We start from the raw sequence: 114,097 nt of genomic DNA on the forward strand, positions 1-114,097 counted from the left end.
CGGGTGTATTCGGCCGCGCGTGGGCGAAATGTCGACCTGGTGTTGCTGCTGCCGAGCAAGAAGCCGCCGCCTGGCCTGCCGATGTCACTGATGCTGCACGGCCTCCACGGCAGCGCGCGCAACGCCGCCCCGAGCGGCCTGCTGAAGCAGCTGGCGAGCGACGTCGCCCGCAAGGCCGTGCCCGCGTACGGCTACGTCGCGGTCGACGGCGGTGACAACTACTGGCACCAGGTCCGCCCCGGCGACGACCCGATGGCGATGCTGCTGGAAGAGGTTCCGCAGTGGCTGCGCGCCCGCGGTTTGGGCGGCCCGGACGGTCTGCCGTTCGCCTGCGCGGGCGTCTCTATGGGCGGCTTCGGCGCCATGCTGTACGGCCGCCGCCGCAACGAACGCCGTCAGCCGCCCGAAGCCGTCGCGGCCATTTCGCCCGCGCTCATCACGTCGTGGCCGGAAATGGCGAAGCGCCACATCTTCACCGGCATGACCGACTGGACGTCGCTGGACCCGCTCCGTCACCTCACCGCGCTGCAGGGCATCCCGACGGCCGTGTGGTGCGGCACCGAGGACTCGTTCATCACCGGGGTGCGCCGGTACATCGCGGCCACCCACCCCGCCATCGGCTACACCGCGAAGGGCAAGCACAGCGACACGTTTTTCCACTCGGTGGTGCCGAGCCTGGTGAGCTTCGTCGGCAAGCACCTGCCCCGCGCGGCCTGAGGGGTCAGGAAGAGACCCAGCGGCCGACGACCGAGATCAGCCAGAAGCCGACCATCGTCGCGACCACGAAGAGGGTGGCCCAGCGCAGCTGCAACGGGCGGCTGTCCGCGGCGCGCAGCAGGCGCAGGAAGTACCAGGCGCCGGCGAACAACGGGATCGGGATGAGCGGCAGCGCCGAAAGCCGGGTCCCGACCGCGACCAGGCAGACCGCCGCGAAAACCGCCAGCATGACGGTGGAAGCGCGGTAGAGCCACGGGCAGCGGGCCAGCACCGAGGCCACGACCCGCTCGCTCAGCTCGACAATGCCGACGGAGCGGCCCGAGGGCTCGTCGGTCTCAACGGGTACCACAGCATCGGCCGGTTCGACGGTCGTGTTGTCCCCGGGGGCTGCGGTCAGCGGCACGGTTGTCATCCACTCCATTATCGCGCCTGCCGCGAACACCTCGTCAGCGGACTCCTATAACGCAGAACTCCGCGGCCACCCGGGCGACAAAACCGGGCGGCCGCGGAACTGCGATCAGGCCGACTTCTCGCCACGCTCGCTGCGCGCGCGGCGGGAGGGCTGCCGCGCCACGATCGTGGGATTCACGTTCTCCCGGACCGTCTGCTCGGTGATCACGACCTTCGCCACGTCGTCGCGGCTCGGGATGTCGTACATCACCGGCTGGAGGACCTCTTCCATGATCGCGCGCAGGCCGCGGGCACCGGTGCCCCGCAGCACCGCCTGGTCGGCGATCGCCTCCAGCGCGGTCTTGGTGAACTCCAGCTCGACGTTGTCCATCTCGAAGAGCTTCATGTACTGCTTCACCAGCGCGTTGCGTGGCTGGGTGAGGATCGAGACCAGCGACTCCTTGTCCAGGTGGTTCACCGTGGCGACCACCGGGAGGCGGCCGATGAACTCCGGGATGAGGCCGAACTTGATCAGGTCCTCGGGCATCGTCTCGGAGAAGACGTCACTGCCCTCGATCTCGGCCTTGGTGCGGATCTCCGCGCCGAAGCCGAGGCCGCGCTTGCCCACGCGCTCGTTGATGATCTTCTCCAGCCCGGCGAACGCGCCGGCCACGATGAACAGCACGTTCGTCGTGTCGATCTGGATGAACTCCTGGTGCGGGTGCTTGCGCCCGCCCTGCGGCGGCACCGACGCCGTGGTCCCCTCGAGGATCTTCAGCAGCGCCTGCTGCACACCCTCGCCGGAGACGTCACGCGTGATCGACGGGTTCTCCGACTTGCGGGCGATCTTGTCGACCTCGTCGATGTAGATGATGCCCGTCTCGGCGCGCTTGACGTCGTAGTCGGCCGCCTGGATCAGCTTCAGGAGGATGTTCTCGACGTCCTCGCCGACATACCCGGCCTCGGTCAGCGCCGTGGCGTCCGCGATGGCGAACGGCACGTTCAGCAGCTTCGCCAGCGTCTGCGCGAGGTAGGTCTTGCCGCAGCCGGTGGGGCCGAGCATCAGGATGTTGGACTTCGCCAGCTCGACCGGCTCGTCCTTGGAGTCCTTGGGCCCGGCCTTGTCGTCGGCCTGGATGCGCTTGTAGTGGTTGTAGACCGCGACGGCCAGCGTCTTCTTCGCGTCGTCCTGGCCGATGATGTACTGCTCGAGGAACTCGTGGATGTCGGCGGGCTTCGGCAGCTCGTCGAGCTTCACGTCGCCGGCTTCGGCCAGCTCCTCTTCGATGATCTCGTTGCAGAGGTCGATGCACTCATCGCAGATGTAGACCCCGGGGCCGGCGATGAGCTTCTTCACCTGCTTTTGGCTCTTCCCGCAGAAAGAACATTTCAGCAGGTCGCCGCCGTCACCGATCCGTGCCATGGCCGTTGACCTCGTCCCCTCCGGTGCGCGAAACACGCACCTGACACTTCGCTCGCCGCCCCGGCCGCTGCCCGATCGCACCGGGGCCTCACGCATTGCCACTGACGGTACCCGTCCGGAGCCGCGAGCGGGAACACCCGCAGCCCCTACCGGGCACGTAGGGCTCGACACTAGACCAGGAAACCGGTACGTGTCGTCACTCCGACACGCACCGGTCCCGGGTGAATCAGATGGCCGAGGCCTTCCGGTACGGAAGCACCTCGTCGATCAGGCCGTAGGCCTTGGCCTCCTCGGCGGTGAGGATCTTGTCCCGCTCGATGTCGGCCTTGATCTGGTCCGGCTCCTTGTTGGTGTGCTTGGCCAGGATGACCTCCATCTGGCGCCGCACCCGCTGGATCTCGTTGGCCTGGATCTCCAGGTCGGAAACCTGCCCGTACGTGCCCTCGGTGGCCGGCTGGTGGATCAGCACGCGGGCGTTCGGCAGCGCCATGCGCTTGCCGGGGGTGCCCGCCGCCAGCAGCACCGCGGCGGCCGAGGCGGCCTGGCCGAGGCACACGGTGGAGATGTCCGGGCGGATGTACTGCATGGTGTCGTAGATCGCCATCAGCGACGTGAACGACCCGCCCGGGGAGTTGATGTAGATGCTGATGTCGCGGTCCGGGTCCTCGTGCTCGAGGTGCAGCAGCTGGGCCATTACGTCGTTCGCCGACGCGTCGTCCACCTGCACCCCGAGGAAGATCGTCCGCTCCTCGTACAGCTTGTTGTACGGGTTGGACTCCTTCACGCCGTAGCTGGTGCGCTCGACGTAGGAGGGCAGGATGTACCGCGACTGCGGGGTCTGCGGAGCCCGGAAGTCACCCGGGAGCCGGAAATTGCTCATGAGAGGTCTCCTGTGTGCTTCGCGCTCAGTTGGTCGGGTTGAGGCCGTTGCCGTCGCCGCGGCTCAGCACGTGGTCGACGAAGCCGTAGTCCTTCGCCTCCTGCGCGGTGAACCAGCGGTCGCGGTCGCCGTCCGCGATGATCTGCTCGGTGGTCTGCCCGGTCTGCTCGGCCGTGATCTTGGCCAGCTCCTGCTTCCACTTGTTGAACAGATCGGCCTGGATCGCGATGTCCGAGGCCGTGCCGCCGACACCCGCCGACGGCTGGTGCATCAGGATCCTGGCGTGCGGGAGCGCGTACCGCTTGCCCGGCGTGCCCGAGGAGAGCAGGAACTGCCCCATCGAGGCCGCCATGCCCATGGCGTAGGTCGCCACGTCCGGCTTGATCAGCTGCATGGTGTCGTAGATGGCGAACCCGGCGGTGACCGAGCCGCCCGGGGAGTTGATGTAGAACCGGATGTCGGACTCGGCGTCGTCCGCGTCGAGCAGCAACAGCTGCGCGGTGATCCGGTTGGCGATCTCGTCGTTGACCTCGGAGCCGAGGACGACGATGCGCTCCTGGAGCAACCGCTCGAACACCGAGTCGGTGAGGGTCAGCCCCGCGGTGCCGGTCCGCCCCTCGGGCATGTGCTGCTTCACGTCTGCCTGCCTTTTCGCCGGCGGCCGCCCTGTGTCGAACCGGGCGCCGCTGTCGTGTTCAGATGCCTACCTAACACCCGACCCTAACGAACTTGGGCGGTGCAGAATGCCTGACACCGCCCAAGTTCGCTTACAGCTTCACTCCGCCGGGGTCTTGGCCGCTTCCTCGGTGACCTGCGTCTCCTCGACGGTCCCTTCGACCACCGCGGGGGTGTCGGCCTCGTCGCCGGCGCCGAACAGCTCCGAGAGGTCGACCTCCTCGCCCGAGGCGTTCTTCACCGTGGTGCCGCGGACCACCGAGGCGAGCGCCTTGCCGCGGCGCACGTCGGCGTAGATCGCGGTCAGCTGGCCCGACTGCTGGGCGCGCTGCACGTACTCGTCCGGGCTGACGCCGAAGCGCTGGGCCTGGTACATGATCCGCTCGGTGAGCTCGGCGTCGTTGACCGACGTCTGCTCCTTGTCGGCGATGGTGTCCAGCAGCAGCTGCGTGCGGACGGCCTTCTCCGACTCCTCCTGGACCTCGGCGTTGAACTCGTCCAGCGTGCGGCCCTCGGCCTCGAGCGCCTTCGCGAACTGCTCCTCGTCGTGGTCGAACGGGTGCACCGCGTCGTGCTTGCGGTTCTCGATCTCGCCCTCGAGCACCTTCTCCGGGATCGGCACCTCGGTGCGCTCCAGGAGGATGTCGAGGACCTGGTCGCGAGCCTGCACGCCCTGCTGCATCTTCTTGACCCGGGCGAGGCGCTCGCTCAGGTCGGCCTTCAGCTCGTCGATCGTGTCGAACTCGCTGGCCAGCTGGGCGAACTCGTCGTCGGCCTCGGGCAGCTCGCGCTGCTTGACCGACTGGACGGTGACGGTCACCTCGGCGTCCTTGCCGGCGTGGTCGCCGGCGACGAGCTGGGTGGTGAACGTCTTGGTGTCGCCGGCGCTCGCGCCGATGATCGCCTCGTCGATGCCGTCCACGAGCTGGCCGGAGCCGATCTCGTAGGACAGGCCGCTGGTGGAGGCCTCCTCCACGGTCTCGCCGTCGACGGTCGCCGACAGGTCGACGGAGACGAAGTCGCCGTTCTCGGCCGGGCGCTCGACACCGGTGAGGGTGCCGAAGCGGGCGCGCAGCTCGTCCAGCTGCTCGGCGACCTCCGTGTCGGTGGTCTCGACGTCGTCGACGCTGATCTCAAGACCTTCGAGGTCCGGCAGCTCGATCTCCGGCCGCACGTCCACCTCGGCGGTGAACTCGAGCACCTCGCGGTCCTCGATCTTGGTCACCTCGAACTCGGGCTGGCCCAGCGTGCGGACCTCCCCGGCGCGGACGGCCTCGATGTACTTGGCCGGGATGGCCTCGTTGACGACCTCGTCGAGCACCGGCGCACGGCCGATCCGGCTTTCCAGGACGCGAGCGGGCGCCTTGCCGGGCCGGAAGCCCGGGATGCGCACCTGCTGGGCGATCTTGCGGTAGGCGCGGTCGAAGTTCGGCTTGAGCTCGTCGAACGGCACCTCGACATTGATCTTGACTCGCGTCGGGCTGAGCTGCTCGACGGTGCTCTTCAAGGTCTTCTCCTCGAGCGGTAAACGATGGGGTTGGACAATCCGCGGATTGGCCCCGGTCACCTGCAGACCGGGACGACCGAGTCTAGGCCAGGGGTGCGGGCGGACCTGGTCGGGGGCCACCGGACAACCTTGCCGAGCAGCGGCAGAGCGCCTGCACCGGCGCACACGGCGGCTGGGCGGGAGCCGCTGCCCACAGTACGTGCGCCGCGGCCGCCGTCACGCCGGCGCGGATTCCCGGCAGGCCCCGCGGGAAAGCCGATGTACAAATGCCGTCCGATTGTCTAGCGTGTCACCGCTCGACCAGGAGCGCTCAAGGCGAGGAGCCCGCCGGATGCCCGTCGTCGACAGCCGCCCGCCCGGAGCCGGGGAACGCGGGCCCGCCACGGTCCCCGGCCCGCGGATCGCCCTGCCCCCGGTGTCACTCCCCGCGCTCGCGTTGTTCCTCGGCGGGCTCGCGCTGTGGGCCACCGCCACCTGGCTGCTGCTGGCGGGCCTCGCGTCGCCCTGGCTGACCGTTCCGCTGCACGTGCTCGCCACCTTCACCATGTTCACCGTCGCGCACGAGTCGGCGCACCACACGGCCGGCAGGCTGACCTGGCTGAACGAGGTCCTCGGCCGGCTTTCGACGCTGTTCGTCGCCGCCTACGGCTCGTTCCCGCTGTTCCGCTCGCTGCACCTCAGCAGCCATCACCACGCCGCGAACCCCGGGCCGGACGCGTGGGTGACGCAGGGCCACTGGTGGCAGCTGCCGTTCCGCTGGCTGACGATCGACTTCCGCTTCGCGCGCCGCCTCCCCCAGCACCTCCGCGGCCGCCCGGCCGCGGAGCGCGCCGAAGGACTGGTCGCGCTGGCCGCGTTCACCGCGCTGGCGACGGTGCTGGTCGCCACCGGGTACGGCTGGGAGCTGCTGGTGGTCTACCTGATCCCGCAACGGCTGGGGCTCGGGCTGATGATGTGGTGGTTCGGCTGGCTGCCGCACCACGCGGCCCAGGCCGCGGAGGGCCCTGCCGGCTCCTCGCCGCTGCGGGCGAGCCTGAGGTGGCTGGCGAAACCGGTGCTGCTGCACCGGAATTACCACCTGCAGCACCAGCTGCGCCCGGTCGTCCCGTTCCACCGCTACCTGCGCACGCGCGACGGTCGTGAGCTGACCACGACGGAACACCGCGCGTGGCGCCGGCTGACGAAGAGCTTCGCCGAACCGCCCGCGCCGGAGCCCGGCCCGCGGCGGTTCCACCGGTTGCGGGTGGACCACGTCGAGCCCACGGGCGAGGACGCCGTGGCGATCACCTTCGCCGTGCCGGACCAGCTGCGCGAGACGTTCCGGCACCGGCCCGGCCAGCACGTGGCGGTTCGGGCCCTGATCGGCGGGATGCCGGTGCGGCGCACGTACTCGATCTGCTCCGCCGCGGAGAGCGGCCTGCTGCGCATCGCGGTGCGGCGGCGTGACGGCGGGGCGTTCTCCACGTACGCCAACTCGCAGCTGCGGCCCGGCGATCAGCTGGACGTGCTGCCGCCTTCGGGCGGGTTCACGCTGACGCCCGTGCCAGCCCGAACCGCGCACTACGTCGCGCTCGCGGCGGGCAGCGGCATCACGCCGGTGCTGTCGATCCTCGCGACGGCGCTGCGCGACGAGCCGCACAGCCGCGCGACCTTGCTGTTCGTCAACACCTCCGGCGCCACCACGATGTTCGCCGACGAGATCGGCGCGCTGGCGCGGCAGTGGGCGGGACGGCTGCACGTCATCCACTACCGCACCGACGAGCGCGACCCGGACCTGCACACGCACCGCCCGGTCCGGCACCTCGACACCGTCGGCGAGGCGCTGGCGATCTCGCACGAGCGTTACCTCAGCGGCCGCCTCGACGGCACCCGGCTGCGCGCGCTGCTGCAGAACCGGCTGCACCCGGCGAAGGTCGACCGCTGGTTCCTGTGCGGTCCCCGCGGCCTGCTGGACCTGGTCCGGCGGACGCTGGCGGAGAACTACGTGCCGGACGAGGACGTCCACTTCGAACTGTTCGCGGGAGCGCCCGCGCGCCGGCCGCAGGGGGCGCCGGCCGAGCTGTCGGTGACTGTGGGGAAGCTGACCAGCACGGTGGTCACGAAGCCGGGCGAGACCGTGCTGGACGCTTCGCTGCGCGCGGGCCTCGACGTGCCGTACTCCTGCACCGGCGGCGCGTGTGGCAGCTGTGTCGCGAAGCTGGTGCGCGGCCGCGTCGACATGGACGTGCGTTACGCCCTCACCGAAGCCGACGTCGTGGAGAACCGCATCCTGACCTGCCGCGCCCGGCCGACCACCGCCGAACTGGCCGTCGACTACGACCGCTGAACCGGTACGGTCCCGGTCGTGGATGCTGCCGCGGCTGCCGTCTCCCGGCTCACCGGCCGCCCGGTCACCGCCACGCGGCGGCTGTCCGGCGCGTTGACCGAAGCCGTCCTGGACGGTGACGTGGTGGTGGTCAAGCGGGGCCACGCTCCCGGCGCCACCGCCGCCGAGGCCGCGGGGCTCCGCTGGCTGGCCGAGCCCGCCGTGGTGCCGATCCCGGCCGTCCACGGGTACGACGAGCACTGGCTGGTCCTCGACCGGATCGACACGGAGCGGGCCGACGAACGGACGGCGGAGCGGCTGGGCCGTGACCTCGCCGCCCTGCACGCCGCCGGTGCCCCCGCGTTCGGCTCCCCTCCCCCGGACGCCCCGCCCGGCGCCTGGATCGGTCTGGCCCCGATGGAAAACACCCCGGCGCCGGACTGGCCGGAGTGGTACGCCGAGCACCGCGTCCGGCCCTACGTCCGGCTCGCCCGGGACCGGGGCACCCTGACCGCCGGCGAGGCCGGGGCGTTCGACCGGGTCTGCGACCGCCTGCCGGAGCTGTCCGGCCCGCCGGAGCCGCCGTCCCGCCTCCACGGCGATCTGTGGCACGGCAACGTCTTGTGGGCGCGGGACGGCGCGTACCTCATCGACCCCGCGGCCCACGGCGGCCACCGCGAAACCGACCTGGCGATGCTGCGCCTGTTCGACTGCCCCGGGCTGGACCGGATCCTGGGCGCCTATACCGAAACCGCGCCCCTGTCACCCGGCTGGCGCGAGCGGATCGAGCTGCACCAGCTGTTCCCGCTCCTGGTGCACACTGTCCTGTTCGGACGGTTGTATGCCACGGAGGCGCTGGCGATCGCTCGATCCTGGTCCTGACCCGGCGTTTCTCAGTTCCCGGGGCCTCCGGTGGCGCTGGTCTCCGTGATCGAGGTCGCGGTGGCGGTGCTGCCCGAGGTGGTGGCGACGATGGTGACCTCTTCGCCGTTCGTGACGCCGGTCGCGGTGGTGGCGTCGATGGTATAGACCTTGGTGAACCCGTCGGCGCTCTGGGCGGTCAGCGAGGTGGCGCTCAGCGCGGTGACCTTGCCCTTCTGCAGGAACTCGGTGACGTAGCCGCCGCTGGTGCCGGCGGTGACGAATTCGCCGTGCAGCGCGGTGCTCAACGTCGCGGCGCCGCCGGGCGCGCCTCGGCCGCCGAACTGGCCCGAGCCGGGCCCGCCGCCCGTCGCACCGGAGGCGTCCGTGCTCGACGACGAACTCGCCGCCCATATCCCCGCGCCCCCGCCCACGACGATGACCGCGGCGACCCCGCCCGCGACCCACTTGCGGCGGCCGCTCCAGGCCGCGCCGCCACCGGGCGCCGGGGGTGTGGCGCCGCCCCAGGTGTCCTGCGTGGACGGTCCGGGATCCGGCGGCACCGCCCCTCCGGAAGACCCGGCCGGTCCCGCGGCCGCAGGCGATGCGGCCGGAACCGGTTGGCCCGGCGTCTCGGCCGGACCATAAGCCGCACGGGGTCGGCCCGGCGTCTCGGCCGGACCGTGAGCCGCAACGGGTCGGCCCGGCGCGGCGGGCGGGCCGTAATCCGGACCGGGTCCGGCGGGGCGGCCGCTCATGCCGTAGGGCCCGTTCGGGCCGGCGGGCCCGGAGTTCGGCCAGGCCGCGGGCCCGCCGTTCGGCGGAACCGCCGGGCGAGCCGGACCGGACGGCCGAGGCGGAACGGGCGGCTGACCGCTGCGAGGTGTGGTCATGACGTCACTCCTTAGGTGGGCAAGGGATCTGAAACCCACCGTGGGCGGCGACGCTGTGCGGGCACTGTGGCCGCCGTCAGACGGTGCTGTGACCGGCTTTCCGGCGCACTCGTGACATTCCCGCGATCCCTCGCACAGCCGACTCACAGGCAGCACACATCGCTCCCACACTCTGGGCCCGCACGCTCTTGTCATGGCACAGCGCGCGAAGGGGGTACCCGGCCGGCCGTCCCGGTTCGGGCGGCTTTCGCTGCGCGTGAAGCTCACGTTGTCGATCGTGTTGCTGCTCTCGCTGGTGTGCCTGGTGATCGGGGTGGTCAGCGAGTTCGCGCTGAGCGCCTTCCTCACCAGCCAGACCGACGGGCAGCTCTACGCCGCCGCCGACCGGGCCAAGGACTTCGCCATGCACGGCGGGCCGCTGGGCGGGCACAACCCGCTCGACGCGCCCGGGCAGGGCGCCGGGACCGTCAACGCGCACCTCGTCGGCAACCAGCTCGTCGACGGCGGCTCCCTCTCTCAGCACGGGCAGCAGGTCACGCTCACCACCGCGCAGCTGGACGCCCTGCAGACGGTGCCCGTCGACGGCAAGGCCTACGACCGCACCCTCGACCAGCTCGGCGACTACCGCGTCACCGCGTCGGCCATCCCGGGCGGCGTGGTCATCACGGGGGTCCCCCTCGATCCCGTGCACCTGACGCTGCTGACGGTCGGGCTGATCCTGTTCGGCGTCGCCGCGGTGGGGGTGACCGGGGCGGCGCTCATCGGGGCGTTCGCGGTCCGGCGCACGCTGCGGCCGCTCGAACGCGTCGCGACGACTGCCGCGCGGGTCTCCGAGCTGCCGCTGGACCGGGGTTACGTCGACCTCTCCGTGCGGGTCCCCGAGAGCGACACCGACCCGCGCACCGAGGTCGGCCAGGTCGGCTCCGCGCTGAACCTCATGCTGGGCCACATCTCCGGCGCGCTGGAGGCGCGGCACGCGAGCGAAATGCGGGCCCGCCAGTTCGTCGCCGACGCGAGCCATGAGCTGAGGACGCCGCTCGCCGCCATCCGCGGGTACGCCGAGCTGGCCGGGCGCGGGCGGATGCTGGTGCCGCCCGACGTCGCGCGGTCGATGACCCGTATCGAGTCCGAGGCCGACCGGATGACCACGCTCGTCGAAGACCTCCTGCTGCTGGCGCGGCTCGACGCGGGCCGTCCGCTGGAGCTCGCCGAGGTCGACCTCGCCCGGCTGGTCGCCGACGCCGTCGGGGACGCCCACGTCGCCGGCCCCGGACACGAGTGGCAGCTGCGCCTGCCGGACGAGCCGATCCTGGTGCACGGCGACGTCCAGCGGCTGCACCAGGTGCTGGCCAACCTGCTCGCCAACGCCCGCGTGCACACCCCGCCGGGGACCACCGTCGTCACGTCGCTCGCGCGCTCCGCCGACGGCAGCGCCGTGGTCACCGTGACCGACAACGGCCCGGGCATCCCGCCGGACCTGCTCCCGGCCGTCTTCGAACGCTTCGCGCGCGGCGACTCGTCACGCTCGCGCGCCGCGGGCAGCACCGGCCTCGGCATGGCCATCGCGGCGGCGGTCCTGGTCGCGCACCACGGCACGATCGAGGTGCACAGCCACCCGGGCCGCACGGAATTCGCCGTGCGCCTGCCGACGGTCGTGCCCGCGCAACGCAGCCACTCGATGCCACAGCTCGAAGCCCGGCGCCCCCACAAACCGGGACGGCCGCCCAACAACCTGCGCGCGTCTTAGCGGAAATACAGCTGCCCCAGTCACCACGGCTTGGCTACGTTCGCGCGATGGAGCAGATCCGAGTCATGGCCGACCTCGCCACCCCGATGTCCATCCGGGTGGCCGCCACGCTCAGCTTGGCCGAGCACGCAGGGGCCGCTGGGGCGACGGCAGAACAGCTCGCCGCCGAGACCGCAACCGCGGCGCCGGCGCTCCGGCGGCTGCTCGACCACCTCGTCGCGATCGACGTCTTCGCGCTCGACGACGGCCGGTACCGCCCGACCGACCTCGGCGCTCAGCTGCGCGAGGACGCCCCGGAAGGGATCAAGCCGCTGCTCGACATCACCTGCGCCGGCGGCCGGGCCGAACTCGCCTTCGTCGACCTGCTCGGCACGGTCACCGCCGGCACGCCCGCCTACGAACAGCGCTACGGCCGCGAATTCTGGGCGGACCTCGGCACGGACCCGAAATTGCGGCGCTCGTTCGACGCCCAGATGAGCTGGCGATTCCAGGCACAGGCGCCGCAGATCGCCGAGCGCTTCGACTGGAGCCGGTTCACCGAAATCCTCGACGTCGGCGGGGGCGACGGGCTCGTGCTCGCCGAGATCCTGCGGGCCCATCCCGGTCTGCGCGGACGCGTCCTGGACCTGGAGCCGACGAGCGCCGCGGCGGCGGACCGGTTCGCGGCCGCGGGCTTCGGCGACCGGGCCGGCGCCGTTTCCGGCAGCTTCTTCGACCCGCTGCCCGCCGGGGCCGACGTTTGTCTCCTGTCCGACATCCTGCACGACTGGGACGACGAGCACGCCCACGAGATCCTGGCCGGCTGCCGCCGGGCCGCCGCGCCGGACGGCACCGTCGTGGTGATCGAGCCGGTGCTCGGCCAGGGCACCGACACCGCGATGGACCTGTTCATGCTGATGTGCTTCGGCGGCCGGGAGCGCACGGTCGACGGGCTGGCCGCGCTGGGCGCCGGCGCCGGGCTCGTGCTGCGTGCTTCGAGTCCGGTCGCGGACGGGCGGACGGCGCTGGAGTTCGGCGTCGCCTGAGCCGCGGACAAAAGCACAGAAACCACACAGGGCCGGCACAACGGCGCCCCAGCTCAGGCCGTGAGGCTGGGCGGATGACCGCAGTCGCGACACCCGCCCGTCCGGCCGTCCCGGACCGGGCCCCCCGGAAAACCGACCCCCGCTGGGTTCGCCCCGCGCTCCTGCTCCTGCTCGTCGCGACCGCGGGGCTCTACCTGTGGGACCTCGGCGCCTCCGGGTGGGCCAACGCGTTCTACTCCGCCGCCGCGCAAGCCGGCTCGGAGAGCTGGAAGGCGCTGTTCTTCGGCTCCAGCGACGCCGCGAACGGCATCACCGTCGACAAGACCCCCGCCGCGCTCTGGGTGATGAGCCTGTCCGCGCGGCTGTTCGGGGTGAACGCGTGGAGCATCCTGGTCCCGCAGGCGCTGATGGGCGTCGGCTCAACCTGGCTGCTGTACGCCACGGTGCGGCGGACGTCGGGCGCCGCGGCCGGGCTGCTGGCGGGCGCCGTGCTCACGCTCACCCCCGCCGCCGCGCTGATCTTCCGCTTCAACAACCCCGACGCGCTCCTCGTGCTGCTGCTCGTGGCCGGCGCGTACTGCACCGTCCGCGCGCTGGAAAAGGCGAGCCCGAAGTGGCTCATGCTGGCCGGTGCGGCGGTCGGGTTCGGGTTCCTCGCGAAGATGCTGCAGGCGTTCCTGGTGCTGCCCGCGTTCGGCCTGGCGTACCTGATAGCCGCGCCCGCCTCGCTCGGCAAACGGCTGCTGCACCTGGCCGCCGCGACGGCCGCGGTAGTCGTTTCGGCGGGTTGGTACCTCGCCGTGGTGACGCTGTGGCCGGCCGCCGACCGGCCGTTCATCGGCGGATCGCAGAACAACAGCCTGCTCGAACTCACGTTGGGCTACAACGGTTTCGGCCGCATCACCGGCGACGAGACCGGCAGCGTCGGCGGTGGCGGGGGCGGCAGCGGCTGGGGCAGCACCGGCCTGTTCCGGTTGTTCGGCAGCGAGATGGCCGGCGGTATCGCGTGGCTGATCCCGGCCGCGCTGCTCGCGCTCGGCGCCGGGCTCTGGTTCACCCGCCGCGCGCCGCGCACGGACCCCGGCCGCGCCGCGCTGGTCGTCTGGGGCGGCTGGCTGCTGGTGACGGCGGCCGTGTTCAGTTACATGGGCGGCATCATCCACCCGTATTACATGGTCGCGCTGGCCCCGGCGATCGCCGCGCTCGCCGGCACCGCGGCCGTGCAGCTCTGGCGCCTGCGCTCGGAACCGGCCGCCGCCGGGCTGCTCAGCGGCGGCGTCGCGCTGACCGCGGTGACCACGTACGTCCTGCTGATCCGCGATTCCTCCTGGCAGCCGTGGCTCGCCCCGGCCGTGCTCGTGGCCGGGCTGCTCTCGGCCGTCGCGCTGTTCTTCGTCAACCAGCTCGGCCGCGCCGCCGCACGCGGGATCGCCGTGCTGGGCTTGGTGACGCTGCTCGCCGGGACCGGCGCGTACAGCCTCGCGACCGCCGCGGCCACCCACAGCGGCGCCATTCCCTCGGCCGGACCGAGCAGTGCGCAGGGCTTCGGCGGCATGGGCGGCGGTCCCGGCGGGAACGGCGGCGGGCGCGGAGGTGGTATGGCGGGCGGTCTGCTCGGCACCTCGTTGCCCGGCACCAATCTCACCGCCCTGCTGACCCGGGACGCGAGCGAGTACCGCTGGACGGCCGCGACCGTCGGCTCCAACAACGCCGCCGGGTACCAGCTCGGCAGCGGGCAGCCCGTGCTCGCCGTGGGCGGCTTCAACGGGACCGACCCGTACCCGACGCTGCGGCAGTTCCAGCAGTACGTCCAGAGTGGACAGATCCACTACTTCCTCGGCGAGGACATGACGATGCAGGGCGACAGCGGCAGCGACTACGCCGAGCAGATCGCCGAGTGGGTGGCGGCGAACTACACACCGACCACTGTGGACGGTGTCACGGTGTACGACCTGACCGTCTGAAGACCACCGGGGAAACCCGGACCCACAGGGCCGGCACAGGAATGCCACAAGGTCACCAAAGGCCGGCCCGCGAAGGTGAATCCATGAACGCCACCGCTCCCTCCCGCAGCAGCGCCGGCACCGTGCCCGCCCCGCGGCCGGGCACCGCCCCGGTCGGCCTCGGCGGCCCCCACCCGGTCCTCGACGTCGTGATCCCGGTCTACAACGAAGAAGCCGACCTCGAGCCGTGCATCCGCCGGCTGCACGCGCACCTGGAAGAACACGTCACCTACCCGTACCGGATCACGATCGCGGACAACGCGAGCACGGACGAGACCCTGCACGTCGCCGAGCGGCTCGCGCGGGAGATCCCCGAAGTCGTGGTCCACCACCTCGACGAGAAGGGCCGCGGGCGCGCGCTCCGCACCGTCTGGTCCACATCGGACGCCAGCGTGCTGGCCTACATGGACGTGGACCTGTCGACGGACCTCGCCGCGCTCGCGCCGCTGGTGGCGCCGCTGCTGTCCGGGCATTCGGACCTCGCCATCGGCAGCCGGCTGGCCCGTGGAGCCCGGGTGGTCCGCGGGCCGAAGCGGGAGTTCATCTCGCGCTGCTACAACCTGATCCTCAAGAGCACGCTGGCGGCGAAGTTCTCCGACGCGCAGTGCGGCTTCAAGGCCATCCGCGGCGACGTCGCCCGGCGGCTGCTGCCGCACGTCCAGGACACCGGCTGGTTCTTCGACACCGAGCTGCTGGTGCTCGCGCAGCGCTCCGGCCTGCGCATCCACGAGGTGCCGGTGGACTGGGTAGACGACCCGGACTCGTCGGTCAACATCATCGCCACGGCCACCGCCGACCTCAAGGGCGTCGCGCGGCTGACCCGCGCCACGTTCACCGGCGAGGTCCCGATCAGCCGGCTGCGCGAGCAGCTCGGCCGGGAGCCCATCGGCGTCGAGGCGCCGGGGGTGCCGCCCAGCCTGGCGCGGCAGCTGGTTCGGTTCGCCGCCGTCGGCGTCGCGAGCACCGCCGCGTACCTGCTGCTGTTCCTGCTGCTGCGCACCATGGTCGGCGCGCAGGCGGCGAACTTCACCGCGCTGCTCGTCACCGCGATCGCCAACACCGCCGTCAACCGCCGCGTCACCTTCGGCGTGCGCGGGCGGACCGGCGCCGGGCGGCACCAGTTCGAAGGGCTGATCGTGTTCGGCCTCGGCCTGCTGCTGACGAGCGGTTCGCTGGCCCTGCTCAACGGGACCACCCACCCCGGGCTGGTCCTGGAAACCACTGTGCTCGTGCTGGCGAACCTGGCCGCCACGGTGCTCCGCTTCCTGTTGCTGCGTGGCTGGGTCTTCAACCCCCGCCGCGGGCGCGCCACCGCCGAGGAGAAACGATGACCGCCGTCCTGCCCGCTCCCGTCGCGGGTGCCACTGCCCGAGATCCCCGTCACCGCAAGGAAAACGCGCCACGCTGGGTGCGCCCGTCCGTGTTCGGGCTGCTCGCGGTCACCGCCGTGCTTTACTTCTGGAACCTGACCGCCTCCGGCTTCGGCAACTCGTTCTACGCGGCCGCCGTGCAGTCCGGCACGCAGAGCCTGAAGGCCTGGCTGTTCGGCTCGCTGGACTCGGGCAACGTGATCACGGTCGACAAACCGCCTGCCGCGCTGTGGGTCGGCACGGCCTTCGCGCGGATCTTCGGCTTCTCCAGTTTCACGGTGCTGGCCCCGCAGGCGCTGATGGGCGTCGCGTCCGTCGGCCTGCTGTACCTGACGGTGCGGCGGGTGTCGGGTCCGGTGCCCGGCCTGCTGGCCGGCGCGGTGCTCGCGCTGACGCCGGTGGCCGCGCTGATGTTCCGGTTCAACAACCCGGACGCGCTGCTGGTGCTGCTGCTGATCGCGGCCGCGTACTTCACCGTCCGCGCCGTCGAAAAGGCGAGTCCGATGTGGCTCGCGCTGGCCGGCGTCGCGATCGGGTTCGGCTTCCTGACGAAGATGATGCAGGCGTTCCTGGTGCTGCCGGCGTTCACGCTGGCGTACCTGATCGCCGCGCCGACCGGGCTGGGCAAACGCTTGCTGCACCTGCTCGGCGCGGCGGCCGCGGTGGTCGTCTCGGCGGGCTGGTTCCTCGCGCTGGTCGCGTTCTGGCCGGCGTCCTCCCGCCCGTACATCGGCGGCTCGACCGGCAACAGCCTGCTGGAGCTGGCATTGGGCTACAACGGCCTCGGCCGGATCTTCGGCGGCGAGGGCAATCGCGGCGGTGGCGGCGGATTCGGTGGCGGGGGCGGCAACACGAGTTTCGGCGGCGCCAGCGGCATCGGCCGGATGTTCGGCGCCAGCTTCGGCACCGAGATCTCCTGGCTGCTGCCCGCCGCGCTGATCGGGCTGGCCGCCGGGCTGTGGTTCACCCGCCGCGCCGCGCGCACCGACCGCACCCGCGCGTCGCTGCTGGTCTGGGGCGGCTGGCTGCTGGTGACCGGGCTGGTGTTCAGCTTCATGGGCGGGACGATCCACCCGTACTACTCCGTGCAGCTCGCCCCGGCGATCGCCGCGGTGGTCGCCATCGCCGGGCACGCGCTGTGGCGCAGCCGCGCGAACAGCTCGGCCCGGCTGGTGCTGGGCGGGATGATCGCCGTCACCGGGGTGTGGGACTTCATCCTGCTCGCCCGGACGCCGGACTGGCTCCCGTGGCTGCGCTGGGTCGTCGCGGTGCTGGCGCTGCTGGTCGCGACGGTCGTGGTGGTCGGGCTGCCGCCCCTGCGCAAGGCGCTCGCGGTGCTGGCCGCGGCGAGCGTGCTGACGCTGGGCCTCGGCACCGCCGCGTATGCCGTGGACACGGCCACGGTGGCGCACACCGGATCCATCCCGGTTTCCGGGCCCTCCTCGCAGAGCGGCATCGGCGGCGGCCGGATGGGCGGCGGCTTCGGCGAGGACAGCTCCAGCACCGCCCTCTCGCAGCTGCTCGCGAAGACCACCACCAAGTGGGCGGCCGCGACCAGCGGCTCGCAGTCCGCCGCCACCCTGGAGCTGGCCAGCGGCAAGGCCGTGATCGGCATCGGCGGCTGGGACGGCAGCGACCCGGCGCCGACGCTGGCCCAGTTCCAGCAGTACGTGGCGAACGGCGAGGTCTCCTACTACGTCGTCGGCGGCCAGGGCGGCGGGCAAGGCGGTGGCTCGAGCGACATCACCGACTGGGTGGCGGCGAACTTCACCGCGACCACGGTGGGCGGGCAGACCGTCTACCAGCTCACTTCCTGATCGCGGGGAAACAGCGGACCTACAGCCGACCCTCAGGATCTTCCCAGGAAACGGGCGCATTCTGGAGTCAAGGGGAAGCCGCGAGAAATCCGGGAGGACGCCATGGCCGGGACTCGATACCCACGCTGGCACACCGCGAGCGCGCAGGGGCCACGCGAGCGTAATGCCGACGCGGTCAGCGCGTACGCACTGGCCGGTGCGCCGGGAATCACGTTTGCGCTCGCCGACGGTGTCGGCGACGACCCGGGCGCCGGGCGCGCCGCGCAGACCGCCGCCGCGGCCGCCGCGCGCACCCCGGTCAGCGAAGGCCCGGTCGCGGCGATCCTCAACGCGCAGCGGGCGCTGCGCGAGCTCGGCGGCACCGGCGACGCCGTGCTGGTGGTCGCGATGCCGTTCGCGGGCGGCTACCGGATCGCCTGGGTCGGCGACGCCCGCGCGTACGCCTGGAACGGCAGCATGGTCCGGCGGCTCACGGTGGACCACACGCTCGCCGAGTACTTCCGGTCGCGCCACCAGCCGTACACCCCGCGGATGGAGCACATGGTGACCACCAGCGTCCGCACCACGAAGCCGCACGAGATCGGCACTTCCGAGGTCGTCGGCGGCGGGCTGCTGCTGACCAGCGACGGCGTGCACAAGGTCCTGCCGCCCGCGACCATCGACGAGCTGCTCGGCGACCCGGGCCGCGGCGCCGCGGCACTGGTCGAGACGGCCATCGCCATCGGCGGCTCCGACAACGCGACCGCGCTCTTCGTCGAGCAGCCGGAGGTGGACGTCGCCTACGTCGTCACCGAGCGGTTTCCGGTTGCCGCCTGACCCTGGACGACCCGGTTTTCCCTGATAGGTAAGGGAAAACCGGGTCTTTCCGGGTTGTGGTGCGAAAATTGTCGGTGGGTCCCGTTACGGTCGGTTCGACTGGATCGGGGAGGGACCATGCGAAGCGGCGAATGGGCAGGACTGGGTTGGGGCGACCTCGCGGCCGTGCGCGAGCGGCTGGCCGAGGGCGCGGACCCACTCGGTATGGATCCATTGTGGGGGACGCCATTGCACGAGGCAGCGGGCCGCGGCTCGCCGGAGGCGGGCTGGTCCCCCGGGCGGCTCGCGTTGGCCGTCGGGAACCCGGATCTGTTCGGGCCGTCTCCCACCGGTGTGGGCGTCGACGAAGCGGAGGCGCTGGCGGAACCGGTCGAGGACGACGGGACGGACGAGATGGCGGACATCCTGGAGGATCCGTGGTCGTACGACCTGGAAGAGATCAGCCCGATCGTCGGGGTGACCGACGTGGCCGGTGGCTGTGTGGTCACCCAGCCCGGGGGACCCCGGGCTCCCGCGCCCGGTGGTCGGCAAGCTGCTGTCGGTGGGTTACGGCGTGTTCTCGAATGCCAAGAGCGGCAACCGGGGAGACATCGTCCGGGACGGCGTCCTCGAAGCCTGGGACCTCTGTCCGGGCAGCGCGTACGCCTTCGCCTACGCAGGCTTGAGGCCGACCGACCCCCGCCCGGTCACTGGCCCGGCCGACGTCTGGCTACGCCTGCCGGACCGCGACTACTGGGCGGTATCTTGAGCCGAACGCCGCTGACGGCGCAATTGCCGGTATTCCCGGAACACGAGCACGATGATCACAGCGTCGAGGGCCGCGAAGAACGGCAGCGCGATGGAGCCGGTGTTGATCGCGCGGTACACCTCGTAAACGACGAAGGCCGCCAAAACCACCATCGCGACCGGGTAGGCGCGCACCCACTTGCGAGCGAGCGCGAACACCAGCGCGAGCTTGATCAGGCCGTGCGCCAGCAGGTACACCACGGCGAAGGTCTTGGTGCTGCCGTCGGCGAAGTGTTCGGCCGCGAGCTCCAGGTGCCGCGCGAGCGTGCCGGACGGGTCGCCCAGCAGGTCCCGCGTGATCACCGCATGCGCGAACCCAGTGACGGCCGTCGACGGGATGAACGCCAGGATCAGCGCCCCCACCAGCTGCAACGCACCATCAAGACCCTTCAGCGCGATCGCGATCCGGAACAGCTTCTCCGTCGAGTTCGCCGGCTTGTCCTCGCTCATCCGCCCAGCCAACACGAAAAGCGCAGGCCGCGCTCGTTCTGAGCCTCCCGATTCCGGAGGCTGGCGCGTGCCCTGCGCCCGGGTCCGGATCCCGGCGCAAACCGCACCAGCCGATCAAACCGCGACCAGCCGGGAAATCCGAAGCAGCCCCCACCGCGCCGCCCAGCGCCCTTGTGCGCACTGCCCACTGCCGACCCGCTGCCGCCAGCCGAGCGCCGAAGACCGGGCGGGGTTCCCGATCGCAGTGCCAGCCCATCGAGCGGGCCGTACCGTGCGATGCCGTGCCGCTGGCCAGACGCACACTATGCAGCCGCCGCACCGCCTCGCCGCATTACCGCATTACCGCATTACCGCCCAGCCACACCCGCACCGCCTTGCCACACCACCGCCCGACCACCCCACCATCCGGCCCCGGCACCGTCTACTCCAGCGCCGCACCGCCTCGCCACACCCCCAACCAGCCGCATCATCGCCCAGCCGCACCACCATCCGGCCACGACACCGCCCACCCCAGCGCCGCACCGCCCAACCGCACCACCGCTCAACCGCACCACCGCCCAACCGCACCACCGGCCAGCCACACCACCGGCCAGCCACACCACCGCCCAACCGCACCACCGGCCAGCCACACCACCATCCGGCCGCGGCACCGTCCACTCCAGCGCCGCACCGCCTCGCCGCACCCCCAACCAGCCGCATCATCGCCCAGCCGAGCTGCCATCTGGCCACGGCACCGTCTGCCCCGGCGCCTCAGCGTCGAGCCGCGTCATCGGCCAACCGCGCCACCGTCCTATCGCGTCACTGGCCGGCGGTGGCGCCGTCCGGCAGCGTCACCGTAGCGTCCCGTGCCCGGCAGGTCGGGCAGTGCTCGTGGCGGGCTGTGCGATCGGTCGGATCCTTGCCGTAGAAGGGAAAACACGCGGCGCCGCACAGGGCCAGGAACACTATGCCGCAGCGGAGGGGGCGAGGGCCGACCTGGTGGGCCAGGCCTGCGGGGCGAGGGCCGACCTGGTGGGCCAGGCCTGCGGGGCGGCGGCCGGCCTCATGGGCCGGGCCCGCAGCGCGGCGGAGGGGGCCCGCGCCCGGCAGCCAGCCGTGCGCGGGCAGGGTGGCGAGGACGGCGGCGTTCACTTCCTCCGAGCGCCGCAGCACTGCCCCGCCCAGGTCCACCAGCCGCTCGCCGAGGTCGCGGAGTGCGTCCGGGCGCGGGGACTTCTCTTCGACGGCCCGGGTCAGGAAGGCCAGATCCGCGGGCAGCGACGCCTCCAGGTCACGGATCCGGTCCAGCAGCCGGGCGTCGGTCAGCTGCGGCTCAGCCACGTCGACGCACATCCTCCGCACGTGGGATCGAACCAGTGCCCGCCGAGTTGCGGGACGTCCTCCCGCGTCACGGTCACCTCCACCCCGCACAACGTCACGAACGACTCCTCCGGACGCGGTGGGAACACCCCCTCGAACGCATGCCTTTTCCCTTCAGCCTGCTGCCATCTGAACACGAACGATCACCCCATTCCGGACAACGACTGCCAGTGAAGCCGTTGGCAGGACGCAACACCTAGTACCGGCGTGGGTGATCAAGACTCAGATCAGCTGGTCGAATTCACCACTGACCCAGCGGATGTGGCGAGTGGCAGAACTCCGCACGACCTGCTTCGCGTCACCCTCCACAGTGTTGCCGCCGAGGGTGTAGAGCCGGTCGTAGTCGTAGGGCTCCAGGGTGTCGACGATGCGGCGCACCGCCGCGGCCGACAGCGGAACGCGCCGCGGCACGTTGCGCTGGAACGAAACCCAGCCCGGGTCCGGGGTGCCGGCGATGGTGTCGCCGACCAGCAGCGTGCCGTCGGCGGTGCGGGCGACGGCACTGCCGCGCATGTGCCCGCCCACGTGCACCAGCTCGACACCGGGCAACGGTTCGGTATGGCCGGTCCACCGCTCCAGCACCGGATCCGGGCGCGCCACCCACTCCTCGTCCAGGGCGTTCACCAGCACCGGCACCCGGCCGAACGCATGGCTCCAGCTCACCTGGGCGCCGAACATGTGCGGATGGCTGGTGGCGATGACCGCCACGCCGCCGAGTTCACGCACCAGGCCGGTCACCTGGTCGTCGACGAAGGCGGGCGGATCCCACAGCAGATTGCCGCGCGGGGTCTGCACCAGGAACGACCAGTGGCCGATCGCCAGCGCAGGCTCGCGGCGCAGGCTGTGCACCCCGCGCCCGTGGTCGCGGTGCCGGATCTCGTGCGGCTGCACGGCCAGCTCCTCGGGCGTGGTCCACGATCCGTGCGCGCCGAGGTCACCGCGCTCCTCGTCGGTGACCGCACCACGGTCGAAGACACAATGTTCAGGCGCCACAACGGAATCCGCGTGTTCGACGCCGCAGCCGGTACAGATCCAGATCGTCATGCCGCAACCCTGCTACCTCGACCAAGCTGGAGGTCAATGCCGGGTCAGATTGTCGAGGATCAACGAGAGGGTGAAGTCGAACCGGTCGTGGCCGGCGCCGGAAGTCAGTTCGACCGCGTGGCTGCGGGTGTGGGGGAAACGGTCGGCGGGCAGGGCGCTCAACCGGCTGACGAGTTCTTCGCGGCTGAGGACCCAGTCGTCGTCGTGGTGCTGCCGTCGTTGCTGGACGAGTGAGCGCTCCAGGGCATAGCCGTTGACGTAGAGAGTGAGCGCGTCGAGCACCCAGGCGGCGGTCTGCGCTTCGAGGCCGCCGGCGAGCAGGATGGCGAGGAGCCCCTCGCCGATCCGCAGCGTCTCGAGGTGGGTGGAGACCACGGCCATCGCGGCGCGGGAGACGCCCGGGTACTTCAGGTACTGGTCGCGCATCTGGGCATAAACGTCGAGGAGCTGCCGGCGCCAGACGGCGGGGTCGGGTTCGGGCAGCACGATTTCGGCGTAGAGCCGGCCGATGAGCAGGTCGTCGAGGTCGTCCTTGTTCACGATGTGCGCGTACAGCGAGGACGGCCCGGTGCCGAGCACGGCCGCGACCCGGCGGATCGTCAGCGCGTCGTAACCCTCGGCGGCGATGACCTGCAGCGCGGCGTCGGTGATCCGGTCGGGCGTGATGGGCGTCTTGCGCCTGGCCGGTGGCGCGGCGTCCTCCTGGGACCGGACGTGCAGGGCCGCACGGCGTCGGCGGGGGTCGGTGGGCATGCGGTCACTATAGCTTGACACGAACTTAGTTCGCCGCGTAGAACATTGTTCGTGACTACAGAACTTAGTTCGTCGGAGCTGCCCAGTGCCGCTCCGCCCAGCGCCGGGCCGCCCAGTGCCGGCCCGCTCCCCCTCGGCCGGTCCTGGCTGGTCCTGGTGGTCGTGGTCGTCGCCGAGTTGATGGACCTGATCGACACCAGCGTCGCCAACCTCGCGGGGCCCTCGATCCGCGCCGACCTCGGTGGCGGGCCGATGACCCTGCAATGGGTGCTGTCGGCCTACACCGCGGCCTTCGCCCTCGGCCTGATCACCTCCGGCCGGCTCGGCGACCTGCTCGGCCGCCGCCGGCTGTTCCTGATCGGCATGGGTGGTTTCACCGTCGCGTCACTGGCCTGCGGCCTGGCGCCCAGCCCCGGCTTCCTGATCGCCGCCCGGGTGTGCCAGGGCCTGTTCGGCTCGGTGATGATCCCGCAGGGCATGGCGCTGGTGAAGATCGTCTTCCCGCCCCAGCACCTGCGCAGGGCCCTGATGCCGTTCGGCCCGATCATGGGCCTGGCCACGGTGGCCGGGCCGATCCTGGCCGGCTGGCTGCTGCACCTGGACCTGTTCGGCAGCCAGTGGCGCTCGATCTTCCTGATCAACGTCCCGTTCGGTCTCGCCGCCGGCGCGCTCGCCTGGTTCGTGCTGCCGCGCCACAGCGGCGAGGACCGCGGCGCCCGCCTCGACCTGCGCGGCGTGGCCCTGCTCACCGCCGGTTCGGCCCTGCTGATCGTGCCGCTCATCCAGGGCCGCGACCTCGGCTGGCCCGCCTGGGCCTACGTGATGATCGCCGCCGCGCTGGTCGCCTTCGGGTTGTTCGTCGTGTCCGAACGGCGCAGCAGCCACCCGGTCATCACGCCTTCGCTGTTCCGCAAACGCAGCTTCATCGTCGGCCTGCTGATCACCGGCGGGTTCTACGCCGCGCTGAGCGCGTTCGTCCTGGTCGTCAACCTGCTGCTGCAGTCCGGCCTGGGCTGGACCCCGCTGCGGACCGGCTTCGCGCTGATCCCCTGGGCCGCGGGCACCGCGGTCGCCACCCTGGTGTCCGGCGCGGTGCTCGCCGGGAAGCTCGGCCGCGCCAACCTGCATCTGGGACTGGCCCTCGCCGTCGCCGGCCTGCTCGGGCTCTGGTGGTCCGCCGCGCACTGGGGCGAGGCGCTCACCGGGTGGAATCTGGCGCCGGCCCTGTTCGTCACCGGCGCCGGCGCCGGCCTGCTGTTCATCCCGCTGTTCGACTTCATCCTCGGCGACGCCGACACCGAAGAGGTCGGCACCGGCGCGGGCCTGCTCAACGCCGCGCAGCAGTTCGCCGGCGCCCTGGGTGTCGCCGCGCTCGGCACGGTGTTCTTCGCCCGCGCCGGCGGACCTGCCGACCCGTCCTACTTCGCCGCAGCCGAGCTGGTGTTCGCCATCTGCGCCGGCCTCTACTTCCTCGTGCTGCTCCTGGTCGGGCTGCTGCCGAAGCACTCACAGCAAGCCGGCCACTGACCGAAAGACCAAGAACTGTGCCTACGAAAACCGCCCTGATCACCGGAACCAGCCGTCCCGCCGGGATCGGGTTCGCGGTCGCCCGCCGCCTGGCCGAGCAGGGTCACCACGTGATCCTCACCGCCCGCGACGTCTCCCGCGCCGAACCGCTGGCCGCCGAACTCCGCGACGCCGGCCACCAGGCCACCGCGCTGCGCCTCGACCTCACCGACCCGGCCGGCATGGCCCAGGCCGCCGCCCACCTGACCCGGTCCTTCGGCCACCTCGATGTGCTGATCAACAACGCCAGCGACGTCGTCGACTTCACCGCTCTCTCCGCGCTCGCGGCCGACATCAACGCGGTCCGCTCGGCACTGGACATCGACGTGCTCGGGCCCTGGCAGCTGGTCCAGACGCTGCTGCCACTACTCGAGGCAGCCCCCGCCGCCCGCATCGTCAACGTCTCCAGCGTTTCCGCGTTGCAGATCGCCACCGGCCTCGACCTGCGCGCCAGCCTGCGCGCCCCGGCCCACTCGTTCGCCAAGCACGTGCTCAACGTCCTCACCGAAGTGCTCGCGCACGCGCTGAAGGACACCCCGATCCTGGTCAACTCCGTCGACCCGGGTGAAACCGCCACCCATCCCGAACGCGGCGACGAAGACAGCGCGCGCCCCGCCGCCGACAGCGCCCGCGGCATCGTGTGGGCCGCGACGCTGCCGCACAACGGTCCCACCGGCGGGTTCTTCCGCGACGGCGAGTCCTTGCTCTGAAACGCCGGTGGCCGCCCCTCAAGGGAACGGCCACCGGCGAATCAGGAGCGGACCAGCGGAGGCGGGGCGGAGTTCGTGCCCCAGCTCGTCGGCCGGTCGGAGAGGCGCACGTGGATCGTGCCGGCGCGGAGGAAGTCCTCGTTGCTCAGCCAGCTCTGGCGCAGCTCGCCCCGGCGGGTGTCCACACCGGACACATACTGGAGCTTCGCCGCGCTGGCGCCGGGTGCGTCGATGGCCACCGGGCGCCCGCCGGACGGCCGGATCTCCACCTTCTCGAACATCGGCGCGCTGATCAGGTACGTGCCCGAGCCCGGCTGGGCCTCGAACACCCCGGCCATCGAGAACACCAGCCACGACGAGATGGTGCCGAGGTCGTCGTTGCCGGGCATGCCGTACGGGGTGTCGGTGAACAGCGTCCGCGCCGCGCGCAACACGGCCGAAGTCTTCCACGGAGCACCGGTCCACGCGTACATCCAGGGCGCGTGCAGGTCCGGCTCGTTGTTGGGGTTGAAGGCGAAGTTGTTGTGGTAGTCGTACGCGCCGTGGACCCAGGAGTCCGCGGCGGCCTTCGCCGGATCGGTGAGCACCAGCGGCGTGTCGAAGAAGGTGTCGAGCCGCTTCTCCGCCTGGTCCGCGCCGCCCATCTGGGCGAACAGCGTCTGCGGGTCCTGCTGCGCGAGCCATTGGTACTGCCACGGCGTGCCCTCGTGGAAGCCGGTCGACTGCGCCGGGTCGGGGTCGCCGACGCCGGTGCCGTCCGCCGCCTTCGTGCGTGGGAAGCCGGTGAAGCCGTGTGAGGAGATGGTCGGATCCCACAGCTTCGTGAAGTTGTCACAGCGCCGCGCGAGCGTGGCCGCCTTGTCGCGGTAGCCGAGACCGGAGGCCATTGTGGACAGAGCACAGTCGGCCAGCGAGTACTCCAGCGTCGCGGAGCCCGCCTGACGGCTGTCGCCGAAGGTGTAGCCGGGCCGGTCCTGGTACCCGATCCAGCCGTTCTGCACGTACGTCGGATTGCCGTCGCGGCCACGGAAGATCGACTGGTCGGCCGGGACCTCGTTGACGTTCTTCCACAACGCGTCGAACAGCTGCCGCGCGGTGCGGTCGTCGAGCAGGCCGCGGCGGTAGTTGTCGACGATCCACGGGGTGACCGGGTCGCCGCTCATCACGTTCGTCTCACCGCCACCGAGCGCCCATCTCGGCACCCAGCCGCCGTCGGAATAGATCCGCAGGATCGATTTCGCCATGTCCGCGGCCTTGTCCGGATGCAGCAGCGCGACGAGCTGGTTCTGCGAGCGATAGGTGTCCCAGAGCGAAAACATCTGGTAGTACGGGGAATCGCTGCGGTGCACCTGGTCGTCGAAGCCGCGGTACCGGTTGTCCACATCGGACCCGATCGACGGGTGCAGCAGCGAGCGGTAGAGCGCGCTGTAGTACGTGCGCTGGTCGGCGGTGGTGCCGCCGGCGACGCGCATCCGGTTCAGCTCGCCGGACCAGGTGTCGTGGGCGGCGGCGCGGGCGCGGTCGAACGACCTCGGCTGCTCCGCCTTGCGGTTCAGCCGCGCGCCGTCGACGGAGGTGTACGAAACGCCGACGGACGCGCCCACCTGGCCACCGCGAGCGGGGTCGAAGGTGAGCCAGGCGCCCGCGCGCTGCGTGCCGAGCGACGCGTCACGCTGGTTCGGCGTCAGCTTGCCGTCGGTCCAGGTGCCGAAGGCCGAGAACGTCCGGTCGAACTTCGCGCTGAAGTAGACCCGGTACCGCTCCTTCTGCGTCTCCCCGCAGAAGTTCCCGCCCTGCAGCCAGCCCTCGACGGTGTCGTCGCCGACCACGTGGACGTCGCCGGCGTAGGTGTAGCCGTTGCTTTCGCCGACCTCGATCAGCACGTTCTCGCTCGCCGCGCCGGCCGGGAAGGTGTAGCGGTGCTGGCCGGTGCGCTGGGTGGCGGTCAGCTCGGCCTGGATGCCGTTGTCGAGCTTCACGCCGTAGTAGCCCGGCGCACGGGTTTCGTTGGCGTGGCTGAACTTCGCGCCGTACTGCGCCGGATCCGACGAGGTGACGGCGCCGGTCGTGGGCATGAAGCGGAAGTTGCCCTGGGTTTGGCAGCCGACGCCGGACAGGTGCGTGTGGCTGAAGCCGAGCACGGTGTCCTGCGCGTAATCGTAGGAGGCGTACTTCTTCAGTTGGGTGTCCGGGCTCAGCTGCACCATGCCGAACGGCGTGGTGGCGCCCGGGAATGTGGTGCCGTCGCCGTTGTTGCCGATCGAGGTGTCGACCAGCTTCGTGGGGTCGGCGGCGAACTGGGGGCCGCGGTCGTGGGCCGCCGCGGTGCCCGGGGTGGCCATGGCGCCCAAGGTGCAGGCGAGCGCCAAGGCGGCGAAGACGCGTTTCCGCGTTCTCATCGCGATCCTCTCGTGGTGACAACGTTGTCAATCAGGTGCCCACGATCTTCGCCGGTCCGGCTTGTCCCGTCAATCCGTCTTTGGTCGGCCCGGGCGGTTCGGCTCAGGCCAGATGGGTCGGCTGCCCCGCGAGGAACGTCGCCGTGATCGGCATGTCGCGCAGGTCGGCCGGGGTCAGCCCGGTCGGGTCGGCGGCGGTGATCACCAGGTCCGCCGGATCGCCGACGGCGACGCCTCGGCGCCCGCCCGAAGCGGCGGCCAGCGCGTCCGCCAGCGGGATCGCCTGCTCGGGGTGCCAGGCCGGACGTGTGTCGTCCGTGCGGCCGACCGCGGCGGCGATGCCGTCCCACGGGTCGAGGGGCGCGACGGGCGCGTCCGAGCCGATTTCGAGGCGGGCGCCGGAATCCAGCAGCGCGCGGTACGGGTACGCGCGCTCAGTGCGGCCGTGCCAGTGCCGGTCGGCGACGTCGCGGTCGTCCGGCTGGTGCGCGGGCTGCACGCTCGCGACGAGGCCGAGCGCGGCGAACCGCGGGATGTCCTCGGCGCTCAGCAGTTGCGCGTGCTCGATCCGGCCCGCGCAGCCGAGTTCGGCGAACGCGTCGAGCGCGATCGTGTTGGCCTTGTCGCCGATCGCGTGCACCGCGGGGGCCAGCCCGTGCTCCGCGGCGCGGCGCATCAGCGGCACCAGCTCGGCGGGCGGAAGTTCCAGCAGCCCAACGGAATCCGTCTCCGGGTACGGGTCGTGGCAGTAGGCGGTGCGGGTGTTGAGCGAGCCGTCGACGAACAGCTTGAACGGGCCGACGCTCAGCAGTCCCCCGCCGTCCGGGAGGACGTCGCCGGTGCGCTGGCCGCGCGCGATCGCGGTGTCCAGCAGGTGCCGTGCGATCACGCAGGAAACGCGCGTGGCCGGCGGCGCGGAAGCGACCCGGCGGGTCCAGTCCGCGACCGTGTCGGCGTACTCGTAGTCGACGATCCCGGTGACTCCGCGCGAGGCGGCCGCGGTCAGCGCGTCGGCGACCCAGCGGTCCTGCACCTCGGGCGGCGCGGCCGGCAGCTCGGCCGTGGCGCTCATGCAGTCGCCCTCCAGCAGCACGCCGGTCGGGTGCTCGCGGCCGATCAGCTTGAGCGCGGCCGGGCTGAGCCACAGCGTGTGCAGGTCGGCGCCGAACAACGCGGCGGCCCGCCCCGGCAGCGCGCGCTGCAGCAGGTCCTTGTGCGGCTCGTCCGGCCACAGCGCGTCGCGGAAACCGGCGCCCACCACCAGTTCCTCCCGCTGCCCGGGATGGGCGGGCGCGGACAGCAGCCGCTGCAGCAGCAGTTCCACGGCGCCGGCCGCCGAATGCGCGGTGCCCAGCGGGATCCGGCGCCGGAAGCCGGCCCACTGCACGGCGTGCACGTGCGCGTCGACGAGGCCGGGCAGCAGCGTGCCGCCGTGCCCGTCGAGCACCCGCGCGGCGAATCCCGAGCCGGAGCCGGGCGCCTCGATGGCGGAAACCCGGCCCTCGTTCGCGCGGACGTCGGCGAGCTGCCCGGCCAGGCCGACCCGGACGCGGCGCAGGAGTAGATCATCCATCGGGCCAGCCTGCCAGGCCGGTGCCCGGGAAGGGAATCATCACGATGTCCGCCCGGACGGGTGAACGACGTAACGGGGCCGGAATTTCTGGGTATTACCCCGGTGTTGGACAACTACAGAAAGCATGGCAGCCGTCGCCCGCCGCAGGGTCAGGGCCGGTCAGGGGCGCCGCCTTCACAAGCCGCGCAGGGTTCAACTCCCTCGGTTGCCGCCAGTTTCACACCGGAGTCCGGTGGATCGTGTTGCCGCCCAACGGAATCAGTGCGTTAGGCCGTTTGTCTCACGCCGATTTGCGGCCGATAGGCTAAGTGTCTGATTGCTGCGGAACATCCCGGACTGTGTACTGCTCGGATGACAGAGCACAGATCACGCTGGAGACGCCGGGCCGGGATCACCCTCCTCGCCACCGCGCTCGGCGTCGCCCCGGTCGCAGTGCCCGCCGCGTACGCGGCCCCTGGAGTTCCCCAGCCCCCGCCCACCGCGGGCAAGACGCTCGACCAGGCCGGCCGCGCCAGGGTCGCCGAGGCCGAGCGGGCCGGAAAGCCCGACGTCACGCTGCTCGTCGCCGCCGAACGCGGTCAGGCGAACGCGGCCGTGACCGATCTGAAGGCGCTCGGCGGCGTGATCCAGTCGAGCGACCCGAAGCTCGACTACGTGAAGGTCTCCGTGCCCGTCGCGAACGCCGAGAAGGCCGCGAAGCTCAAGACCGTTAACGCCGTCGACGTCGACGGCCTGATCCAGCGGGACGACCCGAAGCCCGAAGGCGCGACCAATCCGATCCCGCAGCCGCCGCCGGGCAAGAACACCCCGCGCGTGAACCCCTACCTCCCCACCGGCGACACCTACGCCGCCCAGTTCGGCCAGACCTTCGGCGGCTGGGACGGCAAGGACAGCACCGTCGCCGTGCTCGACTCCGGCGTCGACCTCGACACCCCCGCGCTGGCCAAGACCAGCCACGGCGAGCGCAAGATCGTCGACTGGTACAACGCCAACGCCACCGATTCCGGCGACGGCACCTGGGTGAAGCAGTCCACGCAGACCTACACCGGCGCGTTCACCGCGAACGGCCGCACCTGGACCGCTCCCGCCACCGGCGGCCCGTACACCTTCGGCCTGTTCAAGGAAACCGCGGGCGATCTGGGCGGCGCCGGCAGCGAAACCGGCGGCGACCTCAACCGCGACGGCGACCGCGACGACTCCTGGGGCGTGCTGCTCGACCCGGCCGCGAAGCAGGTGCGCGTCGACCTGAACGGCAACGGCGACTTCACCGACGAGAAGCCGATGACCGACTACGCCAAGAACTTCGACGTCGGCTTCTTCGGCACCGACAACCCGGCCACGGACATCGCCGAGCGGATGGCGTTCGTGGTCCAGACCGACAAGCCGGGTTACGTCAACATCGGCATCGCGGGCGCCGAGCACGGTTCCCACGTGGCCGGCATCGCGACGGGCAACGACCTGTTCGGCGGCAAGATGGACGGCGCCGCACCGGGTGCGAAGGTGCTCTCGGTGAAGGTCTGCCTGAGCACCGCTTCGTGCACCTCCAGCGGTCTTCTCGACGGCGTCGTGTACGCCGCGAGCCACGGCGCGGACGTCATCAACATCTCCATCGGCGGCCTGCCCGCGCTCAACGACGGCAACAACGCGCGCGCCGAGCTCTACAACCGCACCATCGCCGAGTACAACGTCCAGATCTTCATCTCCGCGGGAAACTCCGGCGCGGGCGCGAACTCCGTCGGCGACCCGTCGGTGGCCACGGACGCGATCAGCGTCGGCTCGTACATCACGCGGGAAACCTGGCTGTCCAACTACGGCGCGAAGGTGAAGGCGGCCGAGGCGCTGCACCCGTTCTCCTCGCGCGGCCCGCGTGAAGACGGCGGCTTCAAGCCCGACATCATCGCGCCGGGCGCGGCGATCGCGACCGTGCCGCGCTGGGAGGCGCCCGGCCCGGTGGCGGGCACCTATCAGCTGCCGGCCGGGTACGCGATGCTGCAGGGCACGTCCATGGCGTCACCGCAGGCGACCGGCGCGGCCGCGCTGCTGGTGAGCGCGTACAAGGCGACGCACCGGGGCCAGCGGCCGCCGGTCACGGCACTGCGCTCGGCGATCAAGTCGACGGCGCGCTTCGTGCCGGGCGTCGGCGCGTACGAGCAGGGAGCGGGGCTGTTCAACGTCCCCGCCGCGTTCGCCGCGCTGTCGCTGAACCCGAAGCCGGACGCGGTGACCACCGCGGTCGAGGTGCACACGGTGCAGGCGAACCTGCTCAAGACGCCGGGCGTCGGCGTCGGGATCCACGACCGCGAGGGCGTGACCGTCGGGAAGGCGTACACCCGCACGTACACGATCACGCGGACTTCGGGTTCTTCGCGGCCGGTGACGTACTTCGCGCGCTGGGTGGGCAACGACGGCACGTTCTCTTCGGGTTCACTGCTGCAACTGCCGTTGAACAAGCCGGTGACCTTCGCCGTGAAGGTGGACCCGAAGTCGGCGGGCGCGCATTCCGCGTTGCTGTACCTGGACAATCCGCTGACCATCGGCATCGACGCGCAGACGATGAACACCGTCTTCGCGCCGGCCGAGTTCACTCCGGCCACCGGCAAGTTCGAGGCCTCGGGCACGGTCGCGCGCAACACCTCGGTGAGCTACTTCGTGCGGGTGCCGCAGGGTGCGAGCGCGCTGCAGGTCGACCTGGCCGCGGGTGGCGACCCAGGCAAGGGCCAGGTGCGGTTCCTGCGGTACGACCCGACGGGCGTGCCGGTGGACTCGAACACGTCCACCAACTGCTACAACCCCGACGCGGGCGCGGGCTGCGCCGGCGGCTCGCCGGCCAGCCGGACGCTGACCAACCCGCTGCCGGGCGTCTGGGAGATCACCGTCGAAGCCCGCCGTACGTCCGATGTGGACAGTGCGCCGTACCGGATTTCGGCTTCGGTGCTGGGCACCGCGGTGTCGCCGAACCCGGATGACATCGCGTCGGCCCAGGCCGGCGTGGCGCTGCCGCGGACGTACACGGTGAAGAACACGCTCGGCGCGTTCACGGGTCACCTGGTCGGCGGCACGTTTGCCAGCGCTTCGGTGCAGCGTCCGACCATCGCCCAGGGCGCGTCCGCGCAGACGCAGCTGACGGTGACGCCGGGCTCGACGTCCCTGACCGTGACGATCGGCAACACCGCCGACGTCGGGGCGGACCTGGACCTGTCGGTGTACAACTGCGTCACGGGTTCTTGTGTGCTGGCCGGGCAAAGCGCCGACGGTGACTCCGAAGAGTCGGTGACGCTGCCGAACCCGGCGGCGGGCCAGTGGCTGGCCGTGGTCGACGGTTACGCGGTGCCCGCGGGCACCACCGCCTACGACTACCTCGACGCGTTCACCAATCCGGCTTTCGGTGGTATCACGGCGAACGACCCGGTGGCGGCGCACGCCTCGGGCACGTCGTGGACCGTCCCGGCCACGGTGACCGCCGCGTCGGCTCCCGCCACCGGCCGCGTCCTGCGCGGCGCGCTGTCGGTGGTGACCGACGCCGGCGTCACCATCGGCGGCGGCACGGTGCTGGTGCGTGCGGTGAGCTGAATCCGGGCCCGTTCCTCAGCCGTCCGCGCGGCTGAGGAACGGGCCGGGATCGCCGAGGATCCGGTGGATCGTCCGTCCCGCCGCGCCCAAAGTCGCCGCGTCGCCTCTCAAGGTCGAAGCGGTGAGGGTGGGGACGGAACCGCGCAGGCGGCCCAGGCGCGCGGCGAGCACGGGCTCCGCCGCGGGGGCCAGCCAAGGGAACAAGGCCGCGAAGATCCCGCCCAGCACGATGTGGTCCAGGTCGAGCAGATTGACCGCCGACGCGAGCGCGTGGCCGAGTGCCTCGCCCGCCGCCGTGCAGGCCTCGATCGCGGTGTTGGCTCCGGATTCCAGCGCTACCAACAGATCCGGCACCGAACGGACGTCTGCAGCCGCCAGCAAAGCCTCCTGGCCCGCGTAGGTTTCCAGGCACCCGGCCGCACCGCAGCGGCAAGGCGGGCCCGACGGCGACACCACCACGTGCCCCAGCTCCCCCGCCAGCCCGTGCGCGCCGCGGAAGAGCGAGCCGCCGACGACCAGGCCCGCGCCGATGCCGACCTCGCCGGAGACGTACAGGAAGTCGTCCCCGCCGGTGCCGAACCACAGCTGCCCGAGCGCGCCGAGGTTGGCCTCGTTGTCCAGGTCGACGGGGACCGGCAGGCGCAGCATCTCGGCCGCGCGCACGTCTCGCCAGCCGAGGTTCGGGGCGCTGAACACCACGCCGTCGCCGACCGGGCCGGAGACCGCGAGCACCGCGCCCGCCACCGTCAGCCCCAGCGCGGACGCCTCTCCGAGCGCCTCGGTGGCCAGCTTTTCCAGCTCCCGCACCACAATCGCCGGCCGCGAGCCGCGATTGTCCCGCTCGCGCCGCTTCGTGAACCGGACCGTGCGCGCCAGGTCGAGCAGGCACACGGCCAGGTAGTCGACGTTGACCTCCAGCCCCAGCGACGCCACCCGCCCGCCGCTCAGCACCACCTCGACGCCGGGGCGGCCGCGTTCGCCCGCCCGCGCGGGGCCGGTCTCGGCCAGGAGGCCGGCGTCCAGCAGATCGCCGACCAGCTTGGACACCGTGGACTTGGTGAGCCCGGTCAGCTCCGCGAGCGCGGCGCGGGTGAGCGGACCGCGGCGGCTGACCTCGCCGAGCACCAGCTCGAGGTTGCGCGCCCGCATCGAGTCGTGCCGCACCGCCTGCGTCATCCCCGCCCCCTCCTCCCGGCACTGTAACCGGCGGGCCCTTGACGTCCGGGGCCACCGCGTCGCATATTTAGTCTACAACGTGAACTAAATGAAGGGACCGCCATGGACGCCTACGCCCCCACCCCCGAGGACAAGTTCTCGTTCGGGTTGTGGACAGTCGGCTGGCAGGCTGCCGACCCGTTCGGCGTCGCGACGCGGCCGGCCCTCGACCCGGTGGAGAGCGTGCACCGGCTGGCCGAGCTGGGCGCCTACGGCGTGACGTTCCACGACGACGACCTGCTGGCCACCGAGCCGGACCGCGACAAGGCCGTGAAGCGGTTCAAGGCGGCGCTCGAAACGACCGGCCTGCGCGTGCCGATGGCGACGACGAACCTGTTCACCCACCCCGTGTTCAAGGACGGCGGCCTGACCAGCAACGACCGCGACATCCGGCGGTACGCGCTGACCAAGGTCCGCCGCAACCTCGACCTGGCCGCGGAGCTGGGCGCGCAGACGTACGTCGTCTGGGGCGGGCGCGAGGGCGCGGAATCCGACGCCGCCAAGGACGTTCGCGCCGCGCTGGCCCGGTACAAGGAGGGCTTGGACCTGCTCGCCGAGTACGTCGTCGCGCAGGGCTACGACATCCGCTTCGCCCTGGAGCCCAAGCCGAACGAGCCCCGCGGCGACATCCTGCTGCCGACGATCGGGCACGCGCTGGGCTTCATCTCGCAGCTGGAGCGTTCGGAGTTGTTCGGCCTCAACCCGGAGGTCGGCCACGAGCAGATGGCCGGGCTGAACTTCGTGCACGGCATCGCGCAGGCGCTGTGGCAGGGCAAGCTGTTCCACCTCGACCTCAACGGCCAGCACGGCCCGAAGTACGACCAGGACCTGATCTTCGGCCACGGCGATCTGACCAGCGCGTTTTTCCTGGTGGACCTGCTGGAACAGGGCGGCTACACGGGCCCGCGCCACTTCGACTACAAGCCCCTGCGCACCGAAGACCCCGACGACGTCTGGGTCTCCGCCGCGGCGAACATGCGCACCTACCTGATCCTGAAGGCGAAAGCGGAGGCGTTCCGCAAGGACCCGGAGGTGGCCGACGCCCTGGCGGCCTCCCGCGTACCGGACCTGTCCACCCCCACGCTCGCCCCCGGCGAAACCCTGGACGACCTGGCCGCGGACGACTTCGACGTGGAGGCGGCGGGAAAACGCGGGTACCACTTCACGCGGCTGAACCAGCTGGCACTGGAACATCTGCTCGGCACCCGCTGACCCCCACCCCCCACCGCCCCCGGTCGGCGACTGGGCTTGGGCCGGGTTGACCCGAGGTGCGACGGCTGGTTCTGGCCCAGCGGCTCGGCCTCGATCCGGCAGCTGGCCGGGTCAGGCAGCTCAGGTCCGGGGCTACAGCTCCAGTCCGGATCGGCAGCTCCGGTCCAGGCCCGGACGGCGACCCGCTCGACCGGGCAGCGACTCGGCCTGGCCTGGCTCGGGGCCGGCGGATTGGCCCGGGTGCGACGGCTGGCCCTGGCCCAGCGGTTCGGCCTCGATCCGGCAGCTGGCCGGGTCAGGCAGCTCAGGTCCGGGGCTACAGCTCCAGTCCGGATCGGCAGCTCCGGTCCAGATCGGCAGCTCCAGTCCAGGCCCGGCCGTCGGTCCGGGCGGCGACTCGGCTTGCCTGGCCTGGCGACTTGGCCCAGGCCAGGCAATTCGGTCCAGGCCCGGCGGTGTTCTGGCCCCTGGCCAGGCTTTCCCGATCCCGCTATCTTGTCTCCTCGCGGTGGCCGCGCCGCCGCTTCTGGCTGCGCGGGGCCGGCCCGGTGCACCGTCAGGTCAGCTGCCAGCGAGGAGTCCCCATGACGTACGGCCTGTCACCCGATCCGGACGCGCCGGGCCCGCGGCCCGGAGCGGCGGACCCCGGGCCGGACGCCGCGGTCGCGGGACCGGCGTCGGCGGTGGGATCGGGACCGGTCGCAGAATCCGGGCCAGCCCCAGAATCGGGGACAGTCCCAGAATCGGGGACAGTCCCGGACTACTCGGGCCAGCCGCAAGCCCCGGACTACCAGCCGCCAGTCTCGGACTACCAGCCGCCAGCCCCGAGCTACCCGCCGCCAGCCCCCGGATACCCGCCGCCGGGCCAGGGGTACCCGCCGCCCCAGCAGCAATGGGGCCCCTTCCCCGGCAGGCAACCACCGACGCCGCTCAAGAGTTCCGGGCCGGCCGTGGCCTCGCTGGTTCTCGGGCTCCTCGCGTGCGTCGTGCCGCTGCTGCCGGTCAACCTCGACCAGGTGCGTGCCTACACCCCGTTCCCCCTCGCCGTGGCCGGGCTCGCGCTCGCGGTCGTCGGGCTGGTCGGGCGCCGACGGGGCAAGGCGGTGGCTGTGGTCGGGGCGATCCTGTCCGTGATCGCGCTGGCGCTGGGCACGATCATGGTCGGCAACACCGTCATCGACGAGTCCACCCAGACCAGCGCGCCCGCGATCCGGCACCTTCCCCGCGGCTACGAAGCGACGATCCGGACCGGGCCGAACAGTCCCGTGCGCACCTGCCCGGCCGCGACGGCAGTGGTCGGCGACGCGTCGTCGAGGTAGCCCGCGAGGGTGCCGCGGACGACGACTTCCAGCTCGTTCTCCCCGCCCCGCAAGGCATCCGTCACCTCGGTACGCCACGGCCCCCACACCAGCCGGTCGACCAGAGTGCCGTTGACCCTCACCTCCGCGGTGCCGCGGACCTCGCCCAAGTCCAGCACCACGCGGCCGGACGGCGCGGTGAACGTCGTCCGATAGCGGACGTGCCCGCCCAGCGCCCGCAGCCCCAGCTCCTCCCAGCTGACCAGCGACGTGGCCGCCTCGGCGACCTCCAGCGTGACCGCCCCATCGAGCAGCGCGCCACCGCGACGGCCGTCGACCGCCGTGAACTCCAGGCGGATCGGTGTGCCCGCCGCGAGCGGCCCGGGCAGCCGGACCACGCCGTCGACAGGTTTGTGCGAGGACTCGCCGACGCGCGCGACGAAGTCGAGGCCGGTCGGGACACTGAACGCCGTGGTGCCGAGCGGCGCCGGGAAGGTGAGGTGCTCGAGACGCGCGCCGCCGGGCGCGAGGTCCGGGACCACGGCGACGACCGCATTCCCTTGCGCCGCAGCGGGTTCCAGCCAGTACGCACCGGGCAACGGGTGCGGCCGGGGGCCGGCGCAGAGGAACCGCGGGTCACGCGGGTGCGCCCGGCGGATCCCCCGCGCCGTCCACTGGGACCCGCTGATCAGGCCGAGGCCGGGCGCGTCGAACGCCGCCGCCGCGTCGCCGGTCAGCTTCAGCACCACCGTGTTCTCGCCCGTCCGCAGGAATTCGCGCACGTCGTACGGGTGCACGCGGATCTCGCGGTGGCCGGGGTACGGGTTGAAGTCGCCCTGCTTGCCGATCTCGGTGCCGTTCACCAGCACGCTGCACGCGCCCTCGCTGGCGACTTGCACCACGGTGTCGCCCGGCAGCCCGTCGAGGCGGAAGGAGCAGCTGAGCTCCTCGCCCACCAGCCATTCCGGACGCCGGTAAGCCTCGACGTCCGCGACCACGGCGAACGACGCCCGCAGCGCGCCATCCTCAAGAGCCGTGAACTCGATCTCGATCGGCACGGTCCGCCCGGCGGTCTCCGGCGGGAGCGGGCTGAACGACTGATAACCGTCCCCGGGTATCGGCAGTTCGGCGCCGTCGACCACAACCCGGCGGGCCGCGCCCGAGCCGACGGCGAGGAACAACCCGTCGCGGTCCGGCAACGCGAGGTGGGTCCGCACCGCCACGCGGCCGCCCGCCTCGACGTGCCGCCAGTCCAGGAACTCCTCGGGCACGTAACCCTTGGGGCCCAGGGTGTCGTTGTGCATCGGGTCCTTGTACAGACCGCGGGAGAGTGACCACACCGCCGGCCGCCAGTCGCCGTCGCGCACCTCGGCGAACGGGCCGTACGTGGCGGTCACCGGGCCGCTGTCGTGCTCGAACCGCCAGACCTCCAACGGCAGGGTGCAGGTCCGGGACGCGGCGGCGAGGTCGCCGTCGGAGTTGTCCAGTGTGGACTCGGCCAGCGCGGTCCACGGGCCGGGCAGCTCGACCGCGGCCGTGCCCGGGCCCAGCGGCCGGGTGTCCGCGGGCGGCAGGTCGTCACCGAGCACGACCAGCGAGATCGGGCCGTCGCTGAACGGCACGGTGAAGGCACCGTCCTGAATGGACAAGTCGACTCGGCGCCCGGTGCGCGGGTCCCAGCGCTGCGCCCGCCCGGGCAGGCCCCGCGTGCGGACGTGCGCGACCCGGTCGCCCGGCGGCACGAAGTCATACCCGTCCTCACGCAGCTGCCGCCAGTACTCCTCCCACGGGAAGCCCTCGACCGCCCAGTTCTCGTCCGCCAGCCGGACGATCGGCGCGAGAGTGCCCGTCGTGTCGTCGTGCGCGGTGAGCAGCAGGACGTACGTGTCGCCGTGGCGGCGGAGCAGGAACGGCGCGTCCGCCTGGACGTCCCCGGCCGCGAGCGCCGCCGGGACCTCGGCGGCCCGCTCGACGACCACGGCGCCCGGCACCATCGCGGTGCCCACGCAGACGACGCGGCCACCACCGGAAGCGAACTCGGCGAGCTTCGCCGCGGCCGCGGGGTCCACCACCGTCACCTCGGGCAGGACCACCGAGCGGTAGGTCTCGCGGCCGATCTTCAGTCCGTTGTGGACAACCGAACCGCCGGCGATGGTGGCCTCGTCGAGCGTGTCGTGGTCGATCCCGGCGCGTTCCAGGACGCCACGCCGCTCGGCGAACCAGGTGCTGACGCCGTTCAGCTCGTGGTAGCAGGCGGCGGCGCGCTCGGCGGGCGGCAACGGGCCGTCGAGGGTCAGATACGCCTGCGCGGTCGACGTCGGTGACAGCAGGATCGTGTCGCAGACGTGCTCCCCCGCGGTCAGCACCGAGCAGAGCCGGGTCACCGCCGTGGCGAACTGGTGGTACGACGGCCAGTACGGCTGCCGCCAGCAGGTGGACGGCGGCGCCCACTCCCACCAGCCGCCGGCCGTCGAGTAGTAGACTGCGTGCGGGTCGTACAGGTTCGCGCCGCGGCGGAGGAACGGCGCGAGCCAGTCGTAGGTCTCCTCCAGCGTGCCGCCCCAGCCCGAGGAGTGGAACGCCTCGATCCACGTGCGCGGGCGGCCGTGCGCGTGGGCCAGCGAGCTGTGCACCTTCGGGTCGCCCCAGTGATCGCTGCCGGGCGCGCCGAAGCCGGAGTGGGTGCCGAGGTAGTCGCCGTAGACCTGCACGCCGCCGACCGGGTCGCCCTCGCGCGCGGGCGTCGGCTGGTCGAACCCGCAGATCAGGCCGCGCTCGGCGAACCAGGCGTCGAGGGGGTCGAAGAACGCGCGGCGGGCCAGGCGCGCGCGATGGGCGTGGTAGTCGCGACGGTGGCGGGCGGACTCCTCGTCTTCGCCTTCGAACAGCGAAGTGAGCGGCAGCTCGTAACCGTGGTGTTCGGCGAAGGTCTCCGCGAAATCCCGGCCCCAGGTGGGCATCGCGGGCAGCTCGTCCTGGAAGAAGCCCGGGATGACGGAGCCGAACCAGCGTCCGACGTGCCGCTCCAGCGTGCCGTGCACCTGGTCCAGCAGCGCCGCGCAGGCCTCGACGCCGAAGTAGTCGAACCCGCTGACAGCCACTTCGACCCCGCCGGCCCCGCGCCGCAACGCGAGGCCGGCGTACTCCGGATTCCCAGCGGTGAGCCGGCCCTGGAAGTTCGCGCCGGAGAACCCGATCTGGTCGTACATCCACAGCCGGAAGCCGAGTCCTTCGGCGTCCGCGCAGGCCTGGCCGAGCAGTTCGAGCCACTGTGGACTGAGGAACGGCGGGTCGTCCGCGACCGAGCCGAACATCGGCCCGGTCGGGGCGAGGCACATGACCAGCGCCTGGCGGACGCCCTGCGCGACCAGCTGCTCCATCTGACGCCGCAGCCGCTCCCCGGTCACCGGGGCGCCGCTCCACCACCAGATCGGCAGCGGGCTGTACTCCGGGCCGGGGTCGAGAAACCGGTGCAGCAGTTCGTCCGCGCTCATGCCGGTGCCCGCTCCGCTTCGATCTGCTCCAGCGACTTGCCCGACGTGTCGGGCATGAAGAAGAACCCGACCACCCCGCTGATCACCAGGCAGGCACAGAGCAATGCGGCGATGACGCTGATCCCCGCGCTCGCCAGCACCGGCACGAAGAAGCTCCACACCCCGAGCACCGTGCGCGCGACGCCGAAGGTGAAGCCCTGCGCCGTGCCGCGCAGCAAGGTCGGGAACAGCTCCTGGCTGAAGATCTTGTACACCGCCTCACCCGCGATCGCCGAGCCGATGCCGAACAGCACGATGTTGGCCACGATCACCGGGACGTTGAAGGGAAAGATCAGGAAAACCGCGTAACTGGCGACCTGCATGACCGCCCCCGCACCCCAGAGCGCGCGCCGGGTGCGATGACCGCGGTCGATGTAACGCATGAACGGGATCGTCGCGAGGATGCCGATCACGAAGCCCGCGCACGACAACGCGACGCCCGCGGCCTGCCCGCCGGCGTGCAGCGTCTGCACGATGTACGGCGTGAACAGCCCCGAAGTGCCGGCGGCCAGGCCCCAAAACAGGTAGACGGTGCCCGTCCAGGCCAGCGCCTTCAGGTTCGCGCCGCGGAACAGCGCTTGGAAGCGCTGGGTCACGCCCTTGGCCGTCGCGGACTGCCAGCGCGCCGATTCGGCCAGGCCGCGCCGCATCGCCCAGGTGACCAGCGCGACCACGAACAGGTGCAGGAACACGATCCTGATCCCCAGCAAGTCCAAACCGGACAGTGCCAGGGCCAGCAGCAGGACCACCACGGGCCCGGCGTTCCACGCGATCTGGGTGAAGCTGAGCAGCTTGCCGCGGTGCTTCGACGGCGAGAACTCGCCGACCAGCGCGAGCGAGGTGGGCACGTCCGCCCCCACCGCGATGCCGACCACGAAGGTGCCGATGAACAGCATGGGCGCGTTCACCGCGAGCGCGATGCAGAGGATGCCGAGCGCGTAGACGAGCAGGTCGTACTTGTAGATTCGCTTGCGCCCCAAGCGATCCCCGAGCCGACCGCCGACGAACGCGCCGAGCGCGCACCCGATCGCGTTCGGCCCGATGGCCGCGAGCGCCCCCAGCGCGCCGCTGCTGAGCCCGAGGTAGACCTGGAACAGCGCCAGCCCCGACCCGAGGGCCACGATGGACCCCGCGTCGAGGTAGGACGCCATCCCGGCGAGCACCGACCACTTCCACTGCTGGCGGGTCACGGTGTCCTCACCGCTGCCTGCCGAGATACCGACCACTTCGGGAGCTGGCATGGATCACTTCTCCTCGTCGACGGTGACGCGGATGGGTTGAAACGTATTAACGATGGAGGGTAACGGCCGTCACAGTCGTGCACAACCGCTTGTTCGTGGCCGATTTCATGACGTGAATCGTTTCATTTATCGTGTTATGTGCTGAGGGTGGTGTTTTATGACGCACCGTGGCCGCCGGCCCGCGCGGCCCGGCGGAAAATCGCGCGACAGGCGCGGCGTCCACTTCGTACACTCCCGGCAACGCGTTGACGGAGACGAGTAGCGCGGGGAGCACGCGAGCAGCAGAGAGCCGCCGGCGGTGGGATGGCGGCCTCGCGCCCCGGGCGAAGACCCTCCCGAGTGCGGGGAGGAACGACGGCCGCGGCCGTCCCATGCCCCGCCGGCCGGCCGCCGTGACCCGGCCCGTCGAGGCCGCCGGCCCCCAGCCGGCGGCGAAAGTGCGGTGGTACCGCGAGTTTCCCTTCTCGCCCGCACTCCCAAGGGGTGGCCGAGCACACTCCGGGAGAGTGATGATGTCTCGTACCCTGGCCGCCGACCTGCGTGCGCACGTGGGCGCCACCGTGAAGATCGCCGGCTGGGTGCACCGCCGGCGCGAGCTGAAGTCCGTGACGTTCGTGGTGGTCCGGGACCGCTCCGGCACGGCGCAGGCAGTGTTCCCGCAGTCCCCGCCGGTGACCGAGGAGACCGTGGTCGAGGTGACCGGCCGGGTGACCGCCAACGAGCAGGCACCCGGCGGCGTCGAACTCACCGAGGCCGTGCTCACCACGATCGCCGAGCCGTCCGCGCGGCCGCCGTTCGACCTCTATCGGCCCGCGGTCGCCGCTGGGCTTCCCTCCATATTGGACAACGCCGCCGTCACGCTGCGACATCCGTTGCTGCGCAAGCGGTTCGAAGTCGCGGCCGCGAGGGTGGCCGGGTTCCGGCGGACCCTCGACACACTGGGCTTCACCGAAATCCACACCCCGAAGATCGTCGCCACCGCCACCGAGTCCGGCGCGAACGTCTTCGAGCTGGACTACTTCGGCCGGCCCGCGTACCTCGCGCAGTCACCGCAGTTCTTCAAGCAGGCTATGGTCGGCGTGTTCGAGCGGGTCTACGAGACCGGCCCGGTGTTCCGCGCCGAGCCGCACGACACCGCGCGGCACCTGGCGCAGTACACCAGCCTCGACGCGGAGTTCGGCTTCATCCGCGACCACCGGGACGTGATGGCCGTGCTCCGGGACGTCATCGCGGGCATGGCGGCGGCCACCGCATCACTGGCCGCGGCGCCCGACGTGCCCGCCGAAATCCCGGCCATCGACTTCCTTGCGGCGCAAGGACTTCTGGCCCAGCACACCGGCGAGGACCCGCGCGGCGAACCGGACCTCGCCCCCGCGCACGAGCGCTGGCTTTCGGACTGGGCGCGGCGCGAGCACGGTTCGGAGTTCCTGTTCGTGACCGGCTACCCGATGGCGAAGCAACCGTTCTACACCCACCCGTCACCGTCCACTCCGGACTTCTCGAACAGCTTCGACCTGCTGTTCCGCGGGCTGGAGCTAGTCACCGGCGGGCAGCGGCGGCACCGGCACGCCGACTACCTCGCGGTGCTCGGCGACGAGGCCGCGCACTACGCGGACTACCTGACCGCGTTCGCCCACGGAATGCCGCCGCACGGCGGGTTCGCGATCGGCCTGGAGCGCTGGACGGCGCGCCTCCTGGGCCTGGCCAACATCCGCGAGGCCACGTTGTTCCCGCGTGACCTCCACCGCCTGCGCCCCTGAGAAGCGTCACTTCGCGGCGAAGGTCAACGACCCGAGCGCGCCCACCAGCGGCGCCAGTTCGGGCAGCTCCCCGGCGTCGGCCAGCGCGGCCGCGAGCGCGGAGTCGTGCGTCGGCCGGGCGGCGGCGAGCAGCTGCTGCCCGGCCGGCGTCACCTCGGTGTAGATGCCGCGCCGGTCCGTCGCGCAGAGGTAGCGCGAGAGCAGCCCCCGCTCCTCCAGCCGCGCGACCAGCCGGGTGGTCGCCGACTGGCTGAGCACCACGGCGGTGGCCAGCTGGGTCATGCGCAGGTGGAAGCCGTCCTGGCGGGCGAGCACGTCGAGCACCGTGTACTCGCTCACCGACAGCTCGTGGTCGCGCTCCAGCTCCCGCTGCAGCCGGTCCTCGATCCGCGCGTGCAACGCGGCCAGCGTGCGCCAGCCCTGCGCCCGGGCCTCGACGGCGTCATCAGCCAGTGACACGGTTCACCCCTCCTCGCCGACCGCCCCCGGTTGCGAGAGCTCCACTCGTCCTGCATAATAAAGCGTGTGCAACTAACCGCGTTTGCAAGTATTGCTCACGCTCCTAATTGCTGACGCCACTGTACCCGGCTCCAGAACGAAAGGCTCTCTCTTGACCAGCGTTCCCGTCCTCAAGCTCAACAACGGCGTCGAGATGCCCCAGCTCGGCTTCGGCGTCTTCCAGGTCCCGGACGCCGACACGACGGCCGCGGTGAAGGCCGCGCTCCAAGCCGGGTACCGCAGCATCGACACGGCGGCGGTCTACGGCAACGAAGCCGGCGTCGGCCGCGCGATCGCCGAGTCCGGCCTCGCGCGCGACGAGCTGTTCATCACCAGCAAGCTCTGGAACAGCGACCAGGGTTACGACGAAACCCTGCGCGGTTTCGACGCCGGCCTGGCGAAGCTCGGGCTGGAGCAGCTCGACCTGTTCCTGATCCACTGGCCGGTCGCGATGTACGACAAGTACGTGCCGACGTGGAAGGCGCTGGAACAGCTGTACGCCGACGGCCGCGTGCGCGCCATCGGCGTGTCCAACTTCCAGCCGGCGCACCTGCGCCGCGTGCTCGACGAGGGCAGCGTGGTGCCGTCGGTGAACCAGATCGAGCTGCACCCGTACCTGATCCAGGCCGAGCTGCGCGCTTTCCACGCGGAGCACGGCATCGCCACCGAGGCCTGGAGCCCCCTGGCCAAGGGCGGCGACCTGCTGGCCGAACCGATCGTCACCGGCCTCGCCACCACGCACGGCCGCAGCCCGGCGCAGATCATCCTGCGCTGGCACCTCCAGCTGGGCAACGTGGTCATCCCGAAATCCGTCACGCCGTCCCGCATCGCGGAGAACTTCGACGTCTTCGGCTTCACCCTGTCCGACGCCGAGGTCCAGTCCCTGTCCTCTTTGGACCGCGGCCTCCGCACCGGGCCGGACCCGGACGTCATGGACGCCCGCTGACCCCCGGGCGCACACTGCGAGGGTGATCGAACTGCGGGACTGGTCGGACGACGACGCGGAGTGGTACGTCCGGCAGGTCCGGGACCCCGAGATCCTCCGGTTCACCACCGAACGGGCCTCGCTGACGGTGGCGGAGTTCCTGCGTGCGCTGGATGGCTTGCGCCACAACGACAACGCGCTCGGCTTCGTCGCCGTCGACGCGGACTCCGGGACCCGGCTGGCGAACGTCGCCGCCGCCCGGCACGGCGGAGTGGCGGAGGTGAGCTATTGGGTCGCCGCCGAGGCGCGCGGCCGTGGTGTCGCGAGCCGCGCGCTGAAGCTGCTCTGCGAACGCACGGCCGCGAGCTGGCCGGGCACCGAAATCCGGCTCTGGACCTACGCCGCCAACACCGCGTCCGGCCGGGTGGCCGAAAAGGCCGGGTTCACCCCGATGCCCGCGCCCGAGGAGAACCCCGCCGGAGACCGCCGGTGGTACCGCAAGCCCAGCGCCTCGAGCCCGCAGCGCCTACGGCTTGAGCGCCACCCCGCCCAGCGTCATCAGGTTCAGGTCGGTCAGCGGTTTCATCCGGGGCCCGTCCGGCCACCAGTCGTGCAGGTAGGCCAGGCCGGGGGCGAGCAGGTCGAGGCCGGTGAAGAACGACGCGATCTCCGCGCGGCTGCGGTGGACTGTGCGGAGGCAGGTGCCGTCGAACTCCGCGTCGAGGGTGTGGGCGAGGGCTTGGCGCGGCGGGTCGTCCGGGGGCTCGTAGTGGTGGGTGAGCACCAGGTACGAGCCGGTGGGCAGCTGGTCGACGTAGCTGCGCACGATGTACAGCGCGCGGTCCAGGCTTTCGACGTGGTGCATGACCGCGCAGAGCAGCACCGCGACCGGGCGCTCGAAGTCCAGGTGCCGGTAGACCACGGGATCGCCGAGGGTGGCGCCCGGGTCGGTCAGGTCGGCGCCGGTGATGTGGGTGTGCTCGTTCTCCTCCAGCACCGCCCGGCCGTGCACCTGCACGACCGGGTCGTGGTCCACGTAGACCACTTCGGCGCCGGGGCGGTGCCGCTGCGCGACCTGGTGGGTGTTCTCCTCGGCCGGCAGGCCCGAGCCGAGGTCGAGGAACTGGTCGATGCCGCGCTCGGCGGCCAGGTGGCGGACCACCCGGACCAGCCACTCCCGCTGTTCGCGCGCCATGAGCTGGGCGTCCGGCGCGATCTCCAGCAGCCGGCGCAGCACTTCGCGGTCGTCCTGGTAGTGGTCCTGGCCGCCGAGCAGTGCGTCGGACAGGCGCGCCTGGCTGCCGCGCAGCCGGCCCGGGCGCGCGGTCCCGGAAACCAGGTCCCCAGGCGTCATCCGGCACTGCCCCTCTCACCGCCGCGACCCGGCCCGGGCGTGACCGGTGTCCGGCAACGGACAGTGCACAGACTACGACACCGCGTTCACCCGGAGAACCCACTCCCCACAGCCTGACCTGCCTGCACTAATCGCCTCCGCCGATCAGGAGAACGCCAGTTCTGCCCAATGCCCGCCGCCGTCGGTCGTCCGATACACGGCGGAGCCGCCGCCGGAGTCCGGCAGGCCGTCCACGACCACGCCGGTGCCCGCGCCGGGGAAGTCCAGATCCGCCAGGGCGAAGCCCCGTTCGCTCAGCCGGACGGTGCTCCAGGTCCGGCCGCCGTCGGTGGTGTGGTGCAGGAATCCGACGCCGCCACCCACGGCCGAAACGGTCGCGTCGTCCGCCGTCGCGGCGCTGAAGCCTTGCGTGATGCCGGTGACCGGCGCCTGCGCGGTGCTGCTGAACGGTCCGCCGAGCTTCGGCGCCCGCCAGATCGACCGCTCGGACGAACCGGGCTGAGGCTGCCCGCCGCCGCTGGTGCACAGCACGACCACCTGGCCGTCACGCACGCCGCCGAGCACGGCCGTGGTGCCGGCCGGGCACGGCCGCGTCGCCGGGGCGAACGCCGCGCCGTCGGCGGAAGTCCAGTACTTCTCCACGCTGAAGTCGGCATCGAGGGAGATCTGCACCCCGCCGTCGGTGGTGACGTCGCCGTCGGTGAGCGCGCCGGTCACCTCGAAGCCGGGCAACGGCGTGAGCAGCGGCGCCCCGGCCATCCCGCTGTAGACGGCGGTTTTTTCGGTGTCGCCATAGGTCCTGATCACCGCGAAGACCCGGCCGCGGGCTTCGGCGATCTTCGAGACGTACCGTCGCTGCCCGGTGTCGCCGGCCTGCCGCACCGGGAGCCAATGCCGCCCGCCGTCGCGCGTCACGACGATCTTCGTGCCGTCCGTGACGTACAGGAGCTGCTGGCTGAACGCGGTCAGCCGGACCTGATTGTGGTTGTCCGGCAAGGACATCGGCGGCGCGGGAAGCTGCCGCCAGTGCTTCCCGCCGTCGGTCGTCGAGAGCAGCGACGGGCACCAGCCGGGCTTGCCGCAGTCGGTGAAGCCGAGCACCAGGCCACGCTCCGGACTGGTCCAGGAGGTCGACGAGGGCGCGAAGCCGGCCGGCACCGCGGGGTCGGCCGAAGCCGGGGAGGCGACGGCGAACACGCCGAGCACGGCCGCCGCGAGGGCCGCGAACCGAATGGGTTTCATGTCCGGCAGGACGTGCGGGGCGGGACGAGGTTGCCTCCGAAGATCAACCCGGCGCGGCCGCCAGGCGTTCGTCCAGCTCGGCCAGGTCGGCGACGAACCACACGTGCCGGCCGCGGTTGGACTCGCGCACGACGTCGCGCAGCACCGGGCTTTCCGCGACGTACGCGCTGACGTCGCCGAGCACCGCGAGCCGGTACCGGTAGGCCACGAGCTTCGAGAAGAACCCGCCGATCAGCCGGCTGTCCAGGTCGAAGAACCGCGCCGCGAACCGCTCGACCGGGATCACCAGCAGCTCGGCGTCCAGGTGGTAGACGGCCGCCATCAGGTCCAGCGCGTCCTGCTCGGTGGCCAGCTCCGGGCCCTCGGCGGGCGCCGTCCACACCTGGACCCCGTGCCGCTGCAGGACTTCGGTCATCTTCACAAACCCTCCGACAGATCGGCGACCAGCCGGAGCAGGTCGGCGCCGGCGGCCAGGCCGCCGATCACCACGAGCTTGAGCCGGGCGCGGTCCGGGTCGTGCACGGTCTCCACCCGCAGGCCCTGGCCGTGGATCGACCCGTGCACGTGGGTGGTCAGCCGCTCGGCCGCGGCCCGGTCGATGCCCTCGAGTTCCACGATGCTCGTCACCTCGGCCCCGCGCGCAGCCGCCGAAGACGTTGGCACACCGGTGAAAGCGGCCAGATCGGCGGCCGAGATCCGGTACTGTTTACCGATGCGCACCGCTTTCAGCCGCTCGTCGCGCACGTAGCCGCGCACCGTCCGGACGTGCAGCCCGAGACGCTCCGCGACCTGTTCGACCGAGTACAGCTCCTGCGTCATGTCACTCCCTATACCTCCGTAAAGTACCTCAGATATGTACAGATAGGGAAGTTTGAGGTAGTAATCACGGGTGCTGTTTCACAGGCAAGACCCCCGGGTAGTCCCGTTCCGCCCGCTGGGCGAGACGGAGGTGCGCGGCTGATGACCGACGCGGAGGAACTCGACGCGGGAACCACCGCGAGACGGTTCGATCTGGGCCTGTTCGGCCCCCCGCCCGCGGTGGTCGCCGGCCGGTACGTCCTCGGCGACCTGCTGGGCCAGGGCGCCACCGCGCGCGTCCATCGGGCTCACGACCAGGTCCTCGACCGCGCTGTCGCGGTGAAGCTGTTCCATCCCGGCACCGTCGAACTCGGCCGGGGCCGGCGGGCGCAGGAGGTGCAGGCGCTGCGGGCGCTGCAGCACCCGGGGCTGGTCGGCCTGTACGACGCGGGCACCGACGAAGGCCACGCGTACCTGGCAATGCAGCTCGCCGAAGGACCGAATCTCGCGACGCGGCTGGCCGGCGGGCCCCTGCCGACCGATGAGGTGACGCAGCTGGGCGGCCAGCTCGCCGAAGCGCTCGCGCACGTGCACGCCCATGGCGTGACGCACCGGGATCTCAAGCCCGCCAACATCTTGCTCGCCTACGGCCGGGCGCTGATCGCCGATTTCGGCGTCGCGCGGCTGGTCGACGCGACCCGCGTGACGGCGACCGGGGCCACCGTCGGCACCGCGGCCTATCTCGCGCCCGAGCAGGTGCTGGGCGAACGGCCCGGCCCGCCCGCGGACGTCTACGCGCTCGGCCTGGTGCTGCTGGAATGCGTGAGCGGGGTGCGCGAATACCAGGGCACGCCGGCGGAGTCGGCCGTCGTCCGCCTGCACCGGCAGCCGGACGTGCCGGAAGGCCTGCCGGAGCCGCTTTCGGCGACGCTGCGCGCGATGACCGCCCGCGAGCCGAGCGCTCGTCCGACCGCCGCGGCCGTCGCCCGTGCGCTGCGCGGTGAAGGCGAGATCGCACCACCCCCACGCGGCCGGCGTCGGCTGCTGCTGTGGGCCGCCGCGGCCGCGGTGCCGCTCGCGGCTGTCGGCGCGGCACTGCTGCTGAACTTGACCAGCCCCGCCAACGGCGCCGGCCCCGAACCCGCCCCGGCCCCCGCAGCCGCCCCGCCCGCCAGCACGGTCACCCCGCTCGGCAACGCGGTCAACCCACCGGGCGACGCGATGCCCGGCGCACCACTGAGCCCGCCGACGGCCACCCAGCGGGTGCCGGTGGTGAAGGACAAGGGAGTCCGCAAAGCCGATCACCCGGGCAAGAACAAGGCAAAAGGCCCGGTCATCCGGCACCACGGCAAGAACCCTCAGCCGAAGTGACGCCCGGAGCCCGGTGACGGGAGCCGGGGCGACCGCCGCCGAAAGGCCCCGTCATCCGGCACCACGGCAGAAACCCTCCGCCAAAGTGACACCCCGAGCCCAGTGACCGGAGCAGGGCGGTCACCGCCGAAAGGCCCGGTCAACCGGCACCACGGCAAGAACCCTCCGCCAAAATGACGCCCTAGCCAGCTGACCGGAGCCGGGGCGGCCCATCACAACATCAGGCGGCCAAAAGCCCCGTCATCCGCCGTCACAGCAAGGAATCTCCGGCGAAGCGAGACCGGGGCCGCAGCGAATCCGGTCGCCACGTCGAGGTCATTCCACCGGCGGCGGCGGGAAACCGGCTCGTCCGTGCTCCCGCTCCAGCAGGACGACGGGGATCTGCCGGCCGGAAGCCGCCTCGAAGTCGGCGAACTTCGGGATGAGCGCGGTCTCGGCCGCCCAGATCCGCTCGCGCTCCGCGCCCTGCGCGGTCCGGGCCACGACCGGCACCGTTTCCGTGCCGCCTGCTTCGGTGCCCACTTCGATGACGGTCCGCGGGTTCGCCACGAGATTGCGGTACCAGACCGGATGCCGCGGGCTGCCGCCGTGCGTGCCGAAAACGGCCCAGCTGTCGCCGACCGGCTGGTGGAACAGCGGGCTGATCCGCGCGCGCCCGGTCTTGGCCCCGGTGTGGTGCACCAGGATCAACGGCATGCCCCGGGACCCGCCGAAGCCGGGGACCGGCGGCGGAACCGGGCGGCCCGCGGCGAATTCCTCGTTGCTGCTCCACGCCGCGTACCCGGCGTTCGCGCGGAATTCCGCGATGATCCGCTCGTTCCAGCCGATGCTGCCGGCCGGCGCGGGAGCTGTGGACGGGTCGGACATGGTTTCCCCTTCGCTATCCGGAGCACTTGCTCCTCAACGTAGCACGAGGGCGGAGCGGATGCTCCGCATAAGCCGCTACACTGGGCCGCATGGCAGTGGCCGAACCGGAAAGCGCCCCCCGTCGCCGGGCGCCGCGCGTGGACGCGATCCGCAACCGGGATGCGATCGTCGAGGCCGCCGCGGCCGCGCTGGCCGAGCAGGGCACCTCGGTGGACGTGCGCGAGATCGCCCGCCGCAGCGGGGTGGGCATGGGCACGCTCTACCGGCACTTCCCGAAGAAGGAGGATCTCGTCCACACGGTCCTGCGCCGGGAATTCTCGGACTGGGCGGCCTCCGCGCGGCAGCAGGCGATCGACGCCGACGACCCCTGGGCGGCACTGGCCGACTTCTACCGGCAGGCCCTGGACGGCTACGCCCGCCACCGCGCGATCATGGAGCGCTTCGCGCTGGTCAGCTCGGACTCCGACCCCGACGGCATCCGGCAGCTTCGCCTCGTGATCGAAGAACTGCACGCGGGCGCCGCGGACCTGCTGCGCCCCGGCGTGACCACCGAAGACCTGCTGCTCCTGCTCGTCTCGCTGGGCCACGCCGTCCAGGTCACCGACGAATGCCGGCCGCAGCTGTGGCACCGGCTGCTGCACATCTCACTGGACGGCCTGCGCGCCGGTCACGCCGGGCCGCTTCCGGCTGGACCGTCCACTCAGGACTCGAATCGCCGCCGGCGCTAGGACTTCCGCGGCCTGGACGGCTCCGGTTCCCCCGGGGAATCCGGGGCGGCCGGCGAGCGCTCGGCGGACGGTGAGGACTCGGCGGACGGCTGCGGAGCCCCGGCTGATTCCGCCTCGGCCGTCGCGCCGAAGTGGTCCCGGCACCAGCGGCCGTAACGCCTCGAATGCGCAGTCATCGTGTCACCTCCTCCCCCGCACCCCACCAGGGTCCCCCGCGACCGGCGACCGCGCCAGCCCATTACCGGTCCTCGGCCGGCCGGCCGGCGCCTCACTCCGGGGCGGGCGCGGCTTCGATGGCCAGCACAGCGATGTCGTCGTGGCTGGAATTGCCCAGCCACTCCCGGACGGCTTCGCGCAGCCGCCGCACCACCTCGCGGGCGGGCAGGCCGACGCAGTCGGCGAGCACGGTGAACAGGCGCTCGTCGCCGAACAGCTCCGCGGATTCCGTGCGGTTGCGGGCTTCGGTGACGCCGTCGGTGTAAAGCAGGCAGACGTCGCCCTCGTCGAGATGGGTCACGGCCTCGGCGAACCGGGCCTGCGGCGAGATCCCGACGAGGGTGCCGGGCACGCTGACCTCCTCGACCCCGCCGTCACGGCGCAGGATCAGCGGCGCCGGGTGGCCGCCGGAGGCGAGCGTCAGGTCCAGCCCCGACTCCGCGGGCGCGACCGAGCCGAGCACGAGCGTCGCGAAGCGGTTGCTGCCGCCGGCGATGAGGAGTTCGTTGAGCAGGCGCAGCAACGTCCGGCCGTCGCGTTCGACCAGGTGCAGCGCGGCGAGCGAATGGCGCACCCGGCCGGTGAGCGCGGCGGCCTCGGCGCCCTTGCCGCAGATGTCGCCGACGTAGAGGAAAGCGCTCCCGTCCTCGCGCCCGAGCACGTCGTAGAAGTCGCCGCCGACGCCGAGCACGCCGCCGGCCGGTTCGTACCAGATCTCGAACCGCGCGCCGTCCACCTCCGCGGGCGGCTGCGGCTTCAGGGTGGACTCCAGCCCGCGCGTCGCCTCTTCCTGCCGGGCGTAACGCTGCGCGTTGGCCAGCGCCGTCCCGGCCGCCTTGGCGAACATCGAGGTCGCACGCGCCTGCCCGGAACCGAACGCCGGCTCCCCGCGCCGCCCGATCAGCACCGCGCCGGTCACGCCCGCGCTTTCGGCGACACCGAGCGAGACGACGGAAATCTCGGCGTGGCCGGGAAAGCGCTCGGCGACGACCGCGGGCAGCGCGGTCACCTCCGCCTCCGGCACCTGCTGGACCTCAGGCGTGCCGACCGCCGCGAACGTCTCGGCGACGACCGGCGCGAGCTGGGCCGGGACCCGCCGGATGCGGCCGTGTCCGGGCGCGGCGTGGTCCTCGGCGCTCCACCACTCCCAGCGGCCGCGGGTGGTGGGCAGCAGCACGAACACGCACTCGCCGAGCGCGCCCGCGGCCAGTTCGGCGATCACCCGCGCCGTGCCGTGCCGTCCGCGCGCGGCGGCGAGCTTCGGCCCGGCGTCGGCGAGGAAATCCTCCGGGCGGCGCGGGCTGTCATCGATGACAGTCCACGCGTGCCAGCCCTCGGGCAGCGCGCGGACGCGGGCAGCGCGGTGCTGGCCGCCGGCGTCGATCCGGCCCGTGGTCTCCGTCACGCTGACCAGCACGGGGGTGACGCCCTCGGTGCCGAGCGCCTTCGCCGCCGCGTTCGCCCAGCGCAGCGAGCCGTCGGCGTCGGTGACGAACACCGGGTCGCGCACGTCTTCGAGCACCGGCCGCCAGAACGCGCTGTACTCGGGCAGCCCCTCGGCGGGGGCGCCGGGTGGCCAGGCCGACGCCGGGGCGGGCCGTGACACCATGCACGAACCTCCTGCCTCCGGGTCGACCGACTTTCCTGGTTCTTCAAGGTTGGCACAGCGTGCGCGGGCGGACTGGGTCGAAGTGTAGGGCGAACCGTGGCACGCTGGGTCGACGACCATGCCCGGCACACGCATGGTGGAGAGGTGCGGCTGAAATGACAACGCGATCCGAGCGCGACGAGCTCGCCGGGCCGGAGGGCATCAGCGCCGGTGAGCACGCTGCGCTGGAACGGCTCCTGGCCGCGGCCCGCGACCTCGGGGAGGGCAACTTCCGCCGCCGGCTGGTCGCCCACGGCGACGGGATCACCGCGCAGCTCGCCACCGCGCTCAACGACATCGCCGAGCGCAACCAGCGGCTGGTGACCGAGCTGATGCGCGTGCGCACCGCCGTCGGGCAGGAAGGCAGGCTGACCGAGCGCGTGCGCGCCGAGATCGGCCCCGGCGGCTGGTCCACCGCGGTCGAGACGGTGAACGGCCTGATCGAGGACGTCAGCCGGCCCGTGGTGGAGCTGGACCGGGTGCTCGGCGCCGTCGCCTCGGGCGACCTGTCGCAGCCGATGGCGCTGCAGCTCGAAGGCCGCCCGCTGCACGGCCAGTACGAGGGACTGGCGAAGACCGTGAACGGGCTGCTCGCGCAGCTTTCCCGCTTCGCAGCTGAAGTGATCCGGCTGTCTCGCGAGATCGCCGGCGAGGGCCGCCTCGGCGGGCAGGCGGAGGTGCCGGGCGTCGCCGGCACCTGGCGCGACCTCACCGATTCGGTGAACTTCCTGGCCGACAACCTGACCGAGCAGGTCCGCAACATCGCCCAGGTGACCACCGCCGTCGCGCGCGGCGACCTGACGCAGAAGATCAACGTCGACGCGCGCGGCGAGATCCTGGAACTCAAGAACACGATCAACACGATGGTCGACCAGCTGTCGTCATTCGCCGACGAGGTCACCCGGGTTTCCCGCGAGGTGGGCAGCGAGGGGCGGCTCGGCGGCCAGGCCCGCGTGCCCGGCGTCGCCGGCACCTGGCGCGACCTCACCGACTCGGTGAACCTGATGGCCGACAACCTCACCGACCAGGTCCGCAACATCGCCCAGGTGGCGACCGCGGTGGCCACCGGCGACCTGACGAAGAAGATCGACGTCGACGCCCGCGGCGAGATCCTGCAGCTCAAGAACACGCTGAACACCATGGTGGATCAGCTGTCCGCGTTCGCCGACGAAGTCACCCGGGTGGCCCGCGAGGTCGGCAGTGACGGGCGGCTGGGCGGCCAGGCCGAGGTGCCCGGCGCGGCCGGCACCTGGCGCGGGCTGACCGACTCGGTGAACCAGATGGCCGACAACCTGACCGACCAGGTCCGCAACATCTCCCACGTGACCACTGCCGTGGCCAAGGGCGACCTGACGCAGAAGATCACCGTCGACGCGCGCGGCGAGATCCTCGAACTCAAGACCACGATGAACACGATGGTCGACCAGCTGTCGGCGTTCGCGGACGAGGTCACCCGCGTGGCGCGAGAGGTCGGCACCGAGGGGCAGCTGGGCGGCCAGGCCACCGTGCCCGGCGTCGCGGGCATCTGGCGCGACCTCACCGGCTCGGTGAACTTCATGGCCAACAACCTCACCGCGCAGGTCCGCAACATCGCCCAGGTCGCCACCGCCGTCGCGCGCGGCGACCTGACGAAGAAGATCGCGGTCGACGCGCGCGGCGAGATCCTCGAGCTGAAGACCACGTTGAACACGATGGTCGACCAGCTGTCGGCGTTCGCCGACGAAGTCACCCGGGTTTCCCGCGAGGTCGGCACGGAGGGCAAGCTCGGTGGCCAGGCCGCCGTGCCGGGCGTCGCCGGCACCTGGAAGGACCTGACCGACAACGTCAACTTCATGGCCAACAACCTGACCGACCAGGTGCGCAACATCTCGCAGGTGACGTCGGCGGTCGCGAAGGGCGACCTGACGCAGAAGATCACCGTCGACGCGCGCGGCGAGATCCTCGAGCTCAAGAACATCCTGAACACGATGGTCGACCAGCTCTCGGCGTTCGCCGACGAGGTCACCCGCGTGGCGCGAGAGGTCGGCACCGAGGGCAAGCTCGGCGGCCAGGCCCAGGTCCGCGGCGTCGCGGGCACCTGGAAAGACCTCACGGACAACGTGAACGTGATGGCCGACAACCTGACCGTGCAGGTGCGGAGCATCGCGAACGTCGCCACCGGCGTGGCCAACGGCGACCTGTCGAAGAAGATCTCCATCGAGGCGCAGGGCGAGGTCGCCGGGCTGGCCGACACGCTCAACAGCATGGTCGAAACGCTGCGCGCCTTCGCGAACGAGGTGACGCGCGTTTCGCGCGAGGTCGGCACCGAGGGCATCCTCGGCGGCCAGGCGCGGGTGCCGGGCGTCGCGGGCACCTGGAAGGACCTGACCGAGAACGTCAACTTCATGGCGCACAACCTGACCAGCCAGGTCCGCAACATCTCGCAGGTGACCACGGCCGTCGCGCGCGGCGACCTGTCCAAGAAGATCGACGTGGACGCCCGGGGCGAGATCCTGGAGCTCAAGACCACGATGAACACGATGGTCGACCAGCTGTCCGCGTTCGCCTCGGAGGTCACGCGGGTGGCGCGCGAGGTCGGCACCGAGGGCAAGCTCGGCGGCCAGGCCGAGGTCGAGGGCGTGTCCGGCACCTGGAAGCGGCTCACCGAGAGCGTGAACCAGCTGGCCGGCAACCTCACCACGCAGGTGCGCGCGATCGGCCAGGTCGCCACGGCCGTGACGGCGGGCGACCTGACCCGGCACATCACCGTGGACGCGTCCGGGGAGCTGGCCGACCTCAAGGACAACATCAACCAGATGATCGCGAACCTCAAGGAGACCACCTCCGCGAACCGCGAGCAGGACTGGCTGAAGACGAACCTCGCGCGGCTGTCCGGGCGGATGCAGGGCCACCGCGACCTCGCGTCGGTGGCCGCGCTGATCCTGTCCGAGCTGGCGCCGCTGGTGAGCGCGCAGCAGGGCGCGTTCTTCCTGGCCCACGACGACGGCGCCGACCCGGTGCTCGACTGCATCGCCGCGTACGGGCTCGCGCAGTCGCGCGCCGGGCTGCGGTTCGCGCTCGGCGAGTCGCTCATCGGGCAGGCCGCCGTCGACCGCCAGACCATCCTGGTGCGCGCGGCGCCGCCGGAGTACGCGCTGGTTTCGTCCGGGCTCGGCGCGGCCCCGCCGGTGAACGTGATCGTGCTGCCCGTGCTGTTCCAGGGCGAGGTGCTCGGCGTGCTGGAACTGGCTTCGGTCAACGAGTTCTCCGCCGTCCACCTGGACCTGCTGGAGCAGCTGCGGCACACCATCGGCGTCAACGTGAACACGATCCTGTCCAACTCCCGGACCGAGGCGCTGCTGACCGAGTCGCAGCGGCTGGCGCAGGAGCTGCGCGCGCGCTCCGAGCAGCTGCAGGCGCAGCAGGGCGAGCTGCGGAAGTCGAACACCGAGCTGGCCGAGAAGGCGGCGCTGCTGGCCCAGCAGAACCGCGACATCGAGGTCAAGAACATCGAAATCGAGCAGGCGCGCCAGGAATTGGAAGAGCGCGCCGGGCAGCTGACCGTGGCGTCGCAGTACAAGACCGAGTTCATGGCGAACATGTCGCACGAACTGCGGACGCCGCTCAACAGCGCGCTGATCCTGGCGAAGCTGCTGTCGGAGAACCCCGAGGGGAACCTGACGGAGAAGCAGATCCAGTTCGCGAAGACCATCTGGGCCGCGGGCAGCGACCTGCAGCAGCTGATCAACGACATCCTCGACCTGGCGAAGGTCGAGGCCGGCCGGCTGGAAGTGCAGATGTCCGACGTGACGCTGCCGGAGCTGGTGAACTACGTCGAGTCCCTGTGCCGCCCGCTGACGGCGGACAAGGGCCTGGAGTTCGCCGTGCGGATCGACCCGCCGGTGCCGGGCAGCGTGCACACCGACGAGCACCGGCTGCAGCAGGTGCTGCGCAACCTGCTGTCCAACGCCGCGAAGTTCACCGACGAGGGCGGCGTGCGGCTGCACATCCGGATGGCGTCGGCGGAGGAGGTCGAGCAGCAGTCGCTGCAGTCGGCGGCCGGGATCATCGCGTTCGCCGTGGAGGACACCGGAATCGGCATCCCGGAGGAGAAGCTGGCGATCATCTTCGACGCCTTCCGCCAGGCTGACGGCACGACCAGCCGCAAGTACGGCGGCACCGGGCTGGGCCTGTCGATCAGCCAGCAGCTGACGGAGCTGATCGGCGGCGAGCTGCGGGTGCGCAGCGAACCCGGCAAGGGCAGCACGTTCACGCTGTACCTGCCGGTGGGCGCGGCGAACCTGATCGCGCCGACCGCGCCCGCGCGCCCCGCGCCGAAGCTGCCGGTCCTGCCGAGCACCATCACCGTGGCCGAGCCGGACAGCGCCCCGAAGCGCTTCCACGGCGAGAAGGTCCTGATCGTGGACGACGACCTGCGCAACGTCTTCGCCCTCGCGGCGGTCCTGGAGCAGGCCGGCCTGGAGGTCATCTACGCCGACACGGGCGTCGCGGGCATCCGCGCGCTGGAACGGCACGAGGACACGGCGCTGGTGCTGATGGACGTGATGATGCCGGAGCTGGACGGAAACGCCACCATCGCGGCGATCCGCGCCGAAGCCGCGCACGAGGACCTGCCCGTGATCGCCGTGACCGCGAAGGCCACCGCCGAAGACCGCGAACGCACCCTGGCCTCCGGCGCGGACGACTACATCACCAAACCGGTCGACACCGACCTGCTCCTGGACGTGATCGCCCTCCGCCTGGAGGCCGACGCGGCTTCGGCCTCGGAGAACCCGCAGGCCACAGATCATTCGAACAATGGAGCGGGTGACGGGAATCGAACCCGCGTAGCTAGTTTGGAAGACTAGGGCTCTACCATTGAGCTACACCCGCAGCGCCCCGGTTCGACCCGGCGGCGCGCCCAGCTTAGCGTGAGGGCTAGGCTGTCCGAGCACACCCCCTCGACCCGCGCGTCGGGACCGGGTGGGCAGCCGGGATGTGGCGCAGCTTGGTAGCGCATCCGCTTTGGGAGCGGAGGGTCGCAGGTTCAAATCCTGTCATCCCGACGGCAAGGGCTGGACCTGCGGGTCCAGCCCTTTTTCGTGCCCGGATTTTTGAGGAACGATTGTTCTTGACTGATCGTTCCTCAAAGATTACCGTTGTGGCATGGGCAGGCAACGGGCGTTCGACGAAGACGAGGTGGTGCGTGCCGCCGTCGGGTTGTTCGGTGGCCGCGCGTATGACGGGGTGTCCGTCGACGACCTCGTCACCCGTCTCGGCGTGCACCGCAACAGCTTGTACAAGACGTTCGGCAGCAAGCGCGGGCTCTACCTGACCGCCTTGCGCCGCCATCTCGCCGACGACGTCCGCCCCTTGGCCGAAGCGCTCGCCACGGCAACGGATGCCGCGGCCGCGGTGCGGCTCATCACGTCGGCCGACCTCGGTCTGCTGCTGCTCGCGGCGGTCGAACGGGCGCCGGCCGACGAGGAGGTCGCCGCCGAGGTGACCGCCGCGTTGGCCGCTGTCGACGAGGCGATCGCCGACGCGCTCGGCATTCCCGCTCCCCTGGCCGCCGCCCTCACGGCCGCCGCGCTGGGCATCCTCCTGCGCGGCCGCCCCGAGGGCATCGGCGCCGCACTGACCCAACGCCTCGATCCCCTGAACTGACAAGGAAAACCGACATGGCACTGGTCCACATCGACGGCAACGACCTCGTTGTCGTGATCGAGGGTCTCGACAAGCTCTGGGCCTTCAAGAGCAGCCTCACCATCCCGCTGGCCAACGTCCGCGGCGCGACCGCGGACCCCGGCATCGCCGCTGATCCCAAGGGAATCCGCGCGCCGGGTGCGCACGTGCCCGGCCTGATCACGGCGGGCACGTTCCACCTCGACGGCGAAAAGGTCTTCTGGGACGTCAAAGATCCGTCGAAGGCCGTCGTGATCGAACTCGCCGACGAGCGCTACGCCCGCATAGTCATCCAGGTCGACGACCCCCGCACGACCGTCGCACTGGTCGAGAACGCCCTACGCTGAAAGGGACAGGCGCATGCTCCCCCACCCCGCCGCGGTCGTGCTGGCGTTGACCGTCGCCACCGCCACCCCGGCGCCCGGCCTCCTGCCCGCCGCCGACCGCGAAGTCGTCTTCACCGTCGACGGGACGACGACGTACGGCACCGTGCACGTTCCCGAACACCTTGCCGGGCAACGGCTGCGCGCCGCTCTGCTGCTGCCCGGCAGCGGCCCCACCGACCGCGACGGCAACCAGCCGGCCGCGTCCCCGAACACCCTGGCGCAGGTGGCCGGCGCGCTCGGCGACGACCGAGTCGTCACGCTGCGGTTCGACAAGTACGGCACCGGCCGCACCGGGCTCGGCGCCTACCAGGATCACCCGGAAGCACTCGACTACCCGGCGTTCGTCCGCCAGGCGAAGGCCGCCTACGAGTTGTTGCGCGACCAGCCGGAGACCGACCCACGCGCGCTGATGGTCGTCGGGCACAGCGAGGGCGCGATGACCGCGCTGGTGCTCGGCGGCACCGTCCGCCCGCGCCCGGCCGGCCTGGCTTTGCTGCAACCACAGGCGATCCGCTTGCTGGACCTGGTCGCGCTGCAACTGCACGCCCAGACCGCCGAGGCAACCCGGCAGGGCCAGTTCACCCCAGCGCAGCAGCGCGCGATCGACGCGGCGACCGACGCCGCCGTCGCCGCCCTGCGCGAACAGCGGCCGGTCGACACCACCAACCTGCCATCCGCGCTCGCCCAGCTCTTCCAGTCCTTCCAAGGCCCGAACAACCGGTTCGTGCTCAGCGACGACGCCGTCTACCCGCCGGACACCGCCGCGGCTCTGCGGCCGGGGACCAGAGTGCTGCTGACCTGCGGCACGAACGACGTCCAAGTCCCTTGCGCCACAACGGATGCCCTGACCGCCGCCCTGCGCCGCGCCCCCGTCGGCGGACCGGGCCGCGTACCGCTGCCCGGAGTGGACCACCTCCTCCACGACGCCGGCCACCCGGACACCCCCGCCCCGTCCGCGCTCGACGCCCTGCGCCGGTTCGCGGAACGCTGAGACAACCGATGACAAAAAGCCTTCCACAGCAAGGCGTCTACCGATCAGCCGGCCAGCAGTTCCGGGTGCCGGGCCTCGACCATGCTCGCGAGGCCGTCCTGCCACTTGGTCCGGGTGTGGCCGATGAGCTGGTGCATCCTGGTGAGGTCGCAGGTCACGCTGCTCAAGGTGTGCGCGCTCGGCGCGAAGGTCACGTCCAGGCCGGTGAGCTTGGCCATGTACGAGCACCACTGCTCGATGCTCGAGACCTCGTCGCCCGCCCAGTTGACGATCGTGGCGGGGGTCCGGGCCGCGTCCAGTAGCGCGGGGAGCATCGCCATCATGTCGTCGTGGTGGATGGGCTGGTATTCGCTCGGGCTGTCCTCGTGCACGGGGACCGGGTAGCCGGCCAGCATCGCCTCCAGCAGGTAAACCGGCCAGCCGCCGTGATCGCCGTAGGGCACGTTGAGCCGGGCGATGGTGGTCGGCAGGTTCAGCCTGCGCGCGCACGAGCGGGCCATGGCTTCCGCCGCGATCTTCGAGATGCTGTAGGTCTGGAACATCTCGCCCCCGCCGCGGTGGTTGTCGCCCAGCGGGTCGTCTTCGGCGAAGCGGTGGTGGCCGTTTTCCTGGTAGACCCCGGTCGTCGAGCAGTGCAGGACGGCCTTGGCGGTGCGGCACGCGTTCATCAGCGCCCCGAGCCCGTCGACGTTCGCGTCGAGGTCGACGCCCCAGTCGTTGGTCCGCGACACCGCGAAGTTGAGCACGAAGTCGACGTCGGGCAGCCTCGGCAGGTCCGTATCCGTCAGATCGGCCTGCACGGTACGCACACCGGCGTCCTCGAGGCCGGCCCGAACCTGGGCGTCGCCGAACCGGCCGACCGCCCACACTTCGTTCGACTGGGCCAATTCCAGGGCAATCGGCCGGCCCACCATTCCGGTGGCACCGGTCATCAACACCTTGGTGTCGCGCAACATTGTCCTTTTCCTTCCGAATGTCGGCCGATCGCGGTCGGTGATTCCCAGTCAACACCAGGAAAGGGCGTTGCCGAGGAGACCCGTTTCCAGCGAGGGCGCCACCGTGCTGTCCACCCTTGCGCCACCTATCGAAAGTCGATAGATTTCCATCGCAACTCGATAGGAAGGCAGATCCATGGGGAAGCTGACCGTGCAGGCGCTGCGCGTCGTGCTCGTGGTGGTGCTCGCCGGGACCGTGTTCATCCAGGCGTTGATGCTGTGGACGCTGATCAGCGGGAATGATCCGGAGGACGGGTCGGTCCCGTTGGCCGCGCTGCGTTTCATCACGGTCTTCGGCCTGGTGACGGTGCAGGTCGCCGTGGTCAGCGTGTGGCGGCTGGTGACGATGGCGCGCCGCGGGACCGTGTTCTCCCACGCCGCCTTCCGTTACGTGGACCGGGTGATCGGCGCGATCGTGGCCGCCGCCCTCGTGTGGTTCGCGGTCACCGCCGTCAACGCGCCGGGCCAGCGGGACGACCCGGGCGTCACCCTCATCATGGGCGGGATCGGCCTGGCCATCCTCGGGGTCGCGCTCGTCGTGCTCGTGCTGCGGACGCTGCTCGCCCAGGCGGCGCGGATGCGGGACGAACTGGCCGAGGTGATCTGATGCCGATCACCGTCGGCATCGACGTGCTGCTGGCCAAGCGGAAGATGTCCGTGGGCGAGCTCGCGGACCGCGTCGGGATCACGCCCGCCAACCTGGCGGTGCTCAAGAACGGCCGCGCCAAAGCAGTGCGCTTCGCGACGCTCGCCGCGCTCTGCGAGGTGCTCGAGTGCCAGCCGGGCGACCTGCTGCGGTGGGAAGCCGAGGACACGGCGGGCGTGAAACCGCCGCGCACCACCGTTTCATGACCCGCTGCGGGCGATCACCACCGGGCAGAGCGCGTACGAGATCAGGGCCTGGCTCGTCGACCCCAGCGCCAGCCCGCTGAGCCCGCCCCGGCCACGGCTGCCGACGACCAGCAGCTGCGCCCGGTCGGCGAGGTCGAGCAGCCGTTCGGCCGGGCGCCCGGCCTCGACGACCCGCTCGACGGCCACGTCCGGGAACTTCTCCTGCCAGCCGGCCAGCCGCTGGGCGAGCAGTTCGTGCTCCTGCTGCTTGACGGCCTCGCGGTCCATCGTCCAGCGGCGCTCCTCGAAGACCTCCGACAGGAACGCTTCGTGCCAGCTGTGCACCGCGATCAGCGGGGCCTGGCGCCAGGACGCCTCTTCGAAGGCGGTCGCGATCGCCCCTTCGCTCAGCGGAGTGCCGTCGACGCCCACGACGACCGGCCCGTCGGCAGGCGCGTCGTCGTCCCCGACGTGCGGACGGATCACAGCCACCGGGCACGGCGCGTGCGCGGCCAGCGCCGCGGAGACCGACCCGAGCAGGACCCGGCCGAGCTCGCTCCGGCCAGGGGTGCCGAGCACGAGCATCGTCGCGCCGTGAGCCTCGGCGAGCAGCGCTTCGGCAGGCCCTTCCGACCGGACCTCGGACTCCGCCTCGACGCCGGGCGCGGCCTGCTCCGCCGCGTCGCGTGCCTCGGCCAGCACCCGCTCGCCCCGCGCGCCGACCGCTTCCTGGATCTGCTCGAAACTCGCGTCCGCCCCCGGGTAGAGCGAGGGCAGCTCGGGCAGCGCATGGACGAGGCGGAGGCCGCGGCGCCGTTCGCGCGCGACGAGGGCTCCCCAGCGAACCGCCGTGAGCGCGGCCGCGGAACCGTCGACGCCGACCACCACTGCTGAACCCGACCCGGTCATCCCAGCCCTGCTTTCCCTCGGCGGAGGCGTGCCCACCGTGAAAGTACCGGCCGGACGGCGAAAGCACCTCCCGGAACCACCGGCGGCCCGGGTCGTCAGGCCTCGGTCGACGGCGCGCTCATCGCGGCCGCCAGGAACGTGATCGCCCAGCGCCGGGCCGCCTCGCCCGCCACCGGGGACGAGCAGCCGGGCACCTGCCGCTGGTAGACCTCGACGCGGTCCATGGCCGTGACCGCGAGAATCCCCCGCAGCCGGAACCGCAGTTCGCCGGCGGAAAGGCCGGGCAGCGCGCGCCCGAAGGCCGCCAGGTAGCGATCGCGGACCGCGTCCTCGGCCGGGCCGGTCCAGCTGCGCATCTCCTCGGCCGGGTCGCCGAGGATCGTCACGATCAGCCGGGACGTCCGCGCGCCCTGCTCGTCCCCGGCCGGCATCTCGTCGAACAACGGCCCGGCGAACGCTGCCACCAGGTCGGCCACCGCCGGGTCCGGGGTACGGGCGAGCAGCCGGTCCAGCCCGGCGCGCTGCGCGGCGTTGATCGGCTCGACCACCCGGCGGGCGACGGCGGTCAGCAGCTCCGCCTTCGAGCCGAAGTGGTAGCCGACGGCGGCCAGGTTCACGCCGGCGAGGTCGGTGATCGCGCGGATCGAGGTGCCGCGGAACCCGCGCTCGGCGAAGAGCCGCTCGGCCGCGTCGAGGATCTGCGCGCGGGTGTCAGGTGACGCCATGGACGTGTAGCCTACATACGATCGTTTCAAACGAACGTATGAGAGGGTCTGTCATGAAGGTGCTGGTGTACGGAGCCGGGGCGGTCGGCAGCGTGCACGCCGCCCGACTGCACGAGGCCGGCCACGACGTTTCGCTCCTCGCCCGGGGCGAGCGCCTGGCCACTCTGCGCCGCGACGGCCTGCGGCTCGCCGAGGGCGACAGCCCGGTCGTCCGGCGGCTGCCGGTGCCGGTGGTCGAGCACCCGGCCGGCGGGTACGACCTGACCGTCGTCATGGTCCGCGCCCATCAGGTGGACGCGGTGCTGGAGTCGCTCGCCGGCCTCGACGGCGACGTGCTGTTCCTGCTCAACTGGGCGGCCGGCGCGGAGCCGCTGGGCGCGGTGATCGGCCGCGAGCGCGTGCTGCTCGGCTTCCCCGCGGCCGCCGGCGTGCTGGACGGCGACGTGGTCCGCTACCGCGCGGCCAGCGCCGTGACCCGCCTGGTCCCGATGCCGATCGGCGAACCCGGCGGCCGGGCCACCCCGCGGCTGGACCGGATCTTGGCGGCGTTCCGCGCCACCGGGATCAACGCCAGGGCCGAGCCGCGGATGGACGACTACCTCAGGACGCACGCCGCGTTCGCGGTGCCACTCGAGCAGGCCACGAACGCCGCGGGCGGCCCGGTGGCGCTGGCCGCCGATCCGGACGCCGTCCGCCAGGCGGTCCGCCGCATGCGACAGCACCTGGCCGCGCTGCCGACCGCGCCGGTCCCCCGCGGGTTCGCCGCGCTGCGAATCATCCCCGAAGGGCTGCTCGTGGCCATGCTGCGGCGCTTTTTGCGGAGCCCCACCGCCGCGCACTCAGGGCTCGTCAACACCGCGCCCGCGGCGACGGCCGAACTGGAATGCGTGGCCGAACAACTGCGCGCTTACGCCGGATGACCGCTAGCCCCCGCTTCCCGAAGGGCCGGCCTTCACGCCCTGCGCGATGGGAGCGCCGCCGAATTCGCCGAGCGGTTTGAAGCCGAGCGAGTCCGGATCCGCGCCGGTCATGACATTCACGACGTTGCCCTTTCCGGGGACGTAACCGACGATCGCCTCCGCGGGGATCGTGCCGTCGTGCGCCCATTCCTTCTGCTCGGGGAACCATTCCTTCCCGCCGGTGCTCTTGTAGTAGTCGGACACGTTCACCAGCTTGTTCGGATCGGGCAGCTTGGAGGTGTCGATTTTGTACAGGTACGAATCCGGGGACGCGATCTGGGCGTCGCCCATCCCGCCGTACTCCCCGCTGGAGACCCACTGGCTGTCGCCCTTGGAGCTGCCGCCGCCGGTGTACTTTCCCTCGACGTGCTCCTGCAGCGTCAGGCTCCCGTCGGGCTTGACCGGCTTGAACCCGCCGTCCTCCACGATGTTGGCCGGGTTGCGGCCCGGGCCGTAGAGGCTCGGCCGCCCGTCCCAGCGGTAGATGTACTGCGGCGGCCCGGTCGGCCCTTTCTGCTTCTTCTTGAACGGGTTGAGCTTCTTGATCTTCTCCTTCAGGCCCTTCATGCAGATGAGCCCGAGCGGGTCGAGATAGGTCAACGGGTTGTCGACGTAAGCGTGGTTGTTCGGCGCCGGGTTCAGCCCGAGCGGGTCCGGGCTCAGATAACTGGCCGTGGCGGGGTTGTAATAACGGTTGAGATTGTAGTTCAGCCCCGTTTCGGTGTCGTGGTACTGACCGGGGAAACGCAGCGGGAAATCGGCCTCGCCGACCGGCCGGGCGAAATCGGCGCCCCACAGGTCGGTGGTGTGCCAGGTGATGCGGCCGTCCGGCGTGACCAGCTCGGTGGGCGTGCCGACCAGGTCGGTGACGATGGCGTGGAACGCGACGTCGACCGCCTTCTGGTCGGGCCGGGCCCGGCGCCGCGACTGCGCGACGACGCGGTGGGTGCCGGGCTGCCAGTCCCAGGTCGTGACGTCGGAGCGGCCGCCGACCGTGACGTGCTGCTCGGCGATCCGGGTGCCCTCCCAGGCGAACCAGGTCTCGCTGATGAGCTTGTCCTCGCGGTCCAGGCAGCGTTTCGCGATGCGCCGGTCCAGCGCGTCGTAGAGGTAACGCCAGGTGCTGCCGTCCGGCGTCTTCACCGCGACCAGGTGGTCCTCGGCGTCCCAGGTGTAGCTCCACTGACGGATTCCGGACGCGCTGATCCCCGACGCGGTGCGCCGGGTCGCCCGCACGACCCGGCCCTGCCGGTCGTGGTCGTAGGTCACGTCCGCCGCCTGGTGCACCAGGGTCCCGCCGACCCGGCGCTCCACCGGGCCGCGCGCGGTCGGCGTCTCGGCGCGGACCAGGTTGCCGTTGAGGTCGTAGGCGTAGGACTCGCTCCAGCCGGCCGCGCGGACCGCGTTGACCCGGCCGCTGTCGTCGAGTTCGAAGCTGCGGGTGCCGCGGATCCGGTCGGCGATCTGGACCGGGTGCCCGTCGGCGCGGTAGGTGAGCGCGCGCTGCTGCAGGGTGCGGGACGGGGCGCCGTCCGGCTGCTCGGCGTGGATCGACTGCCGCACGACCCGGCCGAGCGGGTCGAAGCCCTGCCGCACCGTGATCCCGGCCCCGAACCGCCGGGCGACCTCGTGCCCGCCGGCGTCGCGCTCGAACGCGATCCGGCCGCCGGCCGCGGCGAGCGTGAGCGGCTGCCCGGTCCCGTCGTAGGTCCAGCTGGACACGGCGCCGCTCGGGGTCGTGCGCGAAAGGACCTGGCCGAGCGCGTCGTAGGTGTAGGAGGTGCGACGGCCGTTGAGCGTCTCGGCGACGATCCGGCCGGCCTCGTCGTAAGCGAATTCGAGGCGGTGCCCGGGACCGCCCGCGGCGGCCACGCGGCCGGATTCGTCGAACGTGCGGGTGTAGGCGCCGTGCTCGTTGCGGTGCTCGACCAGCCGGCCCTGCTCGTCGTAGCGGTAGCTCGCCCACTGCCCGGCTCCGTTGACCCGCCGGACCAGCTGCCCGGCCGCGTCGTAGGAAAAAGTCCGGGTGGATCCGTCGAAGTCCTTCTCCAGCAACAGGTTTCCCACCGCGTCGTACTCGTACACCCAGGTCAGCCCGGTCGGCCCGGTGACCTTCCGCAGCCGCAGCTCGGTGTCGTAGCCGTAGGTGTAGCGGGCGCCGGTCGGGTCGACCCGGGCCGTGACCTCGCCGAACGGGCCGTATTCGAACCGGGTCTCCGCCCCCGACGGTCCACTGTGGACGAGCAGGTTGCCCTCCGCGTCGTGCTCCCACTCCTCGCGGCTGCCGTCCGGCTCCACCCGCCAGGCCGGCCGGCCCTCGATGGTCCAGTTCATCCGGACGACCCCGCCGAGCGGGTCGACCACGGACACCACCCGGCCGAACGCGTCGTGCGCGTACCGGGTCCTCGCCCCGGACGGCTCGACCACCTCCACCGGGAGCCCGGCCGCGTTGGTGCGGAACCGGGTCACCTGGCCGAGTTCGTCCGTCAGCGCGACGAGGTCGCCGCGGTCCCCATAGGCGTACGTGCGCGAGACGCCGCCCGGGCCGCTTTCGGAGACCACCTTGCCGTTCTCGTCGTACGCCAGCTCCCACACTTCGCCGTCCGGGCCCGTCACTCGCACCGGGCGCACCGCCTGGTCGTACACGACTTCACGAGACGCTCCGCCTGAGACCTCCTGCCGCAGGGCGCGTCCTTCGCGCGGCTGGACCCGGTTCGTGCGCCCGATCGCGTCGGTCGTCGACAGCCGCATCCCGAACCGGCTGTACTCGGTGACGGTCTCCGCGCCGAGCGGGTCCACGACCTTGGTGACCTGGTTCAGCTCGTTCCAGTGGTAGCGCGTCTCGTGCCCGAGCGAGTCGGTCTGGGTGGTGACCCGGTTTTCGAGGTCGTAGGCGAACTTCCCGGTGAGAACGTCGCCGGTCCCCTCGGTGCGGACGACGCGGCCCGACTCGTCGAAGTGGTACCGGTAGGTCTGCCCGACCCGGTCGAACCACGCGACGACCCGGTCCCGGTCGTCGTACTCGTACCGCATCGGCCGCCCGCGGGAGTCGGCCACCTGCTCGAGCCGGCCGCGGGCATCGTAGGCGAAGGACACCACGGTCACGTCCGGCCCGTTGGCGCGCACCATCCGCAGATCGGCGATCCGGGGCCCCGCCGCGGTGTCCACGTGGCCGAACCGCACGTGGTAGCCGCCCGAGTGGCGCATTTCGGCCGGTGCGCCCGTCTCGTCGCGTACGAACGTCATCCAGTTCCCGTGCCGGTCCCCCACCGTCTTCAATGGACGGACGTCACCGCCGGCGGCCGGAAAGCTCAGCGTCAGGCCGGATTCCGGACGTCCGATGAGGACGGTGTCGCTCTCCCGGTTCCACCGCAGCGGCCAGCGCGCGCCTTCCACCGGCAGCACGAGATCCCCGTCCCCGGCGGGATGGGGGTAGTGCAGCACGACCCCGTCCGCGGCGGCGTAGTGGAGGCCGCTGCCGTCCGCCTCGACCCGCTGGTCCAGCGTCGAGCTCCACTCCTTCCCGAACCACAAACCCTTGCGGTAGCCGGAAACGTGCGTCCGCTCGAACAGCACGGGCAGCACGCCCGGCAGGCCGAGGTCCTCCTGCGTGGTGAACATCTCGCCGGTCACCAGGTCGACCGGGTCGCCGCCGGCCGTCCGGTCCGGCGGCGGGGACGACTCGTCGACCGGCTTCTTGCCGCCCGAGCCGAGCGGGTCGCTCTTGCCCGGATCGCCTTTGGGCGTGCTGGACGTGTGGGTGCCGCCGTCCGGCAACGGGTCGCTCTTGGGGGTGTCGGGCCCGCTGTCCGGCCCGCCGTCGGGCGTGGTGTCGTTCTTCGGCGGCGGACTGTGATCGCCCTGGGGCGAGGTGGACCCGTTGTCCTTCGGCGGGCTGTGATCACCGGACGGCGTGGTGGAATCCCCGCCACCCTTGGTCGGCGGAGCCTTCGGTGTGCTGTCGATCTTCGACGTCTTCGGCGGCGCCTCGATCTTGCCGCCCTTCAGGCCCTTCAACGCTTTCCCGGCGTCCTCGAACAGTGTCCCGGCCTTCTTCAGCAGCGGGATCAACGCCTTGAGCGCCTTGACCAGCTTCGTCGTGACGTCCGCGATCTTCGACGCCGTCTTCGCGACCGCGGCGACCACCTGCGGCACGACCCAGGTCAGGCCGATCCCGAGGGTGAACACCACCTGCAACGCCCAGCTGATCATGTGCCCGATCAGCTCCGAGATGATGTCGCGCACCAAAGTCCGGACCGCACCAACCACCTCACCCGCGGTCTTCACCCCGGACGACGCACCCTCACACCCCTTCTGCGCCGACTGAAGCAACGCCACGGTGTCCTGGCTCCGCTGCCGGTACGCGTCGCCCGCCGGACCGGTCCACGACTGGAGATCGGCCTTGACCATCGCGTCCAAATCCTGGCCGACACTCTCCAGCTCTTTCGCGATGTTCGCCCAGGTTTGCGACTGCGCCGCGATTTCATCCGCATTGCCCGTCAGCCCGTTCAACGCTTCCTTCAACGGACCGACATGCTCCATCAACCAGCTCACACCCGCGGCCAGGATCGCACCGAACGGATCCATCGCCATCGACAACGCATCCAGCGCCGTACCCACCGCGCCCATCGCCACCGAAGCCCAGTCACCCGACTTGATCGCATCCGACAACCCCGCCGCCGACTCGGCCAGCGAAATGCCCGAATACGCCTTCGTCGAATCCTCCGTCGGCGCAACCAGCGGATTGCTCACGCGCGCGACCTCCTCATCCTGCCGGCCGAGTGACGGTCGCAATTATCAAGCAGTGTCCGGGCGCCCACCGCCGTCGCCCAGCAGCCGGGTCCTTCCTTCACCCGATCGTCGGCACCCGTTCGCCCGACTGGCCCTGCCGGGGACCACCGAGCGTGAGCACGGGCTCACGGCTCAGCGGTAGTTGTCCCAGAGTTTCCGGATCGTCGCCCAGGTCGGTTTCGGGCCGGGCAACGGCGTGGCGTTCGGCGCGCGCAGGCCGTCCAGGACGATGCCGAGGGTGCGCCCCCGCAGCGTCGCCGGGCGCATCCCGTCCAGCTCCGGGCGGCTGCGAAGCTCGGTGAGCAGCAGGACGACGTCGTGCGCGGTGATGTCCGCACGCAGGACGCCGGCCGACTGGGCGCGCGTCACCAGGCGCTGGACCCGGGTGCGCGCGGCCCGGCTGGCGGCCAGGATCTCGTCGGTGACGGGGAACGCCTTGCCCGGCGACGGCGCGCCGGACAGCCCCGAGTCGAGGCAGGCGCGGATGAACGACGTGAAGCCGTGCCACGGGTCCGGGTCGGCGAGCCCGCGCAGCGCCTCTTCGCCGGTCTGCACGATGTTCCGCTTGAGCAGCTCGCGCATCAGGTTCTCCTTCGCCGGGTAACGGCGGTAGAGGGTGCCCATGCCGACGCCCGCGCGGGCGGCGATCGCGGAGACCGGGGCGTCGGCGCCCTGTTCGAGGAAGACCTCGCGGGCGGCGGCCAGCACCCGGTCGTCGTTGCGGAGGGCGTCGGAGCGGCGGGCCATGGGCGAAGACTAGCCGAGGCCCCCGCTTCCGGTGTTAAAGTGCGGGCATCGGGAAACGGAGTGGAGCGCTCCGTTCCGTATTGGAGGGGAGCCGGGCGTGACAACCAGGATCTTGCAGGGACGGACCGCGTTCGTGACCGGGGGCAGCCGCGGCATCGGGGCGGCGGTCGCGCGGGCCCTCGGCGAGCACGGCGCCGACGTCGCGGTGAACTACCACTCGAACGCGGCGGCGGCCGAGGCCGTGACCGCACACGTGATCGCCCACGGCGGCAAAGCCGTTGCGGTGCAAGGGGATGCCGGCGACGCCGGGCAGGTCGAGCGGATGACCGAGCAGGCGCGCGCCGCGCTCGGGGACATCAACGTGCTCGTCTGCAACGTCATCGGCGACACCCGAGCGCTCGGCGCGCTGTTCCGCGCCACCGGGTCCGTTGTGGACAGTCTGGACCGGGTCCGCGGCGTCCGGGAGGTCACCACCACGGCGCTGGACGCCGCACTGCTGGCCTGCCACTTCGTCGTGCCGCAGATGCGGCGGCGCGGCGGCGGGTCGATCGTGTTCATCGGCGCGTCCGGCACGCACTCCTCGACGCCGGGGCTGGCGGAGGTCTCCGTGGCCAAGAGCGCGCAGGACGCGCTGGCCCGCTCGCTCGCGGTGGAGCTGGCGCCGGACGGCATCCGGGTCAACACCGTCGCGCCCGGCCTGGTGCCGACCGACGCGAACGCCGGCCCGCACCAGGAGCAGATGATCCAGCGGGTCGAGGGCGCCACCCCGGCCGGCACCGTGACCACTGTGGACGAAGTGGCCGACACCGTCGTCGCGCTGGCCAGCGACCTCGGCCGCCGCGTCACCGGCGTTTTCGTGCCCCTAGACGGCGGCCGGACACTGACCTGAGCCGGCTCAGACCTGGCGGGCCGTCGCCATCGCGCGTTCGGCTTCCCAGAACGCGCGCATCGACTTGATCAGCCCGTCGGCGCCGACGCGGTAGACGAACACCCCGTCGGTGTCGACGCGGTAGCCGCCGGGCAGGAACGTGGTGATGGTGCCGAAGTTCGCCACCTCGTCGCCGGCGGCGAACGAGTCGCGGATGACGAACTCGAAGCGCTCGACGTGCGCGATGGTCTTGTCCCAGAACGCCCCGATGCCCTCGTGCCCGGCGTGGCCCTGGCCCGTCTCGTCGAGCATCGACGGGCCGACCGGGTCCTCCACCAGCGCGTCGGGCGCGAACAGCGCCAGCCAGCCGTCCTTGTCCCCCGCCGTCACCGCCGTCATCGAGCGGAACGCGGCGACGCGCGCCGGCGGCTGCTCGGCCTCGGCGTCCCAGCTGACCTCGACTCCCATGTCACTCCCCGAATTTCGCGATGACCTCGGCCCCGAACTTGCGGATCGCGTCGAGCTTCGGGCCCACCTCGGCCTCGAAACCGACGCCTTCGAACACCCACGGCATGGTGATGATGTCGGTGACGCCCGCTTCGGCCTGCTCACGGTAGCCGTCGAGGCCGAACCGGTCGATGCACACGGCCTGGTACTCGAACGGGTCGTCCGCCCGGCCGCGCTCGGCGAGCAGCTCCTTGAGCCGCGCGATGGTGGTGCGCAGGTCGTCGAGCTTCATCATCGCCGAGGACCAGCCGTCGGCGACCCGCGCGGCGCGGCGGAGCGCGACCTCGGTGTGGCCGCCGATGTAGAAGGGCACCCGCTTCGGCGGCGTCGGGCTCATCTGCAGCTTGTCGAAGTCGAAGAACTCGCCGTGGTACTCGACCATGCCGCCGTCGAGGATCAGCCGCATCGCGTCGATCGCCTCGTCCACGCGCTTGCCGCGCTTCTCGTACGGCGCGCCGCACCACTCGAACTCTTCCGGCGACCAGCCGACGCCGAGCCCGAGGCCGAACCGGCCGCCGGTCAGCGCCGCGACCGAATTCACCTGGCGGGCGAGCAGCACCGGGTTGCGCGAGCCGAGCTTCAGCACGGAGGTGTAGAACTCGATCCGCTCGGTCACCGCGCCCATCGACGCCGTCGCGACCAGCGGGTCGACCCAGGGCGTGTCCGCGGTCCAGAACCGGCTTCCGTCGGGCGTGTAGGGATAGTCCGCGGACACCTGCTCCGAGTAGAACAGCGAGTCCGGCAGCACGATCGAGGAGAAACCGGCCTCCTCGGCGGCGCGGGCCAGCTCGCCCAGCTGATCGAGGGGGTTCATCGCGATCGACAGGGAGAACTTCATGCCCGGACTATAACCTGTTCTAGTTTGCGGGGCCATCGGCCGGGCGGGGTGCTCCACGTCACGTCCCGGGAACCTCCCGGGTACTGTCCGCGTTGTCCGGTTCAACGGCGGCCACCCAGCCGCCGCGTCCGCTGAACACGTGGAGTGACCCATGGGCACCGCGATCCTGTTGATCGTGCTCGTTGTCGTCGTTGTCGGCGGCGGGCTGTACTTCTCCCGGTCACGGGCCGCCGCGCGGCAACGCGAGCTGGACGACGCGAAGGCCGACGCGCGCCGTCTGGTCGAGCGCCTCGGCGGTCAGGTGCTCAACCTCAACGGCACCGACACGGCGTCGCAGCAGGCGATGGCCGACGCGAGCGAGCGGTACAACGCGGCCGGGTCGCAGATGGAGCAGGCCGGCACCGTCGAGCAGGCCCGCCTGGTCAAGGCGACCGCGATCGAGGGCCTCTACTACGTGCGCGCGGCGCGGCTGGCGATGGGCATGGACCCCGGCCCCGAGCTGTCGGAGGAGGCCGAGCGCGAGCGCGCGGGCAAGGTGACCGAGCACCGGGCGGTGGACGTCGAGGGCGAGCACTACGAGGCCTCGCCGGAACCCGGCCAGAACACCCCGTACTACTACCCCGGCGGCCGGGTGGCCGGACGCCCGGTGCCGCAGGGCTGGTACAGCGAGCCGTGGTGGAAGCCCGCGCTGGTGGCCGGCGCCTGGGGCCTGGGCTCGATGTTCCTGTTCAGCGCGATGTTCTCCGGCATGGGCGGCATCGCGAGCGCCTCGGCTTGGGAGTCGGGTTACGACGCGGGCCAGCAGGACGCACTCGACTCCGGCGGTGACGGGGGCGATGGCGGGGACGGCTTCGACGGGGGCGACGGCGGCGGCGGGTTCGACGGCGGCGGCGACTTCGGCGGTTTCGACGGCGGTGGCTTCGACGGGGGCGGCTTCAACGGCGGCGGTTTCGACGGTGGCGGCGGCTTCGACTTCTGATCCCGGCCGCGAGAGGGCCCCGCGTGCCGCGGGACCCTCTGTCCACACAGGACTCAGCCGGTGATCGGGCGGATCCCCATCAAGGTTCCGGAAAGGTGCGAAGCGGCGTCGCTGCACAGGAACGCGGCGAACGGCACGATGTCGTCGGACTGCCCGACACGCCCGCCCGGGTAGCGAGCGCTGACGCGGGCGATGTGCTCCTCGTTCACGGACGCGCGCATGCCCGGCGTGTCGGTCAGGCCCGGTGCCAGCGCGACGGTGCGGATGCCCTGGCCGGCGAGTTCCTGGTGCACGACGTTGCTCAGCAGGTGCACCCCGGCCTTGGTGGCGCCGTACGCCGCCGCCCCGGGGCCGGACTGGGTGCCGACCATGCTGCCGACGTAGACGATCCGGCCCCCGCCGCCCCGGATCATCACCGGTGCGAAGTGCTTGGTCACCAGGAAACAGCCGATCAGGTTGCTGTCGACGACGCGGCGCAGGTCCGCCAGCTCGAAGTCCAGCACCCGCATCGAGCCGCTGGGCGGCATCCAGCCGGCGTTGCTGATCAGGGCGTCGACCCGGCCCCAGTGCGCGTCGACGGTCTCGGCGGCCGCGCGGACCTGGTCCTCGTCCGAGACGTCGGCGACCACGCCGAGCGGCTTCGGCGCGCCGGGCACCTCGGCGACGATCTCGTCGACGGTGCCGGCGGCCTTGGCCTCGCTGCGGGCCACCACCGCGATCCGCGCGCCCTCCGCCGCCAGGCCGAGCGCGAGCGTGCGACCCAGGCCCTGGGCCGCGCCGGTGATGACGATGACCTTGTCGCGGATGTCCACCTGCATGGTGCGCTCCTTAAATCTGTGGTCTCCAGCCTAAGTTTAGCCTCTAACCTAAACTTCGATAGACTGCCCCCGTGACGACAGGACGGCGGGAGGCCAACCGGGCCCGGATGCGCGCGCGGCTGCTGACGGCCGCGCTGAAGCTGTTCGGCGAGCACGGTTACGAGGGCACGACCATCGACCACATCGCCGCGGAGGCGGACGTCGCGCGGCAGACGGTGCTCAACCACTACCCGCACAAGCGCGACTTCCTGCGTGAATGGGGTCGGGACCGCCGCGACCAGCTGCTCACCGTCGTCGATTCCGACGAGCCCGCGCGCACCCGGCTGCACCGCTACTTCGCCGCGCTGGCGGCCATGAACGAGCGCGAGCGCACCTTGACCCGGATGCTGCACGTCAGCCTGCGCCACGACGAGGTGGTCGCGACCCAGCACCCGGTGCCGGACGCGACGATCGACGCGATCCGGCAGGGCCAGGAACGCGGCGAACTCAAAGCGGGGCTCCCGCCGCGCACGGTGGCCGAGGTGGTGACCGCGATCTACGGCGACACCCTCCGCCGCTGGCTCGCCGGGGACGCCCCGCCGTTCGACCTGGCCGGCGCGCTGGCGGAACGGCTCGACCTGCTGCTGGACGGCCTCACCGCCCCGAAGGATTCGTGAGCCGGGCTCAAGCCGGCTGGCAGCTCGGGCACCAATACAGGTTGCGCCCCACCAGTTCCTGATGCGCGACCGGTGTCCCGCACACCAGGCACGGCATCCCGGCGCGACGGTAGACGTACACCTCGCCGCCGTGACGGTCCTCGCGCGGGGCGCGGCCCTGCGCGGCGGGCATGTGCTCCGGCGCCACCGTGTCGATGCGCCCGACGCGCACGCCGTGGCGCATCAGGGTCACCAGGTCGGCCCACATCTCTTCCCACAGACCGCGGTCGAGGGAGCGGCCGGGAACCATCGGGGCGACGCCGTGGCGGAAGAGCACTTCGGCGCGGTAGACGTTGCCGACGCCGGCCAGCACCGCCTGGTCCATCAGCAGCGCGGCCACCGACGTGCGGGAGCGCGAGATCCGCTCCCAAGCGAGGTCGGGCTTCGCGTCGCGGCGCAGCGGGTCCGGGCCCAGCCGCGCCTTCAGCGCGTCCACCTGGGCGGCGTCGAGCAGCTCACAGCGGGTGGGCCCGCGCAGGTCGGCCCAGTGGGTCCGCCCGACGAGCCGCATCCGCACCTGGCCCACGGGCTCGGCCGCGGGCAGCGGAAGCTCGTTGAACGTGCCGTACAGGCCGAGGTGGACGTGCACCGTCCCCAGTGGACCGTAGTGGTGGAGCAGGTGCTTGCCGTACGCTTCGGCGGAGGTGAACACCTGTCCGTCGAGCCGCGCGGCCTCGTCCGCGAACCGGCCCTGCGGGCTGCTCACCTCGACCGGCGCGCCGCTGTACCGGCGCTTGTGCAGGCGGGCCAGCCGATGGAGCGTGTGCCCCTCTGGCATCAGGCCTCCGGCAGGGGCGGCGGGGTGCCGGTGCGCTCGTAGTCGAGCAGCTGCTGAACGCGGCGGGCGTGGCGCTCGTCCGGCGACGGCGGCGTGGCCAGGAACGCCTCGACGATCGCCGTGGCCTCGTCGAGCGTGTGCATCCGCGCGCCGACGCCGAGCAGCTGGGCGTGGTTGTGCTCGCGGCACAGCTTCGCCGTCTCGACGCTCCAGCCCAGCCCCGCGCGGGCGCCGGGCACCTTGTTGGCGGCGATCTGCTCGCCGTTGCCGGAGCCGCCGACCACGATGCCGAGGCTGCCCTCGTCGGCGACGACGCGCAGCGCCGTGGCCACGCAGAAGGCCGGGTAGTCGTCGGCCGCGTCGTAGACGTGCGGACCGACGTCGACGATCTCGTGCCCCTGCTCGCCGAGATGGCGCACAAGGTGGTTCTTCAGCTCGAAACCGGCATGGTCGGATCCCAAGTAGACACGCACAGGCCGGAGTCTGCCATCACCCGCGGCGTCCGGCATGCTCCGGGGGTGGGCATCTGGGCGCAGCCGGGCCGCGACGTGCGGCTCGAATGGGGTGGTGAGGGCGTCGCCGCGCTGGGCGGTTCGTGCGCCGTGCTGGTGGTGGTCGACGTGCTTTCCTTCGGCACCACCACGGATCTCGTCACTTCGCGCGGCGGCCGGGTGCTGCCGGTGCGCTGGCGCGACGAGCGCGGAGTCGCCGAAGCGCGCGAAGCCGGCGCCGTCCTCGCAGGCGAGGGCGCGTGGACGCTGCGGCCTTCTTCTGTGACGGAGATCCCCTCCGGGACCCTGCTCGCGCTGCCCTCCCCCAACGGCGCCACGCTCTGCGCCGCGGCCGCCGCAACGGGCGCGCACGTGCTCGCCGGCTGCCTGCGCAACGCGTCCGCCGTCGCCGCGAAGGCCCACGAGCTGGCGGACGGCCGCGCGATCGCCGTCATCCCGGGCGGCGAACGCTGGGGCGTCGACATGTTGGGCGAGGGCAAGGAATTCGGCCCGCTGCGGCCCTGTGTCGAGGATCAGCTGGGAGCAGGCGCGATCGTCGCCGCGCTGCGACAGCGGGGCCGATCGGCCTCGGCGGAAGCGGCACTGGCCGCGGCGGCCTACGCGGCCACGGACGTCGCCGCCGCGCTGCGGGGCTGCTCGTCCGGCCGGGAGCTGGCCGCGACCGGCCACGAAGCCGACGTCGCCCTGGCCGCGCAAGTGGACGTCAGCGAGACCGCACCCGTGCTGTGCCAAGGAATCCTGGAGCGAACATGAGCTGGACCGAGCTGGCCGACGGCGTGCACCTGAGCCGTCACGAAGAGCTGGACCTGACCACGGGGCTGGTGATCGGCGCCGAACGGTGCCTGGTGATCGACACCGGCGGCGACGTCGACCAGGGCGCCGGGCTGGCCGCCGCGGTCCGGGAGCTGACGGACCTGCCGTGGAGCGTCGTCTACACCCACGCGCACTTCGACCACTGTTACGGCACCACGGCGTTCCTGCCCTGCGACGTCTGGGCGCACCCGCGCTGCCTGCGCGAGCTGGTCGAGCACGGCGAAGCGGCGAAAGCCAAGTGGGTCGCGCACTACCGCAACGAAGAAAAGCCCGGAATCGCCGACGCGATCACGCGAACCGGGATCATGCCGCCCGACCGGCTCGTCGCCGCCCGGGAAGAACTGGACCTCGGCGGCCGCACCGCCGTGCTCGTCCACCCCGGCCCCGCGCACACCGACCACGACCTGGTGGTGCACGTGCCGGACGCGGGGATCGTCTTCGCCGGCGACGTCGTCGAGCACGGGCCACAGGGCTTCACCGCGTACTCGTTCAGCGACGAGAGCGACCTGCCCGGCTGGCCCGCCGCGCTGGACGCGATCCTCGCGCTGGAGCCGCGGATCGTGGTGCCCGGCCACGGCGACGCCGTCGGACCCGGCTTCGTCCGCGAGCACCGCGGCGGGCTGCGCCGGCTGAACGAGCTGAAGGCCGCCGTCGAGGCCGGGGACACGGGGCTGGACGAGGCGCTCGCCGCCTCGCCCTACCCCGCCGACGTCACCCGGGCCGCGCTGGCGGCGCCGTGAGCCTCAGTCGAAGTTCAGGTCACCGGAGCGGGTGCGCTTGAGCTCGAAGAAGTCCGGGTAGCTCGCGAGCGCGCGGGCGCCGTCGAACACCTTGAGCGCGTCCTCGCCCCGCGGGATCGAGCTGAGCACCGGGCCGAAGAACGCGACGCCGTCGATGTGGATGGTCGGCGTGCCGACGTCCATGCCCACCGGGTCCATGCCCTCGTGGTGGCTCTTCGACAGGGCCTCGTCGTACTCGGTGGAGTTCGCGGCCTCGATCAGCTCGGGCGGGGCGCCGATGGCGGCCAGGGACTCCTTGATCACCGCGAGCCGGTCCTTGTTGCCCTGGTTGTGGTAGCGCGTGCCGAACTCGGTGTAGTAGCCGCGCAGCGCCTCCTCGCCCTGCGACTGGGCGAGTGCCGTGGCCACGCGGACCGGGCCCCAGCCGTCGTCGAGCAGGTCCTTGTACGTCTGCGGCAGGTCTTCGCGGCCGGAGTTCAGCAGCGAAAGGCTCATGATCCGGAAGTGCAGGTCGAGGTCGCGGTGCTTTTCCACCTCGAGGATCCACCGGGAGGTGATCCACGCGAACGGGCAGATCGGGTCGAAGTAGAAGTCGACCCTGGTGGACTGCGGTGTCGAAGTCATCTGGCTTGCTCCTGGGCGTGGCTCTGGCGGTGGACGGGTACACCTCTTGCTCGTGGGGCTGGTCCCCACATCGAGACGCAACGCCCGCGGTCGCCCCGGTTGTTCCCTTCTCGCCCGCCGGGCGGCTCGCATGATTGGATGCTCTGCAGCCTGAAAACCGTAACCGAAATCGACGACCAGAGGTGCCAGTGCCCGCCCCCAACCTGACTCGTGACGAAGCCAAGCAGCGCTCCGGCCTGCTGGATGTCGCCTCCTACGACATCGAGCTGGACCTGACCGACGGCCACGGCGGTCCCGGGGAGAAGACCTTCCTCTCCACCACCACCGTGCGATTCTCGAGCGCCCGGCCCGGCGAGTCGTCCTGGATCGACCTGATCGCCGACGGCGTCCGGTCCGCCGTGCTCAACGGCACCGAGCTCGACGTCAGCGCCTACGTCGAGGACAAGGGCATCCCGCTGCCCGAGCTCGCGGCCGACAACGAGCTGGTGGTGACCGCGGACTGCCGGTACACCAACACCGGCGAGGGCCTGCACCGTTTCGTCGACCCGGTCGACGACGGCGTGTACCTCTACACGCAGTTCGAGACGGCCGACGCCAAGCGCATGTTCGCCTGCTTCGACCAGCCCGACCTCAAGTCGGTCTACCGGGTCGCGGTGCGCGCCCCGCGCGACTGGAAGATCGTGTCCAACGCGCTCGTCGAGTCCGCCGAGGACACCTCCGACGGCGGTCGGCACACGGTGTTCGCGGTGTCCGAGCGGATCTCCACCTACCTGGTGGCGCTGATCGCCGGCCCGTACGCCGAGTGGCGCGACGAGTTCTCCGACGCCCACCGCACCATCCCGCTCGGCATCTACTGCCGCGCGTCGCTCGCCGAGCACATGGACGCGGACCGGCTGTTCGCGGAAACCAAGCAGGGCTTCGGCTTCTACCACGAGAAGTTCGGCACGCCCTACCCGTTCTCCAAGTACGACCAGCTGTTCGTGCCGGAGTTCAACGCGGGCGCGATGGAGAACGCGGGCGCGGTCACCTTCCTCGAGGACTACGTCTTCCGCAGCCGCGTCACGCGCTACGCCTACGAGCGGCGCGCCGAGACGCTGCTGCACGAGATGGCGCACATGTGGTTCGGCGACCTGGTCACCATGCGCTGGTGGGACGACCTGTGGCTGAACGAGTCGTTCGCGACCTTCGCCAGCGTGTTCGCCCAGGCCGAGGCCACCGAGTACCAGAACGCCTGGACCAGCTTCGCGAACATCGAGAAGTCGTGGGCCTACCGGCAGGACCAGCTGCCCTCGACGCACCCGATCGCGGCCGACATCGTCGACCTGCACGCGGTCGAGGTGAACTTCGACGGCATCACCTACGCCAAGGGCGCCAGCGTGCTCAAGCAGCTGGTGGCCTACGTCGGCATCGAGCACTTCCTCGACGGGCTGAAGGTCTACTTCGGCAAGCACGCCTGGGGCAACGCCACGCTGGCCGACCTGCTGGCGGCGCTGGAGGAGGCGTCCGGCCGCGACCTTTCGTGGTGGAGCGCGCAGTGGCTCGAGACCACGGGGCTGAACTCGCTGAGCCCGCGGTACGAGGTGGCGGCCGACGGCACGTTCGCCTCGTTCGCCGTGGTGCAGTCCGGCGCCAAGCCCGGGGCGGGCGAGCTGCGCACGCACCGGGTCGCGGTCGGCGTCTACGACGAGGACGGCAAGGGCCGGATCGTCCGCACCGAGCGGGTCGAGCTGGACGTCGACGGCGAGCGCACCCCGGTGCCCGGCCTGGTCGGCAAGCCGGCCGGCAAGCTCGTGCTGGTCAACGACGACGACCTGACCTACTGCACGATGCGGCTCGACCCGGCGTCGCTGACCACGCTGATCGACCGGATCTCCGACATCGACGAACCGCTGCCGCGCACGCTGTGCTGGTCGGCGGCGTGGGAGATGACGCGTGAGGCCGAGCTGAAGGCGCGCGACTTCGTGACGCTGGTGGCGCGCGGCATCCACGCCGAGAGCGAGGTCGGCGTCGTGCAGCGGCTGCTGCTGCAGGCGCAGACGGCGCTGAACTCCTACGCCGACCAGAAGTGGGCCGTCGCGCAGGGCTGGCCCGCGCTGACCGGCCGGGTGCTGGAGCTGGCGCAGGCCGCCGAGGCGGGCTCCGACCACCAGCTGGCGTTCGCCAACTCGCTGGCCGGCGGGGTGCTCGACGAGCGCACGCTGGGCATCATCGCGGGGTGGCTGGACGGCTCGGCCCCGCTGCCGGGCCTCACCGTCGACACCGACCTGCGCTGGCGTCTGCTGCACGCGCTGGTGGCGCACGGAAAGGCGGGCCCGGCCGAGATCGACGCGGAGCTGGCCAAGGACGACACCGCCGCGGGACGGCGGCACGCGGAGCGCTCCCGTGCCCTGCAGCCCACGGCCGAGGCCAAGGCCGACGCCTGGCAGCGCGCCATCTTCGACGACGAGATCCCCAACGCGGTCAGCGACTCGCTCATCTCGGGCTTCTCACACCCGGGCCAGAAGGGCCTGCTGGGCGAGTACGTCGGCAAGTACTTCGAGGTGATCGACGAGGTGTGGGCGCGGCGTTCCAGCGAGCGCGCCCAGCCGACGGCGATCGGGCTGTACCCGTCGTGGGCCGTCGAGCCCGCGACCGTCACCGCGTCGGACGAATGGCTCGCGCGCGACCACCCGGCCGCACTGCGGCGCCTGGTCTCGGAAGGCCGCGCGGGCATCGTCCGCGCGCTCGCCGCCCGGGAGTTCGACAGCCAGGCCTGAGGCAACACTCACGAAGAAGGGGACCTCCTCGGGTGAGGGGGTCCCCTTCGGGCGTTCCAGGGTGCGGGCGTCAGTGCTTCGGCGCGAGCCCCGCCTGGTCGCTGAGCATGCGCAGCGCGTTCACCAGTCCGCCGACCAGGTCACCCTCCTTGAAGGAGGCGACCATGCTGGCCACGGCGAGCTTGGCGCCGCGGTCGGCCACCCGCTGGTAGGCGTGCGTCCCGGTGACGATCTCGATCGCCCGCTGCGCCGGCGACGCGGCCACCAGCACGGCGTTCGCCGGGTCGTCCGTGCCCGCGTGCAGCTTCTCCGCGCCGGCCCGGGTGTCCTCGCCGAGGTCGCCCAGGTAGACGCTGAAGTCCAGGCCGGTCTCCCGGCTCGCGAACGTCAGCGCCTCGTCCAGGCGCGCCAGCTGCTGCACCGTGAACGGGGTCGTCGGCGCGACGGGCTCGTACATCTTCGCGGCCGAACGGCGGCCGCTGCCGGTCACGACCTCGCCGAACGGCAGGTCCTTTTCGGCCACGTCCACCGCGGTGGACGAGTGCGCGAGTTCACCAGGTGCCACGAGCGCCTCCTGCCGCGGTCGGGGCGCCCGCGGGCGCCGCACTGTCCACACCGGTCGCCCGGTGCCCGGCGCCGACGCCGTCCGGGTTGGCGCTCCACCACATCGCGGGGTACTCCCACGGCTGACCTGGCCGGTAACGCGGCGTCCCCGAGAACCTCTTCCGCAGGGTGGCCGCTCCGACCACCAAGTAGATGGCCAAGGGGATGACCGCGTAGACCAGGATCGTCTCGACAACGTTCACGGCGGTGAGCGTATCGGATGGCCCCGGCGATCACCGCGCGGCGCCGCGCCGGGAGGCGACCGTTCGTCGTCGGAGAAGGCCCGTCCGCCGCTTGGCCCGCCCGCGCTGGCACGTTGGGCCGAAGCCGGGCGGGCCGAAAGGTTGCAACTCAACGTACAGGCGGCCGTACCGGTCGATGCCGTCTTGTCGGGACCTTGAAATCCTCGTAGCTTTTTCACCTGTACGGGCCTTGCGCCCCGCTCCTCAGCCCCAGCAGGTAACGCACCGGTCCCAGGAGGCCACGTCATGCAGAGCGTTCAGACCCCCGCTCAGGCGATCAACGAGACCGTTTCGTCACCCACCGAAGCCGAATTCACGCCCGGGACCCGTGTGACATCAGGCACAAGGGTTACCCGCGGTACTCGGGTCACTCGCGGTACACGCGTCACCGCGGGCACTCGCGTCACGCGGGGCACCAGGGTCACCCGCGGCACGCGCGTCACGGCCGGTACCCGCGTCACCTGCGGGACCCGCGTCACGCGCGGCACCCGGGTCACGCGAGGCACCCGGGTCACCAACGGAACGCGCGTCACGAACGGCACCCGCGTCACCCGGGGCACCAGGGTCACCCGCGGCACGCGCGTCACCATGGGCACCCGCGTCACCAGCCAGGCCGACTTCGCGCTCGCCGCCTGAGAAAAGCCCAGCGGGACTGAGCGCGCGACACCTCACCCGTCGCGTCCAGCAGGTTCACCGGCTCGCCCCGGTCGCCGTCCGGCGGCCGGGGCGCCGACGTTTCCGGGACCGCTCAGGCCGCGGAACCCAGGTACGGCCGCCAGAGCGGGTCCGCTTCCGTGGAGTGCGCGAGCAGGCGCCAATGCGGCCCGTGCGGCGCGCGCGGGACCACGCGCAGCCGCCAGCCGATCTCCGAGAGGAGCCGGTCGGCCTTGCGGTGATTGCACTTGGCGCAGCAGGCGACGCAGTTCGTCCAGCTGTGCGGCCCGCCCCGGCTGCGCGGGAGGACGTGGTCGATCGTCTCGGCCCGCCCGCCGCAGTAGGCGCAGCGGTACCGGTCGCGGTGCATCAGCCCGGCCCGGGTCAGCGGCACCTTGGCGCGGTAGGGCACCCGCACGTACGTGCTGAGCCGGATCACCGACGGGACGGGCAGCGAGACGGTCGCGGCGTGCAGTTCGACGCCGCCCGGGTCGCCGTGCACCACCTCGGCCTTGCCGCACATCACCAGCACCACGGCCCGCCGCAGCGGCAGGGCGGTGAGGGGCTCGAAAGTCGCGTTCAGCAGCAATACGCGACGGCGGCCCCAGGACGGGGTCGCCGGGTCCCGGCCTCTACGCTGGCCGGGCGGACGGGAAACACCCCCTGGTCGGGTCCCCGGCCCGGCCGGGACCGCTCCGCCGGATGCGGAACCCCCCGGGCAGGCACGCAGGACCGCCTCCGGCAGCTGGTCGGCCGTGGCTTGGCCGGAGCCGCCGAGGGGGATGGGTTGTCGGTCTGGCACTCGACCACCTCCACCGGTGCAGGCATAGTCGACCACACATCGCCCCCGGTGCGCACCTGTCTTCGATGACGTGTCATGTGCCGGTCACCTGCCGTGGGGGAACCAGCAGCGAAGGAAGGACTGACCCAGCTCGTGAATTTCGTGCCCAGCGCCCCGCCGGCGTGCATATCGGACGCCAGCACCTGGTGCTCGCAGGTCTTTTCGATCACGCACAACGAATGGCTCGCCGGCTCGGCGGGCTGGCTCGTGACCAAGCCGCTGCGGATCATCTTCATCCTGGTCGTCGCGTTCCTGGTGCGGTATCTCACACGGCGGCTGATCGACCGCGTGACGACCCTGCCGGGCAGCGGCGGGAAGATCCCCGCGCTGCTGAAGCCGCTGCGCGAGCGCGCGCCGGACGTGCTCGGCCCGGCCGTGGTGGAGCGCCGCCGCCAGCGGGCGAAGACCATCGGCTCGGTGCTGCGGTCGATGAGCACCTTCCTGATCTACGGCCTGGCGTTCATCCTCGTGCTGGGCGAGCTGGGCGTGAACCTCGCGCCGATCATCACCACCGCCGGCATCCTCGGCGTGGCGATCGGGTTCGGCGCCCAGAACCTGGTGCGCGACTTCCTGTCCGGCATGTTCATGATGATCGAGGACCAGTACGGCGTCGGCGACGTCGTGGACATCGGCCCGGCCACCGGCACGGTCGAGGCGGTGGGCCTGCGCATCACCACGCTGCGCGATCTGAAGGGCACCGTCTGGTACGTCCGCAACGGCGAGGTGCTGCGCGTCGGCAACTCCAGCCAGGGCTTCGCCGTCGCGGTGGTCGACGTGCCGCTCGGCTACTCCGCCGACGTCGACCTGGCGACCACGGTCCTGATGGGCGCCGCGACGAAGGCCACCCAGGGCGAGCCGCTGGCGGTGAACGTGCTGGAGCCGCCGGAAATGCTCGGCGTGGAGAAGGTCACGCCGGAGGGCATCGAGCTGAGGCTGACGGTGAAGGTCCGGCCCGGCAAGCAGTGGGCGGTGCAGCGCGCCCTGCGCGGGCAGCTGCTCGGCGCTCTGGAGGAGGCGGGCTTCGAACCGCCGCTCGGCCGTTTCATGTCCTCGGCACCGGCCACCGACAAGTAGCGCGCGGCAAGGCAAGATGGAGGGGTGTCGACTGTGAGTGGCCCGGACCCGGCGAGCCTGTACGAAGCCGTGGGCGGTGAACCGACCTTCCGCCGGATCGTCGCGCGGTTCTACGCCGAGGTGGCGACCGACGAGGTGCTGCGCCCGCTGTACCCGGAGGAGGACCTCGGCCCGGCCGAGGAGCGCTTCCGGCTGTTCCTCATGCAGTACTGGGGCGGCCCGCACACCTACTCCGACCAGCGCGGCCACCCGCGGCTGCGGATGCGGCACGCGCCGTTCAAGATCGGCCCGATCGAGCGCGACGCCTGGCTGCGCGCGATCCGGATCGCCGTGGACGAGGAGAACCTCGAGGAGCCCTACCGCCAGCAGCTGTGGGCGTACCTCGAAATGGCGGCGCACAGCATGATGAACAGCTTCGTGTGATGCGACGGCGGGTGGCGGGGCGACGGCCACCGGAGGCCGGGCCCCGGCCGTCCTGGTGGCGCAACGCCGTTTTCTACCAGGTGTACGTGCGCTCGTTCGCCGATTCCGACGCCGACGGGGTCGGCGACCTCGAAGGCATCGTCAGCCGGCTCGGCTACCTGGAGCTGCTGGGCGTCGACGCGCTCTGGCTCACGCCGTTCTACCGCTCCCCCATGGCCGACCACGGGTACGACGTGGCGGACCCGCGCGACGTCGACCCGATGTTCGGCACCCTGGGCGACTTCGACGTGCTGCTCACCGAGGCGCACAAGCGCGGCATCAAGGTGACCGTGGACGTGGTCCCGAACCACACCAGCAACCAGCACGCCTGGTTCAAGTCCGCGATGGCCGCCGCCCCGGGCAGCCCGGAGCGCGAGCGCTACGTCTTCCGCGACGGGCGCGGCCCGGACGGCGCCGAGCCGCCCAACAACTGGGTCAGCGTGTTCGGCGGCCCGGCCTGGACCCAGGTGCCGGACGGGCAGTGGTACCTGCACCTGTTCGCCCCGCAGCAGCCCGACCTCAACTGGGCCGACGCCGAGGTCCGCTACGACCTCGAGCGCACCCTGCGGTTCTGGCTCGAACGCGGCGTCGACGGCTTCCGCATCGACGTCGCGCACGGCATGGCCAAACCGCCCGCCCTGCCCGACATGGACGTCAGCACAGCCGGTTTCGGCGGGGACACTGTGGACGACCCCCGCTTCGACAATGACGGCGTCCACGAGATCCACCAGATGATCCGCAAGGTGCTCGACGAGCACCCGGGCACCATGGCCGTCGGCGAGATCTGGGTGAACGACGAGGAGCGGCTGGCCCGCTACCTGCGCCCGGACGAGCTGCACCTGGCGTTCAACTTCCGCCTGGTGCTCACCCACTTCGACGCCGACGCGATGCGGACCTCGATCGAGCGCTCGCTGGCCGTGCCGCGCGCGGCCGGCGCGCCCGCGACCTGGACGCTGAGCAACCACGACGTCTGGCGCACGGCGAGCCGGTACGGCGGCGGGCCGGCCGGCGTCCGGCGCGCGCGGGCGATGGCGCTGGTGGAGCTGGCCCTGCCCGGCGCGGTCTACCTGTACAACGGCGAGGAGCTGGGGCTCGAGAACGTCGAGCTGCCGCCCGGGGCGATGCAGGACCCGCGGGCGCGCACGCAGGGCCCGGAGTTCAGCCGCGACGCCGCCCGCGTGCCGATGCCGTGGGACGGCGACCTGCCGCCGTTCGGCTTCTCCCGCAACCCGCGCACGTGGCTGCCGATGCCGGCGGCCTGGGCGGACCTGACCGTCGAGCGGCAGCTGGAGGACGACGGCTCGACGCTGACGCTGTACCGGCGGGCCGTCGAGCTGCGCAAGAGCCACCCCGCGTTCCGGGTCGGCGACGAGCTGGAGTGGTACGGCGCGCCCGCGGGCTGCTTCGCGTTCCGCCGCGGCAAGGACGGGCTGATCTGCGCGCTGAACACCTCGGCCAGCTCGATCGCGCTGCCGCCCGGCGAGCTGCTGTTGTCCAGCAGCCCGCTGGTGGACGGACGGCTCCCGCCGGACGCGACGGCCTGGCTGGTCTGACCCGCTTTCAGCGCACCACCGAGCTGGTGCGGAACGAGCGAAAGCCGCGGCGGAGGTAGTTCGGCAGGGCGTGCGGGTGGTCCTGGGTGGAGGTGTGCAGCCAGACGCGGCGCACGGGCACGTCGTCGGCCGGGGCCGCGTCCCACGCGGCGCGCACGACGAGGGTGAGCGCGTATCCGCCCAGCCGCTTGCCGACGTGCTCCGGCAGCAGGCCGAACGTGGTGATCTCGACGTCGCCGCCGGGCTGGGGCTCGAAGTCCGCGATGCCGACGGCCACTCCGCCGTGGCGGACGAGGCGGTACTGGCGCCGCGGGTGGGCGAGCCACCGGGCCCACTCCTCGTCCGAGCGGGACACGCCGGGCCAGTCGTAGCGGGCGCCGATGCCGACGTGCAGCTCGCGGATGAGCGGGGACTTCGCGGGGATGGCCTCGAGCGCCAGGCCCCCGACGGGTGCGGCGGGGCGCAGCCCGTCGAGGGCGGTCAGCTCGAGGTGGGTGACGATGGGTTCCACACCCGCCACCCTAGGAGCGGGGCCGGGGCCCCGTCTCCGGAATTGCTGCCCGGCTAAGCGTCGGCGCGCTGGCCGGCGGCGTCGAGGCCGAGCATGGCGAGGAGGCCGCGCAGATCCTGTGCGTCGTGGGCCTTGCCCGCCACGGTGCGGACCGCCTGGTCGCGCTGGGTTCGCAGGCCGACCTCGGCCGAAGCGCGGGCACGGGCGAACTCACTGGTTTCCAGAGAAAGGGGACGTCGTTCCGAGCGCATGCGGCTCCTCGCCGAGATCGAAGGTGGCCCGGCGGCCGGGGTGTCCGCCCGCCACGGGCGGGACTGCCGGCCGACGACGACGCCGGCCCTGATGCCGGCGCGCGGGATGTTCTCGACCGCGATGACGCTACACGAGCCACACCCGGCGGCACCAGTAAGCAGGCACTCCGGGGCAGAACAGGCGGTAGGGTCTCCCCATGCCCGAAGAAGAAGCCGGCCCGTCGCTCGAGCCGACGCTGGGCGAATGGCTCAAGGCACGGGAGGAGACCGAGGCCCACCTCACGACGGCCCCGCCGCCCGGCGCCGCCTGGGCCCAGCGCCTCGCCGACCTGCTCGCGACCGAGGAGTCATGGCAGGCGCAGTACACCGAACTGCTCGGCCGGGACACGCCGGACCACCGGTTCCCGCAGTCGAATCGCTGACCGCGCAACAAGATCATCATCTGTCCATAAAGGACGTACACTGTGGACGCAAAACGCGGATTTCCGGGCCTCGCACTCATTCGGCGAGAGGTATGGCGTCCGGGGGCCGGGCGTGCTTTACTGTCGAAGGTCTTGTTTTGTGTTCGTGCGGTGGGTACGTCCCGCAGCCACGCTCGCAAGATGCAGCGGGCGTAGTGGTTCTCCTTCACGGGAAGATCAAACCGTCGGTTCTCGACCCGGATGCCGAGGTGGCATCTCGATTTCGTTTTTCAGTGGTGGAGATTTCTATGACGCAAGGCACCGTGAAGTGGTTCAACGCCGAGAAGGGCTTCGGCTTCATCACGCCGGACTCCGGCGGTGGCGACGTGTTCGTGCACTACTCCGAGATCCAGGGCAACGGATTCCGCAGCCTCGAGGAGAACGCGCGCGTGGAGTTCGAGATCGGGCAGGGCCAGAAGGGACCGCAGGCCACCTCGGTCACGGTTATCTGATTTTTCCCAGGCTTTCACGAAGGGCCGGCAGCCGTTGAGGTGCCGGCCCTTCGTCGTGCCTCCGCCGGGGTCGCGGCGCGGCGCAGGTACCGGACGGTGCCGACGGCCAGTGCCAGCGAGACCACCGGCTCGAACAGCGCGGTGACGGGGTTGGCCACCGCCACCGGGAGCGCGTAGGCGCAGACCACGCACACCACGGCCGAGACCGCGAACGCGAGCGCCCAGACCAGGGTGACCACGCGCATGGCCCGCAGGACGGGCGGGCGGCGGTAGACCTCGTCGAACCGCGCGGCGTCCTCGGGCCGGGCGCTGACGGCGAAGTAGCGCGAGAGCGACAGCATCAGCGGGCTGCGCGTCGGCACCGACACCGCCGCCGCGATCGCGATGGCCAGGAAGATCAGGCCGCCGCGCGCGATCGCCGCCCGGGCGTCCTGGGTGATCAGGGCGAGGGCGACCGAGACCACGAGGAAGACCACGACCAGGCCGGAGATCGCGTTGAAGGGGCGGCCGCGCAGCCGGTCGGCGATGAGCCGGGCCACGGGGACGATCGAACCGGCGACGTAGGCGAGCACGTCGCTGACCCCGAAGGTGCGCAGGACGTAGAAGATCAGCAGCGGCGGGACCACGTCGAGGAGGATGGCGCGCAGGGTCGCGCGCAAGGCGGTGCGCGAGGAGGCCGCACGGGCGCCCGAAGGTGAATCGGTCACGATCAGTCCTTTGTGGGCAGTCAGTTTCGGTGGGCGGCCAAGGATCGGTGCACCTCGGACACGAGGGTTTCCAGGGCCGCGACGGCGACGGCGGCTTCGGCGACGATCACGACCGAGGCAAGGTGGGGGCCGTCGGAGAACCAGGCGACGGCCGTGGCCGGTGCCCCGTCCCCGGCGCCGGGGACCAGGTAGCCCCGGGCCTCCGGCACGTCCGGCAGGGGCACCGTGGGCGAGCCCATCACCGCGAGGATCGCCGCGCAGTCCGAGGCCCCGGCGAGTTCGAACACCAGCGCGTGCGCCAGGCCGGCGCCGGCCTGCTCCGGACCGCCGGGCTCGCGATCGTCGACGGACCACGTGGTGACCCACCCGCCGCGCAGGCCGTGGCTCCTCATCATCAGCCGCTGGGCGTCCTGTTCGGAGCCGAAGACCGCGTAGCCGGGCGGGAAGTCGTAGCGGGCGCTGATCGGCCCCGAGTTGACCGGGTCCCGGCGCCGTCCGCCGAGGACCGGGGTCCCGGGCACCAGCACCGAGCGGTCGGCCCGGCCCGGGGACGCGGGCTCGGCGTCTTCCCCGGCGAGCAGGGCGGCGAAGACGATGGTCATGGCCGCGGTGTGGTCTTCGCCTTCACCACCGGCCCCGGGCGAGGCCGTGGCGAGCAGCTTGGCCAGCAGCTCCTGCTCCTCACGGAAGGCCTCGGCCCCGGCCTCGGTCATGCGGATCCAGGTCCGCGGCCGCCGGTTCTCGAAGACCTTCTCGGTGGCGATGTACCCGTGCTCCTCCAGGACGCCCAGGTGACGCCCGAGCCCGCCGTCGCTCTGCCCCAGCGCGTCCCGCAGCTGCGAGAACGTGCACGGCCCTCTCCGGTCGAGGACCGCCAGCACACCCAGGCGCACCCGCTGGTGGACCACCTCGCGCAGTCCCGACTCGAGCTCCCGCTCGACCATGTTCACTCCCGATGGTTGCGTACTCTCGATCTGAGAGTACACCGGGATCGAGAGTTTGTGGAGGGCCGCCCGGAACCCGCAGTGGCCGGTTCGCGGGGAACCATCGGACCGCGATGGTCGTTGACTGTGGAGGCAGCGGCCGGGATCCGGACTTGACGGACCAGCCGCACCAGCGGTGCTCAGCTCCCCGGCGCGGACGTCGGCGGAACCACCGCGGGAACCGGCCTCGGCGCTGTCCCCCGCAGCCGCCGGACCAGCTCAACACAGGAGTCCAGCATCGATACCCTTGACCCGGCCACGTCCTCCCCACGCACGAAGGCGGCGTCTCCGACCGCGCCTTCCCCGGCAGGCACCTCCGCGACGGCCACCGCGCTGGCGGACAATCCGCCCGCGAACGCCGGCCCGGCGGAAACCTCGGCAGCGGGCACCGACCCGGCAGACGACTCGGCGGCAGGCACCGCTCCGGGCACCAACCCGGCAGCGGGCACCGACTCGGGCGAAGGCCCGGCCGGGAGAACCGGCGGGCGGGCGAGTGAGCCGGTGATGGCGGGACGGCAGACCGCGACCGAGGCGTTCCTCGTCAAGGTGTTCGCCGTCGTGCCGCTGCTGGCGGTCGCCGCTGCGGTGCCGCTGGCCTGGGGGTGGGGGCTGAGCTGGCTGGACATCGGGCTGGCGGCCGGGTTCTACTGCCTCACCGGCCTCGGCGTCACGATCGGCTTCCACCGGTACTTCACCCACGGCGCCTTCCGCGCCCGGCGCGGGCTGCGGATCGGCCTGGCCGTGGCGGGCAGCATGGCCATGCAGGGGCCCGTGGTCGCCTGGGTGGCCGATCACCGGCGCCACCACGCGTACGCCGACCGAGACGGCGACCCGCACTCCCCGTGGCGCTTCGGCACCACACCCGCCGCACTGGCCAAGGGGTTCTGGCACGCGCACATGGGCTGGCTCTTCGACCGCGACAAGACCAACCCGCGCCGCTTCGCCCCCGACCTGCTCGACGACCCGGGCATCAGCCTGGTCGACCGGCTCTTCCCCCTGCTCACCGTCGCCACCCTGCTCGGCCCGGCGCTGCTCGGCGGCCTGATCACGATGAGCTGGTGGGGCGCGCTGACGGCGTTCTTCTGGGCCGGGCTGGTCCGCGTCGCCCTGCTGCACCACGTCACCTGGTCGGTCAACTCGCTGTGCCACATGATCGGCGAACGCCCGTACGAGGCCCGCGACCGCTCCGCCAACTTATGGCCGCTCGCGATCCTGTCCTTCGGCGAGTCCTGGCACAACTCCCACCACGCCGACCCGACCGGCGCGCGCCACGGCGTCGGCCGCGGCCAGCTGGACATCTCCGCCCGGCTGATCTGGATGTTCGAAAAGCTGCACTGGGCCTCGCAGGTCCGCTGGCCCCGGCCGGAGCGCCTGGCCCGTAAGCTCCGCACGGCCGCCTGACCCCAGCGATGAAAAGACCCGGCAGCCAACCGCTGCCGGGTCTTCTTTCATCGGTGTGCCGGAGTCATCACGTCTGCCCGGCGCGCAGCAGCATCCGGGCGGCCAGGTCCTCGTCGTCGGCGGCAACCCGGGCGGGCGGGGCGCTCAGGGGCGTGCCGCCGGTCCGGGAGACCACCTCGGTGACGAACCGGCCGACGGCTTCGGGTGCGGGGACCACGTCACCGCCGAGGCGGGAGAGCACCAGCGGCACCTCGTTCGGGCGCGTCTCCACCGAGACCGCCCAGCCCTGACGCGCGCTCCACACCAGCATCAGGTCGCGCCCCGGGTACTGCACCGCACGCCGGCTGAGGCCGAGGTACGCGGTGACCGTGTCAGTGACTTCGAACGACGTCCCTTCGGGCGGAACGCCGACGGCGGCGGCCACCGCGCTCACGTAACCCGCGAGAGCGCTGCGAAGGACCTGGTGGCCGTCACCCTCAGGAAGGTCCGAAAGAAGGTCGGGTCTGGACAGGAGCATCAGATCTCCGTTCCACCGTCCCACCGCGCCGGAAAAACCGGCAGGAGCGGTGTAGAGGCCGCAGTGCCGAATGATGGGGACGGCAGCTGACCCCCAACGACTGTACCCGGATTCGCCGCCGGAACCAGGGCTTCAGCCGCTCTGACCGCCGCTGCCACCGAGATTCTGGCTGTCCCCGGAGCCGGCGAAACTGCTCGCGATCCAGCCCGCGAACAGGGCGGCTTGCACGTACGGCGCGGCCTGGCCGACCGCCCGGCCGACGGAGCGGGTCCATTTTTCAGGCTGCTCCGGCTGTTCGGGGGCGGGCTCGCCCGCGGGACGGTCGGTCCGCCAGGGCGTCTCGTCCGCGCGCACCTCGGCGAGGAAGTCCGCCGTCGGGTCGCCGTCCTGCTCGCTCATGCGTCCACGATCGCACCGCGGGCGGCCCGGCGCCATGGCACGAAAGAAAACCGCAAGGACTTCAGAACAGCAGCGGCAGCAGCGCGTGACGCCGTTTCAGCACCGCCCCGTACCGCGCGTCGAGGCGCAGCCACGAGTCGGTGGCCGTCACCCGCACCACGTCCCCGGCGATCGTGGAGTCCAGGAAACCCATACCGGACAACGCGAACAGGCACCTCAGCTGGACCTTCACCTCCAGCTCGCCGCCGGTCACCGTCAGCACCGCCTGGTCCATCAGCGAAGCCGGCGGGGTGCCGTGCGGGCCGGCGTTGTCGCGGGCCAGCGTGACCCCGCGGTCGGCCAGCTCCGAGACGACGGCGACCGGCAGCTCGTCCACCAGCTGCCACCGCCCGGACGCGGGCAGCTCGGCGTGCCACATCAGGTCGCGCGCCGGGCCGGGGTCCATCACCGGGCCGCCCACCACGGTCAGCGCGGCGAGCAGCTCGTTGCCCGACACCGTGATGTCGGACGGCGTGATGGTCCCCGCCACCGCGCGGGTGGCGAGGACCTCGAACGGGGTGGCCGTCCAGGCCTCGACGACGCCGTCTTCGCGCTGGCGCAGCCGCACGGACGTCTGCCCGTCGAGGCGCACGGCCCGCGCGACGAACGCGCCGAGCGTGTCGCGGTCGCCCGCGTCGGGGATGCGCAGCTCAGGCATCGGCGAACACTCGCTTCAGGAACTCGGTTTCCGGTGCTGTCAGCCGGCGTGGCCGCAGCTTGGTGGTGTCGTACGGGGCCAGCACCGTCTCGGCGGTGACGGCCACCGGGTCTGACTCGGCCGGTCCCGTGTGCACGCGGTAGGCCAGCGTGATGCTGGCCGCCCGCATCTCGGTGAGCGTGATCTCCACGCGCACCGGGGTGTCCGGCGCGACGACGATCGGCGTCCGGTAGTGCACGGCCAGCTTGACCACGACCACGCCCTTGGGCAGCTCGGTGAGGCCGGCCTTCACCGCCTCGCCGAACAGCACCGGGATCCGCGCCTCTTCGAGCAGCGTCACCAGGTTGGCGTGGTTGACGTGCCCGTACACGTCCATGTCCGACCAGCGCGGCCGGACCTGTGAAACATAGGTCACCGCACCGTGCTCCGGATCTGCCGGGCCGCCACCGACAGGGTCGCGAGGTCCAGCCGCCCGGACCGGGTGATGTCGTCGAGGGCCACGCGCGCCCGCGACAGCCGCGAAGCGTTGGCCTTCTCCCACTGGGCGATCTTGTCGTCGGTCGGAAGGTCCTCGTCGCTGTGGCGCAAAGCATCGAGCGTGATGGCGCGCAGCGAGCCGTACACGTCGTCACGCAGTGAGAGCCGCGCGAGGGCGTGCCACCGGTTGCCGCGCTCCAGCGCGCTGATCTCGGTGAGCATCTTGTCGATGGCCAGGTGGTCGGACAGCGCGTAGTACAGGTCCGCGGTGTCGGCCGGCCGGTGCAGCACGTCCAGGCCCACCTGCTGCTCGGCCAGCTCGGCGACCTCGACGACGTCGAGCAGGCCGTAGCTGTGCAGCAGCAACGCGATCCGCCGGGCCAGGTCGGCCGGCACGCCCTCCTCCACCAGGCCGGCGGCGCCCGCCTCCACGGACTCGCGCTCGCGACCGCGCAGCAGGTCGCCCAGCCGCGGGACCAGCTCGCCGAGCACCGGGCCGAACCGGTTGATCTCGGCCAGCGGCGCGAGCGGCTGCGGCCGGTTGGTCAGGAACCAGCGCGCGGCCCGGTCGAGCAGCCGGCGCGTCTCCAGCACCATGCGGTCGGCCACCTCGGTGGACACCACGTTGTCCAGCGCGTCGATCTCGGCCCACAGCTTCGGCAGGTCGTAAACGTGCGTGACCACGGCGTACGCGCGCACCGCGTCGGTGGCCGTCGCGTTCATCTCCTCCATCAGGCGGAAGACGAACGAGATGCCGCCGCCGTCGACCAGCTCGTTGGTCACCAGCGTGGTGATGATCTGGCGGCGCAACGGGTGCTGGCCGATGGCTTCGGTGAACCGCTCGCGCAGCGGCTTCGGGAAGTACTCCGGCAGCCGGCGCGCGAACACCTCGGAATCGGGCAGCTCGCTGGCCAGCAGCTCGTCCTTCAGGTCCAGCTTCACGTGCGCCAGCAACGTCGCCAGCTCCGGCGAGCTGAGCCCCTCGCCCGCCTTGTCCAGCGCGCGGAACTCCGAATTGCTGGGCAGCGCCTCGAGCTTCCGGTCGAACGCGCCGGCCGCGACGAGCGACGCGACCTGCCGCGCGTGCACCGAAACCATCGGCCCGGCGTGCGCGCGGCTGACGCCGAGCACCGCGTTCTGCCGGTAGTTGTCGGCCAGCACCAGGTCGGAGACCTCGTCGGTCATCTCCTCCAGCAGCTCGTTGCGCTGCGCCTGCTCCAGGCCGCCGGTGGCGACCAGGTGGTCGAGCAGGATCTTGATGTTGACCTCGTGGTCGGAGCAGTCGACGCCGGCGGAGTTGTCGAGCGCGTCGGTGTTGATCTTGCCGCCGGAGCGGGCGAACTCGATCCGGCCCAGCTGGGTGAGGCCGAGGTTGCCGCCTTCGCCGACCACCTTGGCGCGCAACTGGTTGCCGTCCACGCGCAGGGCGTCGTTGGCCTTGTCGCCGGCCGCCGCCTGCGACTCGGACTCCGCCTTGACGTACGTGCCGATGCCGCCGTTCCAGAGCAGCTCGACCGGGGCCAGCAGGATCGCCTGCATCAGGTCCATCGGGGCCATCGCGGTGACGTCCTCGCCGAGCCCCAGCGCGGCGCGCACCTGCGGGCTGACCGGGATCGTCTTGGCCGAGCGCGGGTAGATGCCGCCGCCCTCGCTGATCAGCGAGCGGTCGTAGTCGTCCCACGAGCTGCGCGGCAGGTCGAACAGCCGGCGCCGCTCGGCGAACGACGAAGCCGCGTCCGGTTCCGGGTCCAGGAACACGTGCATGTGGTTGAACGCGGCCACCAGGCGGATGTGCTCCGAGAGCAGCATCCCGTTGCCGAAGACGTCACCCATCATGTCGCCGATGCCGACCACGGTGAAGTCCTCGGTCTGGGTGTCCTTGCCCAGCTCGCGGAAGTGCCGCTTCACGCTCTCCCACGCGCCCTTGGCGGTGATGCCCATGGCCTTGTGGTCGTAGCCGACCGAGCCGCCGGAGGCGAACGCGTCGCCCAGCCAGAAGCCGTACTGCGCGGACACCTCGTTCGCGATGTCGGAGAACTTCGCGGTGCCCTTGTCCGCGGCCACCACCAGATAGCTGTCGTCCGCGTCGTGGCGCACCACGTCCGGCGCCGGGACCTCGCGGCCCTCGACCCGGTTGTCGGTCAGATCGAGCAGGCCGGAGATGAACATCCGGTAGCAGGCGATGCCCTCGGCCAGCTGCGCGTCGCGGTCCAGGCCCGCGTCACCGGTCGCCGCCGGCGGCCGCTTGACCACGAAGCCGCCCTTCGCGCCCACCGGCACGATCACGGCGTTCTTCACCGCCTGCGCCTTGACCAGGCCGAGCACCTCCGTGCGGAAGTCCTCGCGACGGTCGGACCAGCGCAGCCCGCCGCGCGCGACCTCGCCGAAGCGCAGGTGCACACCCTCGACCCGCGGCGAGTACACGAAGATCTCGAACTTCGGCCGCGGCTCCGGCAGCTCCGGCACGCCGCTCGGGTCGAGCTTGATCGCGAGGTACGACCGCGGGCCGCCGTCGGCGTCGGTCACGTGGTAGTTCGTGCGCAGCGTCGCGTTGATGACCGCCATCAGCCGGCGCAGGATGCGGTCCTCGTCGAGGCTGGTCACCTCGTCGATCATCGAGGTGATCTCGCCGACCAGCACCTCTTCGCGCGTCGCACGGTCCACATCGGACAGTTGCGGGTCGCAGCGCGCCTCGAACAGGCGCAGCAGCCGGGTGGCCACCTCGGTGTGCTTGAGCACGGTGTTCTGGATGTAGGACTGGGAAAACGGGCTCCGCGCCTGCTGCAGGTACCGCGAGTAGGCCCGCAGCACGGCGGCCTGCCGCCAGGTGAGCCCGGCGCGCAGCACCAGCCCGTTGAAGCCGTCCACCTCGGCGTCGCCCTGCCACGACGCGTGGAAGGCGTCCTGGAACCGCTCGCGCAGCTCGGAAACGGCCGCGTCGTTCGACTCGTCGAGCGCCTTCGGCTCGATGCGCAGGCCGAAGTCGTAGATCCAGCTGGCGCCGCCGTCCTCACGGAACAGCTCGTACGGGCGCTCGTCGACGACCTCGACGCCCATCGTCTGCAGGACCGGCAGCACCTTCGAGAGCGTGACGCCCTCGCCGCGCAGGTAGAGCTTGAAGCGGCGCTCACCCGGTTCGGCTTCGGCCGGCAGGTAGAACGACAGCGCGAGGTCGCCTTCGTCGTTCAGCTGGTCGAGGCGGCGCAGGTCGGCCAGCGCCTCCGCGGCGGTGAAGTCCTCCTTGTAGCCCTCCGGGAACACCGCGGCGAACCGCTGTCCCTGGTCGACCGCGGACTCCTCGCCCATCATGCCGATCGGCTGGCCGTCGCCCGCGCGCTCGCGCCGCTCGGCCAGGATCGCCTCGACCATCCGGTCGTCCCAGCCGCGGACCACGGAGTTCAGCCGCTCCTGGATCCGCGTGGTGTCCGGGTCGACCTGGTGCGCCGGGTCGGTGTGCACGATGAAGTGCACCTGCGCCAGCACCGTCTCGCCGATGCGGGCGCTGTACTCGAGCTGGGTGCCTTCGAGCTCTTCGAGCAGCACCTCCTGCATCGCCAGCCGCGAGCGCGTGGTGTAGCGGTCGAGCGGCAGGTAGACCAGGCAGGAGTAGAAGCGGCCGTACGGGTCGCGGCGCAGGAACAGCCGCAGCCGGCGGCGGTCGGAAAGCGTGATCGCGCCCGTGGTGGTCGCGTACAGCGAATCGGTGTCCGCGGAGAACAGGTCCGCGCGCGGCCAGTTCTGCAGCACCTCCAGCATGCGCTGGCCGGAGAAGGACTCCATCGGGAAGCCGGCGCGGTGGATCGCCGCGCGCACGCGCTTGGACACGACCGGGATGTCGAGCACGTTCTCGTGCAGCGCGGTGGTGGTGAACATGCCGAGGAACCGGTGCTCACCGGTCACGTTGCCCTGCTCGTCGAACGTCTTCACGCCGACGTAGTACGGGTACACCGGCCGGTACACCGTCGAGGGCGCGCTGGCCTGGGTCAGCACCAGCAGCGACGGCGCGAGGGCGTTCACCGAGCTGTCCGGGCCCGCGGTGAGGCCGCGCGCGGCGAGGCTGTCCTGGCGCAGCACGCCGAGGCCCGAGGCCAGCACGGCACGCAGGGCGGGCTCGTCGGTGTCCTGGCTCGGGTTTTCCACCAGCTCGTAACGGCGGTAGCCGATGAACGTGAAGTGGCCGTCGGCGAGCCAGCGCAGCAGCCGGGAGCCCTCTTCGACCTCGTCCGCGGGCAGCTTCGGCGGCGCCTGCTCAAGGGATTCAGCCAGCGCGCAAGCGGTCTGGGCCATCTTGTCGGCGTCTTCGACGACCTCGCGGACGTCACCCAGCACCGAGGCCAGCCGGTTGTCCAGCTCACGCGCCCGGTTCGGGTCGGTGACCAGGTCGATCTCGATGTACATCCACGACTCGGCCGCCGACATCGCGGGCGGGTCGGCCGGGTCGGCGTCCGGGTGCAGGCCGATCAGCTCGCCGGTGAGGTCGCGGCTGACCACGACGATCGGGTGCACGATGCGGTGCACCTGCACGCCGTCGCGCGCGAACTCGGCGGCGATGCTGTCGACGAGGTAGGGCATGTCGTCCGTGACCACCTGGACCACGGTCGCCTCGCGCGTCCAGCCGTCCTCGGCCGTGGACGGGTTGAGCAGCCGCACGGCGGGCCGCCCCGGGATGCGCTGCTTCGCGAGCTGAAGGTGCGAGCGCACCGCGCCGACCAGCGCGACCGGATCGTCGCCGACGATCTCCTCCGGCGGGATGTGCCGGTAGTAAAGCCGGATCAGGTCACCGATCTCCGGCGCCAACGCGGCAGCGGCGGCGATCAGCTCGTCGCGGCTCTGCTCGGGGCTGGTAGAGCGGCGCTGGCCGCCGGACCCGTGACCGACTTCGATTCCGGGCTGGGACGAGACTCCCGTCGAGCTCATTTGAGGCAACTCTCCACTGTACGAGATCAAGACTGCGCGAGATCGAGACCAGTCCGTCACCACATCGTGCCGGACCACCCCACCCTAATCCGCCGCGTTCGGCCGCTTCACCAAGACTGGCGAGTTGTCCACACTTCGGTTTGTCCTTGCCCTGGCTGGGGATAACGCCTGATCGGTCAAGCTACCGGCGAGTCCGTGACACCCGTTCACGCCGCGAACCCCTTGGCACATCCGGTGCCCGCTCTCCGCCGCCGGCGGCAAGGCGCCTTCGTGATCGGTTCAGTCAGAACCGGACTGGGTGGACCGGTAACCGAAACCGCAAAAGGTTGCCTCCCCGCACTGCGAGGATTGCCACACCGAATTCGCCTGGACGGGCGCGGCCGGACGTCAGTCGACGGACCCGTTCCGCTTCCCGTCCCGCCCGGCCGAGTGGCCGTTCATCGGCCGCTGCTGCCCGTGCTCGTCACGCGAGCCCAGCTTCTTCACCAGCGCCGCCGCGCTGGCCGTGCCGGCCTGATGCTCGGCCAGCGCCCGCGCCAGCAGCTCGGCGAGCCCCGCGTCCGGCGGCGGCTCGTCTTCAGCGATCGCCCGCGCGTAGCTCTCCGGGAACGGCTGCGACGTCGGCGTCCAGCTGTCGAAATCCTCGAGCGGGTCGAGCGAAGGCGGCATCCGCAGCCGCGGCAGCCACGGCTCCGCGGCGGCTTCTTCTTCGGTCAGCTCGGGCCGGGGCGGCGGCGCGAGGTCGCGCTTCCACGGCGGGTCGGCCTCGACCGGCGGCGCGGCCGCGGCCGGCTGGGTCTCGGAAACGGGTTCGGCCGTTCGCTCGGTCTCTTCCCGCGGCCCGGACTCGTCCGCCCGGCGACGGCCGCCGCCACCGGAGCCGCCCCCGCCGGAGATGCCGAGCCGGTCGAGCACCGACCGCGCGGCGACCGACCCGTGCTCGGAGTCGTGCCGGGTCTTTCGCCCGCTCTGCGCTTCCCGGCGGGCCCGTTCCTCGCGCGCCCATTCGTCGCTCTCCCACAGCGGCGCGGCGGTCTCGTCGGCGGGCGCCGGGGCCAGCGCCAGCTCCGGCAGGATGTCCGACAGATCCGGCATCGCCAGCGACAACCGCTTCGGCTCCGGCTTGCGTTCCGGCAGCGGGGCCGGTGCTTCGACGGCGGGCTTTTCGGCGACCGGGGCCTCGACGGCGGGTGCCGGTGCCGCGGTTTCCACCGGCGTTTCAACGGGTTCGGGCACCGCCGCCACCTCGGGCCGCCGGAACGGCTTGGCCCAGCCCGGCAACGCCGCGGGCTTGGCGGCGGCCGCACGACGGCCGGCCACGTCTTCCCGACGTCGCCGCCCGCCGCCGGTCTCACCGGCGCGTTCCACGCTCTCTTGCCGCTGCGGGCTTTCCGGCCGCCGCTCGGCGCCGTTCGCCGCCCGCCGGTCCGCGTCCTCCTGGCGTCGTTTGCCGCCGGACGCGGGCGCCCGGTCCTCGGCCACCGCCGCTGCCGGCTGCGATTCCCTTGCCACAGCGGTGTTCTCACGCTGCTCGACGACCGGCTCCGGCTTCCGCGCGACGGGTTCCGCCCGCCGCGGCGAAACCGGCGCGTCCGGCCGGTCGCGGATCACCGGGATGATCGCGGTCTGCTCGACCTCGCGCTCCCCGCCCGTCCGCCCGAAGGACCAGGAGGGCGTCACGCGCTCCGGCTCCGCGGGCGCCGGCGGTGCGACCGGCGCCTCGGGCACCGATCCCGCGACCGTGAAGTACGCGGTCTCGGCGGCCGGCTCGGGAGCGGGCCGGGACCGGTTCTCGCGGTTCAGCTCGGCCGGCCGCATGAACGTCGTGGTGTCGTCGTCCCGCAAGGGCTCCACCGCGATCGGCACCGGGCGCGGCGGCGGCGCGGCGGCCAGCACGTCGTCGAGGTCGACGGCCGCCAGGGTGTCCGCGCCGAACTCGCCCGCGAGCAGACCGCAGGCCTGTCGCCGCGAACGTGAGTGCAGGTGCTCCGCCGCGCGCGAACGGTGCAGGCACGCGATGGCCTCCTCCGCCCGGCCGAAGCGTTCCTCGATCTGCGAAAGCTCCAGCCACAGCCGCGCGGTGACGGCGTGCAGGCCGTGCCGCTCGGTGCTCGCGACGGCCTCGCGCACGAGTTCCGTCGCCGCCTCGCCCGCGCCGGCGGGCAGGTGGATCCGGGTGGCCACGGCCAGGCGGAGCCAGCTCGCGGGCGCGACCCCCGCGGCGCGCACCGGCTCCGCGAGCGTCGGCTGGGCGATCTCCAGCGCCATCTCCGCGTCGCCGCGGTCCAGCAGCGTGCTCACCAGCTGCAGCACGAGCCGGACGCGGACCAGGCCGCCGTCGTCCTCGGGGCGGTCCATCTTCTCCAGGAAGCCGAGCCCGGTGCGGGCGGCGTCGGCGGCCGCGGTGAGGTCGCCGTGCCGGCGGCGGTGCGCCGCGGTTCCGTTGCGCAGCAAGGCCCGCACGAGCAGCCGGGTGTCGGCGTCGAGCGAATCGTCGTGCTGCACCAGGCGATCGGCCTCGACGAGCACCCGGTCCAGCTCCGCCTTGCGGCCGAACTGCGCCAGGCAGCCCACCAGGTGGCACAGCGCCTCCGCGCGGTGCACCGGCGAAACCACGGGGTCCGACAAAACCGGGCGCAGCGCGGCGATCCCGGTCAACGGCGTGCCGAGGCTGCGCGCGCACACCGCGAGGTCGATCCGCAGCCGCGCGGCGATGTCGCCGTACCCGGCGTGCTCGGCCGCGCGCAGGGCCGCGACCGCGCGGCCGACCGTCGAAGGCCGGGAGCCGATGCGCACCCGCGCCGACACGACCAGGCTCTCGGCCCGGATCCACTGCTCGTCGGCTCCGGCGGCTTCGGCGAGCGCGGCGGCGCGCTCGCCGAGCACCAGAGCCAGTTCCGGGGCACGCAGGTGCAGGGCGTCCGCCCGTTCGATCAGCCGCCCGACCGCGGAAAGGGTCCCGCCCGAAGCAACGGCGGAGCGCCCGCCCACGACTGCGGGCGAGCTCGACCGGTTGTGCCTGCTGGCTTCCACGCGGGACCCCGCCCCCTTTAGTCGCGGGTCAGCTTGCGGTGGGTGACCCGGTGCGGGCGCGCGGCCTCGGCGCCGAGGCGTTCGATCTTGTTCTTCTCGTAGCCCTCGAAGTTGCCCTCGAACCAGAACCACGACGCCGGGTTCTCGTCCGTGCCCTCCCAGGCCAGGATGTGCGTCACGACCCGGTCGAGGAACCACCGGTCGTGGGAGATCACCACGGCGCAGCCGGGGAACTGCTCGAGCGCGTTCTCCAGCGAGCCCAGCGTTTCCACGTCCAGGTCGTTCGTCGGCTCGTCCAGCAGGATCAGGTTCCCGCCCTGCTTGAGCGTCAGCGCCAGGTTCAGCCGGTTGCGCTCGCCACCGGAGAGCACGCCCGCCGGCTTCTGCTGGTCCGGGCCCTTGAAGCCGAACGCGCTGACGTACGCGCGCGAAGGCATTTCGGTCTGCCCGACGTGGATGTAGTCGAGCTTGTCCGAAACCACCTCCCAGACCGTCTTCTTCGGATCGATCCCGGCGCGGTTCTGGTCCACATAGGACAGTTTGACCGTCTCGCCGATCTTGACCGTGCCCGCGTCCGGCTCCTCGAGCCCGACGATGGTCTTGAACAGCGTGGTCTTGCCGACGCCGTTCGGGCCGATCACGCCGACGATGCCGTTGCGCGGCAGGTCGAACGACAGCCCGTCGATGAGCACCCGGCCGTCGAAGCCCTTGCGCAGCTTCTCGACGTCGACCACCACGCTGCCCAGCCGCGGGCCCGGCGGGATCTGGATCTCCTCGAAGTCGAGCTTGCGGTGTTTGTCGGCCTCCGCCGCCATCTCCTCGTAGCGGTCGAGCCGCGAGCGGGACTTGGTCTGGCGGGCCTTGGCGTTGGACCGCACCCACTCCAGCTCGCTGCGCAGCCGCTTGGCCAGCTTGGCGTCCTTCTTGCCCTGGACTTCGAGGCGCTCGCGCTTCTTCTCCAGGTAGGTGGAGTAGTTGCCCTCGTAGCCGACGACGCGGCCGCGGTCGAGCTCCATGATCCACTCGGCCACGTTGTCCAGGAAGTACCGGTCGTGGGTCACGGCCAGCACGGCGCCGGCGTACTTCATCAGGAACTGCTCCAGCCACAGCACGCTTTCGGCGTCCAGGTGGTTGGTGGGCTCGTCGAGCAGCAGCAGGTCGGGCGCGGACAGCAGCAGCTTGCACAGCGCGACCCGGCGGCGCTCGCCACCGGAGAGGTGGGTGACCGCGTCGTCGGCCGGCGGGCAGCGCAGCGCGTCCATGGCCTGCTCGACGGTCGAGTCGAGCTCCCAGGCGTCCGCGTGGTCCAGCTCCTCCTGGAGCTGTCCCATCTCCTCCATCAGCGCGTCGCTGTAGTCGGTCGCCATCAGCTCGGCGATCTCGTTGTAGCGGTCGAGCTTGACCTTGACGTCGCCGAGCCCCTCCTCGACGTTCTGCCGGACCGTCTTCTCCTCGTTCAGCTCCGGCTCCTGCATGAGGATGCCGACGCTGGCGCCCGGCTGGAGGAACGCTTCGCCGTTGCTGGCCTGCTCGATCCCCGCCATGATCTTGAGAACGGTGGACTTACCGGCACCGTTCGGCCCCACCACGCCGATCTTGGCGCCGGGGTAGAACGCGGTGCTGACGTCGTCGAGGATGACCTTGTCCCCGACGGTCTTGCGCACCTTCTTCATGGTGTAGATGAACTCGGCCATGCCAGCGATCGTAGAGTGGCCCGTTCCGCGCCTCGACGGCGGTCACCGTGGTACTACCGACGGTCACGCCCAGATCACGCGGACGGCATCACCGCCCGGCGTGTCTCACTCGACTCGCTTGCCGTCGGCCAGGTTCTTCAGCATCGCGTTGTACGCCGCGAGTTCCTCGCCGCCAGTGTTCTCCTCGCGCCGGTCCTTGCGCTTGGCCTCGCGCTCGTCGGCGCGCGCCCACTGCACCAGCAGCGCGATCAGCACCAGCAGCACGGGCACCTCGCCCGACGCCCACGCGATGCCGCCGCCGAGGCGCTGGTCGGTGAGCAGGTCGCCGACCCACGGCAGGCGCAGCTGCGAGTAGAAGAGCTGGCCGATCACGTTCTGCATGTTCATCAGGATCACGCCGAAGAACGCGTGGAACGGCATGGCGGCGAACATCATGCCGAGCCGCCCGATCGGCGGGATCCGCCGCGGCGCCTGGTCGACGCCGATCACCGGCCAGTAGAAGACGTAGCCGGCGAGCAGGAAGTGCGCGTTCATCGCCAGGTGCGCCCAGTGGTAGTTCAGCGCCGAGTCGAACAGGCCGGAGAAGTACAGCGCGTAGAACGAACCGACGAACAGCAGCAGCGCGACGATCGGGTGCGTCAGGAACCGCGAGACGGGCGAGTGCACGGCCGCCAGGAGCCACTCTCGCGGCCCCGGGGGCGCGTCACGGCCCGCGGACGGCAGCGCCCGCAACGCGAGCGTCACGGGGCCGCCCAGCACCAGCAGCACCGGCGCGACCATGGACAGCATCATGTGGCTGCCCATGTGCACGCTGAACATCGCCGGCGCGTAGCGGCCGATGCCCGAGGACGTCGCGAGCAGGATCACCAGGCAGCCCGCCAGCCACGCGACGATCCGGCCGACCGGCCAGGCGTCGCCGCGTCGCCGCAGCCGCCACACACCGGCCAGGTAGAGCCCGGCCATGACGATCGCGGCGGTCCCGTAGACGAGGTCGAACCGCCAGTCGGTGAGCAGGCGCCAGAACGTCGGGGCGCCGTCGAGGTTGTAGCCGATCAGCAGTTCGGTGGTGGAGGGCGTGGTCACCGCGTCGGCCGGCGGCGGCGTCCGGGCCAGGCCGGAGGCGAGGCCGATCGTGACGAACATGATCAGCACCTCGACCGCGGCGAGCCGCAGCAGCTGGCTGCCGCCCTCGCCGTTGACCAGCCCGGCGACGCCGCGGCGGCGCTGCTGGTGCCCGAAGACGCCGAGCAGCAGCAGCGCGACCGTCTTCGCGACGACGAGCAGGCCGTAGTCGGTGGTCAGCAGGTCGCCGAGGTTGATCCGCACCAACGCGTTGATCACGCCGGAGATCGCCATCACGATCCAGCACACCAGCGCCATCCGGGAGAAGCGCTTCGCGGCGATCGTCAGGTGATTGCCGCGACGCCAGCCGAGGGCGAGCAGGGCGACCAGCCCGCCCACCCACAGCGAGGCGGCGACCAGGTGGAACAGCAGGCTGTTGGTGGCCATGTCGTGCGAGCCGCCACTCGCGGAGTGGCCGGTGACGGCGACCGGGATCAGCCCGGCGACGGCGACGAAGAACAGCACCGTCGTCCAGCCCCAGGTCAGCACGAGCCGGCAGCCGAGGGCGAGCAGGACCGCGATCAGCGCCGTCCACAGCCAGGCCTTCGGCTGCTCGATCGCGTCGACCAGGTCCAGGAGTGTCTGGGGCGAAAGGACTTCCCCGAACGGCTTGCCCGCGCCGTCGGCCGCGGTGAACGCCACCGAAAGCAGCGCGGCGGCGAACCAGACCCACGCGGCGATGCCCGCGGTGCGCACCGCGGCGTAACCCTCCGGCCCGAGCGTGCCGGACTTCTGCGGGGGCACCAGGAACGCGGCGAGCAGCAGCGCCCCGATGCAGACGACCGACGCGGCCTCCGAGAGCACCCGCACGACCGTGATGCCGTAGCGGGTGACGAGCCCGGGGTCGGGCAGTCCCGCGATGAGGTAGCCGGCCCCGCCGGTGAGGGCGACCAGTCCCACCGCGATGAGGGCGGCGAGAACCACCCCGACCGACAGCAGCGGCAGCACGCTCGCCCGGCGCTGGGCAGGCACTTCCGGTTTCGTCACGGCATCCGAGGGCACCTCACGAGCCTAGGCCGGGCCGCTTTCCCGCGGAACGGGGGCATGATGGGTGCGGTGCGGATCATCCTGCTGCGTCACGCCGAGTCGCTCGGGAACGTGGACGAACTGGCCTACACCCGGATTCCCGACCATGCCATCCCGCTCACCGGGGCCGGCCGCGAGCAGGCCCGCGAGACCGGCCCGGCGATCCGTGAACTGCTGCACGGCGACCGCCCGGCCGTCTACCTGAGCCCGTACCTGCGGGCCCGGGAAACGTTCGCGCTGCTGGGAATCGAGGGCGCGTGCGAGCGCGTGGCCCAGGAGCCGCGGCTGCGCGAACAGGACTGGGGCAACCTCCAGGACCCCCGTGAGCAAGAGGTGCAACGGCAGCGGCGGCACGACTTCGGGCACTTCTTCTACCGGCTGCCGTACGGCGAATCGGGCGCAGACGTCGACGACCGTGTCGCCGGGTTCCTGGCCGACCTGGCCCGGCGCGGCGAAGATCACCCCGGGACTGTGCTGATCGTCTCCCACGGGCTCACGATGCGGCTGTTGTGCCGCCGGCTGTTCGACTGGAGCATCGACCTGTTCGAGTCGCTGTCCAACCCGGGGACCTGCGAGTACCGCGTGCTGGAGTCCGACGGCGGCAAGTGGCGGCTGGACCGGCCGTTCGCGCAGTGGCGGGAATCACCCGACGGGCAGACGCAGGGCTAGTGGTGCCCTGAGCCGGACGCGGGTGCCCTCGCCGGGCGCCGAGTCGATCGTGGCGTCGCCGCCTATTTCGGTGAGCCGCCCGACGATCGAGTGCTCGATGCCGAACCCGCGCCGCCGGTTCTCCGGGCGGAAACCTGTGCCGTGGTCCCGAATTGTGACGCTCACGCCGTCGCGTCCCGCCTCGACGGAGACGACCGCGCGGCGCGTGCCCGAGTGCTTCAGCGTGTTTCGCAGGGCTTCGCGCGCCGCGCCGTGCAACGTGTCCACGGTCGCTTCGGGCAGATCTCCGAGCGCGGAGAGTTCCACGACCTCCGCGGCGAGACCGTCCGCCGCGAGTTCTGCCGTCAACGCGCGCAGCCGCGGTACGAGACCTGCGGGATCGTCGGGGCTGCTCAGGTTGTCGAGGCTGAGGCGCAGGCGAAGCGCGTGCTCACGCGCGGTCCGGCGTACGCGGTCGAGGCTGCCGACGGGGTCGACGACGTCCGCGGGCGCGGGCAGCGCGAGCGCCTCCATCACCTGCAGCACGGTGTCGTGGACGGCGCGCCGGTGGCGTTCGCGCTCCGCCGCGCGGCCACGGCGCTCCCCGACGCCGAGCGCGAACCAGGCGGCACCGCCGAGCAGGACGAGCACGGCCGCCGCCGCGATAGCCACCGACACGAGTCCCCTCCCCAAACCAGTCTGAAATGGCGTTGTCCGCGCATTCATTTCAGTTTATGGCGAAGTCAGCTTGCCCCGGCGGGCGTGGGGTGTCAACGGGGTCAGGCGGACGCTGTGACCTCTTCGTGACGCCGGGCGCGCACGGCGGCCAGCGCGGCCGGGACGATCAGCGCGGCGATCAGGGCGACCACCACGAACGAGACGCGGAACGACGTCGCCTGCGCGATCCCGCCGATCAGCGGCGGACCGGCCAGGAAGCCGGAGTAGGCCACCGTGGAGACGAACGCCAGCTCCCGCTCGCCCCCGCCGCCGTCGGCCCGTTTCCCCGCACTGCCGGCCAGGCTGAGCGCGAGCGGGAACGCCGCGGCGAGCCCGGCCCCGGCGAGCGCGAAGCCGACGTACGCGAACGCGGCGGGCGTGAAGACCGCGGCGCAGACAAGACCGAGAGCGGCAACGCCGGCTCCGGCCGCGAGAGAACGCGTCGCGCCGAAGCGCTCCTGACTCCACGCGCCGCCCAGCCGGGCGAGCGCCATGGCCAGCGAGAAGCCCGAGTACGCCAGCGCGGCCGCGCCCTGCCCGACACCGTGGGCGGTGACCATCAACAGGGCGGACCAGTCGGAGCTGGCGCCTTCCGCGATCGCCGAGCACAGCGCGATGGTGGCCAGCAGCCACAGCGCGGGTCGGCGGATCGGGGCCCGCACCGGCGCCGTCGCCTTGGCCTCGCGCGGCGGCCGGTCCCCCGGCACGGCCTTCAGCACCACCGCGAGCACGATCAGCGCCCCGATCGCGGCCACGCTCAGGTGCCGCGCGGGCGACCAGTCGTGTCCGGCGGCCAGCCCGGCCAGCAGCGAGCCGGCGAGCGCGCCGAAGCTGAACCCGGCGTGCAGCGTCGGCATCACCGCCTTGCCGGTGCGGCGTTCCACGGCCACGCCGGCGATGTTCATGGCGACGTCCAGCGCGCCGACGCCCGCGCCCAGCACGAAAAGCGCGCCGGCGAGCAGCACGACCGACGGGGAGAACCCGACCAGCGCGAGTGCCCCGGCGGCGACCAGCGTGCTGCCCGCGACGGCCGCGCGAGCGCCGTAACGTTCGGTCAGCCGGCCGGAAAGCGGTGCGCCGCAAAGCATTCCGACGCTGGCACCGAGCAGCGCGAGCCCGAAGACCCCGGGCCGGGCGTGCACGTGCGCGGCGATCGCGGGGGTGCGCGGCGCCCACGAACCGAGCGCGGCGCCGTTGAGCGCGAACACCGCGAACACCGCCGTCCGGTCGCGCATCTCGCCGTCCTCTCTGCCGGGAGCCGTTGGCCCAGAATGACTTAAGCGCTTCAGAAAGTCCAGGTCGCGCTATGCTCCGCCGATGACGAGCACCCGGCGACGGCGGCCGACGCTGGACGACGTCGCGGAGGCGGTCGGGGTGTCGCGCGCGACCGTGTCCAACGCCTACAACCGGCCCGACCAGCTGTCCGCGCAGCTGCGTGAGCAGGTGCTGCTCGCGGCCAAGAACCTGGGCTACCCCGGGCCGAACCCGACCGCGCGCAGCCTCGCCACGAGCCGGACCGGCGCGATCGCCTTCCTCCTGGACTCCTCGCTGTCGGCGGCGTTCTCGGACCCGGCGCTGTCGGTGACCCTGGACGCGCTGGCGAAGGCCGTCGACCCGGCCGGGCACGCCCTGCTGCTCTTGCCCGGCACCGAAGCGCAAGGCGGGCCGCCCGCCGAACGGGTGCTGGCGGCGCAGGCGGACATCGCCGTGGCGTACTCGCTCGCCGACGGGACACCCGCGCTGGAGCCCGTGCACGACCGCGGGCTGCCGCTGGTGGTGATCGACCAGCCGCTGTTGCCGGCCACGGCGCGCGTCGGCTGTGACGACCGGGGCGGCGCCGCGCTGGCCGCCCGGCACCTGCTGGAGCTGGGGCACCGCCGGTTCGGCGTCCTGTCGGCGCCGCGGCTTTCGTCCGCCGGCCCCTCGGGCCTGGAGTCCGCGCGGGCCAGCTCGTTCCGCGGCACGCGCGAACGGCTGGCGGGCTACCTGGAGACGCTGGCCGAAGCCGGGGTGACGGACGTAGCAGTGTCGGAGGCGCCGTGGCTGTCGGCGGACAACGCGGCGGCCAGCGCCGCTTCGCTGCTTCGCGGCTCGCCGCGGCCGACAGCGCTGCTGTGCATGTCCGACCAGCTGGCGCTGGCGGCCGTCGCCGCGGCCCGCCAGCTGGGGCTGCGCGTGCCGGAGGACGTCTCCGTGGTGGGCTTCGACGACATCCCGCAGGCGGCCTGGGCGGACCCGCCGCTCACCACCGTCCGCCAAGACCTGGCCGGCAAGGGCCGCATCGCCGGCGAACTGGTCCTGCACCTGCTCGACGGCGGCACCCCGCCCCCGCCCGTCCAGCTACCCGTCTCGTTGATCCGGCGAGACAGCACCGCGGCCGTTTAGCAATACCGCTCACCGATCTGTGGACAAGCGGCCCCCTTCCGGGCGAAGGAAAACTACTTGTCCACAGACGTAGGAATGCGGGCAGACAAATCCCCCATTACCCGCCATCGTGGAAACCACACATTCCACGGCGGCCCTTTCCGGCCGCCCGAAGAGGGGGAGTTCCATGATGTTCCGCCGAGTGCCGGTGCCCGCGTTCCCGGCTTTGCCCGCGTTGCCTTCGCCTTCGTTGCTGTCGCCGCCCTCATTGCCTGCGCCGCCTTCGCTGCCGTCTCCTTCTCCTTCTCCTTCGCTGCCTTCGCTGCCGTCTCTGCCTTCGCTGTTGTCTCGCCGCCCGCACCTGCCGGCCCGCCTACCCCGCGTCCTCCTCCTGGCCACGGCTGGTCTCCTCGCCGGCTCCGGCATCGCCCAGGCCGCACCGTCCCCCGCTTCCTCTCCCGCAACGGGATTCACCGCACCTGTCAGCGCACCCGCTCCGGCACCGGCCGGCACACCCCAAACCGACCCGGCCTGCGCAGTCGGCGAATTCTGCGTCTGGCCCCAGGAGTCCTACGCCGGCGACGCCCAGCATTTCGACCTCCGCACCAGCAACCCGAGCGACTGCATCCCCCTGCCCGAGGGATTCGAGTCTCATTCTTTCGTGAACCGCATGACACGCGACGTCACCATCTACCAAGGCGAAGACTGTTCGACCGAGGGAGATTTCCACACCTATCCGGGTGGCGGCACTTACGTTCCGCAGTCCCCGTTCGTCGTCCGCGCCATCAAAATCTGGGAATAGCCCCCCGACCGGGCCCGCCGAACCGGTTAGCTCCAGGCCGAGTCGACTCGCAGCCGATCGCCGGACCCAGGGGCCGCTCCCCCAGCGGCCCCGCCCCGTGGACGCACCTTCCGCCCGGTGCGTCCACGGGTTCCCCACCCTCCCGGGGCGCCGCCCCCGTTGCCTCCATCGGCGCCCCGGGAGCCCTTGCGTCATCCGCCGCAGGCCATGAACCTGCTGCTCACCACTGCAGGTCATGAACCTGCTGCTCACCGCCGCCGTACGCCCACCGCTCCCGTCACCTACGCACGCCCCTTGCCCCGCCGCCGCCCTCCTCGCACCCGCCGCCCCATCCCGCCACTGCCGTCCTGCACACCCGCGACCCCGCCCCGCCTGCCCACCTGCCCGCCTTCCACGCCACTTCCGTCCCAGCTGCCCGCCTTCCCCATCACCCCCGTCCCAGCTGCCCGCCTTCCCCATCACCTCTGTCCACCCGCCCGCCTTCCACGCCGCTCCCATCCCGCCTGCCCGCCACCCCGTCCCGCACTGCCCACGTGCCCGCCTACCTGCCGCCCCCGTCCTGCACTGCCGTCCACACGCCCGCCGCCCACACTTTGGCGCCGCCACCCCCGGGCACGCCTGCCCGCCACCCCCGTCCCGCCAATCCCGTCCCGTGCACACGCCACCCCGTCCCGCACTGCCATCTCGCCCATCTGCCCCGTCCCGTGCGCCCGCCCCGTGGCGCGTGCCCACCACTCCCGTCCCAGGCGCCCCCGCGCCGCACCCACCGCCGCCGCCCCACACACCCGCGACCCCCGTCCGTTGAAGCCGCCGCCCGTGCCCACCACTGCCGTCCCGGCCACGAACCGACATGGCCCGCCGACGCCGGTGACTGCCCTTACCTCCACCGTCCGCGCTCATCCCGCCCACCCACCGTCGGTGATCACCGGCCCCACCCGTCCCGTGCCCGGCGCCGGGCACCTCACCCCGCGGGTGATCCCGCGAGAAACCCGTGCAAATCCGTCACCGAAGACCTGAAACGATTCGACGGTGTCGAACGATCGAGAGGATGGTGATGACTAAGCTGCCGATGCTGGAGATCGGCAACCGTCGTCGACCGGGCCCTCGTAGCTCAGCTGGATAGAGCAAGAGCCTTCTAATCTCTAGGTCGCAGGTTCGAGTCCTGCCGGGGGCACAAAGGCCCTGGTCACGGGAGTGACCAGGGCCTTCGTCAAGGGGCTTCCCACACTTAACCCATAGGTTTCACCGGCGGGCGCTGATGGAGGGCAGCGCTGGCTTTGCCGCTGACAGTGCCGCGGCTCATGTAGACGTCCTGGGTAGTGCTGGGCTTGTCGTGCCCCAGGTAGTCGGCGATCTGCCGTGCGGTGAGTCCTGCATCATCCAAGATGGTGGCGACGTAGTGCCGCCAGTCGTGCGTGACCAGCCCCTCGAACTCGGTCCCCGCTATAACCTTGCGCATGTCCCTGCGAGTGTTGTCAGGATCACGGAGTGTGCCGATTGACGTGGGGAAGGCCCACTCCGAGGTTGCGGTTGCGTAACGTCCTTTGAGGACGTCCATGACCCAGCTGGGTGGCCGGATGCGCCGCATGCCAGCCGGGCTCTTGGTGTAGGGCTGAACGATCAGGCCAACGCCCTTGACCCGGATCACGGTCCCGTGGAAGTAGATGGTGCCATCATCGAAGTCGATCGAGGTCGCCCAGTCGAGCGCCAGCAGCTCCCCGATGCGGCAGCCCAGCCCGGCGAGCACCTCCAGAATGTCGACAAGGTCCCACTTCGCCGCGGCCTCGGAGGCGCGAACCAGACCGAGCACCCCGCCCACGTTGGTCGCGTCGATTCGCCCCTGCGGTTTCGCTCCCTTGGACCGTTTGCCGAGGGACTCGATCTCACGCACGGGGTTGTCCTCGAGCGCGTCGTGCCGAACCATCAGCGCGTAGATGCCCGTCAGTACCGAGCGAGCGGTTTTCGCGGCGCCGCTCCCGTTCTTGTCGCGGATGGAAGTCAGGACCCTGTTGGCCATCGAAACCTTTCCGGCTTGCCGGACCGTGAGGTTCGCGAGCGGGCGCTTCAAGTAGCCGTTCCATGAGTACTTGTAGTCCTGCTTCGTCCGCGTGGCCTTGTCAGACTTGGCCAGCTCTTCGAAGTACATCTCCGCGACCACGGACACCTTCGTCTCGGCGGTGATCTCGGCGTCGCCTGTGGCGCGAGACCTGTCTCTCAGCGCCTCCAGCAAAGCGTTGGTCGCCTTCGCTGCGCTGGCACCTGCCCGTTCGACTGGCCTCGCGACGCCGTCGTAGTCCTTGTACAACGCTGTTGCCCGGTGACCGCCGGTCTTGCGCGCGTAGGTTCGGACCTTTCCCCACGTGCCGAGCGGCATCGGCGGCCGGGGCATCAGGCCTCCCCTTGTGCTTTCACCCAGGCCTCGACGTCCTCCGGGAGGTAGCGGATGTGCTTGCCCATCGGGCGGCCGACAGGCCCGTAGTTTTTGGCACGCCATTTGCGGAGGGTGTTGACGGAGATATCGAGGTAGGCAGCAACCTCATGCACGGTGAGCAGTTTGCCACCCAGGGGCGTTTCTATTGGCGTATTTGAGTTTGTGGTTGCTTCGGGCGCGGTGCGCGGTAGCGGCGGCCAGTTCGCGCTCGGCTCCGCCGAACTCAGCCGCGCGCGTGAAGTGACGTTCATGTCGATCTCATCCTTTCGCAGACCAGGCCGCCGATAGCGAAATTGCCGACGTTCCGGCAGGGGGTGACGGTGATCCGCTGGCGGAGCGCTGAGCGTCCACGCGCAACGCCTCAGCCCTGGCCGGGTCCCAGTCGATTGACTCCCGAAACGCCGGCAGTTCCACTTCCCCCTCGGCCAGCTCCTCGGAATTGAGGTCAGACTCTTCGGCAATGTGCCACTCCTCGCGAAACTGGACCTGCCGCAACCTCTTTGCCTTCGATACGCCGGGGAAGCCCTGTAATTCCACGGTGGACCTGCACGGCGCCGACATATATCTCGGTCCGTCGGCCTCCCGGTCGCCGGGATCCATCGTGGACGACCACGTGCACACGAAGTCGTTCCCCGTCGAGACCCGGATGACGTCGTCAGTCAAGTGCGGCCGCGTCAGCCAGGGACGTGGCTGCTGCTCGAGGTCGAAGGGGCGGGCGTCGCCATGGGTGACGGAGTTCAGCTCCGCTTCCATCTCTGTGGCGATCCTAATCTGGCTCGGGCCAACGCTATTCGCAGAAGCCTTGTCAGCTGCGCACGCGAGTATCGATAGGACAGACATCCAAGACCTCTCATACGTCGATGAGCTGTCTCGTTCCACCCGCGCCCTGCGCGGCGAGCCCCGTCCGAGTCCGTCCCTCGTCCCGCGGCCCCGGAGGGTCTCCCGCGGTCTGGCGTCTGCCTGGATCGGCAGTGCAATCCGTGCGCCGCCTTGGCCACAGAATACGTGAGGACAGTGCGATCGCACCACTAAAACCACTGAGACGATGCGATTCCAGCATTACTTGAGGCATGCCTTCCGACCCTGGGCTTACGCCCGGGCCACGCAGCTCGTCGCTAACCGGCCCCGGTTCCCCGTTCACGCAAGGCCGGACAGGTTCGACCGCTCAGCCTCACTCCCCCGAGGCGTCCGTCGTCGTGCGAATCGGCTCAGACTCGTCGATCAGGGATGAACGGTTCTTCGTCGCCCGGGTCGGCAAACTGTCCGGGCGCAGCCCTCGGATGGTCCTGGTACAGGACGTCCGTTGCGGCCCGGTCCCAGGCCTCGGCGAGGTCGTCTGCGTCGAGGATGCTCTCCCAGTCGGCTCCCATCACTGAGACCCTAGCCGCACACGTCGAGGATCCTCACCACTCGGGTCATGCGCTCATCGGCGCGCGCCGGGATCAGCTCCTCCAGTTCGGCCGTCCTGCGGCGGGCGGGGAGGCGCGCTGCCTGCGCAGACGACGTCGTTCCGGGTCGCGCAGTGGAGGCCAGTTGTCGCCGGCTTTCAGGGCGCCGCCGCGGACGACCTGTGAAGAAGGTAGGCCGCACGCTGATGTGGTCGGTGCCGTGCTGCGCCAGCCGGCCAGCACAAACCGGATTTGCCGTCCCGCCGCGGGGCTTGTACCGGCCCGATCCTTGGCACTTCCGGGTCTTCTTCAGGTCCGGTCCGGGTCCTGTCGTGGGCCGGGACTGTGTGAGGTCTCGCTCGGGGCCCGCTTGTGTCGCTGTGTGGACCGTTACTGGGCCGCGAGGAGTCCTGGGACTAATCGAGGTCGCCGACGGGTACACTCTCAGCCCCGTACCGGCCTCACCTGAGCCCAGGATCAGCCCGCTGCCTTCTCGTGCGCTGGCCTGTCCGAGCTCCGATCGGCGGCGCGAGCGAGACCAGCAATGATCCACCGGAACACGGTCGCGAACGACGATCACCAACGACGTCGGCGCGATCCGCAGTGTCGCGAAGGATTTCGGAGAGCTGATCGCGATGCCGCTGGCGCACGGGTCCGACGGTGAGGCGAGGTTCTGCACCTGCCGTGTCAGCCACGACGATTTCGGGTCGGTGGCCGGGTTGAGGTGACCACGCACCTGTTCCGGCAGCCGCTGTCAGAGCGATTCGAGGCACGAGCAACCGCAGGGCCGGCCGGCCGGGTGAGTTCGTACGCGAACCCGGCCAACCTGCGGCAAGTCGAACCATCGATCCCTCGCCGCGGGTGGACCGCGCGGTGGAGGCCGCCGGAACTACACCCCGATGTTGGAGTGCATCGCGGCAACTGGATGGCAGGGTGAGTGCATGGCCCCGGAGACACCCACCCAAGCCGGACTGGCGGAGACACGTGCGCTGCGTGACGATCTGAGCATGGGACTGTTCTCCCGGCTCTGTGACCCGATCGACGACCGGCAGGCCCCCGACTCGGAGCGGGCCAGCGGGCCCGCCGTGCCGTGAGCGCGCTGGCCGCGCTCGTCCGGGCGCTCGCCCACCGCCTGCCCGAAGAGGAGCGTGAGCTCATCAGCCTCGAACTGGGCGAGAGCGTGCACGACCCGGGCACCG

The 114,097-nt window shown here is 71.5% G+C and carries 98 protein-coding genes, 3 tRNA genes and 1 pseudogene (1 of these 102 only partly in view); 46 read left to right on the top strand and 56 right to left on the bottom strand.

Annotated elements, in window-relative coordinates; all coding sequences use genetic code 11:
- Positions 1-717, top strand: partial view of an alpha/beta hydrolase gene (locus tag BMY97_RS23125; protein WP_091619848.1) — the 3' portion only. It extends 165 nt beyond the left edge of the window; the window shows 717 of its 882 coding nt (coding positions 166-882); the start codon falls outside the window, past its left edge; it ends in the stop codon at positions 715-717.
- A gap of 4 nt (positions 718-721) precedes the next feature.
- Here BMY97_RS23125 and BMY97_RS23130 read toward each other — a convergent pair whose 3' ends face one another.
- From BMY97_RS23130 to tig, 5 genes are all read right to left on the bottom strand, one after another.
- Positions 722-1,129 (bottom strand): hypothetical protein, encoded by a 408-nt coding sequence (locus BMY97_RS23130; protein WP_245787441.1) that lies wholly within the window; start codon positions 1,127-1,129, stop codon positions 722-724.
- Between the two features lie 105 nt (positions 1,130-1,234).
- Positions 1,235-2,530 carry an ATP-dependent Clp protease ATP-binding subunit ClpX gene (clpX, locus tag BMY97_RS23135; protein ID WP_091619498.1) on the bottom strand — a complete coding sequence of 432 codons (1,296 nt, stop codon included), beginning with the start codon at positions 2,528-2,530 and terminating at the stop codon, positions 1,235-1,237.
- 226 nt (positions 2,531-2,756) lie between these two features.
- The gene (locus BMY97_RS23140) at positions 2,757-3,410 is read right to left on the bottom strand and encodes an ATP-dependent Clp protease proteolytic subunit (protein ID WP_091619500.1); all 654 of its coding nucleotides are present in this window, start codon (positions 3,408-3,410) and stop codon (positions 2,757-2,759) included.
- A gap of 25 nt (positions 3,411-3,435) precedes the next feature.
- Complete coding sequence (locus BMY97_RS23145; protein WP_091619503.1) at positions 3,436-4,047, bottom strand: ClpP family protease; 612 nt, start codon at positions 4,045-4,047, stop codon at positions 3,436-3,438.
- Between the two features lie 138 nt (positions 4,048-4,185).
- Positions 4,186-5,592: a trigger factor gene (tig, locus tag BMY97_RS23150; RefSeq protein ID WP_091619505.1), complete on the bottom strand. Its 1,407-nt coding sequence runs from the start codon at positions 5,590-5,592 to the stop codon at positions 4,186-4,188.
- Between the two features lie 331 nt (positions 5,593-5,923).
- Between tig and BMY97_RS23155 the strand changes: the two genes are divergently transcribed.
- Both BMY97_RS23155 and BMY97_RS23160 read left to right on the top strand, forming a co-directional pair.
- Positions 5,924-7,918 carry a fatty acid desaturase gene (locus BMY97_RS23155; RefSeq protein WP_091619508.1) on the top strand — a complete coding sequence of 665 codons (1,995 nt, stop codon included), beginning with the start codon at positions 5,924-5,926 and terminating at the stop codon, positions 7,916-7,918.
- Between the two features lie 18 nt (positions 7,919-7,936).
- Positions 7,937-8,779 carry a fructosamine kinase family protein gene (locus BMY97_RS23160; protein ID WP_091619510.1) on the top strand — a complete coding sequence of 281 codons (843 nt, stop codon included), beginning with the start codon at positions 7,937-7,939 and terminating at the stop codon, positions 8,777-8,779.
- Between the two features lie 11 nt (positions 8,780-8,790).
- Here the strand turns inward: BMY97_RS23160 and BMY97_RS23165 are convergent, their stop codons facing one another.
- A complete protein-coding gene (locus tag BMY97_RS23165; RefSeq protein WP_091619513.1) occupies positions 8,791-9,321 on the bottom strand; it encodes a hypothetical protein in 531 nt (176 codons plus the stop codon).
- A 523-nt stretch (positions 9,322-9,844) separates the two neighbouring features.
- Here BMY97_RS23165 and BMY97_RS23170 point away from each other — a divergent pair.
- The 7 genes from BMY97_RS23170 to BMY97_RS47815 all read left to right on the top strand — a co-directional run bounded on the left by BMY97_RS23170 (position 9,845) and on the right by BMY97_RS47815 (position 19,177).
- Positions 9,845-11,398 (top strand): sensor histidine kinase, encoded by a 1,554-nt coding sequence (locus tag BMY97_RS23170; RefSeq protein WP_091619516.1) that lies wholly within the window; start codon positions 9,845-9,847, stop codon positions 11,396-11,398.
- A 47-nt stretch (positions 11,399-11,445) separates the two neighbouring features.
- Entirely contained in the window at positions 11,446-12,423 is a 978-nt protein-coding gene (locus BMY97_RS23175) for a methyltransferase (protein WP_091619519.1), read from the top strand.
- A 74-nt stretch (positions 12,424-12,497) separates the two neighbouring features.
- Positions 12,498-14,387 carry a glycosyltransferase family 39 protein gene (locus tag BMY97_RS23180; RefSeq protein WP_091619523.1) on the top strand — a complete coding sequence of 630 codons (1,890 nt, stop codon included), beginning with the start codon at positions 12,498-12,500 and terminating at the stop codon, positions 14,385-14,387.
- A gap of 83 nt (positions 14,388-14,470) precedes the next feature.
- The gene (locus BMY97_RS23185; protein ID WP_091619527.1) at positions 14,471-15,757 is read left to right on the top strand and encodes a bifunctional glycosyltransferase family 2/GtrA family protein; all 1,287 of its coding nucleotides are present in this window, start codon (positions 14,471-14,473) and stop codon (positions 15,755-15,757) included.
- Positions 15,754-17,613 carry a glycosyltransferase family 39 protein gene (locus BMY97_RS23190; protein WP_091619530.1) on the top strand — a complete coding sequence of 620 codons (1,860 nt, stop codon included), beginning with the start codon at positions 15,754-15,756 and terminating at the stop codon, positions 17,611-17,613. Before BMY97_RS23185 ends, BMY97_RS23190 begins: the two co-directional genes overlap by 4 nt.
- Before the next feature lie 102 nt (positions 17,614-17,715).
- On the top strand, positions 17,716-18,429 hold the full coding sequence (locus BMY97_RS23195; RefSeq protein WP_091619533.1) for a PP2C family protein-serine/threonine phosphatase: 714 nt from the start codon (positions 17,716-17,718) through the stop codon (positions 18,427-18,429).
- 472 nt (positions 18,430-18,901) lie between these two features.
- Entirely contained in the window at positions 18,902-19,177 is a 276-nt protein-coding gene (locus BMY97_RS47815; protein WP_218156843.1) for a hypothetical protein, read from the top strand.
- Here BMY97_RS47815 and BMY97_RS23205 read toward each other — a convergent pair.
- From BMY97_RS23205 to BMY97_RS23225, 5 genes are all read right to left on the bottom strand, one after another.
- On the bottom strand, positions 19,159-19,665 hold the full coding sequence (locus BMY97_RS23205) for a DUF2127 domain-containing protein (RefSeq protein WP_091619536.1): 507 nt from the start codon (positions 19,663-19,665) through the stop codon (positions 19,159-19,161). The genes BMY97_RS47815 and BMY97_RS23205 overlap by 19 nt on opposite strands.
- Before the next feature lie 798 nt (positions 19,666-20,463).
- Positions 20,464-20,985: a hypothetical protein gene (locus tag BMY97_RS23210; protein WP_245787442.1), complete on the bottom strand. Its 522-nt coding sequence runs from the start codon at positions 20,983-20,985 to the stop codon at positions 20,464-20,466.
- Positions 20,967-21,161 carry an HC3 family zinc finger protein gene (locus tag BMY97_RS23215; protein ID WP_091619542.1) on the bottom strand — a complete coding sequence of 65 codons (195 nt, stop codon included), beginning with the start codon at positions 21,159-21,161 and terminating at the stop codon, positions 20,967-20,969. The genes BMY97_RS23210 and BMY97_RS23215 overlap by 19 nt, the downstream gene beginning before the upstream one ends.
- Before the next feature lie 85 nt (positions 21,162-21,246).
- The gene (locus BMY97_RS23220) at positions 21,247-22,068 is read right to left on the bottom strand and encodes an MBL fold metallo-hydrolase (RefSeq protein WP_177231502.1); all 822 of its coding nucleotides are present in this window, start codon (positions 22,066-22,068) and stop codon (positions 21,247-21,249) included.
- Positions 22,069-22,101: 33 nt separating this feature from the next.
- Positions 22,102-22,821, bottom strand: a complete 720-nt coding sequence (locus BMY97_RS23225) for a TetR/AcrR family transcriptional regulator (protein WP_091619545.1) — start codon at positions 22,819-22,821, stop codon at positions 22,102-22,104.
- A 51-nt stretch (positions 22,822-22,872) separates the two neighbouring features.
- On the opposite strand from BMY97_RS23225, the gene BMY97_RS23230 reads away from it, so the two are divergent.
- Both BMY97_RS23230 and BMY97_RS23235 read left to right on the top strand, forming a co-directional pair.
- Positions 22,873-24,348 carry a DHA2 family efflux MFS transporter permease subunit gene (locus tag BMY97_RS23230; protein WP_245787444.1) on the top strand — a complete coding sequence of 492 codons (1,476 nt, stop codon included), beginning with the start codon at positions 22,873-22,875 and terminating at the stop codon, positions 24,346-24,348.
- Positions 24,349-24,365: 17 nt separating this feature from the next.
- Positions 24,366-25,097 (top strand): SDR family NAD(P)-dependent oxidoreductase, encoded by a 732-nt coding sequence (locus BMY97_RS23235; RefSeq protein WP_091619548.1) that lies wholly within the window; start codon positions 24,366-24,368, stop codon positions 25,095-25,097.
- Positions 25,098-25,138: 41 nt separating this feature from the next.
- On the opposite strand, the gene BMY97_RS23240 is transcribed toward BMY97_RS23235, so the two are convergent.
- Both BMY97_RS23240 and BMY97_RS23245 read right to left on the bottom strand, forming a co-directional pair.
- A complete protein-coding gene (locus BMY97_RS23240) occupies positions 25,139-27,496 on the bottom strand; it encodes a GH92 family glycosyl hydrolase (RefSeq protein ID WP_177231503.1) in 2,358 nt (785 codons plus the stop codon).
- A gap of 103 nt (positions 27,497-27,599) precedes the next feature.
- A complete protein-coding gene (locus BMY97_RS23245; protein WP_091619550.1) occupies positions 27,600-29,069 on the bottom strand; it encodes an amidohydrolase in 1,470 nt (489 codons plus the stop codon).
- Between the two features lie 351 nt (positions 29,070-29,420).
- Between BMY97_RS23245 and BMY97_RS23250 the strand changes: the two genes are divergently transcribed.
- Entirely contained in the window at positions 29,421-32,639 is a 3,219-nt protein-coding gene (locus BMY97_RS23250; protein WP_091619553.1) for a S8 family serine peptidase, read from the top strand.
- A gap of 15 nt (positions 32,640-32,654) precedes the next feature.
- Here the strand turns inward: BMY97_RS23250 and BMY97_RS23255 are convergent, their stop codons facing one another.
- Positions 32,655-33,815 (bottom strand): ROK family transcriptional regulator, encoded by a 1,161-nt coding sequence (locus tag BMY97_RS23255; RefSeq protein ID WP_091619556.1) that lies wholly within the window; start codon positions 33,813-33,815, stop codon positions 32,655-32,657.
- 102 nt (positions 33,816-33,917) lie between these two features.
- On the opposite strand from BMY97_RS23255, the gene xylA reads away from it, so the two are divergent.
- Both xylA and BMY97_RS23265 read left to right on the top strand, forming a co-directional pair.
- Positions 33,918-35,066: a xylose isomerase gene (gene xylA / locus BMY97_RS23260; RefSeq protein ID WP_091619560.1), complete on the top strand. Its 1,149-nt coding sequence runs from the start codon at positions 33,918-33,920 to the stop codon at positions 35,064-35,066.
- A gap of 950 nt (positions 35,067-36,016) precedes the next feature.
- Positions 36,017-36,385 carry a hypothetical protein gene (locus BMY97_RS23265; RefSeq protein ID WP_091619563.1) on the top strand — a complete coding sequence of 123 codons (369 nt, stop codon included), beginning with the start codon at positions 36,017-36,019 and terminating at the stop codon, positions 36,383-36,385.
- Here BMY97_RS23265 and BMY97_RS23270 read toward each other — a convergent pair.
- A complete protein-coding gene (locus tag BMY97_RS23270; RefSeq protein ID WP_091619566.1) occupies positions 36,295-39,858 on the bottom strand; it encodes a hypothetical protein in 3,564 nt (1,187 codons plus the stop codon). The genes BMY97_RS23265 and BMY97_RS23270 overlap by 91 nt on opposite strands.
- Entirely contained in the window at positions 39,855-41,138 is a 1,284-nt protein-coding gene (locus BMY97_RS23275; RefSeq protein WP_245787445.1) for an MFS transporter, read from the bottom strand. Before BMY97_RS23275 ends, BMY97_RS23270 begins: the two co-directional genes overlap by 4 nt.
- Positions 41,139-41,647: 509 nt before the next feature.
- Here BMY97_RS23275 and aspS point away from each other — a divergent pair.
- On the top strand, positions 41,648-42,898 hold the full coding sequence (aspS, locus tag BMY97_RS23280; RefSeq protein WP_177231504.1) for an aspartate--tRNA(Asn) ligase: 1,251 nt from the start codon (positions 41,648-41,650) through the stop codon (positions 42,896-42,898).
- Between the two features lie 6 nt (positions 42,899-42,904).
- Here the strand turns inward: aspS and BMY97_RS23285 are convergent, their stop codons facing one another.
- Positions 42,905-43,357 carry a MarR family winged helix-turn-helix transcriptional regulator gene (locus BMY97_RS23285; protein WP_091619574.1) on the bottom strand — a complete coding sequence of 151 codons (453 nt, stop codon included), beginning with the start codon at positions 43,355-43,357 and terminating at the stop codon, positions 42,905-42,907.
- Positions 43,358-43,508: 151 nt separating this feature from the next.
- Between BMY97_RS23285 and BMY97_RS23290 the strand changes: the two genes are divergently transcribed.
- Both BMY97_RS23290 and BMY97_RS49610 read left to right on the top strand, forming a co-directional pair.
- Positions 43,509-44,342, top strand: a complete 834-nt coding sequence (locus BMY97_RS23290; protein WP_091619577.1) for an aldo/keto reductase — start codon at positions 43,509-43,511, stop codon at positions 44,340-44,342.
- 22 nt (positions 44,343-44,364) lie between these two features.
- Positions 44,365-44,757: pseudogene (locus BMY97_RS49610) on the top strand (GNAT family N-acetyltransferase); the annotation flags it as partial.
- A gap of 90 nt (positions 44,758-44,847) precedes the next feature.
- Here BMY97_RS49610 and BMY97_RS23300 read toward each other — a convergent pair.
- The 4 genes from BMY97_RS23300 to BMY97_RS23315 form a co-directional block, all read right to left on the bottom strand.
- On the bottom strand, positions 44,848-45,675 hold the full coding sequence (locus BMY97_RS23300) for an SAM-dependent methyltransferase (protein WP_091619579.1): 828 nt from the start codon (positions 45,673-45,675) through the stop codon (positions 44,848-44,850).
- A gap of 144 nt (positions 45,676-45,819) precedes the next feature.
- Positions 45,820-46,917: a hypothetical protein gene (locus tag BMY97_RS23305; RefSeq protein WP_091619582.1), complete on the bottom strand. Its 1,098-nt coding sequence runs from the start codon at positions 46,915-46,917 to the stop codon at positions 45,820-45,822.
- Positions 46,918-46,960: 43 nt separating this feature from the next.
- Entirely contained in the window at positions 46,961-47,332 is a 372-nt protein-coding gene (locus BMY97_RS23310; RefSeq protein ID WP_091619585.1) for a DUF4180 domain-containing protein, read from the bottom strand.
- Positions 47,333-47,334: 2 nt separating this feature from the next.
- Complete coding sequence (locus tag BMY97_RS23315; protein ID WP_091619586.1) at positions 47,335-47,736, bottom strand: helix-turn-helix domain-containing protein; 402 nt, start codon at positions 47,734-47,736, stop codon at positions 47,335-47,337.
- Positions 47,737-47,877: 141 nt separating this feature from the next.
- Between BMY97_RS23315 and BMY97_RS23320 the strand changes: the two genes are divergently transcribed.
- Positions 47,878-49,086, top strand: coding sequence for a serine/threonine-protein kinase (locus BMY97_RS23320; RefSeq protein WP_091619589.1), 1,209 nt, complete (start codon positions 47,878-47,880; stop codon positions 49,084-49,086).
- Between the two features lie 315 nt (positions 49,087-49,401).
- Here the strand turns inward: BMY97_RS23320 and BMY97_RS23325 are convergent, their stop codons facing one another.
- Positions 49,402-49,953 (bottom strand): nitroreductase/quinone reductase family protein, encoded by a 552-nt coding sequence (locus BMY97_RS23325; protein ID WP_091619590.1) that lies wholly within the window; start codon positions 49,951-49,953, stop codon positions 49,402-49,404.
- Between the two features lie 89 nt (positions 49,954-50,042).
- On the opposite strand from BMY97_RS23325, the gene BMY97_RS23330 reads away from it, so the two are divergent.
- Positions 50,043-50,681 carry a TetR/AcrR family transcriptional regulator gene (locus BMY97_RS23330; RefSeq protein ID WP_091619593.1) on the top strand — a complete coding sequence of 213 codons (639 nt, stop codon included), beginning with the start codon at positions 50,043-50,045 and terminating at the stop codon, positions 50,679-50,681.
- Positions 50,682-50,949: 268 nt separating this feature from the next.
- Here BMY97_RS23330 and BMY97_RS23335 read toward each other — a convergent pair whose 3' ends face one another.
- Positions 50,950-52,506, bottom strand: a complete 1,557-nt coding sequence (locus BMY97_RS23335; RefSeq protein ID WP_091619595.1) for a PP2C family protein-serine/threonine phosphatase — start codon at positions 52,504-52,506, stop codon at positions 50,950-50,952.
- A 155-nt stretch (positions 52,507-52,661) separates the two neighbouring features.
- On the opposite strand from BMY97_RS23335, the gene BMY97_RS23340 reads away from it, so the two are divergent.
- On the top strand, positions 52,662-57,392 hold the full coding sequence (locus tag BMY97_RS23340; RefSeq protein WP_091619860.1) for a HAMP domain-containing protein: 4,731 nt from the start codon (positions 52,662-52,664) through the stop codon (positions 57,390-57,392).
- Here the strand turns inward: BMY97_RS23340 and BMY97_RS23345 are convergent.
- Positions 57,344-57,417 (bottom strand) — tRNA-Gly (locus BMY97_RS23345). The two genes, BMY97_RS23340 and BMY97_RS23345, sit on opposite strands and share 49 nt — an antisense overlap.
- Before the next feature lie 99 nt (positions 57,418-57,516).
- Here BMY97_RS23345 and BMY97_RS23350 point away from each other — a divergent pair.
- The 4 genes from BMY97_RS23350 to BMY97_RS23365 all read left to right on the top strand — a co-directional run bounded on the left by BMY97_RS23350 (position 57,517) and on the right by BMY97_RS23365 (position 59,586).
- Positions 57,517-57,590: transfer RNA gene (locus BMY97_RS23350), tRNA-Pro, on the top strand.
- Between the two features lie 100 nt (positions 57,591-57,690).
- Complete coding sequence (locus tag BMY97_RS23355; protein WP_091619599.1) at positions 57,691-58,191, top strand: TetR/AcrR family transcriptional regulator; 501 nt, start codon at positions 57,691-57,693, stop codon at positions 58,189-58,191.
- Between the two features lie 14 nt (positions 58,192-58,205).
- The gene (locus tag BMY97_RS23360) at positions 58,206-58,556 is read left to right on the top strand and encodes a hypothetical protein (RefSeq protein WP_091619602.1); all 351 of its coding nucleotides are present in this window, start codon (positions 58,206-58,208) and stop codon (positions 58,554-58,556) included.
- 13 nt (positions 58,557-58,569) lie between these two features.
- The gene (locus tag BMY97_RS23365) at positions 58,570-59,586 is read left to right on the top strand and encodes an alpha/beta hydrolase family protein (protein ID WP_091619605.1); all 1,017 of its coding nucleotides are present in this window, start codon (positions 58,570-58,572) and stop codon (positions 59,584-59,586) included.
- A 44-nt stretch (positions 59,587-59,630) separates the two neighbouring features.
- Here BMY97_RS23365 and BMY97_RS23370 read toward each other — a convergent pair whose 3' ends face one another.
- Positions 59,631-60,542: an NAD-dependent epimerase/dehydratase family protein gene (locus BMY97_RS23370; protein WP_218156844.1), complete on the bottom strand. Its 912-nt coding sequence runs from the start codon at positions 60,540-60,542 to the stop codon at positions 59,631-59,633.
- Positions 60,543-60,717: 175 nt separating this feature from the next.
- Between BMY97_RS23370 and BMY97_RS23375 the strand changes: the two genes are divergently transcribed.
- Both BMY97_RS23375 and BMY97_RS23380 read left to right on the top strand, forming a co-directional pair.
- The gene (locus BMY97_RS23375; RefSeq protein WP_091619608.1) at positions 60,718-61,188 is read left to right on the top strand and encodes a DUF2975 domain-containing protein; all 471 of its coding nucleotides are present in this window, start codon (positions 60,718-60,720) and stop codon (positions 61,186-61,188) included.
- Complete coding sequence (locus BMY97_RS23380; RefSeq protein ID WP_091619611.1) at positions 61,188-61,433, top strand: helix-turn-helix domain-containing protein; 246 nt, start codon at positions 61,188-61,190, stop codon at positions 61,431-61,433. The genes BMY97_RS23375 and BMY97_RS23380 overlap by 1 nt, the downstream gene beginning before the upstream one ends.
- Here BMY97_RS23380 and BMY97_RS23385 read toward each other — a convergent pair.
- Together BMY97_RS23385 and BMY97_RS49165 are read right to left on the bottom strand one after the other, a co-directional pair.
- On the bottom strand, positions 61,428-62,321 hold the full coding sequence (locus tag BMY97_RS23385; RefSeq protein ID WP_091619613.1) for a universal stress protein: 894 nt from the start codon (positions 62,319-62,321) through the stop codon (positions 61,428-61,430). The genes BMY97_RS23380 and BMY97_RS23385 overlap by 6 nt on opposite strands.
- Positions 62,322-62,416: 95 nt before the next feature.
- On the bottom strand, positions 62,417-63,046 hold the full coding sequence (locus BMY97_RS49165) for a TetR/AcrR family transcriptional regulator (RefSeq protein WP_091619616.1): 630 nt from the start codon (positions 63,044-63,046) through the stop codon (positions 62,417-62,419).
- A gap of 53 nt (positions 63,047-63,099) precedes the next feature.
- Between BMY97_RS49165 and BMY97_RS23395 the strand changes: the two genes are divergently transcribed.
- The gene (locus tag BMY97_RS23395; protein WP_091619618.1) at positions 63,100-63,966 is read left to right on the top strand and encodes a ketopantoate reductase family protein; all 867 of its coding nucleotides are present in this window, start codon (positions 63,100-63,102) and stop codon (positions 63,964-63,966) included.
- A gap of 3 nt (positions 63,967-63,969) precedes the next feature.
- Here the strand turns inward: BMY97_RS23395 and BMY97_RS23400 are convergent, their stop codons facing one another.
- Both BMY97_RS23400 and BMY97_RS23405 read right to left on the bottom strand, forming a co-directional pair.
- Positions 63,970-68,757 (bottom strand): DUF6531 domain-containing protein, encoded by a 4,788-nt coding sequence (locus BMY97_RS23400; protein WP_091619621.1) that lies wholly within the window; start codon positions 68,755-68,757, stop codon positions 63,970-63,972.
- 171 nt (positions 68,758-68,928) lie between these two features.
- Positions 68,929-69,543, bottom strand: coding sequence for a TetR/AcrR family transcriptional regulator (locus BMY97_RS23405; RefSeq protein WP_091619623.1), 615 nt, complete (start codon positions 69,541-69,543; stop codon positions 68,929-68,931).
- Positions 69,544-69,640: 97 nt separating this feature from the next.
- Here BMY97_RS23405 and BMY97_RS23410 point away from each other — a divergent pair, with 97 nt between their 5' ends.
- Entirely contained in the window at positions 69,641-70,432 is a 792-nt protein-coding gene (locus BMY97_RS23410; RefSeq protein WP_177231505.1) for an SDR family NAD(P)-dependent oxidoreductase, read from the top strand.
- 6 nt (positions 70,433-70,438) lie between these two features.
- Here the strand turns inward: BMY97_RS23410 and BMY97_RS23415 are convergent, their stop codons facing one another.
- Both BMY97_RS23415 and BMY97_RS23420 read right to left on the bottom strand, forming a co-directional pair.
- Positions 70,439-70,879: a nuclear transport factor 2 family protein gene (locus tag BMY97_RS23415; protein WP_091619629.1), complete on the bottom strand. Its 441-nt coding sequence runs from the start codon at positions 70,877-70,879 to the stop codon at positions 70,439-70,441.
- Position 70,880: 1 nt separating this feature from the next.
- On the bottom strand, positions 70,881-71,756 hold the full coding sequence (locus BMY97_RS23420) for an LLM class F420-dependent oxidoreductase (protein WP_091619632.1): 876 nt from the start codon (positions 71,754-71,756) through the stop codon (positions 70,881-70,883).
- Positions 71,757-71,907: 151 nt separating this feature from the next.
- Between BMY97_RS23420 and BMY97_RS23425 the strand changes: the two genes are divergently transcribed.
- A complete protein-coding gene (locus BMY97_RS23425; protein ID WP_091619635.1) occupies positions 71,908-72,735 on the top strand; it encodes a DUF4349 domain-containing protein in 828 nt (275 codons plus the stop codon).
- Between the two features lie 53 nt (positions 72,736-72,788).
- Here the strand turns inward: BMY97_RS23425 and BMY97_RS23430 are convergent, their stop codons facing one another.
- A complete protein-coding gene (locus tag BMY97_RS23430) occupies positions 72,789-73,553 on the bottom strand; it encodes an SDR family NAD(P)-dependent oxidoreductase (RefSeq protein WP_091619638.1) in 765 nt (254 codons plus the stop codon).
- A gap of 71 nt (positions 73,554-73,624) precedes the next feature.
- Here BMY97_RS23430 and BMY97_RS47155 point away from each other — a divergent pair, with 71 nt between their 5' ends.
- Complete coding sequence (locus tag BMY97_RS47155; RefSeq protein ID WP_218156845.1) at positions 73,625-74,209, top strand: TetR/AcrR family transcriptional regulator; 585 nt, start codon at positions 73,625-73,627, stop codon at positions 74,207-74,209.
- Positions 74,210-74,216: 7 nt separating this feature from the next.
- Here BMY97_RS47155 and BMY97_RS23440 read toward each other — a convergent pair whose 3' ends face one another.
- Together BMY97_RS23440 and BMY97_RS23445 are read right to left on the bottom strand one after the other, a co-directional pair.
- Entirely contained in the window at positions 74,217-75,026 is an 810-nt protein-coding gene (locus BMY97_RS23440) for an Fpg/Nei family DNA glycosylase (RefSeq protein ID WP_091619644.1), read from the bottom strand.
- Entirely contained in the window at positions 75,026-75,499 is a 474-nt protein-coding gene (locus BMY97_RS23445; protein ID WP_091619647.1) for a ribose-5-phosphate isomerase, read from the bottom strand. Before BMY97_RS23445 ends, BMY97_RS23440 begins: the two co-directional genes overlap by 1 nt.
- Positions 75,500-75,544: 45 nt before the next feature.
- Here BMY97_RS23445 and BMY97_RS23450 point away from each other — a divergent pair, with 45 nt between their 5' ends.
- Positions 75,545-76,291, top strand: a complete 747-nt coding sequence (locus BMY97_RS23450; protein WP_091619650.1) for a 2-phosphosulfolactate phosphatase — start codon at positions 75,545-75,547, stop codon at positions 76,289-76,291.
- A complete protein-coding gene (locus BMY97_RS23455) occupies positions 76,288-77,091 on the top strand; it encodes an MBL fold metallo-hydrolase (protein WP_091619653.1) in 804 nt (267 codons plus the stop codon). Before BMY97_RS23450 ends, BMY97_RS23455 begins: the two co-directional genes overlap by 4 nt.
- 3 nt (positions 77,092-77,094) lie before the next feature.
- Here BMY97_RS23455 and BMY97_RS23460 read toward each other — a convergent pair whose 3' ends face one another.
- Entirely contained in the window at positions 77,095-77,715 is a 621-nt protein-coding gene (locus BMY97_RS23460; protein ID WP_091619656.1) for a mycothiol-dependent nitroreductase Rv2466c family protein, read from the bottom strand.
- A gap of 188 nt (positions 77,716-77,903) precedes the next feature.
- Between BMY97_RS23460 and pepN the strand changes: the two genes are divergently transcribed.
- Positions 77,904-80,471 (top strand): aminopeptidase N, encoded by a 2,568-nt coding sequence (pepN, locus tag BMY97_RS23465; RefSeq protein ID WP_091619658.1) that lies wholly within the window; start codon positions 77,904-77,906, stop codon positions 80,469-80,471.
- A 70-nt stretch (positions 80,472-80,541) separates the two neighbouring features.
- On the opposite strand, the gene BMY97_RS23470 is transcribed toward pepN, so the two are convergent.
- Complete coding sequence (locus BMY97_RS23470; RefSeq protein WP_091619661.1) at positions 80,542-81,036, bottom strand: DUF5130 family protein; 495 nt, start codon at positions 81,034-81,036, stop codon at positions 80,542-80,544.
- The gene (gene ctaJ, locus BMY97_RS23475; protein ID WP_091619664.1) at positions 81,023-81,277 is read right to left on the bottom strand and encodes an aa3-type cytochrome oxidase subunit CtaJ; all 255 of its coding nucleotides are present in this window, start codon (positions 81,275-81,277) and stop codon (positions 81,023-81,025) included. Before ctaJ ends, BMY97_RS23470 begins: the two co-directional genes overlap by 14 nt.
- A 285-nt stretch (positions 81,278-81,562) precedes the next feature.
- On the opposite strand from ctaJ, the gene BMY97_RS23480 reads away from it, so the two are divergent.
- Positions 81,563-81,952 (top strand): hypothetical protein, encoded by a 390-nt coding sequence (locus BMY97_RS23480; RefSeq protein ID WP_091619666.1) that lies wholly within the window; start codon positions 81,563-81,565, stop codon positions 81,950-81,952.
- 112 nt (positions 81,953-82,064) lie between these two features.
- Here BMY97_RS23480 and BMY97_RS23485 read toward each other — a convergent pair whose 3' ends face one another.
- Entirely contained in the window at positions 82,065-82,559 is a 495-nt protein-coding gene (locus BMY97_RS23485) for an HNH endonuclease (RefSeq protein ID WP_091619668.1), read from the bottom strand.
- Between the two features lie 345 nt (positions 82,560-82,904).
- Between BMY97_RS23485 and BMY97_RS23490 the strand changes: the two genes are divergently transcribed.
- From BMY97_RS23490 to BMY97_RS23500, 3 genes are read left to right on the top strand one after another with little or no spacing between them, the layout of a single operon-like run.
- Positions 82,905-83,885 carry a mechanosensitive ion channel family protein gene (locus BMY97_RS23490; protein ID WP_245787447.1) on the top strand — a complete coding sequence of 327 codons (981 nt, stop codon included), beginning with the start codon at positions 82,905-82,907 and terminating at the stop codon, positions 83,883-83,885.
- Positions 83,886-83,918: 33 nt separating this feature from the next.
- Entirely contained in the window at positions 83,919-84,308 is a 390-nt protein-coding gene (locus tag BMY97_RS23495) for a globin (protein ID WP_425425322.1), read from the top strand.
- Entirely contained in the window at positions 84,308-85,900 is a 1,593-nt protein-coding gene (locus BMY97_RS23500) for a glycoside hydrolase family 13 protein (protein ID WP_091619674.1), read from the top strand. Before BMY97_RS23495 ends, BMY97_RS23500 begins: the two co-directional genes overlap by 1 nt.
- A 7-nt stretch (positions 85,901-85,907) precedes the next feature.
- On the opposite strand, the gene BMY97_RS23505 is transcribed toward BMY97_RS23500, so the two are convergent.
- The gene (locus tag BMY97_RS23505) at positions 85,908-86,411 is read right to left on the bottom strand and encodes a GNAT family N-acetyltransferase (RefSeq protein ID WP_091619677.1); all 504 of its coding nucleotides are present in this window, start codon (positions 86,409-86,411) and stop codon (positions 85,908-85,910) included.
- Between the two features lie 53 nt (positions 86,412-86,464).
- A complete protein-coding gene (locus BMY97_RS23510) occupies positions 86,465-86,662 on the bottom strand; it encodes a hypothetical protein (protein WP_091619682.1) in 198 nt (65 codons plus the stop codon).
- 197 nt (positions 86,663-86,859) lie between these two features.
- Here BMY97_RS23510 and BMY97_RS23515 point away from each other — a divergent pair, with 197 nt between their 5' ends.
- Both BMY97_RS23515 and BMY97_RS23520 read left to right on the top strand, forming a co-directional pair.
- Positions 86,860-87,084 carry a hypothetical protein gene (locus BMY97_RS23515; RefSeq protein ID WP_091619684.1) on the top strand — a complete coding sequence of 75 codons (225 nt, stop codon included), beginning with the start codon at positions 86,860-86,862 and terminating at the stop codon, positions 87,082-87,084.
- A 287-nt stretch (positions 87,085-87,371) separates the two neighbouring features.
- A complete protein-coding gene (locus tag BMY97_RS23520; protein ID WP_091619686.1) occupies positions 87,372-87,575 on the top strand; it encodes a cold-shock protein in 204 nt (67 codons plus the stop codon).
- 14 nt (positions 87,576-87,589) lie between these two features.
- Here the strand turns inward: BMY97_RS23520 and BMY97_RS23525 are convergent, their stop codons facing one another.
- Together BMY97_RS23525 and BMY97_RS23530 are read right to left on the bottom strand one after the other, a co-directional pair.
- Positions 87,590-88,282 (bottom strand): VC0807 family protein, encoded by a 693-nt coding sequence (locus BMY97_RS23525; protein ID WP_091619689.1) that lies wholly within the window; start codon positions 88,280-88,282, stop codon positions 87,590-87,592.
- A 20-nt stretch (positions 88,283-88,302) separates the two neighbouring features.
- Complete coding sequence (locus tag BMY97_RS23530; RefSeq protein WP_091619691.1) at positions 88,303-89,226, bottom strand: transcriptional regulator; 924 nt, start codon at positions 89,224-89,226, stop codon at positions 88,303-88,305.
- A gap of 543 nt (positions 89,227-89,769) precedes the next feature.
- Between BMY97_RS23530 and BMY97_RS23535 the strand changes: the two genes are divergently transcribed.
- Complete coding sequence (locus BMY97_RS23535) at positions 89,770-90,666, top strand: acyl-CoA desaturase (protein WP_177231508.1); 897 nt, start codon at positions 89,770-89,772, stop codon at positions 90,664-90,666.
- Between the two features lie 67 nt (positions 90,667-90,733).
- On the opposite strand, the gene BMY97_RS23540 is transcribed toward BMY97_RS23535, so the two are convergent.
- From BMY97_RS23540 to BMY97_RS23575, 8 genes are all read right to left on the bottom strand, one after another.
- Positions 90,734-91,183: a DUF6292 family protein gene (locus BMY97_RS23540; RefSeq protein WP_091619697.1), complete on the bottom strand. Its 450-nt coding sequence runs from the start codon at positions 91,181-91,183 to the stop codon at positions 90,734-90,736.
- Positions 91,184-91,315: 132 nt separating this feature from the next.
- Positions 91,316-91,582, bottom strand: coding sequence for a hypothetical protein (locus BMY97_RS23545; RefSeq protein ID WP_091619699.1), 267 nt, complete (start codon positions 91,580-91,582; stop codon positions 91,316-91,318).
- Between the two features lie 61 nt (positions 91,583-91,643).
- Entirely contained in the window at positions 91,644-92,279 is a 636-nt protein-coding gene (locus BMY97_RS23550) for a DUF8010 domain-containing protein (RefSeq protein WP_091619702.1), read from the bottom strand.
- A complete protein-coding gene (locus BMY97_RS23555) occupies positions 92,272-92,694 on the bottom strand; it encodes an acyl-CoA thioesterase (RefSeq protein WP_091619705.1) in 423 nt (140 codons plus the stop codon). Before BMY97_RS23555 ends, BMY97_RS23550 begins: the two co-directional genes overlap by 8 nt.
- A complete protein-coding gene (locus BMY97_RS23560; RefSeq protein ID WP_091619707.1) occupies positions 92,691-97,673 on the bottom strand; it encodes an NAD-glutamate dehydrogenase in 4,983 nt (1,660 codons plus the stop codon). Before BMY97_RS23560 ends, BMY97_RS23555 begins: the two co-directional genes overlap by 4 nt.
- Before the next feature lie 387 nt (positions 97,674-98,060).
- Entirely contained in the window at positions 98,061-100,706 is a 2,646-nt protein-coding gene (locus tag BMY97_RS23565; protein WP_091619710.1) for an FUSC family protein, read from the bottom strand.
- A 17-nt stretch (positions 100,707-100,723) separates the two neighbouring features.
- Positions 100,724-102,400, bottom strand: coding sequence for an energy-dependent translational throttle protein EttA (gene ettA, locus BMY97_RS23570; protein WP_091619713.1), 1,677 nt, complete (start codon positions 102,398-102,400; stop codon positions 100,724-100,726).
- Between the two features lie 105 nt (positions 102,401-102,505).
- Positions 102,506-104,524, bottom strand: a complete 2,019-nt coding sequence (locus BMY97_RS23575) for a bifunctional copper resistance protein CopD/cytochrome c oxidase assembly protein (RefSeq protein ID WP_177231509.1) — start codon at positions 104,522-104,524, stop codon at positions 102,506-102,508.
- Positions 104,525-104,578: 54 nt separating this feature from the next.
- Here BMY97_RS23575 and BMY97_RS23580 point away from each other — a divergent pair, with 54 nt between their 5' ends.
- Positions 104,579-105,217 carry a histidine phosphatase family protein gene (locus tag BMY97_RS23580; RefSeq protein WP_091619868.1) on the top strand — a complete coding sequence of 213 codons (639 nt, stop codon included), beginning with the start codon at positions 104,579-104,581 and terminating at the stop codon, positions 105,215-105,217.
- Here the strand turns inward: BMY97_RS23580 and BMY97_RS23585 are convergent.
- Positions 105,191-105,874 (bottom strand): sensor histidine kinase, encoded by a 684-nt coding sequence (locus BMY97_RS23585; protein WP_245787449.1) that lies wholly within the window; start codon positions 105,872-105,874, stop codon positions 105,191-105,193. The genes BMY97_RS23580 and BMY97_RS23585 overlap by 27 nt on opposite strands.
- Positions 105,875-105,975: 101 nt before the next feature.
- Positions 105,976-107,148, bottom strand: coding sequence for an MFS transporter (locus tag BMY97_RS23590; RefSeq protein WP_091619724.1), 1,173 nt, complete (start codon positions 107,146-107,148; stop codon positions 105,976-105,978).
- Positions 107,149-107,230: 82 nt separating this feature from the next.
- Here BMY97_RS23590 and BMY97_RS23595 point away from each other — a divergent pair, with 82 nt between their 5' ends.
- The 3 genes from BMY97_RS23595 to BMY97_RS23605 all read left to right on the top strand — a co-directional run bounded on the left by BMY97_RS23595 (position 107,231) and on the right by BMY97_RS23605 (position 110,253).
- The gene (locus tag BMY97_RS23595; RefSeq protein ID WP_091619727.1) at positions 107,231-108,298 is read left to right on the top strand and encodes a LacI family DNA-binding transcriptional regulator; all 1,068 of its coding nucleotides are present in this window, start codon (positions 107,231-107,233) and stop codon (positions 108,296-108,298) included.
- Positions 108,299-108,617: 319 nt separating this feature from the next.
- Positions 108,618-109,079, top strand: a complete 462-nt coding sequence (locus BMY97_RS23600; RefSeq protein WP_245787459.1) for a peptidase inhibitor family I36 protein — start codon at positions 108,618-108,620, stop codon at positions 109,077-109,079.
- Between the two features lie 1,100 nt (positions 109,080-110,179).
- Positions 110,180-110,253 (top strand) — tRNA-Arg (locus BMY97_RS23605).
- A 54-nt stretch (positions 110,254-110,307) separates the two neighbouring features.
- On the opposite strand, the gene BMY97_RS23610 is transcribed toward BMY97_RS23605, so the two are convergent.
- The 4 genes from BMY97_RS23610 to BMY97_RS47160 all read right to left on the bottom strand — a co-directional run bounded on the left by BMY97_RS23610 (position 110,308) and on the right by BMY97_RS47160 (position 112,880).
- Complete coding sequence (locus BMY97_RS23610; RefSeq protein ID WP_177231510.1) at positions 110,308-111,468, bottom strand: site-specific integrase; 1,161 nt, start codon at positions 111,466-111,468, stop codon at positions 110,308-110,310.
- Positions 111,468-111,761, bottom strand: coding sequence for a helix-turn-helix domain-containing protein (locus tag BMY97_RS49370; protein ID WP_342744049.1), 294 nt, complete (start codon positions 111,759-111,761; stop codon positions 111,468-111,470). Before BMY97_RS49370 ends, BMY97_RS23610 begins: the two co-directional genes overlap by 1 nt.
- 7 nt (positions 111,762-111,768) lie before the next feature.
- Positions 111,769-112,263 carry a hypothetical protein gene (locus tag BMY97_RS23620; protein WP_143086260.1) on the bottom strand — a complete coding sequence of 165 codons (495 nt, stop codon included), beginning with the start codon at positions 112,261-112,263 and terminating at the stop codon, positions 111,769-111,771.
- 455 nt (positions 112,264-112,718) lie between these two features.
- A complete protein-coding gene (locus BMY97_RS47160) occupies positions 112,719-112,880 on the bottom strand; it encodes a hypothetical protein (protein ID WP_177231511.1) in 162 nt (53 codons plus the stop codon).
- Positions 112,881-113,839: 959 nt separating this feature from the next.
- Here BMY97_RS47160 and BMY97_RS47165 point away from each other — a divergent pair.
- Entirely contained in the window at positions 113,840-113,992 is a 153-nt protein-coding gene (locus BMY97_RS47165) for a hypothetical protein (protein ID WP_177231512.1), read from the top strand.
- Positions 113,993-114,097: the final 105 nt, after the last annotated feature.

Source organism: Amycolatopsis saalfeldensis (assembly GCF_900110575.1).
Classification (GTDB): Bacteria; Actinomycetota; Actinomycetes; order Mycobacteriales; family Pseudonocardiaceae; genus Amycolatopsis; species Amycolatopsis saalfeldensis.

Bases quoted from the DNA above. Each gene is read 5' to 3' on its own strand.
- BMY97_RS23130 (WP_245787441.1), bottom strand. From the start codon at position 1,129: ATGACAACCGTGCCGCTGACCGCAGCCCCCGGGGACAACACGACCGTC.
- clpX (WP_091619498.1), bottom strand. From the start codon at position 2,530: ATGGCACGGATCGGTGACGGCGGCGACCTGCTGAAATGTTCTTTCTGC.
- BMY97_RS23140 (WP_091619500.1), bottom strand. From the start codon at position 3,410: ATGAGCAATTTCCGGCTCCCGGGTGACTTCCGGGCTCCGCAGACCCCG.
- BMY97_RS23155 (WP_091619508.1), top strand. From the start codon at position 5,924: ATGCCCGTCGTCGACAGCCGCCCGCCCGGAGCCGGGGAACGCGGGCCC.
- BMY97_RS23170 (WP_091619516.1), top strand. From the start codon at position 9,845: ATGGCACAGCGCGCGAAGGGGGTACCCGGCCGGCCGTCCCGGTTCGGG.
- BMY97_RS23175 (WP_091619519.1), top strand. From the start codon at position 11,446: ATGGAGCAGATCCGAGTCATGGCCGACCTCGCCACCCCGATGTCCATC.
- BMY97_RS23180 (WP_091619523.1), top strand. From the start codon at position 12,498: ATGACCGCAGTCGCGACACCCGCCCGTCCGGCCGTCCCGGACCGGGCC.
- BMY97_RS23185 (WP_091619527.1), top strand. From the start codon at position 14,471: ATGAACGCCACCGCTCCCTCCCGCAGCAGCGCCGGCACCGTGCCCGCC.
- BMY97_RS23190 (WP_091619530.1), top strand. From the start codon at position 15,754: ATGACCGCCGTCCTGCCCGCTCCCGTCGCGGGTGCCACTGCCCGAGAT.
- BMY97_RS23195 (WP_091619533.1), top strand. From the start codon at position 17,716: ATGGCCGGGACTCGATACCCACGCTGGCACACCGCGAGCGCGCAGGGG.
- BMY97_RS23205 (WP_091619536.1), bottom strand. From the start codon at position 19,665: ATGAGCGAGGACAAGCCGGCGAACTCGACGGAGAAGCTGTTCCGGATC.
- BMY97_RS23220 (WP_177231502.1), bottom strand. From the start codon at position 22,068: ATGACGATCTGGATCTGTACCGGCTGCGGCGTCGAACACGCGGATTCC.
- BMY97_RS23225 (WP_091619545.1), bottom strand. From the start codon at position 22,821: ATGCCCACCGACCCCCGCCGACGCCGTGCGGCCCTGCACGTCCGGTCC.
- BMY97_RS23240 (WP_177231503.1), bottom strand. From the start codon at position 27,496: ATGAGAACGCGGAAACGCGTCTTCGCCGCCTTGGCGCTCGCCTGCACC.
- BMY97_RS23245 (WP_091619550.1), bottom strand. From the start codon at position 29,069: ATGGATGATCTACTCCTGCGCCGCGTCCGGGTCGGCCTGGCCGGGCAG.
- BMY97_RS23250 (WP_091619553.1), top strand. From the start codon at position 29,421: ATGACAGAGCACAGATCACGCTGGAGACGCCGGGCCGGGATCACCCTC.
- BMY97_RS23255 (WP_091619556.1), bottom strand. From the start codon at position 33,815: ATGACGCAGGCGGTGCGGCACGACTCGATGCGGGCGCGCAACCTCGAG.
- xylA (WP_091619560.1), top strand. From the start codon at position 33,918: ATGGACGCCTACGCCCCCACCCCCGAGGACAAGTTCTCGTTCGGGTTG.
- BMY97_RS23270 (WP_091619566.1), bottom strand. From the start codon at position 39,858: ATGAGCGCGGACGAACTGCTGCACCGGTTTCTCGACCCCGGCCCGGAG.
- BMY97_RS23275 (WP_245787445.1), bottom strand. From the start codon at position 41,138: ATGCCAGCTCCCGAAGTGGTCGGTATCTCGGCAGGCAGCGGTGAGGAC.
- aspS (WP_177231504.1), top strand. From the start codon at position 41,648: ATGATGTCTCGTACCCTGGCCGCCGACCTGCGTGCGCACGTGGGCGCC.
- BMY97_RS23300 (WP_091619579.1), bottom strand. From the start codon at position 45,675: ATGACGCCTGGGGACCTGGTTTCCGGGACCGCGCGCCCGGGCCGGCTG.
- BMY97_RS23305 (WP_091619582.1), bottom strand. From the start codon at position 46,917: ATGAAACCCATTCGGTTCGCGGCCCTCGCGGCGGCCGTGCTCGGCGTG.
- BMY97_RS23310 (WP_091619585.1), bottom strand. From the start codon at position 47,332: ATGACCGAAGTCCTGCAGCGGCACGGGGTCCAGGTGTGGACGGCGCCC.
- BMY97_RS23315 (WP_091619586.1), bottom strand. From the start codon at position 47,736: ATGACGCAGGAGCTGTACTCGGTCGAACAGGTCGCGGAGCGTCTCGGG.
- BMY97_RS23320 (WP_091619589.1), top strand. From the start codon at position 47,878: ATGACCGACGCGGAGGAACTCGACGCGGGAACCACCGCGAGACGGTTC.
- BMY97_RS23325 (WP_091619590.1), bottom strand. From the start codon at position 49,953: ATGTCCGACCCGTCCACAGCTCCCGCGCCGGCCGGCAGCATCGGCTGG.
- BMY97_RS23330 (WP_091619593.1), top strand. From the start codon at position 50,043: ATGGCAGTGGCCGAACCGGAAAGCGCCCCCCGTCGCCGGGCGCCGCGC.
- BMY97_RS23335 (WP_091619595.1), bottom strand. From the start codon at position 52,506: ATGGTGTCACGGCCCGCCCCGGCGTCGGCCTGGCCACCCGGCGCCCCC.
- BMY97_RS23340 (WP_091619860.1), top strand. From the start codon at position 52,662: ATGACAACGCGATCCGAGCGCGACGAGCTCGCCGGGCCGGAGGGCATC.
- BMY97_RS23355 (WP_091619599.1), top strand. From the start codon at position 57,691: ATGGGCAGGCAACGGGCGTTCGACGAAGACGAGGTGGTGCGTGCCGCC.
- BMY97_RS23360 (WP_091619602.1), top strand. From the start codon at position 58,206: ATGGCACTGGTCCACATCGACGGCAACGACCTCGTTGTCGTGATCGAG.
- BMY97_RS23365 (WP_091619605.1), top strand. From the start codon at position 58,570: ATGCTCCCCCACCCCGCCGCGGTCGTGCTGGCGTTGACCGTCGCCACC.
- BMY97_RS23370 (WP_218156844.1), bottom strand. From the start codon at position 60,542: ATGTTGCGCGACACCAAGGTGTTGATGACCGGTGCCACCGGAATGGTG.
- BMY97_RS23375 (WP_091619608.1), top strand. From the start codon at position 60,718: ATGGGGAAGCTGACCGTGCAGGCGCTGCGCGTCGTGCTCGTGGTGGTG.
- BMY97_RS23380 (WP_091619611.1), top strand. From the start codon at position 61,188: ATGCCGATCACCGTCGGCATCGACGTGCTGCTGGCCAAGCGGAAGATG.
- BMY97_RS23385 (WP_091619613.1), bottom strand. From the start codon at position 62,321: ATGACCGGGTCGGGTTCAGCAGTGGTGGTCGGCGTCGACGGTTCCGCG.
- BMY97_RS49165 (WP_091619616.1), bottom strand. From the start codon at position 63,046: ATGGCGTCACCTGACACCCGCGCGCAGATCCTCGACGCGGCCGAGCGG.
- BMY97_RS23395 (WP_091619618.1), top strand. From the start codon at position 63,100: ATGAAGGTGCTGGTGTACGGAGCCGGGGCGGTCGGCAGCGTGCACGCC.
- BMY97_RS23405 (WP_091619623.1), bottom strand. From the start codon at position 69,543: ATGGCCCGCCGCTCCGACGCCCTCCGCAACGACGACCGGGTGCTGGCC.
- BMY97_RS23415 (WP_091619629.1), bottom strand. From the start codon at position 70,879: ATGGGAGTCGAGGTCAGCTGGGACGCCGAGGCCGAGCAGCCGCCGGCG.
- BMY97_RS23420 (WP_091619632.1), bottom strand. From the start codon at position 71,756: ATGAAGTTCTCCCTGTCGATCGCGATGAACCCCCTCGATCAGCTGGGC.
- BMY97_RS23425 (WP_091619635.1), top strand. From the start codon at position 71,908: ATGGGCACCGCGATCCTGTTGATCGTGCTCGTTGTCGTCGTTGTCGGC.
- BMY97_RS23430 (WP_091619638.1), bottom strand. From the start codon at position 73,553: ATGCAGGTGGACATCCGCGACAAGGTCATCGTCATCACCGGCGCGGCC.
- BMY97_RS23440 (WP_091619644.1), bottom strand. From the start codon at position 75,026: ATGCCAGAGGGGCACACGCTCCATCGGCTGGCCCGCCTGCACAAGCGC.
- BMY97_RS23455 (WP_091619653.1), top strand. From the start codon at position 76,288: ATGAGCTGGACCGAGCTGGCCGACGGCGTGCACCTGAGCCGTCACGAA.
- BMY97_RS23460 (WP_091619656.1), bottom strand. From the start codon at position 77,715: ATGACTTCGACACCGCAGTCCACCAGGGTCGACTTCTACTTCGACCCG.
- BMY97_RS23480 (WP_091619666.1), top strand. From the start codon at position 81,563: ATGCAGAGCGTTCAGACCCCCGCTCAGGCGATCAACGAGACCGTTTCG.
- BMY97_RS23500 (WP_091619674.1), top strand. From the start codon at position 84,308: ATGCGACGGCGGGTGGCGGGGCGACGGCCACCGGAGGCCGGGCCCCGG.
- BMY97_RS23510 (WP_091619682.1), bottom strand. From the start codon at position 86,662: ATGCGCTCGGAACGACGTCCCCTTTCTCTGGAAACCAGTGAGTTCGCC.
- BMY97_RS23515 (WP_091619684.1), top strand. From the start codon at position 86,860: ATGCCCGAAGAAGAAGCCGGCCCGTCGCTCGAGCCGACGCTGGGCGAA.
- BMY97_RS23520 (WP_091619686.1), top strand. From the start codon at position 87,372: ATGACGCAAGGCACCGTGAAGTGGTTCAACGCCGAGAAGGGCTTCGGC.
- BMY97_RS23530 (WP_091619691.1), bottom strand. From the start codon at position 89,226: ATGGTCGAGCGGGAGCTCGAGTCGGGACTGCGCGAGGTGGTCCACCAG.
- BMY97_RS23535 (WP_177231508.1), top strand. From the start codon at position 89,770: ATGGCGGGACGGCAGACCGCGACCGAGGCGTTCCTCGTCAAGGTGTTC.
- BMY97_RS23540 (WP_091619697.1), bottom strand. From the start codon at position 91,183: ATGCTCCTGTCCAGACCCGACCTTCTTTCGGACCTTCCTGAGGGTGAC.
- BMY97_RS23545 (WP_091619699.1), bottom strand. From the start codon at position 91,582: ATGAGCGAGCAGGACGGCGACCCGACGGCGGACTTCCTCGCCGAGGTG.
- BMY97_RS23550 (WP_091619702.1), bottom strand. From the start codon at position 92,279: ATGCCTGAGCTGCGCATCCCCGACGCGGGCGACCGCGACACGCTCGGC.
- BMY97_RS23560 (WP_091619707.1), bottom strand. From the start codon at position 97,673: ATGAGCTCGACGGGAGTCTCGTCCCAGCCCGGAATCGAAGTCGGTCAC.
- ettA (WP_091619713.1), bottom strand. From the start codon at position 102,400: ATGGCCGAGTTCATCTACACCATGAAGAAGGTGCGCAAGACCGTCGGG.
- BMY97_RS23590 (WP_091619724.1), bottom strand. From the start codon at position 107,148: ATGCGCGACCGGACGGCGGTGTTCGCGGTGTTCGCGCTCAACGGCGCC.
- BMY97_RS23595 (WP_091619727.1), top strand. From the start codon at position 107,231: ATGACGAGCACCCGGCGACGGCGGCCGACGCTGGACGACGTCGCGGAG.
- BMY97_RS23610 (WP_177231510.1), bottom strand. From the start codon at position 111,468: ATGCCCCGGCCGCCGATGCCGCTCGGCACGTGGGGAAAGGTCCGAACC.
- BMY97_RS49370 (WP_342744049.1), bottom strand. From the start codon at position 111,761: ATGAACGTCACTTCACGCGCGCGGCTGAGTTCGGCGGAGCCGAGCGCG.
- BMY97_RS23620 (WP_143086260.1), bottom strand. From the start codon at position 112,263: ATGGAAGCGGAGCTGAACTCCGTCACCCATGGCGACGCCCGCCCCTTC.
- BMY97_RS47160 (WP_177231511.1), bottom strand. From the start codon at position 112,880: ATGGGAGCCGACTGGGAGAGCATCCTCGACGCAGACGACCTCGCCGAG.
- BMY97_RS47165 (WP_177231512.1), top strand. From the start codon at position 113,840: ATGGCCCCGGAGACACCCACCCAAGCCGGACTGGCGGAGACACGTGCG.